The organism is Mesorhizobium sp. B2-3-14 (assembly GCF_006442175.1).
GTDB lineage: Bacteria > Pseudomonadota > Alphaproteobacteria > Rhizobiales > Rhizobiaceae > Mesorhizobium > Mesorhizobium australicum.
In genome coordinates this window covers 282,368-392,753 of record NZ_VFVP01000005.1, presented here as the reverse complement: position 1 = coordinate 392,753, position 110,386 = coordinate 282,368, and the positions used below count along the sequence as shown (strand labels likewise).

Sequence of the window (110,386 nt, the reverse complement as noted above, 5' to 3'; positions counted from 1 at the left end):
GAACCACCATCTTGCGCGCGATTCCAGGGGCCTGTTTCACATGGTCCGCATCAATCCCTATCGGGACAAGGGCAACAGGATACAGGGCGTCGTGGTGACACTGGTCGACGTCACCACCCTGGCGCGGGCGGAAGAGCATCAGCAGGTGCTCATCTCGGAGCTCAACCATCGCGTCAAGAACATGCTGGCGGTGATCGCCAGCATCGCCAACCGGACGCGGGACAGTTCGGATACGAAAGAAGAGTTCGCGGAGGCCTTGATCGGCCGGTTGCATGCCATGTCCCGGGCCTACGGACTGCTGACCCGCGAGAGGTGGAAAGAAGCTTCGGTCAAGGAACTGCTCCACCAGGAACTCGAGCCGTTCGGCATCGAACGGATCGAACTCGATGGCGACGACGTTAGACTCGGCCCGCAACAGGGGCTTTCCCTCAGTATGGCCATCCATGAACTGGCAACCAACGCGGCCAAGTATGGCGCCCTGTCCAAGCCTCGAGGCAGGATTGGTGTCAGATGGGCGATGGACGGCGATAATTTCACGCTTGGCTGGCGCGAAAAGGACGGCCCTCCGGTCAAGGAGCCGTTGAACAACGGCTTTGGCCTGAACCTGTTGAAGGGGGAAATCGGCTACAGGCTCGGGGGCCAGGTCGACACCTCCTTCCACAAGGAAGGTCTTGAGGTCCAGATCGCTTTTTCGGCAAACCACAAGGACGCGCCGTGAGCGACAGACCGCGCGTTCTGGTGGTTGAGGACGAGTGGCTGATCGCGGAGGACGTCGCGTCTGATCTGCGTGCGGCGGGCTATCCCGTGGTCGGGCCTGTTTCGTCCGTTGCCGCAGCACTTCGGCTGGTCGAGGCCGATAAGGTCGACATGGCGTTGCTGGACGTTCAACTGAACGCCGAAACGAGCCTGCCGATCGCGGAGATATTGCTGACTCGCGGCACTCCTTTCGCGTTCGTAACGGGATATGGGCGGGGCGATCTTCCCGCCCGGTTCCGAAACTGCAAATTCGTGGCAAAACCCGCAAGCGAAGCGGCCATCCTCACTGCCGTGGCCGACCTGGCATCGCTTCGCGCCAAGAAACCGTGATCCAAAGAGCTAGCCTGTCGCGATCAATCCAGCGGCTTGTCGGTGGGCCGGGGCGTGGTGCTCGCCTGGCGTGGCCGACCGGCATTTCGGTTGGCGACCGGATTGTCCAATGGAACGCTTGACGGGCGCGACGCGCCCGCGGTCTTTGGCGTCAGCGGTTTTGCACCGGCATCCGTGTCGCTGGCATCCCTCCTTGGGTGCGGCAGGCCCTCGGCGTTGGGTGACCGGACGGCGGGTTTCGAGGCAGAATCTTCCTTGGCCATGATGGTTCCTTTCCTTGCACGAAACGATTTCAATCATCGGCACGATTGAAAGTTCCGCGACCGCGACGGCGCCATGAAGGGGAAGGCACGAGCGAAGACGAAACGGTTCTCGTGCCGATGAACGGCTCACCCATGCGGCCGCATGACCACCTTGATGCAGCCGTCCTGCTTGTCGCGAAACGTCTTGTAGAGATCGGGCCCGGCTTCAAGGCCGGCCCTGTGCGTGATCACGAAGGACGGGTCGATCTCGCCGGTCTGGACCTTGGCCAAAAGCGGTTCGAGATACCGCTGCGTGTGGGTCTGCCCCATACGGAACGTCAGGCCCTTGTTCATCGCGGCGCCAAAGGGGATATGATCGACGAGGCCGATATACACGCCGGGGATCGAAATGGTGCCGCCCTTGCGGCAACAGTAGATTGCTTCGCGCAGCACATGTGGCCTGTCGGTGCCGAGGAAGGCAGCCGCCTTGACCTTGTCGAGCATGGAGTCTGCACTGGCGCCGGCATCGGCTTCGGTACCCACGCAATCGATGCAGCGATCCGGCCCTCGGCCATCGGTCATCGCCATCAGGGCGTCGTAGATATTTGAATTGCTGAAATCGAGTGTCTCGGCCTTGCCATGTTCGCGAGCCATGGCCAGTCGTTCCGGAACCTTGTCGATCGCGATGACGCGACCGGCGCCGAGCATCCATGCGCTCTGGATGGCGAACTGGCCGACCGGACCGCAGCCCCAGATCGCGACCGTGTCGCCGGGCTCGATGCCGGCGTTTTCCGCTGCCATGTAGCCGGTCGGAAAGATGTCGGAAAGAAACAGCACCTGCTCGTCATCCATGCCTTCCGGCACCTTGATCGGGCCGACATCGGCGAATGGTACGCGCAGATATTCGGCCTGGCCGCCCCAATAGCCGCCAACCAGATGCGAATAGCCGAACAGGCCGGCCGGCGATTGTCCCATCACCTCGGCCGCTTGCTTGGCATTGGGATTGGACCGGTCGCAAAGCGAGAACAGCCCCTTCTGGCAAAACCAGCATTCGCCGCATGAAATGTTGAACGGCACCACGATGCGGTCGCCCTTCTTGAACTTGGAATGACCGCGGCCGACCTCCACGACCTCTCCCATGGTCTCGTGTCCAAGCACGTCGCCCGATTCCATGGTCGGCATGTAGCCGTCCATCAGATGCAGGTCCGAGCCGCAAATGGCGCAGCAGGTGACCTTGATGATGACGTCACGGTCATCCTCGATGGCCGGATCCTGCACCTGATCGCAGCGTATATCGCCTTTGCCGTGCCATGTGAGGGCTTTCATCCTGTTGCTCCTGCGTTGATTATTTTGAGGTATCGGCAAATGCAGCTTTCATTCAGCCGAAGTGGGCGCCACCGACGATTACCTTGCGATACGCAAAGGATCTGCGTTCGCAGACGGGAAGAGATCAGTCCCTGGACGCTGAACCCGGCTCGGCCATTTTGCGGTGCTGTTCGGCCAGCGTACCTGCCGGAGTGATATGCGCGGCGGCGACCTGCAGCTTGTTCTTCCAGCCGCTGATCACTTGTTCCTCTCCCGCCATCATCGCCTCATAACCGGTTCTGGCGACATCTGCCGGATTGTCCTTCTCGTCGGTGCCGACCTTGGTATCCATCATTTCGGCGCGTTCGAAGAACCGCGTTTGCGTCGCCCCGGGCATCAGCACCGTGACTGTGACGCCGGTGTCCCGCATCTCATGGCGCAGCGCGATCGAGAAGGAATCGATGAACGCCTTGGTGCCGTTGTAGACGGCCTGGAAAGTGCCGGGCATGAAGCCGGCAATCGATCCGGTGAACAGAATTCGGCCACGGCCGCGGCGTGCCATCCTGGCGCCGAGCTCATGCGCAAGGTAGACCGTGCCGGTGATGTTGGTGTCGATGACCCGGCGAACCTTCTGCCAGTCCTGGTCGAGAAAGCCGTCGCCGAGGCCGCGTCCGGCGTTCAGGAACAGAAGGTCGATGTCGCGATCGCCGACCCGCGCAATGAGTTGATCGACGCCTTCGACGGATGCCAGATCTGCCTCGACGGCTTCAACGGTCACATCATGCGAAGCCAGAGCCTCGGCCGCCTGTTGGACCGCGGGCTCGTCGGCGGCTATGACCAGGTTATAGCCGTCCTTGGCGCATAGTTTGGCAAGTTCCCTCCCGATGCCGCTCGATGCGCCCGTCACCACGGCCAGCTTTGCATTGGTCATCATGTCCTCCGAAGTTCGTTCCGACCGAACCAGCGGGGTCCCTGATTGTTCCGCGTGGACCGGATCGAATGCCGGGCTGCCGGAGGGCCATGCCAGTCGAATCCCTGGGCGCGTTCAGACGCGAACATCCGAGACGCGAAGTGGAACAACTGAGGCCGATCCAGGTTCGGTGTCGTGCGGCGTCGTCGCTCCCCTTGTTTGGCGCCGCGCGATCGGGTTCCCCTCAGCCTGATCAGCCCGCGCGTTCCCCGGCCGGGAGGCGCGGGCTTTCTCATGAGCTTGGCGGTCGTGTTTCGAGTTCAGCTGGGAACAACCCACACACTCGGCAGTTCGGCGCGCAGGAGAAACGAAAATGCAATATGCCGATGAAATCGCGCTCAGGCGCGTGAAGATGCTGGTCGAACAATATGTATCCGCCAGAAGCAGGAGATATGATTTCGTCTCGACCGAATTGGCGTGCAAGGCCATTCGTCAGCTGGTTCGCAGCCCTATCGACGATAGTGAGCTGGATCATTTGCTGGCTAAAAGTGCCGTCAAACAAGGGCTTTCCATCCGGTTCGATCGAATAGGTCCCTTGCAGGCTGCTTCACCCGAACTCATCCAGGAAAAGTCAGTATGAAAGCGATATGGTTGATTTGGTCGGCATCGGCGTTGCTCGCCTTGGCGGCGTGCAACAACAATGCCGACCCCGTTAAATCCAAGACGGATACGATGAACAGCCAGCCGGTCGACAAGAATCCAACAACGGATACCAATCCGACACCGCAGTCCAGTACCGGCGGGGACCAGCAAGGCACGCAGCCGGCGCAGCCGGCGTTACCGAAGCCATCTGGAAGTTAGGGTTGGTGCCGTTGCTTGTCCGGGTAGTGACACCGGCGAGAGTCGTGAGTCGCGTATGAGATCCAAAGCGACGCCGCGTCTGGTTTCGACATGATCGGCAACGGCAGTTTCATCACGCCCTTCGAATACGAACACCAAACTTCGCCCTTTCTTGAAGTTCCGGAGCATGCGAAGCGCACGTCGCTGGCGCGACCCGGCCGAGCTCGATCCCGTTGCGTTGCTTCGCTGCTGCGGTGACGGCCGGCGCCCGGCCTCGGTGCCACCTGGCTGTGGAACTATTTTCGTCAGTGGCTGTTCGGCAGGCGAAGGGAGCCGCAGGATGGAACGACGCAACGCACTACTCTCGCTGGTGATAGCCGCTGTCATCATCGTCAGTTTCCTGATCGGCTTTCTCTACGTCGATGTGGGGTGGCGCACCTCGCCCCTGAAACGAGCGCCTGAGCAGAACCAGGGCGGCAACGCTCCGGCGGACACCTCACCGGCTGCAGGGGTCAAGAAAGATCCCAAGGAGAATACCGAGATGCCGGGGCAGCAGTGATTCACGGCTAGCCAACAGCCGCAACTTGGGCACCGACGGCGCCGTCTTTCATATCATTTCAGCTCAACGCGTTGTCTGTCATCCCACCGTACTGTTTCTGATGTTCCTTCTGCTCCTGGTCTGGTTGGTTGCTGGTTTTCCCGGTCTGGCTCTGCCATCGCGCTTCGCATAGCTTGCGTGCTTCTCGGAACATCTCCGCGGGACTGACCATTATCGGCATGGAGAGCAAAGCTATGGAGCTTGGTGATGGGTATCCTTTCCGATCTGGACAAGAAGCTGACGGACAACATGTATGAACATGGCAGTGAGCTCACCGACGCGGTAGCGGACCTGCCGCGGCCGGTCGTTGAAACCGTCGACCGGCTGATGCTTTTCATTCAGCCCGAAGCGCGCGAGACAGTGAGAAATCAGGTTCTCGGCCTGGTCCACGAATACAGGATCGAGAACCCTGCAGATCCAACAGAGCAGGAGTGAATTAGCCGTTCTGGTCGATCGCGTGGGGCGCGGGCTGGCTGCCGCTATCGTTGCTCGTTCTATGGCTGCCGAGCCACAACCAAGCCGCGATGATGACGACCGCCACGATGGCTATCCAGACTATGAGACGAGGCATTGCGGAATCCTCTGTGCCAGCAGTCCATCACGTCGATGATCAGGACGGGTCGCCACCTTCCCGTGTTCCAATCCCACAATCGATGCTTTGTTCCGCTTGAATTGGGTCTCGTGGCCGGCGGGCCTCTGTCGTTGGTCCTTATGTCTCGCGGTCGGCGCCTGTCCGAGCGGTGGCGTTTGATTGACGGGCACACCGGGCGCTCTAGATCAATTCACGCCGACCGTGACTTCCATCGGCTCGGGAGACCATTCTCGTGGCGCACCAAACGCCGGCTTTGACCTTTAGTGGCCCTTATCCGAGGCTGAGTTGTATGCGCGTGCTGTTGCTCACGGGCGTCTTGGCGGGATGCTCGTCCTCCGACCAGATCGAGCAGCAATCAAAAACGGCGGCCTCCGCGGCACAGACCGTATCGGTAATGCTCGATGCCTGGATGGATGGGGCGGCGCCGTTCGCATACACAGCCGGCACGCTGCGGTCGACCGGCAAGACTCTGGCCGACGCCGAGGCACAAATCCGATCGGCCGGAACGGCTGAACCCGCCGAGCAATCTGCTTTGGCGGCAGCGATCAAGGATCTGTCAGCCGCGGTGGCTCGCGCCGAAGCGGGATTGCAGGCGGACAATCGAGCGGAGGTCCAAAACGCAAAGCAGGATCTTCGACGGGGCTCGCGCACGCTGGCCACCGCCTATGCCAGATATTTCGCGCCGAAGCCATGAAGAAGCTCGTGGAGATATCGCTTGGCGTGGTTACCAGCGTTGGCGGCTTCCTTGAAGTCGGATCGATGGCAACGGCGGCCCAAGCGGGCGCAACCTTCGGCTTCCAGTTGATCTGGGCCGTGGTCCTCGGCACCATCTGCATCATCTTTCTGGTGGAAATGGCCGGCCGGTTCGCCGCGGTGAGCCATCACACGATCTGCGACGGCATCCGCGAGAGATTTGGTTTCAACGTCTTTGTGTGGCCGTTGCTTGCCACCTTGCTGCTCAGTCTCATGGTGCTCTCCGCCGAGATCGGCGGCGTTGCCATCGCACTCGAACTTGCCACGGGCATAGGCTTCCAGTGGTGGGCTCTGCCGGTGGCTTTTCTGGCATGGCTGCTGCTCTGGAAAGGCACGTTCGGTTTCATCGAGAAAGGCGTGTCGATGCTGGGCCTGGTGACGTTGTGTTTCGTCGTCGCGGCCGTGATGCTGAAACCCGATTGGACGGCGGTCGCGGCTGGCGCAGTGCCTTCGCTGCCAACCCACGACACCGCCAATTACTGGTTCATGGCGGTCAGCATTCTCGGCGCCTCGATATCGCCCTACCTGTTCATGTTCTATTCCTCGGGAGCTATCGAGGACCAGTGGGACAAGAGCTACCTCGGCGCCAACCGGGCCATAGCGGGACTGGGGATGACCTTCGGCGGCACTATTTCGATCGGCGTGTTGATTGTGGCCGCTCTCGTGCTGGCCACGCACGGCATCAACCAGGTCGACGACTATCACCAAATGCCATTGATGCTGATCCCGGTATTCGGCTTCTGGGGTTTCATCCTGTTCGTAGCCTCTCTCGCCATTGCCTGCTTCGGCGCTGCACTCGAAGTCGCGCTGCAACAGGCTTACCTCGTGGCGCAAGGTTTCGGCTGGACCTGGGGCGAGGACCGCAAGCCGCGCGACAATCCAGGCTTCAGCGCCGTGTATACGATATCGTTGTTGCTTGCGGCCATCCCGATCATGCTTGGTGTCGATCCGTTGAGGCTCACCATATTTTCCATGGCGCTGACGGCGGCCAGCCTGCCGTTGACGGTGGTTCCATTCCTGTTTCTGCTGAACGACGAACGCTATGTCGGCGAGCATCGCAACGGCATTCTCTCGAATGCCGCGGTCATCTTCATCATCGCGCTCGGCTTTGTGCTGGCCGTGGTGACGATCCCGCTGCAGATATTCGGAGGCACATGATGGAGTTGCTGCGTGATCTCCTGGACAAGCAGGTGGTCGACCGCCGCCAGGTCAAAATCGGCAAGGTCGATGGGCTGGTGGCCGAATTGCGGCAGGGCAAGCCCCCAAGGATCGTCGCGATCGAACTCGGCTCCATCACTTTGGCGCGTCGCCTTGGCACGTGGCCGGGGCGATGGATGGCGCAACTCGCGGCAAAGCTGGGTGGCAAGCGCCACGGCGAGCCGCATCGGATCGCCTGGCACAAGGTGAAGGATATCGGCGTCGACATCGAGTTCGATATCGATGTGCGTCGCACGACGATCTTCGCCTGGCAGGACTGGTTGCGCGATCATGTCATCGGACGCATTCCGGGAGCTTGATGATGACCATCGTCAATCTTGAACATCTGGCTGGGCGACGCGTGCTTTCGCAGCGGGGCAAGAGCATCGGCTACATCGAGGAAATCCGCGCCGAACCGGATGGCGACGATTTTGTCGTTACCGAATTCCATGTCGGCGTCTACGCCGCTTTCGAGCGTCTTTCGACCTCGGCCATAGGCGTGGCCGTGCTCGATCTCTTTCGGCTGCGCCGCCGCGATGGCCTATACCGCATCCCTTGGGACAAGCTCGACATTTCTAACCCGGCGCGGCCGCGGCTGCTGTGTCCGATAACCGAACTTTCCGGCATGAAGAGCGCACCCGATCTTCGCGAATAGGCCGTCGCCGCGCTTTCTCGCAGACGTTTCACCGAAGCATGCTCGCCGCCAGAAAAACCGCGGCCGCTACCAAAACGACGGCTGCAACGACCAACAGCGGCCAGTTGCTGCGAGGTCGTAGTTCCGGCTCGCCTTCGACCGGCCGCATCGCATTGGCGAAGCTGGCGTCATTTTCGAATTTCGGCCGGCGGGAACGTGGCGGCTCCGTAGGGATCGGATTTTGTGTGTCCGCCGCCTCGGCATCGGTCTCCATCGGAGCAACGGCAGGATCGAAGCCCGGCGTTTTGTCCTGCGTCTCTCCCCCCTGGATCTCGCCTCTGGCAGAGGCCGGTGTAGGAATTGACATCTTGGCACTGACCTCTCTCGTTCGAACCAGGCTCTGCCAAATCCGCAGCGGTGGTGCGCATAGCGCCAACGACTAGATTTGATCGCCGAGCAGAATCCTGGCGTCCTTGGCCGCAACAATGAACGCCTGTCGTGCAACCCTTGGAGGCTTTTCGCCACGCATCACCGCAAGGCAGGCCCTGATCGCGGCAAGACGCCTTTCCGACGTCGGCTTTGGCCAGTCCCGCAGCAGCACTTCGGCGGCATCGGACACAGAGACCACAACCCTGTCGCGGTCTATGCGGCCAGGTTGAATAACGATCGGTTTTCTGAAATGGCCTGTACGCACCCGCCCCTCCAAGACCTTCGCCTGTTGCTCCACGGAGCCTTCCGCGGACGGCCTCTAACGCCGCGACAGTCGATTTGTTCCAGTGCACCTGGCGTTTGGAATTTGGAATAACGACGCCTGAGCCGCTCGTCTCCACCCATGGTTTTCTGGCGCTGCCGGGTCTAGCGGCATGGGGCCTGGAGAGCGGAACAAAGCGCATCTTGGCTTGTTAGGACGCAGCGCAAATTCGCTCACCGACAAGGACAAAGCCGATGAAAACACGACACCTTCTCGCATCCCTCGCGGTTGCTTCCACGGTTCTCGCAATGCCTGCCTTCGCGGCCGACAGCGCCCAGGATTTTGTCGACAAGGCTGCCGTCGGCGGCAAGTTCGAAGTGGACTCGAGTCAGATTGCCTTGGGCAAGGCCCAGGACCAGCGCATCAAGGATTTTGCCCAGATGATGATCCGGGACCACGGCGCCGCCAACACCAAGCTGCAAGCGGTCGCCGGCGAACAAAAACTGAAGGTGCCCTCAGCGCTCGACGCTCAGCATCAGGGCGATCTGGATAAGCTCAAGAACGCGCAGGGGCCGATTGATCCGGCCTATGTCGACGCGCAGCGCAAGGCGCATGACGAAGCCGTCAAGCTGTTCGAGGATTATGCCAGCGGGGGTGACAACGCCGCGCTCAAGACTTTTGCCCAGCAAACGGTCGGCACGCTGAAGATGCACCAGCAGGCGATCGAAAAGATCGCCGCCGGGCAAGATTCCGTTACGGGAGCGACAACGCCGGCGGTGAAGACCGACAATACTCCCAACGCCGCCGCCCTCGTTCCTGGTGCAAACAGCTTCACCGAAGCCCAGGCCAAGAGCCGTATCGAGAACGCCGGATATTCGAACGTGTCGAAGCTGACCAAGGACGATCAGGGCATCTGGCGCGGTCAGGCGGCCAAGGGAGGCGAAAACCTCAACGTTGGCGTCGACTACCAGGGCAACGTGGTTGCCGCAAGCAAGTGAGCGTGGATCAGGAGAAATCACATGAAAACCGTAACTGGACTGTTCGACAATTATGACGACGCGGCCGATGCGGTCGGCGAGCTTGAGGCGACGGGAGTCCCGCATTCCAACATCAGCATCGTCGCCAACAACTCGGATGACTGGTACGACGCAAATCGTTCCGAGGCCGCTGAAGACGCTGGCAGCGGTGCCGGAATCGGAGCCGTGATCGGCGGCGCCGGGGGGTTGCTCACGGGACTTGGCGTCATGGCCATCCCGGGTGTTGGCCCGGTGGTCGCGGCCGGATGGCTCGCCGCCACCGCCGCCGGTGCGGTTGCCGGTGCCGTGGCCGGTGGAGCGGCCGGCGGCATCATTGGCGCTCTGACGGAATCGGGCGTGCCCGAGCGCGATGCGCACGTCTATGCGGAAGGTGTACGCCGCGGCGGTACCTTGGTGACGGCCAAGGTGGAGGACGAACTCGTGCCGAATGCCGAGCAGATTTTGGGGCAATCCCGATCGGTGGACCTGGCCGAACGCCGCAGATCGTACGAGGCCGACGGCTGGACCGGCTTCGATGCCAATGCAGGCGAATACGTGCCGGGCGAGATCGATCGCGACGGCGGACGTGCAATCAATCGACCCTGAAAGCGGCTCACGTTCCTCTGACTGGCACGCAGCGACGAGGTCGCGGAAATCGATCTTGCCGCGCTATGCTGGGGCGCTTTGCGGCGTTTAAGCACCATCGAACCCATCTCGAGGATATCGGGCTGGGTTCGATCTCGTTTGAAGCCATGTTGCCTGCGGAATCTCCGCCGCTCGGAACGGATCGCTCCATGACGAAACCGACCCCGCCCGCAAGGCGGAACCATGGAGGGGTCGACGTTGTTGTCCCAGCGGCCGACTTGTCGGTTGGCGGCTAGGAGCCATCATTGATGACCACCGATCGATCACGCGAAGACGTCCTGGTTTCGCTCCCGTTGATCAATGCAAAGGCGGCGCCGACGCTTAAGCACGCCGGGGCGGAGGTGTTCTACATGGAAGCCGTCCGCGAGCTCACCGCCACGGACATTCCCTTTCTGGTCGCTGGAACCTATGCGGTAAGCGCCTATACCGGCGTCACTCGCCAGACCAAGGATCTCGATATCTTTTGCAAGGCCGGTGATTACGCGCGGATCCTCGCCCATTTCAAGGAGCTTGGCTACGCCGTCGAAATCGTGGACGACCGGTGGCTTGGCAAGGTGTTCAAGGGCAGGCATTTCTTCGACGTCATCTTCGGATCGGCCAACGGCATGATGCCTGTTGGCGATCGATGGCTGGAGCACGCCAGACAGACCGAGTTGCTGGGCAGCCGTGTGCGGATCATCGGGCCGACCGAACTCATCTGGTCCAAATGCTTCATTCAAGACAGGGGCCGGCACGACGGCGCCGATATCGCCCACACGATCCTCAAGGCACACGACCAGATAGATTGGCACCGGCTGCTTTCCTATCTGGAGGTTCATTGGGAGGTCCTGCTGATGCAGCTCATCAACTTCAGATGGATTTACCCAAGCGAGCGCGATCACATCCCGGCATGGCTCCTCGATGAACTGCTCGACCGCCTCGCCAAGCAACGGCAATTGCCGTCCCCCAGGATGAAGATCTGCCGCGGGCGGCTGCTGTCGCAAACCGACTACGAGATCGATGTCAAGGAATGGGGCTTCGCCGGCGTCGGCGGCGTGGGAGATTTTCGTGATGCCTGACCGCCTGGAGAACGTCGCGCCGAAGGATAACGCAGGGACGCTCAGAGTTGCTGCCATGGGGGATTTGCATGTCAGGGAAGATCCCCGAACCTCGTATCGCGATCTCTTCGGCGAGATATCGAGGGAAGCCGAGATTCTCGTCCTGACGGGAGATCTCACCAATCTCGGCAAGCCTCGTGAGGCGGAGATGCTCGCCGAGGACCTGCGCAACTGCTCGATCCCCGTGGTGGCGGTGCTCGGCAACCACGACTACGAATCCGGCGCGGTGGACGACGTCGCAAACATCCTGCGCCAGGCGCATGTTCACCTTCTCGATGGCCATGCGGTCGAAATCGAGGAGGTCGGCTTCGTCGGCGTGAAAGGGTTCGTCGGTGGCTTCGGATCGCGCATGCTCGGCTCCTTCGGCGAACCCGCGATCAAGGCGATGGTCTCGGAAAGTGTCAACGAGGCAATGCGCCTCGAAAACGCGATGCGCCAGGTACGGGCGAAGCGGACGCTCGTGGTCCTCCACTACGCGCCGATCGCTGAGACCGTCGAGGGAGAACCGCTGGAGATATTTCCGTTTCTTGGCTCTTCACGCCTTGCCGAGACGATCGATCGGTTCAAGGTCAGCGCCGTTGTGCACGGTCACGCGCATCGCGGCTCCTATGAAGGCCAAACGCCGGGCGGCGCCAAGGTTTACAACGTCGCCATGCACGTGGCCAAACCGAACGGCCGCCCCTATGCCCTGCTGGAACTCTGACGCCACGGCATCGTGCGAGCATTCAGTTGGAAGGCTCTGCCAGGAAGTGGCGGCGCGATAGTGCGAGCTGATCACGGTTGTTTGCCCGCGACATTATTTTGGAGTTCGTCGCCAGCGGCGAATTCGTCAAACCTCCGTCTTGTCGAAGCCCTGCCGGGCGATAATTTCTTCAGAAGGCGTGGGTGCTTCTCCCTCTCAGACAGGAGCCGACCATGAAACATCAGACACTCGACCAGCTCCAAACCGTCGCCAGGATTGAGCCGCTGGCGCCGTTTTCGGTAATGACACGTAATGAACGCATCGCGCGTTGGGCTGAACTTCTCGAGCAAAATCCCGAACGATGCCTCGGTGCGCTAACCGGCACGGAACATTTGCGTCCTGAAGCACGGGCCATCGCACGTGGGGAAGGATCGGCACTCGCGGTTGCCTTCGAAGACCCGATCTTGCGTGCATCGGGGCTGGGGGACGACACATACGGCGAGGCAAAGCGCTTCTTCGAATTGAGCGACTGGCAACTCCACGACATTGTCTGTGATTGCCACGTCGGTGCCACCATGAAAGCCCGATGGGCCGCGGCTCGGGTCCGTGCAACGATCAGCGGGAACAGGCTCTTTGCGTTCCTGAGGCGGTGCTTGATGCGGTGAGACCAAGGGGAGGTCGTTGCATGTCCGCGACGACCTCCTACACCGCCAATGCGCAAGCTATCGCCGATCGTCCTCGCGATAGAGCTGGTCGGTAGCGCGGTCGCTTTCCCTGCGTTCAACCGGACCACGGTTACGGCGGGTTACCAAGACATAGGCAATCAGTATGACCAGCAACGCTGGCCCGCCGGCGACGACGATTAGCCACATGATACCGTCTGACATGGGAAATCTCCTTTCCTTCACAACCGGCAAGAAGACGATCCGTTCCGCTTGGAGCGGTTCGCGGTGCGGACCGGCCGGCGATCGGTTCCTGTCATCCAGGAGGTCCAGACGCCTCCCCGCTATTGCCGATCGGGTTTCCTTGCGAAGACCGCAGCAGAAGGGCGAGAGGAACCAGCAGCGCCGTTGCCACCGCGCAGTAACGAAAGACGTCGATATAGGCGAGCAGTGAAGCCTGGCGGGCGATCAACTGCCCGATCCAGCCAATGGCCTGCTGCTTGGCCTGGAGCATCGAGGAACCCTCGGCGACGAAGTGCTCGGTCGCCTGCCGTACCACCTGCTGGTAGGCGGGCGACGATTGCGCGGTGTGGCCGACAAGGTTCGCCTGATGGAGTTGTGCGTTCTGGGCGATCACAGTGTTGGAGAGCGACACGCCGATGCTGCCGCCGATATTGCGGGCAACATTGATCAAGGCCGAGGCCTGGTTGGTCTTTTGCGGCGCCAGACCGACATATGCCGCGGTCGAAATCGGGATAAACAGGAACGGCAATCCGATCATCAGGAAGATGCGGGCAAAGGCAAAGAAGCTGAAGCTGGCGTCGGGCGTAAGCGAAGTCATATGCCACAGGCCGATCGCCACCACCGCCATGCCCGCCATGATCAGGTATTTTGGCTGGACGATGCCGGCGGCAAATCCCGAAATCGGCATGAGCATCAGCATGGCGATGCCGCCCGGCATCATCGACAGGCCCGATAGCGTCGCCGTGTAGTCGAAGGCGGTCTGCTGCAGCTGGGGCATCAGCTGCGTGGTGCTGAACAGCACCGCACCGACCGCCATCATCACTAGGAAGGATGTACCGAACTGGCGGGTGAACAGCAGGCGCATGTCGACGATCGGATCGCGGTGGCGGAATTCCCATGGGATCAGCAGGGCGAAGGAGATCGCCGAGATAATGGCGAAAGTCGTGATGAAGCTCGACGCGAACCAGTCGTTGCGCTGGCCCTCGTCGAGAAAGATTTCGAGGCAGCCGAGCGCGGTCGCCACCAGGATGAATCCGACCCAGTCGATCCTGAGACCTCCTTTCAGCCGCTGCTGGCGTTCGCGTTCGAGTACCTCCGGTTCGACCAGCAGCCACTGCACCAACGCCAGTGACATGATGCCGAACGGCACGTTGATGAAGAAGATCCAGTGCCACGAAAAATTGTCGGTCAGCCAGCCGCCGATGGTCGGCCCGACCGTCGGCGCGACGATGACGGCGATGCCGTAGAGGGCAAATGCCTGCGAGCGCTTTTCAGGCGGAAAGGTGTCGGCCAGGATGGATTGCTCGCTTGGCGCCATGCCGCCGCCGCCGAGGCCCTGCAGGATCCTGAAGACGATGAGCATCTCGAGATTGGGCGCCAGCCCGCACAGCAGCGATGCCAGGGTAAACGTCGCGACGCAAAGCATGTAGTAGCGCTTGCGGCCGATCACGCTGGCCAGCCACCCACTGATTGGAATGATCACGGAGTTGGCGACCAGATAGGTGGTGATGACCCAGGTACTTTCATCCATGCCGGCAGCCAGGCTGCCGGCGATGTTGCGCAGCGCCACATTGGCGATCGAGGTGTCGAGCACCAGCATGAAGGTGGCAATGGAGACAATGATGGCGATGAGCCAGGGATTGCGCTCACCGGCCGCGGATCGGCTTTCGCCCTGGTCGCTGGCGTTGTCGCGGCTCATCGCACCTTGACCGTCGGCACCACCGACAGGCCTGGGCCGAGCAGCACATCGGGCGGGTTGTCGAAGACGATCTTGACCGGCACACGCTGCACCACCTTGACGAAATTGCCGGTGGCATTTTCGGCGGGCAGCAGGCTGAAGGCGGTGCCGCTGCCGGCCTGCAGGCTGTCGACATGGCCATGAAAGGTCTTGTCCGGATAGGCGTCGATATCGATGTCCACCGGCTGTCCGGTTCGCATCCTGTCGAGTTGGGTTTCCTTGAAGTTCGCCTTTACCCAGACTTCGTTGGGAACGAACATCATGAGCACCTGACCCGGCTGGGTGTAGGTGCCGATGGCGGCCGAAATGCTTGTCGCGCGGCCGGCGACAGGGGCTGTAATAGTGGTACGGGTCAGTGCCGTGCGGGCTTGATCCCGGCTGGCCTGTGCCTGGTGAAGCTTGGCTTCGCCGCTTTTGGTCTGTGCCTGCAGCACTGTCACCTGGCTCTTCGCCGCGGCCACGTCCGCCTCGGCGCTGTCCAGGGTTGCCTGGTCCTGTCGAAGGGTCGATGCAGCCTGCTGCGCCTGCTGCTGCGTCACCGTGCCCTTCGTCAGCAATTCGCGATTGCGCTGGTCTTCGGCCTTGGCGAAGTCGAGCGCTGCCTGGGCCAGCGCCACCTGCTTCTGGGCGGCGTCGATCTTGGCATTTTGCGCCTCGATCTGGGCCGCCACATTGGTGATGTCGGCCTGAGCGGCGGCTACGCCGGCATCCGCTTGGCTGAGCGATGCCCGGTAGTCGCTGTCGTCGATGCGCAAGAGAACGTCACCCTTGCGCACCGGCTGGTTGTCGGTGACGGCCACATCGGTGATACGCCCGGCAATCTCGGCGCTCACCGTTACCGTGCGGGCATCGATGAAGGCATCATCGGTGGATTCATACTGACGCGTATTCAGCCACCAGATCGCTACACCCATCGCAACAAGCAGAAGCAGGAGGACAATTGCCGCTGTCCAATAGGGATGGCGCCTGGGAAAGCCCAGCAGGTTCGATTTCTGCGGCCTGTCGTCCATTTGCCGATCGTCCGATTTGTCGTGCCGCGAACTCGGCTGGCTGGCGAGACGCTTGCTTTGTCCAGCCCTGTCGTCGGACGGGTCCGGCTCGCTTTTCTGAGGCTTCGTATCCACGGAACTAGCTTTCAGCAGACTGAAGGGTGATGTCCGCGATGGCGAACGCGGTTTCAACGGCAAAGCCTTGGCAAAGGTTCCTGTTTTGACTTCCCGCCAGCGCCATGGGCAGCGACGCCCTTCAGCAAGTCGGTGTGTGGCTGCTCATCCTCTTTGGCCTGCCCGATTGGGCAATAGGACCCCCCTCCCATCAACCTGGGGCGCTGAGTACCAGCATTCCCGTTTTATAGACGATAGCCGCACTTGGTGAGAGTGGCTCGAACCTTGTCGCTCGTGCAGGTGACGATGGCACATCTACCTGAAAGTTTCATCAGTCCGCAGTCTTGCCCAATGTGTCGGCGACGACCGCGCCGCGCTCACCCATGGGAACCGCCGGGCCTGTGGTCGAGTCACAGGCTGTCTGATGTTCCATTTCCGCGTTGATGGCGGCGCCGGCGATCAGGATGATGACTGAAATCCATGTCCACATCATCAGGCCGACCACGGCACCGAGCGAGCCGTATGTCGCGTTATAGTTGGCAAAATGCTGGAGGTAGAACGAGAACAGCCACGACGCGATAATCCATGCCGCGGTTGCCGCAAGCGCTCCCCAGCTCAACCATCGCCATTTCGCATGTTCCCGGCTCGGCCCGAAGCGGTAGAGCAAGGAAATGCCGGTTAGGATCGACACTACCAGGATGGGCCATCGAGATACCGCAACCACGGTTTCTGTCCAGGCATCAAGGTAGAAAAAGCGCAACAGCGCCGGGACAACACCCACCGTAAGCAGCAGCACGATGCCGATGAGCAGGGCTCCGACCGTGAACAGGATCGACATCAGATTGAGGGTAATGAACGAGCGTTTCTCACGCTCTTCGTAGGCGATGTTCATCGCGTCGAAGAGCGCCTTCATGCCGCTGTTGGCGCTCCAGAGGGCGATTGTCAGGCCTATGAAAAAGCCTGTGCCGAGAGCGCCTGCTTTCTGCCGGGCCAAGGCCTGCAACTGATCGCGGATAAGATCGAGCCCGCCCTGCGGTAGCAATCCCTGGAGGTAAGCGACATGGTCGGCGACCGTGACCGGGTCCGCGACGAAGCCATAGATCGAGATGAAGGCTGCCAGGGCGGGAAACAAGGCGAGCAGGAGATAGAAGGTCGCGCCGGCAGCCACCAGCAGAACCCGGTCCTTGTTGAACTCTTCCCAAAGTCGCCAGAAGATGTCCTTCCACCCCAGCCCAGTGATTTGAGATGGCCACGTGGCGTCGCGCCCACGGCTTCCTGGCTCCCGCCCTGCCGCGGCGTTGCTGTCCTTCGTTGTCGAGGCCGCGCGGCCGGCTGCTTCCTCATCGATCAGCGAGGGCTGCTTGTCGTTCGGCGGAGAGCCTCGTTGTGGTTTCAAAGCCATTACCGGGTTCGCGGATGTCCAAAGCGTGGCTGACAACGCGGGATAGAGACACCCGTTCCCGATGCGCGGCCGATCACGTTTTTCCTCCTTCCCTGCATCTTTTGCGGCCGATCGGCGTTTGAAATTGGTCAGGTGAACGGGTGTGTCCGATGAGAACGACAACCAGGGATAAGCTCAGGGGCGAAGCGGAGTTGTCCGAGGACGCCGACCTGATCGTCAATCGAACAGCCCACTTCATTTCGGATTGGATCGAAGAACACGTCGTTGACGAGCCTATCCCTACGTCCGGCATCGATGCCGCGGAGGAACTCGCAAATCAGTGCGTGGCGGATGCGCAAGATGAGGGGATCGCGGCGCAGGACATCCAGGATGAGGTGGGCGATCTTACTGAATACATCGCGGAAACGATCGATGAAGGGAACGGCTCCCCCTTGGAAGAGGTGGCCACGGCGGCAACCAAAATCGCGGAACCTCGTTTGTCGAGTGTCAACCCGAGGAGATGGCGATGACGAGGTTCCTATCCTTTCTGATCCTGGCAACGGGTCTTGCGCTCACCGCATGTGACAACAACACCGAGCCGACGAAGGCCAACACCGACACCGTCACCAAGAACCCACCAGTCGACCAGGACGCCAGACCGAAGTCGACGACCGGTGGCGATCAGCCAACTGCCCCGGCGACCAAATGAACGTGATTTCCTATTGCTATACGCCGCTGCCGCTTGCGTGGCTGGCCTGACGGATGAGGCTCCGGTCATTTCCCTGGCGCGGCTAGGCTGATGACTGCGGACGCCAGGATTTCCGGAGGGACCGGAACCTCAATCCACTGCCGCGCATTTCGACCTCACGCGTGGAAGACAAATGTCATCCAACCATCAAGACGCTGGCCAAGGAGAATTCAGATGCAAGGTTCAGAAGCGATTTCCAGGCGCCCTATCGGCGGCATGAGCATAGAACCATTCCTCGGCACGGTGACGGTCCGGTTCTCCGACGCGATAGTCGCCGCAAGCGACCGTGCGAAAATTCTTCGGGAAGAGGGCCATGAGCCGGTCTTCTATATCCCCTTCGAGGATATCTATTTCGACCTGTTCGAGAAGACCAACACCACCAGCGAATGCCCGTTGAAGGGAACAGCGAGCTATTGGCGTGTTCATGCTGTCGGCGGCTCGGCCGATGATTTCATGTGGGCGTATGAGACGCCGGATACCGCGGCCCTGGCCATCGCGCGTCATGGCGCCTTCGATCCGAAAAAGGCACGTATTGACGTCGATCCGAAGGAGGACAAGCGGCATACTCCACATGTCATTGAGTAGGATGCCGCCTCGACCGTCGTTCTTCTTGCTTGTCGCCATGCCGGCAAGGCCACTTCGCAGGGTTTTGTCGCACTGCATTCGGAACAATGCCCGGAGTGAAAGGTTAGCGGCGAAAGCCAGCCCAGGAGCGAGCCATGTCCGAAACCCTCGTCCCAAAGCCAATTAGCCTCAGCCGGAGACGTTTCATGACGGGCACGGTTTCGGCCGCTGCGGTCGCACCGCTCCTGTCTCCTGAGGCCAAGGCGGAGGAAGTGGCCGCGTCCCGTTCCAAGCTCCGGGAGCCGGTCGTCACCTCGCTTCGTATCAACAGGCAAGCTTACGAGCTTTCGCTCGACACCAGGACCAGCCTGCTCGACGCCTTGCGTGACCACGTTGGGCTGACCGGGACGAAAAAAGGCTGCGACCATGGGCAATGCGGTGCATGCACCGTGCTCGTCGACGGAAAACGGGTCCTCTCCTGCCTGAGCTTCGCGGTGATGATGCAGGGCAAGGATGTGACGACCGTGGAGGGGCTCGCCTCGCGCGACGGCGCCCTGCATCCGATGCAGCAGGCCTTTATCGACCATGACGCCTTCCAGTGCGGCTATTGCACGCCGGGCCAGATTCTGTCGGCCATCGGCTGCGTCAACGAAGGCCACGCCGGTTCCGAGGCCGATATCCGGGAATATATGAGCGGCAACATATGCCGGTGCGCCGCATACCCCAACATCGTGGCCGCGATCGTGCAGGCTCGCGACGAAACCGGGAGAGCCTGACATGCGTCCTTTCGTTCTCGATCAACCGGCCAACATCCCGGCGGCTGTCGCCCTCGCTTCGAACTTTGCCGCGCCGGATCGGCCGCCGACCCAGTCAGACATGCAATTCATCGCTGGCGGCACCAATCTGGCCGACTACATGAAGCTCGACGTTGCCCGGCCGAACCGCCTGCTCGATCTCAATCGTCTCTCCGAGCCGGCGCTTCGGCAAATCCGCGTCACCACCGAAGGGGTTCGTTTCGGCGCGCTGGTGCGGATGGGCGAGGCGGCTGACGATAAAGACGTCAAGCTCCACTATCCGGTCATTGCCGACAGCCTCAGGCTGGCAGCCAGCGGCCAACTCCGCAACATGGCCAGCCTTGCCGGCAACGTGCTGCAACGGACGCGGTGCGAGTATTTCAGGGAGATCTCATGGGCCTGCAACAAGCGCCAGCCGGGTTCGGGCTGCGCGGCAATGGACGGTTTCAATAGGCAACACGCGGTGCTGGGCGTCAGTGACGCCTGCATCGCCACCTATCATGGTGATTTCGCCCAGGCACTGATTGCCCTTGACGCCATCCTCCATGTCGAGGGTTCTGGCGGCGCGCGCGAAATCCGGTTCGCCAACCTGCATCGCCTGCCCGGCGATACGCCGCATGTCGAGACCGGCCTCGCCGCTGACGAGATCATGACCGCCATCGACGTGCCCGCGGGTCCTTGGACCCGCCGTTCCCGCTACCTTAAGATCCGTGACCGCGAATCCTATGCCTTCGCCCTGGCTTCCGCGGCGGTCGCTCTCGACCTCGACGGCAACAGCGTCCGCGAGGCACGCATAGCCCTTGGCGGCGTCGCCACGGTGCCGTGGCGGGCGAGGGAAGCGGAAGCGGTCCTGCACGGCAAGATGCTGGACGAGGCAATGGCGCGGGCGGCCGCGGAGACGGCTTTCGCCGATGCCAGGCCGCGCGGCCACAATGCGTTCAAGATCGAGCTTGGCAAACGGACGCTGGTGCGGGCGCTCCTCGAAACCCGTGACATGAAGGTGTGATCATGAACGCAGCCGCTCCGCAGCCCAAGGAGAACATGGGTGTCCCGCTGCCGCGCATCGACGGGCGGCTGAAGGTGACCGGCCAGGCGAGTTATCCGGCGGACCTCGCGGCGGCCAATGTCGCCTATGGCGCGCTGGCCACCAGCAGTATCGCCAGGGGCACGGTGACGGGACTTCACCTGGACAGTGCCCGAGCGGTGCCGGGCGTGCTCGACATCGTGACCTATGGCGACATGGACGCGGTGGACAAGCCGAAATTCGGCAATACCGCCGCCGCCTCGATCGCGCCGCTGCATGACCGGAAGGTCTTTCACGATGGGCAGATCATTGCCTTGGTGGTCGCCGAGACCTTCGAGGCGGCGGAGGAGGCTGCGCTGCTGATCCGCGCCGACTACGCCGAGGAGAAACCGAGTGCGGGCTTCGACAGCCCTGGAGCAACGACCATTGCCGCCGCGGGCAAAAGCCCGATGTTCAAGGAAGACGTCAAGGTCGGCGATTTCGATGCTGCCTATGCCGCTGCTCCGGTCAGGATCGATGCACGCTATTCGACACCAACGCAGCACCACAATCCGATCGAACTGTTTTCGACGACGGCAATGTGGCAGGGCGATCAACTCACCATTCATGAGCCGTCCCAGAACGTCACCGGCTGGAAGGCCGAACTTGCCAGGCAGTTGAAGATCGATCCGGCGAAGGTGCGCATTGTCAGCCCATACATCGGCGGCGCATTCGGCTCGAAGGGACCGATGACGGCCCGCACGGCGATCGTCGCGGTTGCGGCAAGGCGTCTCGGCCGGCCGGTGCGTTGCGTGGTCAGCCGCATGCAGGCGTTTGGTACCCAGACCTATCGCGCCGAGACCAGACACCGGATCCGCATGGGCGCCGACAAGGACGGCCGCATAACCGCTTTCGCGCATGAGGGCTGGGAGGTGACATCGCGCCCCGATCCCTACGTGGTCGGGGGAACGTCGGCGACCGGCCGCATGTATGATTACGGCGCGGTGCTTACGCACGTGTCGCTGGTCCAGGCGGACCGCAACACGCCCGGCTACATGCGTTCGCCTCCCGAGACGCCTTACGTCTACGCGCTGGAGAACGCCATGGACGAGATGGCGGTGGCCCTGGCCATGGACCCGGTGGAGTTCCGAAGGGTGAACGAGCCAAAAGCCGAGCCGATCGGGAGAAAGCCGTTCTCGAGCCGCTCGCTGATGCAATGCTACGATCAGGCGGCGGACGCATTCGGCTGGACGAAGCGGGACGCCAAGGTCGGGTCGATGCACGACGGCGACTGGTTGATCGGCATGGGTTGCGCGACGGCGATCTATCCGACCTCGTCGGCTCCCTGCGCTGCGCGCGTATGGCTGACCGTCGACGGCGATGTGCGCGTCCAGAGCGGCTCGCATGAAATCGGCACCGGCGTGCGCACGGTCGCCGGCCAGACGGCAGCAGAGCGCCTCGGTGTCGCCATGGACAGGGTGAGCGTCGAGATGGGCGACAGCACCTTGCCCCCGGCGCCCGTGTCGGGAGGGTCTATCTCCACGGCAAGCGTCTGTTCGGCGGTGCTCAAGGCCTGCGACGCGATCAGGACGAAGCTGTTTGCCGCGGCGACCGGCGAAGGTGGTGCGCTTGCCGGCGCCCACAATGAGGAGCTGGATATCCTCGATGGCAAAATCATTGCCAAGGGCGGCGCTTCGGCAAAGGTCGAGGACGTCTTGAAAACCATGCGGGTGGGGGCGATCGAGGAGTATGCCGAGTATGCGCCCAAGGGGGCGAGCCCCGAAGCGCTCAAGAAGCTCTATGCCGGCCAGCCGGAGTTTCACGGCGGCGAGCAGGACGAGGATTCGGTGAAATATGCATTCGGCGCGGAATTCGTCGAAGTTCGCATCAATCGCCTTACCAGGGAAATCCGCGTGCCGCGCATTGTCGGGGCCTTTGCCGCCGGCCGCATCATGAACACGCGCACGGCGCGCAGCCAACTGATGGGCGGAATGATCTGGGGCATCGGCCAGGCGCTGCATGAGGGGACCGAGGTCGACAGCCGCTATGCCCGCTACGTCAATCGAGATCTGCAGGACTACCTCGTGCCGGTCAATGCCGACATCAAGGATCTCCAGGTGATTCTGGTTCCGGAGATTGACCACGAGGTCAATCCGGCAGGCGTCAAAGGCCTCGGAGAACTGGGCAATGTCGGCACGGCGGCCGCCGTTGCCAGCGCGGTCTACCATGCGACTGGCAAACGCATCCGCGATCTTCCGATCAGGATCGAGCAGCTTATCGTCTGATCTGGCCTACCCCATGGGCGGTCCGATTCACGAAATATTACGTGAGGGAACGTCCGGGCCGCCAGCGTCTTTGACCCTTGAGGCGGTTGATCGCCTCGCATAACTCAAAGGAGAAGAAGATGCCCAATCAAGGTGGTAGCCATGAGCAACATGTGAAAGCAGGCCAGCAGAGCCACAAGAACATGGACGATAAGAACCGCCGTCAGCAGCAGCAGGCGGCCGGTGGCAACCATCGCCAACAAGGCGGCGACAGCGCCGGCACGACGCGTGGCGGAACCCATGAACAGCATGTGAGAGCTGGCGAGCAAAGCCACAAGAATCGCTAGCAAACCTGTGTGGCTCCGTGCCCGTCCCGAGCGCTCGGGACGGGCTCTGCATGCGACCGTGCTGGGCAGAGCCGACCCGCACAGTTCGCCGAAAGAGAGACAGATTTGATGCCCGATCCGAGAGAACCCGACCCCAACCGCGACGTACCCATGCCGGCACCCAATTGGAAGCCCAAGCCGATCGGCGAACCGGAGCCGGAAGGATTGCCCGATGAGGCGCCGTTACCCAATCCTGACGAGAACGAAGAGCCCCCAATGCACGCGGTCGGTTGAGCGGAATCCGCCCGTAGTTTGGTCACTCCTCGTCGAAGCGGCCGCCTTCCCTTGAAGGATCGCGTGACAGCACCGCTTCCTCGACATCGTCGGGCAATGCCTCGTCGCTTTCCTGGTAGGCGTTGTCGTCATCTTCCTCGGGCAATTCGCCGTCGGCCTCGTCTTCCACCTCGACGTCATCCGGAAGGATTTTCGCGCCTGCTAGCGCGTCCCAGTCCTGCTGCTCTACCGTGGGACCTTCAGTCTCCGTCGGGTCTTCCGTCTGAACTGCGGGTTGCTCTCTTTTGCGGGGGTCCATTGTCGTTCTCCGAAATCCGGGGAGTTTGCCCCGGATCGCCTGAAGCGCCCGGGGCAACAGCTCGCCAGCTAGGCGGCCTGTTCCAGGGCACGCTCGTTGACGCCACCCTCGCCAAGGCTGGAAAGTGCCTCGTCGGTCGCCGTCTCCTCCTCGAGAGTCTCGTTCAGGAGTTTGACCACGTCGCTCTTGCCGAGCTGTTCGGCCCAGGCGATCAGCGTCCCGTAGCGCGCGATCTCGTAGTGTTCGACGGCCTGCGCCGCCCCGACCAGCCCAGCATCCAGCGCGGGGTCGCCCTTGTATTCCTGGAGGATTTCCGAACCCTCCTCGATGATGCCGTCGATGGCCGGACAGGTCTTGCCCCGGGCCGGCTTGTCAAGGAGTTCGAAGATCTGTTCGAGGCGGTCGACCTGGCCCTCGGTTTCCTGCAGGTGTTTCTCGAATGCTGCCGAAACATCTTCGGATTCGGCGCCTTTTGCCATTTTCGGCAGCGCCTTCAGGATTTTCTTCTCGGCGTAGTAGATGTCCTTCAGCCCGTCGAGGAACAGGGCTTCAAGCCCTTTCGTTGCCGCTTTCTTCGCAGTCGCCATGATTGTCATCTCCAATTGTCGTGAAGCCCACCAGCGGTGTAGCTGGAGCACAACTTGCCGTGAGGACGGTTGTTCCAGCCATCTCGCAAAGAGGCGACCGCTGCGTAGGCTCTCATCGCGACCGGGCTTCGCAAGCGCGTCCGCGGCACGAACTCCATCACTGGATCTGTTGCATGGTGCATTGACGCGGCGCCTTGTCCGGCCGCCAGCGCAACAGTTTGGTGCCATGCCGGAACCTGTCGCCGGTGACATGGTCGAAGCGGACCTCGACCACCAGTTCCGGCCGCAGGGGCTCCCATTCGCCGCTGCGCTTCGTGCTCCAGCGGCTAGGCCCGCCCGGCGCCTTGCCGGTGAAGCCGGGTCCGCCACGCAGCTTTTCCAGCTTTCGGGTGACGCCAGCCCGGTCATCCCTGCCGATGGTCGAGGTAAAGCCGACATGGTCGAGCTTGCCCCTATCATCGTAAAGGCCGAGCAGGAGCGAGCCGACCTCCTTGCTGCCGGTCAGATAGCGGAATCCTCCAACCACGCAGTCGGCCGTACGCAACCGTTTGACCTTGACCATCGCGCGTTCCCCTGGACGGTAGGGGTCGGCCAGCAATTTGGCGACCACGCCGTCGGTGGAACCATGGCCGGCTTCCTCGAGCCAGCGTCTGGCGGCCGCCGGATCGGTCGTGCTGGGCGAGAGCCGCAAGCCAGGCTCGGCGTAGTCCTGAACGAAGCCCTCGATCGCCCGGCGTCGTTGCGACAACGGCTCGCCGAGCAGGATCGTGCCGCCCGGCGCGACCGGCATGTCGAACAGGATCAGCAGGGCAGGCGTTTGCGCGCTCAGCTTGCGGATGCGGCTTTCGGCTGGGTGAAGCCGCATCTGCAGCGCGTCGAAAGAAAGCTGGCCCTCGAGCTCGATGACGATCTCGCCATCGACCACGAAATTGCGGGCCTCGACTTGCCGCAGCATGGCGACGAGCTCCGGGAAGTAACGACCGAGCGGTTTGCCGGATTTGGCGCGCAAGTCGACATCCGTGTCGCCTTTGAAGGCGAGGCAGCGAAACCCGTCCCATTTGGGCTCGTATTGCCAAAAGCCCTCCCCATCCGGCAGGGCGTCGGCTGCCTTGGCCTCCATGGGGGGCGTGTTCAGGGGTAGGGCAAAGCTGTCCGTCATTGCCTTACGTCGCTTTCTGGGGCACGCGCCAGCGGCGAAGCCCGCCAACCTGCAGGACACCCGGCGGCAGCTTCAGGCACCGAGATCTATCAAAGCCACGCCGAATTCGGCTCGCTTGCGGCGGCGCAGGTGACCCGGCGCTTCCACCACGGTAATTTCCAATGTCGGCCGAACGGTGCCTTCGAGCAGATGGCCGCCTTTGGTCGTGCCGTCGCTCAAGCCAAGCACCGCGTGGACATGAAGGCTTGGCTTGCCATCATCACCTGTCGCGACATCACCGATCGCGCTCAGGACCTCGCATTGTTCGTCGATCGGGATTTTTCGATAGCTCTTCGCCTCCAGGTCGAACCAACCGACGGTGGCCCGTTGGAACGCGCCGATCGCCGTCAGGGAGGCGCTGCCGATCTTCTGCTCGACCGCGAAGCTGGTCAGTGCCGCGAACGCTTCCTCGCCCGGGTCGAGCACCACGACAAATGTCCGTTGGCCATTGGCCTCGTTGACGAGTCGCGATTTCATGCCGGCGTTCCAATTCTCGCGGTCGGTCAGTGGGCGTGGTGTTCGGCGTTCCTCTTGCGGGTCGCCGCCGCCTTCTTTGCCGATTCGGACCGGCTGGCGGCCGATCGGGAAGCGGACGCCTTTCCGCCGCTTTTGCCGCCCTTGTGCGCCGCTGGGTGACCCGTGTGCTTGCCACGCCCGGAGCCGCCTTCCTTCTTGCCGCCACCATCGTCCTTGTTGACCGTCGCCCATGCGCGCCGCTCGGCTTCCTTGTCGGAGACGCCACGCTTCTCGTAGCCTTCGGCAATATGGTCGGCCTTGCGTTCCTGCTTGTCGGTGTATTTGGATTTATCGCCTCGGGGCATGATCGTTTCTCCTTCTCGATGGAGGTTGAACGCCAAGTCGGCGCCCGGGTTCCAATCGCGGTCAGCCTTGCCCGACACACCCTGTCGCGGCGGCTGTTGCAACCAGGCAGGTTTAACCGATCGCGAACCTGACCACCGCCGCCAGGATCAGGATGCCGACCAGTCCTGCCACGAAGATGATCCGGCGCGTGCGGGTTCGCAGGATGATCTCGCCTTGCGAAGCCTGGCGCGCGGAGAAGACAGGTCCATTTTCGCCGCGTCCGTCTTTGTCGTCTTTGCCATGCCGGTCGTCGCTCATGACCGCCTCCTGTCGGGCTGTTACGCCTCTGGCGCCGTCGCGGGTGCCGTGTAGCGCCGCCGAACGGCATCGAGCACCCGTTTGCGGCTCTCGTCAGCCGAAAGCTTGCTGTCCTTTTCCGCCTCGACGGTTTCGCGGGCGAGGTCCTTGTCCCTGATCTGGTGGCGGAACCATTTCGAATAGTCGCCCGCGCGCAAATGGAACTCCCAGGTCTTGTCGTCTATGCCTTCGGCCATCTGAGCAAAGATCATCAGATTATGGGCCCTGAGGTTCATCGCGTCGTCGGGACCGCGGAAATAGAAGCTGCCGGTCTCATCGAGTTGACCCTCGGCATATTTACGGCTGTGGCGCTTGAGCGACTGGCGAGGTTCTATGACCTTGACCGTCGTGAGTTTTTTGCGCGCCCCCGGCCGCCAGAACAGAACCCGATCGCCCTTGGGCGTGGGAATGTCCTTCGGCGGCTCGATGCCGGTCTCATGGCAGAAGGTCTTCACCACGTCCTTCGCCTTCGGGCCAAGGGCGATGACGGCCGTCATCAGGCGCAGGGCGTCGGTCGAAATCGCCTCGGGATGGACGGTGATCAGGATCGTGCCCGGCAGTTCCAGGGAGAGCACGGCGCGGGTGTCGTCGCGCCGCTTCGGAAGAAGATGGTGCGCTTCGTCGATGACCAGCCAATGCGGCCTTGCGGTGCGGCGGCGGAAACTGCCAAGGCCAGGCAGCAGGTCGGCAAAGAAGTCTGGCCGTTCGTTGACACGCAGCGCCAGCCCATTGACGACAACATTGCTGTCGGCCTTGGCGATCAGGTCGAGCACCTGCGCCTTTGTCGGCGCGCTCGATGCATCCCCCAGCCGAACGGCGCCCTCGAGGCCGTCATAGTCACCCTCCGGGTCGAAGACGCAAAACTGAAATTGGCTGTCGACGAAGCGTTCCGTCAGTGCGGTGGCCAAAGTGGATTTGCCGATGCCCGAACTGCCGGCGATGAGCACGCTTTCGGTCGGTGACAGATAGATGTCATCGCCACCGGACGATCCCAGAACAATCCCGCCATGACGCTTCGGCACGATCCCGTGGTCGCTTTTTATCAGCTTGGCGATCAGTTCCTCGACGCCTTTGCCGCGTGCGCCGCGCGTGACCAGGTCCGCGGTGCTTTTGACTGCGGGAATGGCATTGTCGACCGCAACGCTGCAGCCGCAGGCCTTCAGGAAGGCGTGATCGTTCTCGGCGTCGCCGATACCCACAACATTGTGCGGCGACAGGTGAAGGTCCTCGAGCGCGGCCGCCAGACCGGTGGCCTTGTTGACGCCGCTCGGCAGGATCATCACCGCGCCCTTGTTGAAGATGATTTCGAGTTCGAGCCCCATCTTCTTGATGACCTCGAGCACGGTCGCCTGATGCGGTTCCCAGGTGGCGACGATCGACCGCCCCACGGAAAGTGGCTTCACCCCCTGCTTTTTTAGCCTGGCGACGAATTCGGGCTCCGGCGATGGTGAGATCGCCCGCTCTTCCTCGCTAGCCGGTGTGTAGATCAAGGCGCCGTTTTCGGCGACGACCTTGTCGAACAGGCCGACATCGGGAAACACGCGCTTGAGGTCGGGCAACTCGCGGCCAGTGACCAGAAGCAGTTTACGGCCACTTTTCTTGAACCGCTCCAGTGCCGCGAGCGTCTTGTTGGAGACCGTCCCGTCATGTGCGAGCGTCCCGTCATAGTCGGTCGCCAAGGCAATGAAATACATTGCGCTGACCTCAGTAGCCGCCGACGATCGGCAGGATCTCGCCGGTGATGTAACTCGAGCAGTGCGGGGAGGCGAGGAAGACATAGGCGGGAGCCAGTTCCTCCGGTTGGGCCGGCCGTTTCATCGGCGTGTCGGCACCAAATTTCGAGACGTCGTCGGCTTCCTTGTCGGACGGATTGAGCGGCGTCCAAACCGGGCCAGGCGCGACCGCGTTCACCCTGATGCCCTTGGCGATGAGGTTGCCCGAAAGCGCGCGCGTGAAAGCATGGATGCCGCCCTTGGTCATCGAATAGTCGACCAGCTGCTTCGAGCCTTCTATGCCGGTAACCGAACCCGTGTTGACGATCGCCGAGCCCGGCTTCATGTGGGGCACGGCTTCCTGCGCCATATGGAAATAGCCATAGAGATTGGTCTTCAGCGTCGTGTCGAAATGTTCTTCGGTCAGGTCGCCGAAGTCGCTGGAATGGATCTGGAAGGCGGCGTTGTTGACCAGCACGTCGATGCGGCCGAATGTTTCGACCGTGGTCGCCACGGCATCGTGGCAGTCCTGGCGTTCACTGACGTCGGCCTTCAACAGGATGCAGCGTCGGCCTTCTTTTTCGACAGCGGATTTTGTCTCCTCGGCATCCCTGTCCTCGGCCAGGTAGACGACTGCGATGTCGGCGCCTTCGCGAGCGAACAAAACCGCGACCGCGCGGCCGATACCCGAATCGCCACCAGTGATGAGAGCCACCTTCCCTTCGAGTTTATTTGATCCGACATAGTAGGGTGCATCGTAGAGCGGAGCAGGCTCGATCGTCGCTTCATGCCCGGGTTTCGCCTGATGTTGCTTGGGGAAGGGCGGCTCGGGATAGGGGCGCGCGCCTGCCTGCATGGCGTGCTCCGCCTTTCCGTTGCGCTTCGATTTGTCCTTGGCATCGATCCCGCGCTGGATATGGCGCTGCTTGGCGACTTCACCGGCCGTTTGTGACTTCGTCTGCATGGTCGTCTCCTCGGCTGAAGAAAGTTCAACGCGCGGCAGACCGGCGGTCTGCGCGGCGCATGGCTTGTCAGAAGGTATCGCCCCCGTCCGCGTCAGTCCTTGACATAGGCGCCGGGTTGGCGGCCCGACCTAGGAGCCTTCGCGTCCTTCGAGTGCTCGGAGATCGCCGGGCCCGCGCCGGATGTCTTCTCCGTTGCGGGGCTGGGCGTCGCCTTGCGAGGCGGGTTCTGTCCTTCTGACTGGTGTGTCTCTTCATTTGTCTGATCCGCCGGTCGCGTAAGCCCCATTCCGCCTGCCGGCGGCTTGTTGCCCGCTGCGTCAACCGAGAAATCATCGTTCGGATCCGGGCCGGTCCTGGCGGGATACTTCCGTGCGCCCGTTTCATATTCGGTTCTGTCGCGTGCCATGGCTTCCTCCGTATTTGGCTGAACGGAAAACAGCCGCCGGGCGATCAGGTTCCGAACAAACGGTGATGGTCCCCCTTTTCGCCACCGGTCGCATCGCCCTTCGCGTGCGATGGCTGCCAAGTGCATCTGGATCGGGTGACGTCATCATCCGGCATGCAGGCGGGCGATCTGGCTCCCCGGGAGAAAAATCTTTTCCGATTTCCTCCCACGGCGACCGTGAATTCCTTTTGTTCGGCAGCAATGTCTATAAAAACTATGGACATTGGCAAACTGGTTCGAAAAGATCACAGGGCATCCATCATGACCAATCCGGCCATTGTCGGCTTCTCCGGCAATTTCACGCGGCCCTCCAAGACCCGTGGCTTCGTGGACCATATCGTGACGGAGATCGCCGGACGATACGGCCTCGCCGCCAGCACCCATGACATCGTCGATCTCGGTCCCAGCCTTGGCAATGCCAAAGCCACTCGGGACCTGGACGAGCAGGCCCGCGCCGTCCTCGAGCGGATCCTGACCGCCGATGTCCTGGTGGTCGGCTCGCCCACCTACAAAGGCAGCTATACCGGGCTGTTCAAGCATTTCTTCGATCTCGTCGATCCGGCGGCCCTCAGGGGCAAGCCGGTGCTGCTGGCGGCGACCGGCGGCGGCGATCGCCATGCATTGATCGTCGAGCATCAGCTGCGGCCGCTGTTCGGCTTTTTCGAAGCCTTTGCGCTGCCGACGGCCATATACGCCTCGGAGAAAGATTTCGCTGATGGCGTGCTGGCATCCGAAGCGATCCAGGCCCGCATTGGCCTCGCCGTGGACGATGTCGGTCTGGCGCTCTTCGGCCGGCAGCACGCCAGGATAGCCGCCGAGTAGCGTGCTCGGAACATATCCCGCTCCGACCGCTGGCGCGCTGAGGCGCTTGGCTGAAGCCCGCCGTTGAACGCGCCTGCGCGCCGCAGGGCGACTTGCAGTGCACGGTCGCAAATCAGCGGGCGCTGATGCTCCGCATGCATGGACGACCACGCCCGAAGATTGTCCGCTGCCAAGACCGGAGCATAGCGGCGTGCTTTTCCGTTACCGGCCGAACCGGTCCTTCACCCGGCCCGAAAGGATCGCCGCTCTGACGCCAAGCGGCCAGAAGCGGTGGAGCCGGATCGGCTTCAGCCCCGATATCGGCATCGGGAAGGGAATGGTCTCGTCGCCGCGAAGGCGGTTTGCCAGCGCATTGCCCATCGCCGAGGCCATGGCAACACCGCGGCCATTGTAGCCAAGGCAGATCAGCACGCCGTCTTCCGGCTCGTGAACGTGTAGAAGATAGTCCTTGGTGACCGCGACCCGGCCGTTCCAGCCATGTGTCCACCCAGCTCCAGCAAGCGCCGGCCAGAGCCGTAGCGCATAGTCGGTGAGATAGCGGATGGCGGAAGCATCGCCGATGGGCCTCATCGGTCCCCGTCCGCCCATGAGGAGCCGGTTCTGGACGTCGATGCGGTAATAGACGGTGATGTTGCCGGCTTCGTAGACGACCGGCCTTTCGGGAAGAATTGCGGCCGCGACCGTGGGCGACAGCGGTTCGGTCGCCGCGATGGCGCTGAACACCGGAACCAGCGACTGCTCCAGGCCAGGCCACAAGTTTCCCGTGTAGCCGTTTGTCGCCACAAGGACCTTCTCGGCGCTGACGGATCCGTTTGCGGTCTCGAGGAGCCAGCGCCCGGCCTGCCTGCTGAGCGAGAGAACCTCGCTGCCGCCAAATATCCGCGCGCCGGCCTTCCGCGCGGCGGCCGCCAGGCCACGCGCGTATTTCAAGGGATGGAGGTCGCCGCCGCGAGCATCGAACATGCCGAACATGTATCTGTCCGTGCCGGTTCGCGCCGCCATCGCTTTTGCGTCAAGCAAGCCGACCGGCATCCCCCGCCGCTCGCATTGGTTGGCCGTGGCCCGCACCGCGGCTGCCGGCTGCGGCCGGATGGCCGCGCGTATGGTGCCGTTCTGCCGGACCTCGCAATCGATCGACAGGCGCTTGATGAGGCTGAAGGTGAAATCCGGAGCACCGTAGGAGAAGTCGATCATCCGCGACCCCAGCTCGGGGCCGAACATGGCTTCGATCGTGTCGGGATCGTATTTGAGGCCGGGATTGACCTGGCCGCCATTCCTGCCCGAGGCTCCCCATCCCGGCTGATAGGCCTCGAGCACGCAGACGTCGTCGCCGGCTTCCGCCAGATGCAAGGCAGTCGACAGGCCGGTCAAGCCAGCGCCGACAATGGCGACCCTTGCCCGCTGCGCGCCGGCAAGGGAGGGGTAGTTGCCGGTGCCGCCAGCCGTATCGCGATAGAGGCTCCGGGGCGGGCTGCTTTCGTTCATGGACGAGGCTCTCACGACAAGGCGGCCGGCTCGAGGGGCACGATAGCTTTCAACGGCCGATATCCCGCACGCGCGGCAGACCCAGACTTTCGTGTCGGGTACGCCAGGCAATTCTGCTTGCTTTCGGGAGGTTACGACATTTGCGACAGGGCTGCCGCCCGTGGCATCTCGTATGAAGAGCCAACTACGCGATCCTGGTGCGGCGGCTGACGTCACGTTATCGCAATCAGCTTTGTTTGTATATGCTTGTATATGTAAGTCGATCTGGTAGTCTCTGGGCTATGGAGCGGCCAAGGAGGATCACATGCGCGACGCTTCTCTTTTCGACCTCTCCGGCAGGAAGGCGCTTGTCACCGGCGCCAGCCGTGGCATTGGCCGCAGCATCGCCGGGGCGCTGAGCGCGGCCGGCGCCGACGTCGCGGTCACGGCGCGTAGCCTGGACTCGCTTGACGAGACGACGGCGGCCATCCGCGCGGCCGGCGGGGTTGCGCACGCCATTGCGCTTGACGTGACCGATGTCGACCAGTGCCGCACGGTTATCGCCGAGGCAGCCCGCCTGCTTGGCGGCTTCGACATTCTCGTCAACAATGCCGGAGTGGAAGAGGTCCGGCCCTCGCTCGACGTTGACGAGCCACTGTGGGACCGGATCGTCGATACCAATCTCAAAGGGGCGTTCTTCTGCGCCCAGGCGGCGGCACGGCAGATGCGGGACGCCGGGCGGCCCGGCGCCATCATCAACCTCTGCTCGTTGACTTCAGAAGTCGGCATTCCGACGGCGGTGCCATACGGCTCGTCCAAGTCGGGCCTGCTCGGCATGACCCGGGCGCTGGCAGCGGAATGGGCGCAGCTTGGCATCAGGGTCAACGCCATCGCCCCGGGCTATTTCAGGACGGCGATGACGGAGGTGTTCTACGCCGACGAAGCGTGGCGGCAATCCATGCTCGCCAAAATCCCGCAGCATCGTTTCGGCGATCTGCGCGACTTGCACGGCGTCGCCGTGTTCCTTGCTTCGGATGCCTCAGCCTACATTACCGGCCAGTCCATTCCGGTGGATGGCGGTTTCCTCGCATCGATCTGAGGCGGCTCGCCCAGGTTAGAGAACAAAGTCTTCCGCAATGTGACCGGCCGGCGCATTGCTCTGAACAGAAGGAGCACCCATGTCCGACATCAGCTTCCACGATCTGTCATCCCTCGATGCCACGCAACGGGCCGGTCTGCTGAAACGCGCCGAAGGCGATCTGTCGGCCTTCGTCGAAAAGGTCCGCCCGATCATCCAGGCCGTCAGGGAAGAGGGTGACGCCGCCCTGATCCGTTTCGCCAGGGAGTTCGACAAGGCCAATGTGAGGGAGGGCGGACTGAAAGTGTCGGAAGCGGAGTTCGATGCGGCCTTCGACAAGGTCGAGAAGGAAGTCGTGGAGAGCATCAGGTTCGGCATCGAGAATATCAGGCATTTTCATGAAGAGCAGAAGCCGGAGACCATGTGGCTCAAGGAGATCCGGCCGGGCGCCTATGCCGGCGACCGGTATACGCCGATCGCATCGGTCGCGCTCTACGTGCCGCGCGGCAAGGGCGCCTTTCCGTCGGTGACGATGATGACGTCGGTTCCGGCTGTCATTGCCGGCGTGCCGCGGATCGCAATCGTGACGCCGCCAACCTCGGATGGTTCGGTGGACGCGGCGACGCTGGTCGCCGCTCGCCTTGCTGGCGTCGGGACCGTCTACAAATGCGGCGGTGCTCAAGCCGTTGCCGCCATCGCCTACGGCACCGAGACGGTGAAGCCGGCGCTCAAGATCGTCGGCCCGGGCAGTCCCTGGGTGGTGGCGGCCAAGAGCGTGCTGTCCTCGATCATCAATACGGGCCTCCCGGCCGGACCGTCGGAAGCCATCATCTTTGCCGACGACAGCGTCGACGGAGGCCTTGCCGCGCTCGATCTGCTGATCGAAGCCGAGCACGGGCCGGATTCTTCAGCCTATCTGGTGACGCACAGCCGAAAGGTCGCCGAGGCAGCCCTTGCTGCACTTCCCGACCACTGGTCGCGGATGACCGAACAGCGTGTGGAATTCTCGCGCGCGGTGCTGACCGGAAAGCGCGGCGGCATCGTGCTGACGGCGTCGCTGGAGGAAAGCTATCGCTTCATCAACGACTACGCGCCCGAACATCTGGAAATCCTGTCGAAGGAGCCGTTCGCGCATCTCGGCCACATCACCGAGGCGGCCGAAATCCTCATGGGCCCGCATACGCCGGTGACCCTTGCCAACTTCGTCCTCGGGCCGAATGCGGTGCTGCCGACCAGCCGCTGGGCGCGAACCTACGGGCCGCTTTCGGTGACGGATTTCGTCAAGCGCTCTTCGGTCGGCTATGTCACCTCGGCCGCGTATCCGGAACTGGCGCAGCATGCCCGCAGGCTCGCCCGCTACGAGGGCTTCAGCTCGCATGAAAACGCGGTCTCGGAAATCCGCGACCGCTATCTCGCCGGCTGAGCGGAGACGATCGCGATGAGGGCGGCACGACTTTATGGACCGGGCGACCTGCGCGTCGAGGACATCGCCGCGCCAGGCATTCCCGATGCCGGCTGGGTAAAGCTCAGGGTCGATGCCGCCGGCATCTGCGGTTCGGACCTGCACAATTTCCGCACCGGCCAATGGATAAGCCGGGCGCCCTCGACGGCGGGCCACGAGTTGACCGGCACGGTGATCGCGCTGGGCGAGGGCGTCTATACCATTGCCGTCGGCGACAGGGTCGTCGCCGATTCCCGTTTCTGGTGCGGAGACTGCGCGCAATGCCGTGCCGGCAAGCGGCATCTCTGCGCTGCGCTGGGCTTCGTCGGCGAAATCTGCGACGGCGGCTTTGCAGAACAGGCGGTGTTGCCCGCACGTCTGCTGCATGTCATCGATGCGAGCCTTGACGAGCGCGTCGCGGCGATGGCCGAGCCGCTTGCCGTCGCGCTGCACGCGGTGCGGCGTCTGCCGAAGACGGTAGGTTCGGTTCTGGTCGTCGGCTGCGGGCCGATCGGTGGTCTTGCCGCGCTGTTGCTTTCGCGAACCTTCGCGGGCACGGTGCTTGTCGCCGACCGCAACCAGGCGCGCTGCGCCCGCGTGGCGCGAGTGACGGGCGCCACGATCGTCGATCTCGACCGCGAGGCCATTGCAGCCGCGACCGCCAATGTCCCGTTGCTGGCGGCCATCGAGGCGACCGGCAGCATCGCGGCGTTCAGCCAGTTGCTCGGCGTTCTCGATCCTGGTGGTGCGATAGCGATGGTCGGCATCTTCCAAGGCCGCCTCGACATCGACCCCAATGTTCTTGTCGAACGCGAGATCGCGTTGCTCGGCTGCCATGCTTTCGCGGACGAATTGCCCGACGCTGTCCGGATGCTGGGTGAGCTGAGTGAACCGCTGCTGGCCCTGGTCGATTGCGAGATCGGTCTGGACGACATCCCAGCCGCCTATGAGCGGCTGTTGGCGGGAAGCAGCGATGGCTTGAAAACAATCATCCGCATGCGGCAACCTGCCGGAAAGGATTTTTGAAATGATCGATTTGCCCGACACGGCAAGCCCCCTCTACGAGAAGGTGAAGGACTATATCCTGACCAATATTGGGACGGGCCGGTGGGGCAAGGACCGCAAGCTGCCGTCCGAGAATGAGCTAGTGGCGTCACTGGGCGTGTCGCGGATGACGGTCCACCGGGCTCTGCGGGAGCTGACCTCGGCGGGATTCCTGATCCGGCTGCAGGGTGTGGGAACATTCATCGCGCCGCCCCGGCCGCAGTCGACGCTGATCGAGATCAACAATATCGCTGCGGAGATCGTCGAGCGCGGCAACAGCCACCGCTCCGAAGTCCTCGTTCTCGAAACGATGATGCCGAGCAAGGAATTGGCACTGTCGTTCGAGTTTGCGAAGCGGGTTTCGATCTATCACTCCGTCGTCGTCAATTTCGAGAACGACTTGCCGGTGCAACTGGAGGAGCGTTTCGTCAATCCGGGCCTGATCCCCGACTACGACAAGCAGGACTTCACCAAGACAGCGACCTATGACTACCTGATGCAGAAGACGCCGGTGACCGAGGTCGAGCATATCATCTCCGCCATCCCGGCCGACAAGGAGGCCGCACAGCATCTCGGCATCGATGTCGGCAGTTGCTGCCTTCTCCTGCATCGCCGGACATGGACGGGGGCCATCGTGGCCACGATCAGCAAGCTGACGTATGCCGGCAGCCGCTACTCGCTCGGCAGCCGCTACTCGCCTTCCAAAGCGAGCTGAAGGCGACGGGAGCGAGCTGAAGGCGACGGGCCAATGCAAGCCGCCGAGCTGGATCAACCTGAAATTTGAGTCTCTCCAACTTGTATATGCATGTATGTATTTCAGCCTTGACATCCGCTGCCGCTGCCGCTGAAATATGTCAGCGCTTCAACCATGAAGTGGCGGGCAAGACGCCGAGGCACAGTGCCGCAAGAGCAGAACCCCGCAGTCTCACCAGACCGGATGCCTGGGTAAAAAGCGGTCTGATCATCAAGGGGAACGAAAGATGACGCTTAACCTAGCAGGACAATTTCGCGCGCTCGTGATGGCCGCCGCGATCGGGCTCGCCACCGCCCCGGTGGCCCACGCAGCCGATGCTGCCATCCCGACGACACCTGAAGCTGGATCGTTCAAGATAGGCATCGAGCCCTGGCTTGGATATGGTCAATGGCACGTCGCCGAGGCCAAGGGACTGTTCAAGACAAACGGTCTGTCGGACGTCCAGATCGTCAACTTTGCCGAGGACAAGGACATCAACGCGGCGCTCGCAAGCGGCCAGCTCGACGCCGCCAACATCGCCACCCACACGGCGATGGGCATGGTTGCGGCCGGTCTGCCGGTGAAGATCGTGCTGCTGCTCGATGTCTCCATGACCGCCGACGCCATCGTCGCCGGCAAGGATGTCACCTCCATCGCCGATCTCAAGGGCAAGCAGGTCGCTTTCGAGGAAGGCACGACGAGCGACATCCTGCTCAAATACGCGCTCGCCAGGAACGGCATGTCGGTCGCCGATATCCAGCCGGTTCCGATGCCTGCCGCCGACGCCGGCGGCGCCCTGATCGCGGGCCAGGTGCCGGTCGCGGTCACCTACGAGCCGTACCTCACTGTCGCCATGGCGCAGAACAAGGACGTCAAGCTGCTGTTCACCGCCGGCGAGGATCCCGGCCTGATCAGCGACGTGCTGGTGGTGCGTGACGAGGTGATCAAATCGCGACCCGGCCAGGTGCTGGCCATGATCAAGAGCTGGGACGCCGCGCTCAAGGATTATAACGCCGACACCCCCGGCGGCCGCGCCATCATCGCCAAGGCGGTCGGTTCCGACGTCAAGGACCTCAACACCGCTTTCGACGGGGTGCGCTACTATTCGCTCGCCGAAAACAAGACGGCGCTCACCGGCGAGTTTACCACCAAGACATTCGCCGATGTCGAAGCGGCCGCCAAGAACGCCAAGCTTCTGCAGGCCGATGTGACGCCGGAGCAGATGATCGATCCGTCCTTCGTCAAGGCGGCGCAGTGACGAGATCCGGATCGCGGTGGTAACGCGGATGTCCGGGGAGCCTCCCGCGAAAACCGGCTTGGCCCGCCCGGCACGAGCGCCCGCCGCAACACAGGCAAGGCGACGCCGATCCTCCGGGATCGGCGTGCCCATCGCCCGGTCGCGTTTCCTTGCGATAGCGGTGGCCGTCTTTGTTGGCCTTGGCCTTGCCTGGTGGGCAGCGACCGGGCTGGGATGGGTGAAACCCATCTTCCTGCCGTCGCCGGGCAGCGTTGCGACCCAGATCGCCAAGCTCGCCGCCGACGGCACCTTGTGGCTCGACCTCAGGGCTTCGATGTACCGCATTTCCATCGGCTTCCTCCTCGCCTCGGCACTGTCCATGCCGATCGGCGTGCTGATCGGCAGTTTCCGTTCCTGGGAGGCGGCCATCGAGCCGCTGGTCGATTTCATCCGCTACATGCCGGTTGTCGCCTTCGTGCCGCTCTCCATCCTGTGGGCCGGCACCGGAGATACCCAGAAATTCCTGATCATCTTCATCGGCACTTTCTTCCAGCAGGTGCTGATGATCATGGACAATGTGAAACGGGTTCCCGCCGACTTCATCGGCCTTGGGCGCACGCTCGGCCTGCCGGACCGCAAGATCCTGACGCGCATCGTCGTTCCCAGCGCCTTGCCGGGCATCTGGGACACGCTGCGCATCAGCCTTGGCTGGGCATGGACCTGGCTGGTGCTGGCCGAACTCGTCGCTGCGACATCCGGCCTCGGCTATCGCATCACCGTGTCGCAGCGCTATTTCCAGACAAACACCATCATCGGCTACATCCTGCTCTTGGGCGTGCTTGGCCTCATCACCGATCAGGTCATGAAGGCCCTGGAGAAGGTGCTGTTTCGGCAGGAAGGCCACCAGCAATGAGGAACCGCCGGTGACTGTTCCCAAATTGCGCATCGCGGGTCTCGACAAGAGCTTCGGCACCGGCGAGCGGCGCACGCAAGTGCTGCGGGACATCAATCTCGACCTCGCCGACAACGAGTTCGTCTCCCTCGTCGGCACGTCGGGCTGCGGCAAGAGCACGCTGCTGTCGATCGTCGCGGGACTGCAGGATTTCGACGCCGGCGATCTCAGCATCGATGGCGCGCCGATCCTGCAGCCGGGCCTCGACCGTGGTGTTGTCTTCCAGTCCTATACGCTGCTCCCCTGGCTGACGGCGCGGCAGAACATCGAGTTTGCTCTCAAGGCCGCCGGCTATGATCGCGCCGCCTGCCGCGAGATCGCGCTCGAGCATCTCGACCTCGTCAAGCTCACGCAAAGCGCCGATCGCTTCCCGTCCGAACTGTCGGGCGGCATGAAGCAGCGCGTCGCCATCGCGCGCGCTCTCTCCTATCGCCCCAAAATGCTGCTGATGGACGAACCCTTCGGCGCGCTCGATGCCTTGACCCGACACCAGATGCAGGAACTGCTGACCCAGATCTGGGAGGAGCACCGGCTCACGGTGCTGTTCGTCACGCATGACGTGGAGGAGGCCGTTTATCTATCGGACCGCATCGTCGTCATGGGGATCGGCCCGGGACGCATCATGCAGACCTTCAACGTCGACATTGAGCGCCCGCGCCGGGAAGAGGTCATGGAGACTCCGGCCTTCATGGATTTGCAGCGCGGCGTGCATAGGGCGATCCGCGAGGCGTCGAGACGTCCCGAAATGGCGTGATGCCAGCAAACTTCGTCGGCTCCGGCGGTCAGGCGTTAGGGGCCGTGGGGACCGCACAGGCCGAGCGTCCACTGGATGGTTCCACAGAAGTCGTCGGCACGGCCCCGGTAGCTGCCGTAGCCATTGTAGTAGCTGTCCATCCAGTCGTTATTGTCGGCCGAATTCTCGCCGGTCCAGCCCCTGCCGACCCAACCGTGACGGTGGCCGCGTCCGCGGTTCGCGGCGTGCGCGTGGTCATTATGGGCGGCGTTGACGCGGACATAATGGTGCCTGGTGACGGCGGCATCGGCCACAGCGGCAAACGGGACGGCGCTCGCGGCCAACAGCACCACGAGGGAGCCGAGGAATACGCTTCGCTTTCTCATCAGCATGTCTCCTTGCCATTCGAGACATATGGGAAAGAACGCCCGGCTCGCTGCACACGTTCCTTCACGAAATCGGGACGGCGCTCGCTGAAATGGGCAGTGTTTGTCCGCGGCACTCGTGGTGCCGGTCAAGATTTGTTGACTTCCAGCGAAGCGGAAATGACTACCGCTCGCCGATTTGCCGGATCACAAGAGGGCCTGCGATCAGGCCCGGCTGGCCGGCAAGGCAATCTTGCCTTTGAACCGGGACAAGCCACTTTGGCCGGTAGAAGCCATCTGCATGACGGAATTGACCAGAGCATTGGAACAGCCTCAATTTGCCACCGAGCGCGACCCGAGGCTGCGGCTGATCATTCCGATCATCGTCGCCATCGCGTTTTTGATGGAGCAGCTCGATTCCACCATCATCACCACCGCGATCCCGGCAATAGCGCAAAGTCTCGACACGACGCCGGTCCGTCTGAACCTTGCGATCACCACCTACATCTTGACGCTCGCCGTGTTCATCCCGGTCAGCGGCTGGTTTGCCGACAGGTTCGGCGCGCGCAGGGTGTTCGCGCTGGCGCTTTTTACCTTCACCCTTGGCTCGGCGCTGTGCGGCATGGCCGACAGTTTCGGCATGCTGCTGGCGATGCGTGCCCTGCAGGGGCTGGGCGGCGCCATGATGACGCCGGTCGGCCGGCTGATCCTGCTGCGCAGCTTTCCGCGCAGCGGCCTGATCACCGCCATGACCTATATGACCCTGCCGGCCATCATGGGGCCGGTCATCGGGCCGCTGCTCGGCGGCCTGCTGACCACCTACGCGTCGTGGCGCTGGATATTCTATGTCAACGTGCCGTTCGGCTGCCTTGGTATCGTTGCCGCGCTGCGCTTCGTCGACGACTTCCATGGCGAGGCGGTGCAGCGTTTCGATGTCCCGGGCTTCCTGATGGTGGGGTTTGGCGTGGCACTACTGCAGTTCGGGCTGGAGAATATCGGCCGGCCGGTCATTCCCGGGTCCGCGACGGTGCTGGTGTTGGCCGCGGCCGCGTTGCTGCTGCTTGCCTTCGGGCGCTATGCGCGCCGCGTCGTGGCGCCGGCTATCGACCTGACGCTGTTTCGGTTCCGCTCGTTCTGGGTCGGCACGCTGGCGGGCGGCCTGTGCCGCGTCGGTCTCAACGGCGCGCCGTTCCTGGTGCCGCTGATGCTGCAGGTCGGCTTCGGCATGAGCCCGGTCACATCAGGCTCGCTGACATTCGTCGGCAGCTTTGGGGCGCTGCTCATGCGGCCGCTGCTGTCGCCGCTGCTGCGGCGCTTTGGCTTCGGTGTGGTGCTGGTCGGCAGCGCGCTCGTCGGCTCCGCCACCGTGGCGGGCTTCGCCCTGATGGGTCCCGATACGCCGCATTGGCTGATCGGTTTCTATGTCTTTCTGTTCGGCATCGTCCGCTCGGCGCAGTTCATGACATCCAACACCCTCTCCTACGCCGATCTGCCGGCCGACAAGCTCAGCCGCGCCACCAGTCTTGGCGGCGTGCTGCAACAGCTCAGCGTGTCGCTTGGTGTCTCGATCGCCGCCATGCTGCTGGGCCTGATTGCGGGCGAAAGCCATCTCCTCACGCCGGAACGCTTTCACCAGGTGTTCCTGCTGACCGCGATCATCCCGCTGCTCTCGATTCCGGGCTTCCTGTACCTGCGCGCCGAAGACGGCGTTCAAGTTAGCGGCCACGTCAGGGGATCTCGCAAATAGGTCTTGTCGGAGGCATCAGGCAATCCGTCGGCTCGCACCTTGCCAGCACCGGCTCACGTCGCTTTGCCGACCGAAGCGTCCATTCCCATGTCTTCCTCGGAAATGTCGTCGAAGGAAGCGTAGTTCATGTTGTAGAGGCGGGCGTAAAGACCTTTTCTCTTCATCAACTGTTCATGGTTGCCGCTTTCGACGATCTCGCCATTCTGCAGCACGATGATGCGGTCGGCGCCCCTTATGGTCGCCAGCCGGTGCGCGATGACCAACCCGGTGCGCCCTTCGAGCAGCTTGACCAATGCCTTCTGGATCAGCATCTCGGTGTAGGAATCGATGCTGGCGGTGGCTTCGTCGAGCACCAGGATCTTGGCGTCGGCCACCAGCGCCCGCGCGAAGCTGATAAGCTGGCGCTGGCCGAGCGAGAGATTGCCGCCGCGCTGCTCGAGTTCGGTGTCGTAGCCGTCAGGCAGTTGCTCGATGAAGTGGTGCGCGCCGACGGCTTGTGCTGCGCGGACCACCTCTTCGCGGCTGGCGCCGGTCTTGTGATAGCGGATGTTCTCCAGCACCGTGCCGGAGAACAGGAACGGCTCCTGCAGCACCATGGCTACCTGATCGCCGAGCGAATCCTGCGTCAGGTCGCGCACGTCATGGCCGCCGACCAGGACCTCACCCGACCAGACATCGTAGAAGCGGTGCACCAGCGCCATCGAACTCGACTTGCCTGATCCGGTCGGCCCGACAAGCGCGACCGTCTCGCCCGGATTGACGCGGAACGCGATGTTCTTCAGCACCGGCTGGTTCGGCCGGTAGCCGAAGGTGACATTCCGGAACTCGACCGAACCGTCCATGTCGCGCGACAGCGCCACCGCATTTTCCTTGTCGCTGACATCCACGGGCACGTCGAGCACTTCGGAAATGCGCTGGCCTGACGCCATGGCGCGCTGCATGACGCTGTATTGCATGGTGAGCGAGCGGATCGGGTCGAAGAAGCGCTGGATGTAGAACAGGAACGCCACCATCACGCCGATATCGAGACTGTGCGACAGCACCATCGACCCGCCGACGACGATCACGGTCGCCATGGCGATGCCCGTCAGTGTGTCGACGATCGGCACCATCACCTGCGCATATCTCGCCGACCGCAGATGGGCGTTGAGATTGGCCAGCACCTTCTCGTCATAGAGATCGAAATTGACGTGCTGGCGTTCCAGGCTCTGCACCGTACGCACGCCATGGATGCCTTCGGCCAGCGCCCCGTTGGCGATGGAGTTGGTCTCGTGCGCGGCCATGAAGGCGACCTTGGCGCGCGGCAGCCAGAACAGGCGCACGATGAACAGCGCCGGCATGGTCGACAGCGTCAGCAGCCCGAGCCGGAAGTCCAACCACAGCAGGACGGTGACGATGCCGAACAGAAGCACGATGTCGCCAACCGACATCACGGACGTCTCGAGGAATTCCTGCATCGAATTGACGTCGCCCTGCAGGCGCGACATCAGCCGGCCGACCTCGGTCTTGTCCATGAAGCCCAGAGAGACACGCTGCAGGTGGCTGAACATGGCGCGGCGCAGGTCGGACAGCACGTTCTCCGCCACCTTGCCGACGACGCTCTCCTGGACATGGCTGGCGGCGTAGTTGATGAAGATGATCACGGCAAAAGCGGCGATCGCGGTGATCATCACCGAACGGTCGAGCCTGCCTGGCGCCATGCCGTGATCGATGGCGTAGCGGATGACCAGCGGGATCGCCAACTGTGTCAGCGTGAACACCAGCACCGCCGCGACCGAGATGAAGATCCGGCCCCGATATGGTCTGACGAAGCTCCAGATGCGCCTGACGATTCGTGGATCGTAGGCCTTGCCGAAGACCTCTTCCTCATCGCGGTGCGAGCCGACGACGGCCTTGGTCGGGCGTCGGCTTGTATCTTCCTTCTCGTCGTCCTGCGTCGACATCAGGCGGCTCCCTCGAGCCGATCGTCGTCCGGGCGCAACTGCAGGTCGTAAAGCGCGCGGTAGCGTCCGCCGAGCGCCAGCAATTCCTCATGCGTGCCGCGCTCCACGATCCGGCCGCCCTCGACGAACAGGATCTGGTCGGCATGCATCAGCGAACTCAGCCGATGCGAAATGATGAGCGTCACGCGATCCCTGGCGAAGCGCTTCATCGCCGCCCGGATCCGCTGCTCGGTGCCGGCGTCGACCGCGGCCGTGGAATCGTCGAAGACCAGCACCGATGGTCTTAGCATCAGGCTGCGCGCGATGGTCAGGCGCTGCCGCTGGCCGCCGGAAAGCGAGGCGCCGCGTTCCCCCACGACCGTGGTGTAGCCGGCCGGAAGCCCGATGATGTAATTGTGCAGCTGGGCATATTCGGCGGCCTGGCCGATGCGGGTCTCGCGCGCCCAGGGATTGCCGTAGGCGATGTTGTTTTCGATCGAGGTGGTAAACAGGAACGCATCCTGCTGCACGACGCCGACCGCCTTGCGCAGCGATTGCAGCGTGACCTTGCTGATGTCCTGTCCGTCGATGGTGATCGCGCCCGAGGTCACGTCGTAGAAGCGCGGGATCAGGTGCGCGATGGTCGACTTGCCGCTGCCTGGCGGCCCGACGATGCCGACGGTCTCGCCGGGCCTTGCTTCGAAGGAAACGCCGGAAAGCGTCGGACGCTCGCCCGCGCCCTCATAGCGAAAACCGACATTGTTGAAGCGCAGCACGCCCTCGGCGATGACGAGCTCCCTGGCGTCGGGCGCGTCCTCGATGTCGAGCTCAGCGTCGAGCAGTTCGAACAGCCGCGTGCCGCAGGTCGAGGCGCGCGCGAAGGAGTTGACCATCAGGCCGAGCTGGCGCACCGGCATCTGCAATATGGTCATGAAGGTGAGGAACTGGGCCAGCGTGCCGACGCTGATCTGACCCGCGATCACCTTCTGGCCGCCGAACCACAGCACCAGGCCCATGGCGGCAAGGAAGGAAAAATTCATGGCGCTGGTGTTCGAGACGCGGATGTCGACACGCTCATTGGCGAGGTCCAGTGCGTCCCGTTTGGCACGGTCGAATTTTGCCAGCTCATGCCGTTGAGCCGCGAAGGCGCGCACGACACGGATGCCGCCGAGATTCTCGTCCATCACCCGGCTCAGCACCGACAGCCGCTCCTGCAGCGTCAGCCAGGTGCTGCGCAGTCGGAGCTGCGTCACTGACGAGCGCCAGGCAACAAACGGCACGAAGCTGAGGCTCAACAACCCGAGCACGAGATCGGTGCTGATCAACAGATAGGCGCCGACACCGATCAGCACGCCAAGCAGCACTACGCGCAGGATACCGGTCGAAAAGAACATGCGCACGCCGTCGAGGTCGAGCAGCCCGAGGGTGATGAGATCGCCGGTATGGACCTTGTCGTGGAAGGAAAAGCTCAGCCGCTGGATTTTCTCGTAGAAGGCGAGCCGCAGCTCATAGCCTGTCCGGTGGCCGACGGCCTCGCCATAGTAATTCTGCGCCATGGTGAAGAGGCCGCGCAGGATGCTGATGACCAACAGCGTCAGCGCCGTATTCCACAGCGCCCGCTCGGCCGCGGTGCCGGCACCCGCCGCCATCACCCCTTGCGCCTGGTCGATGGCGCGCCCCAGCAGACGCGGAATGAAAAGCTGCAGCGTCGCCGCGATAAAGGTCGAGATGAGGGTGATGGCAACCTGCCAGGGATGGCGCAGCGTCATGCGCACGATGCGCAGCAAGGTGCTGAGGCCCTTGCCCCAGGAGGCTTCCGCCACATGGGCAAATGATTTGCCGCGCTTGGCCGCGCTGGTCGCATCAGTGTGCAAGGAATACCAGACCAATCCGGACATTAGCCCGAACGAATGTAGCAGACTCAATCAGATAGCGCGATTTTACGCGCGTCCGACCTGCCCGTTCAAGGGACCAATGGCGGCATCGCACTGTACCTGAAACCGGCAAGATCGTGTCGCAACTCGCCGCTGGTCTGCCGCCGGTGATCGATCTCGCGCCGTTCCCGGCGGATAGGTTCTGATTATTCAAAGCCTGCCGGACCAGCAGGACTCCGCTCTTGCACGAAGGAAACCGACGTGATCGCAAATGCCGACACCCGCGCCGTTGAACCGGTCGATCCGCAACGCGCCTACACCGTGCTGGTCTGCGATCTGATCGGCCTGCGCTTCGACGCCGACGGAAAGCCCGACCCGTCGGAGGTGCGTGCGCATATCGAAGCCAAGGGCGGCCGCTTTCATGCGGCTGCGCTTGGCGACAAGGCCGCTCTCGAATCTGACCGCGTGCATTTCTTCTATCAGCCGGACCTCAGCACCCGCGAAGAGCTGATCGAAGTCGCCGGCGATGGACGTTATGATGCCGTCATTGCCGCCGCGACCTTCCTGCCCGCCGAAACCGTCTTTCCGCTCGCCGGCGTGCGCATCGGCGCCGGCACCGGCAATATGGGTTCGCATTCCTGGGGCGGCGGCAGCGGCGAAGGCGGTACGGCCGTGCTGATGAATACGCCCGGCATCAACAGCCGCGCCACGGCGCAGATGGTGATGAAGGCGATCCTGAAAGTGCTGCCGGATCTCCCGGTTGACTTGCTTCACAACCGGGTGGCGCGCGGCGCCTTCGACACCGGCAGGGAGCTGCGCGATTTCCCGACCGAAAAGCTCGAAGGCAAGACGATCGCGATCGTCGGCTACGGCAATATCGGCAGGGAGGTGGCCAAACTTGCCCGGGCCTTCGGCATGCGCGTGGTGATCCACGCACGGCCCCGGCATCGGGACTGGATAGAGGCCGAAGGCTTTGTCTATGCGACGGACCTCCTCGATGCGGCTGATGGTGCCGATGTGTTGAGTGTTCATGTCGGCCTGGGCAAGCAGGATGCGCAGACCGGCCGCTGCGCCAATGCCGGGCTCATCGGCGCGGATGTCCTGTCGCGCGTGAACAAAGGCGCGGTGCTGGTCAACTACGATCGCGGCGAGCTTGTCGACGTTGCGGCCCTCGGCGAAGCCTTGTCCTCGGGCAGGGTGCGTCATGCCGCGATCGATGCCGACTTGTTCAAGGATGCCGCGACCGGTCGCCTTTCCGGACCGATGCTGCCCTATCTGGGCCTCGTCGAGAAGCACAGCGGAAAACTCGAGCTTCTGCCGCATGCGGCAGCCGATACGGATCATCCCTCGCGCGTCGCCGGCGCCAAGCAGGCCGTCGACCAGATCTTCGATGTCATCTGCCGAAAGTCGGTGACGAACGCAAAAGGCAGCGTGCCGCCGGCCTATCTTTCCCTTGGAGCAACCACGCCTCCAGGCATTGGATTGGTGACCTCCGGCCAGCTCTTGAAACTGACCGCTAGCGAATGTTCCGAGCTGGCGGATCTCTGCGATCGGCAAGGCCGGTTGTGGAAGGCTCTCTCCGATACCTCGCCTGCCGAGCGAGGCGCCGTTGTCGCCGAGCAGGGCGAGGACTTGTCCGGTTGATCGACCGCTTCTGCCTTCTGGCCGAGAACCTCAATCTCAGGGGACCTTTCCAGCGATAAGCCGGAACTCAGTCTCGGGGACCAGCCACCATCCGGGCGACCCGCGTCATGTCCGCGCTCATCTCGCGGTCGTCGTCGAGCGGGCTGACGAGCGCACGCACGGCGGCGTAGGTGCGCCGTGGTCCTTCGCCCATACTGTCGACGACGCCGCGCAACTCCACGCCCGTCGCCGCGAAGATCAGCTCCATCGCCACGAGATAGCGCAGGCGTTCGACAATCTCGGCTGTCTTGGCCACCACCCGTGGTGCCATCGACGACTGGTCCTCGATCCCGTCCGATACGGCAAGCGGGCTGAGCGACATCGGGTTGGCCAGATGCCGGATCTCGGCCTCCAGCGCGGCAAGCGGTTTCTGCAATTCGGCGTAGCCTTGGCGGCTGCCGCCCCTGGCCGACAGGAAGCGCGGCAGTTCCGCCACCGTCGGCGACATCAGCTTCATGCAGCGATTGGCGGTGCCCACGGCGCAATGCGCAAGCGCCTGGCCGAGCTGCTCCCAGGCCAGCGTCATCGCGGTGAGGTCGAAATTGCCGTTCGAGACGACGCGTCCGTCCTCGGGTAGGATCACCGGGTTGTCGCCGGAATGGGCCAGTTCGATCTCCGTTGCCAGCTTCGCCTGTTCGAACGCATGCAACAGGCCGCCCCACACCTGCGGCACGCAACGATAGCTGAGCGGATCCTGGAGCCGCCGCGCGGCGTTCTCCCTCCAGAGTCCGCTTCCAGCGAACTCCGCCCGCAGCCGCGCCCCGATCTCCCGCTGGCCGAACGCCGGTCGCGCCGACAGCGCAGCTTCATCGATGGCGGTGAGTGACGAGCGGAACGCTTCGTGGTTGAGCGCCACCGCGGCCAGCGACCAGTCGATGAGGTGGGCGACATCCTCCAGGCAAAGGCACGCCGTGCCGGTCGACAGGCTGTTGGCGACGATGATGGCATGGCCATCCATCTCGCGCAGGTCGAGCGGTTCGAGCCGGGCGAGCGCGAGCGCCTCGGCCGACGGCATGATCCTGCCCTGGAACTCCGTCTCGCCGTCGCCGCGCAGCGCTCGCGCCATGTGGCCGAGATGGGCAAGGTCCGCCGCTCCGATCGATCCCCAGGTCGGGATCACCGGATGGACGCCGGCGTTGAGTGCCGCCACAAGGCCCATCACCACGCGTTCGGAAGTGCCGGTGCCGCCGGCGGCCATTCCCGAAATGCGCGCGGCCATCAGCGCGCGGACCGCCTCGGTGGGAAGGGCCGGGCCGATGCCCATGCTGTGGCTGAGCGGCACGCTGTGTTGGAAGGCGATCAGATCGGCCTGCGCGAGCGGCGTGTCGACGCAGGCGCCGAGGCCGGTGGTGACGCCGTACATCGGCTTGCCGAGTTGCGTCAGCTGCTCGATGAGCGCGCGGCTCGCCCGGATGCGGCGCATCGCCTCCTCGCCCAACATCAGCCGCGCATTGCGCCGCGCGATCTCGGCGACATCCTCGATGCCAAGCGGCTTGGCGTCGAGCAGTATCATTCGGGCTGTCATGTCTCGCCTGTATCCGTGACCGTATGCCCGGGCCGACGGCGCGGCGGGCGTCACCGTTTGTGGCGGCTTACCGGCTGGTCTGCAAGCCATTCCGATTGTGGCGGCAGCAGGCGAGGGGAGCTTCAGGCGAAATGCAGGTTTCGGCAGGTCACCTCGCGACGGCGTCGGGCACCACCACCAGCTTGCCAACGAAATCCTTGGCGACGAAATCGGCCTGCGCGTGGTGGAAATCGGAGAGTTTGTAGACGCCGCCGACAAGCGGCCGGATCTTGCCCTCTTCGATATAGCGAACGATGCGGCGGAAGTCGGCGCGCGAGCCCTGGCTCGAGCCGTGCAGCTGCAACTGTTTCAGATACATGGTCCTGAGATCGAGCTGGACGACCGGACCTGCGATCGCGCCGGCGGTCGTGTAGCGGCCCTCGGGCCTCAGGATGCGCAGCAGATCGTTGAAGATCGCGCCGCCAACGAGATCGGCGACCACATCGATCGGCTGGCCGCCGGTCGCCTCGCTCACGGCTTGCGGCAGGTCCGCGACGCCACGGGTGACGACCGCCTCGGCGCCGATGTCGAGCACCGCCTGTTCCTTGCCCTTGCCGACGACGGCATAGGGAATGGCGCCGCGCGCCCGCGCCAGTTGCACGATGCCGGAGCCGACGCCGCCCGACGCGCCGGTGACCAGCACCCGCTCGCCTGCCTTGAGCTTGGCCCGTTCCAGCATCTGTTCGCCGGTGAGATAGGCGCAGCAGAAGGTGGCGAGTTCGACGTCGCTCAAAATGGTGTCGACAACATGCGCGTTGTCGGCCGGCACGGTCTGATACTCGGCATAGCCGCCGTCGCGGCCATGGCCCATATAGTCGATGTCGGCAAGTGAATCGTCGTCGCGGTTGTAGATGGAGAAATCGACCATCACCCGTTCGCCGATTCGATCGGACGAAACGCCTTCGCCGACGGCAACGATGGTGCCGACAGTGTCGGTGCCCTGGATGCGCGGGAAGGTCAGCGTGTTGCCCTGGCGGCGCCAAGTCGAAACGGCGGCCGCGTCCTCTTCCGTGCCATAGGCGCCCTGGCGCACCCAGACATCGGTATTGTTCATGCCGCAAGCGGTGACTTTCACCAGCACTTCACCTGACGCGGGCGCGGGCACTTTCACATCGGTTCGGTAGACGAGCTTTTCCGGTCCGCCGTGCCCGGTGAGCAGCACGGCGGCCATGGTGGCGGGGAGGGTTTTGGTCATGGCATTCATCGGTCGTCTCAGAGATTGGCAAATACGCTGTTCACGGCATCGGCGGTCTTGGCCACCACGATGTCGGCTTCCTCTCGGGTCAGGCACAGCGGCGGCGCAAAACCGAGAATGTCGCCCTGCGGCATGGCGCGGCCGATGACGCCGCTTGCGGCAAGGGCCGTGGCGACCTGCGGCCCGATCTTCTGCGAAGCATCGAAGAAGACACGGTCGTCGCGGTCTTTGACGAATTCCACCGCCGCCAGCATGCCGTCGCCGCGCACCTCACCGACATGTTTGTGACCCCCGATGGCCTTGGCCAGTTCGGCACGGAAATAAGCGCCGGTCTCGCCGGCATTCCGCACCAGGTCCATCTCATCGATCAGTTCAAGATTGGCGACGCCGGCGGCAACGCAGATCGGATGCGCCGAATAGGTCCAGCCATGGCCGAGCGAACCGAGCTTGTCGGAGCCCTGCACCAGCACCTGCCACATCTTGTCGGCGACGATGACGCCCGACAGCGGCGCATAGGCAGAGGTCAGGCCCTTGGCGATGGTGATCAGGTCGGGCTTGATGCCATAATGGTCGGAGCCGAACATGGTGCCCAGTCGGCCGAAGCCGGTAACCACCTCGTCGGCGACCAGGAGCACGTCATACTTCTTCAGCACCGCCTGGATCTTTTCCCAATAGCCGGCGGGCGGCGGCACGATGCCGCCGGTGCCGAGGATCGGCTCGCCGATGAAGGCGGCGACGGTTTCGGGCCCTTCGGCGAGGATCATCTCCTCGAGCTTGTCGGCGCAATGCTGCGAGAACTGCTCCTCGCTCATCGAACGGTCGGCGCGGCGGAAATAGTACGGCGCCTCGGTATGCAGGATTGGTGCGCGCGGCAGGTCGAAGGCATTGTGGAAGAGGTCCAGCCCAGTCAGCGAGCCCGTCATGACACCCGAGCCGTGATAGCCGCGCCAGCGCGAGATGATCTTCTTCTTCTCCGGCCGCCCCAGCACATTGTTGTAGTACCAGATCAGCTTGATGTTGGTTTCGTTGGCATCCGAACCGGAGAGGCCGAAATAGACCCTCGACATGCCCTTCGGCGCGCGGTCGATGATCATCTTGGCGAGCGTGATCGACGCCTCGGTGCCGTGCCCGACATAGGCGTGGTAATAGGCGAGGTTCTTCGCCTGGGTCGCGATGGCATCTGATATCTTCTGGCGGCCATAGCCGACATTGACGCAATAGAGGCCGGCGAAGGCATCGATGCTCTTCCTGCCATTGTTGTCCCAGACGGTGACGCCTTCACCGCCGGCCATGATCCGCGTCGGCGATTCACCGCGTGCGTGGGTGCCCATATGCGTTGAGGGATGGAAGAAATGGTCGCGATCCCATGCGGCGAGTTCGTTGGATTGGTCGAGCATTTTTAACTCCTTGAAAGAGATCCGGGTGCGAGCCTACGCCACATCCAGGCAAAGGTATTTGAGGTCGGTGAAAGCTTCTAGCCCGTGGCGCGAACCTTCGCGGCCGATGCCGGACTGCTTGACGCCACCGAACGGGATCGGCGCGCCGGTGATCTTCACACGGTTGATGGCGACCATGCCGTAGTCGAGCGCGCGGCCCATGCGCTGCTGGAGCGCGCCGTTCTCGGTCACCACATAGGCGACCAGGCCATATTCGGTCGCATTGGCGCGTGCGATGACTTCGTCCTCGCTGTCGAAAGGCGTGACGGCGGCGACCGGACCAAAGGTCTCTTCGCGCATGATCAGCGCGTCGTCGGCGACATCGGCCAGCAGCGTCGGCTGGTAGAAGAGCGGTCCGGCCTGATGGCGCTTGCCGCCGGCGAGGCAACGCGCGCCGAGGACCACGGCGTCGGCGACCTGTTCCTCGACCTTCTTGACGGCGCGCTCATGCATCAGCGGCCCGATGTCGATGTCATCGGCCAAGCCATTGCCGGCCCGCAGCGCCTCGACGCGCTTGGCGAAAGCGGCGCAGAAGCGGTCATAGAGCGGACGCTGGACATAGATGCGGTTGGCCGCAAGGCAGTCCTGGCCTGATGTGGCGAATTTGGCGTCGATGGCAATGGTCACCGCTTTGTCGAGATCGGCATCGGCAAAGACGATCAGCGGCGCGTGACCACCAAGCTCCATCACCAGCCGCTTCATCGTCGGCGCGCTTTGGGCGGCGATCAGCCGGCCGATCTCGGTCGAGCCGGTAAAACTCATGGCGCGCACGCGCGAATCTTCGCACATGCGTCCAACGATCGTCGCGGCCTTGCCGGTGACGATGTTGAAAACGCCGGCCGGCAGTCCGGCGCGTTCGCCGAGTTCGGCCAGCGCCAGCGCCGAAAGTGGCGTCTCAGAAGACGGATGGGCAACGATGGTGCAGCCGGCGGCAAGAGCGGCGGCTGCCTTGCGGGTCAGCATCGCCGAAGGAAAATTCCACGGCGTGACCACGCCGACGACGCCGAGTGGTTCGCGCCGCACCATCATTTCCGCGTTCGGCAGATGGCTGGTGACGCTCTCGGCGTTGAGGCGTTTTGCTTCCTCGGCATACCACTCGATGAAAGAGGCGGCGTAGTCGATTTCGCCAAGCGACTCCTTGAGCGGTTTGCCCTGCTCAAGCGTCATCAGCAAAGCGAGGTCGTCTTTCGCTGCGATGATCAGCTCGAACCATTTTCGCAGGATTTTGGAGCGCTCCTGCGGCAGCAGCGCCCGCCAGGCCGGAAAGGCGCGCGCGGCGGCGTCGATGGCTTTTGTCGTCTGGCCGGCATCGAGCGCTGCGACGAAGGCCACGGTGGTGCCGGTCGCGGGATCGGTGACCTCGAAACTCTCGGCCGCCTCGCTTGCCGTCCAGTGGCCGTCGATATAGGCGAGTTCGCGCAGCAGCCGGCGGTCGGCGAGCCGGTCGAGCGCTTCGTGGCGATGCGAGCGGGCGAAATGCGCGGACATGGTCGAAGCCTCCCGGTTCGGTTTGATGCGGGGAGACTACCCATCACCGGCAGACAGAGAGGCTGTTTGGACGCCTGGCCGTAGAGAGAGTCTCTCTATTGCGGCGAGGGGGCAGTCGATCTCTCCGGTCTAGGTCGACGCCGGCAGCAGGTCCGCTATCGGCAGCGCGATGTCATCCTTCACCGTCTTGATGACGATGTAGGTGAAGTAGCGGTCGATGCCGATCTCGCGATCGAGCAAGCCGTCGACCAGCCGCTGATAGGCGTCGATGTCGCGCGCCATCACCTTCAGCACATAGTCGACGCCGCCGCCCACCGACCAGCAGGCGACGATCTCGGGAATGTCGCGGACGACGCGCTCGAAGCGGTCGAAATCGGCCTGGCGATGGCTGGCCAGCGTCACCTCCATCAGCACGGTGGCGACTGGCGCCACAACGCGCATGGCGATCCGGGCATGATAACCCGAGACGATGCCGGCCTTTTCCAGCTTGCGCAGCCGCATCCAGCACGGCGTCGGCGACAGCCCGACCTGCTCGGCCAACGCCAGCTTGGTGATGCGTCCATCACGCTGGATGGCGTCGAGGATTTTGAGGTCGATCGCGTCGAGTTTCGCAGCAGTCATCAGCGCTCACTTTTTCGTCGATCGTACCATGACGGCGCATTATTTCGATTGTCAATTGCACTGATTTCGATCTCTAATAAGTCATGACATTGTGGCACCCTGATCCCGCGCTCATCCGGCGGCCGGCCTATCAATCGTTGGCCGACCAGTTCGCGCGCGCCATCCACGACGGCCGCCTCGCCAACGGCACGCGGTTGCCGACCCATCGCCGCCTGGCCGACGACCTCAAGCTTTCAGTGCAGACGGTCAGCCGTGCTTATGAGGAACTGATCCGGCGCGGCCTGATTTCGGGCGAGATCGGCCGCGGCAGCTTTGTGCAGACGCAGCGCCGCGAACCGGAGCCGCCTTATCTGCCGGAGCGCCTGGGTGAAGTCATCGACCTGTCGATCCTGAAGCCGGTCTGCGAGCCGATGCACCTGGAGCGGATGAAGCAGGCGCTGGGCTGGCTCGCCGAAAACCTGCCTTCGAGTTCGGCACTGTCGTTCCGGCCAAACATGGTGTTCCCGCGCCACCGTGCCGTGGCGGTCGAATGGCTGAAGCTGTGCGGGCTGGACGCCTCCGCGCAGAACATCAGCCTCACCAATGGCGCCACGGCCGGCATGACGGTGGCGCTGATGAGCGTGGCGCCGCCCGGCTCCACCGTTGCCACCGAGGCGATCGGTCATCATACGCTGGTGCCGCTGGCGCGCTATCTCGGCTTCAATCTTCAAGGCCTGCCGATCGACAGCAATGGCCTGATTCCGGAAGCGCTGGACGAAGCCTGCCGGCTGTCCGACATCCGCGCCGTCTTCGTGCAGCCTTCGGTAATCAATCCCACGGCAACGCTCATGGATGCGGAGCGTCGCGAGCAGATCGCGGCGGTGGCGCGCAAGCACGACATCGCCATCATCGAGAACGACGTGCTGGGTCCCTTGGTCGAGGATCGACCGCCGCCGGTCGCCGCTTTCGCGCCGGAACGGACGCTCTACGTCACCTCCTTCACCAAGATCACCGTGCCCGGCCTGCGCATCGGCTATCTCGCCGCGCCCGATCGCTACGTTGCCGCTGTCGCCAACCGGCATCTCGTCTCGAACTGGATGGCGACACCGCTGGTGGCCGAGATCGCCACCAAATGGGTGACCGACGGCACCGCGATGGAGCTGGTGCGCTGGCAGCGCGCGGCGTTGCGGCGGCGACAGGACATCGCGGGCGAGGTGCTGGCCGGCGTCGACTACCGTGCCCGTCGCGACGGGCTGCATATCTGGCTGCAACTGTCGGCCGACCGTTCCGAGGAAAGCTTTGTCGCCCAGGCTCGGCTGCAAGGCGTGGCCATTGCGCCGGGCACCTCCTTCCGTATTTCGGATACCCCCTGGCATCCGGCGGTGCGCATTTCGCTGGGTTCGACCACCGAGGGGGAACTGCGCGCGGGTCTCGGCGTTGTCACCAAGCTCTTGCTTGGCGATCCGGAGCATCTGCTGCTTGCAATCTGAGCATGCCACCCAATGCACTAGGGCGTTCTGACATAGGCATGCCCAAAAAGCCGGCTGGGATCGACCGGAGAATGTGCGCAATCAGAATAATTGTCATGATATTATTTTCCCAATTGACATGATTTGGCGCGTTCCGCATCGTTAGGGCACCAGGCTTCTCCAGCACGGGGAAATTCATTTGTCCGCAACCGCGCCCATCATCAAGATCGACAGCATCTCGAAGAGCTTTGGCAGCTTCAAGGTTCTGGACGGCCTGTCGATGCAGGTCATGCCGCGTGAGAAGCTGGCGCTGATCGGCCCCTCCGGCTCGGGCAAGACGACGATCTTGCGCATCCTGATGACGCTGGAGCGCATCGACGGCGGTCACATCCAGATCGACGGCGAGCAACTCTACCACATGGAGCGCAACGGTCAGCTGCTGCCGGCCGACGAGCGCCACCTGGCGCGGATGCGCCAGAAGACCGGCATGGTCTTCCAGCTGTTCAACCTGTTTCCGCACAAGAGCGTCATCGACAATGTGACCCTGGCGCCGATGCTGACCAAGGGCACGCCGCGCGCCGCCGCGCAGAAGCGGGCGATGGAACTGCTCGAGATGGTCGGCATGGCCGACAAGGCGAAGGCGATGCCGGCGCAGCTGTCAGGCGGTCAGAAGCAGCGCGTGGCGATCGCCCGTGCGCTCGCTTTGCAGCCGAAGATCATGCTGTTCGACGAGGTGACGTCGGCGCTCGACCCGGAACTGGTCGAGGAGGTGCTCAACGTCTTGTGGCGGCTCTGCGCCGAGACCGACATGACCATGCTGCTGGTCACCCATGAGATGGGTTTCGCCCACGACTTCGCCGACCGGGTGCTGTTCTTCGATCGCGGCAGGATAGTCGAGGAAGGCAAGCCCGACGAGATTTTCCGCAATCCCAAGCAGGAGCGCACGCAAGGGTTCCTGAAGAAGATCATCGCGGCCGGACATCGTGTCTGACCGCATGCCAAAGGCGGCGATGCCGTCCCTATGGGCGGTTGAGCCGTCCTAAGATCACGCAAACCAAGACAAGAACAAGGAGTTGGGAACAATGAAGAAACTTGGAACTCTGGCCGGCGTCGCCGGTCTCGCGCTTTCGGCGGTTCTGGCCGCCTCGATCACGGGTTCGGCCGACGACAGCAAGCTTGAACAGCTGAAGTCGCAAGGCTTCGCTCGCTTGGCCATCGCCAATGAGCCGCCCTATACGGCTGTCGCCGCCGACGGCAAGGTTTCGGGTGCCGCGCCCGACGTCGCGCGCGAGATATTCAAGCGGCTGGGCGTTGCCGATGTCGCCGCCTCGATCTCGGAATATGGCGCCATGATTCCCGGCCTGCAGGCCGGCCGCTTCGACGTCGTCACCGCCGGCCTGTTCATGAAGCCGGAGCGTTGCGCCGCGGTTGCCTATTCCGAGCCGGTTCTGTGCGACGCCGAGGCGATGCTGGTGAAGAAGGGCAATCCGAAAGGCTTCAAGAGCTACGAGGATGTCGCCAAGGACACGTCCGCCACCATCGGCGCGCCGGGCGGCGGCACCGAGGAGAAGCTTGCGCTCAACGCCGGCGTGCCACGCGAACGCGTCATCGTCGTGCCGGACGGCCAGAGCGGCCTGAAGATGGTGCAGGACGGCCGCATCGACGCCTATTCGCTGCCTGTCCTTTCGATCAACGACCTGATGAAGAAGGCCGCCGATCCGAACCTCGAAGTCATCGCCCCGGTGCAGGGCGCGCCGGTCTATTGCGACGGCGCGGCCTTCAAGAAGGGCGACGAGGCGTTGCGCGATGCCTTCGACGTCGAACTCGCCAAGATGAAGAAGTCGGGTGAGTTCGCAAAGATCATCGAGCCCTACGGCTTCTCGGCGGCGGCGGCTATGTCGACCACGCGCGACAAGCTCTGCGCGGCGAAATAAGGGCGTCTTTCTTGCCTTCTCCCCGTTCACGGGGAGAAGGTGTCACGAAGTGACGGATGAGGGGCGGCGCCATATTTCGACAAGCTAGCGCTGCCCCTCATCTGCCTGCCGGCATCTTCTCCCCATAAACGGGGAGAAGGAAGCTGAAACCAACGTTGGAAACTTCAACTCAATGACCCAGTGGTCCGGCTATTTTGGCCTGATATTGCAGGGAGCGCTTGTCACCATCGAGCTGACGCTGATGGGGTCGGTGCTCGCCCTGATCATGGCCTTTCTCGCCGGCATGGGGCGCCTGTCGCGCTTCTTCGTGCTGCGGGCCCTGGCCACGGCCTATATCGAGTTCTTCCGCGGCACCTCGATCTTCGTGCAGCTGTTTTTCGCCTATTTCGTGTTGCCGCTGGTGGGCTTCGAACTGACCCCGCTGCAGGCCGGTGTGTTGGCGCTGGGCTTGAATGTGGGCGCCTATGCAGCCGAGGTGGTGCGCGGCGCCGTGCAGTCGATCGGCCGCGAACAGCATGAGGCCTGCGTCGCGCTCAATCTCGGCCGTTGGCAAGGCATGCGACACGTCATCCTGCCGCAGGCGTTTCTGGTGATGCTGCCGACGTTCGGCAACAACGCCATCGAGCTGCTCAAGGCGACATCGGTGGTCTCGCTGATCTCGCTCGCCGACCTGACGTTCCAGGCACAGGTGGTGCGCGCCCAGACCGGCAACACCATGGTGCCGTTCACCACCATCCTCATCATCTATTTCATCCTGGCGCTGCTCATCTCGTGGGGTGTGCGCTCGCTGGAACGCCGCATGGCGCGCGGCCTCGACGGAGTGCGCGTCTGATGGCCAGAGCATTCCTGATGAATTGGGTCCGCTGATGGATTGGGACTGGGACTTCGTCCGGCAGATCCTGCCGACCCTGATCCAGGGGGTGAAGATCACCATCCTGGCGACGCTGCTCGGCTCGGTGCTGGCCGCGATCGTCGGTCTGGGCATCGCGCTGGCGCGCCGCTCGCCCAACAAGGCGCTGTCGCGCACCGTCGGTTGGGTGGCCGAATTCATCCGCGGCACACCGCTCTTGGTGCAGCTCTATTTCATCTTCTACGTCTTGCCCGACATCGGCATTCTCTTGCCGCCGCTGGTCGCCGGCGTCATCGGACTTGGCCTGCACTACGGCACCTACACGGCGGAGGTCTACCGCGCCGGCATCGACAATGTGCCGCGTGGTCAGTGGGAAGCCGCCAAGGCGTGCAATCTCAGCGCGCGGCAGACCTGGTCCCACATCATCATCCCGCAGGCTATTCCGCCGATGATCCCGGCGCTGGCCAACTATTTCATCGCCATGTTCAAGGAGACGCCGCTGCTCTCGGCGATCACCGTGCTGGAGCTGATGAACCAGGCGAAAAGCGTCGCCAACACCTATTATCGCTACCTTGAGCCGATCACGCTGGTCGGCGCCTTCTTCCTTGCCATCAGCCTGATTTCGGTCGTGCTGCTGCGCTGGCTGGAACGCCGCTACGGCAAGATCGAAAGATAAAAGATGAAGCCCTTGTCCGAGATCAAGCTTGTGCCCGACCGGCCAGCGCTCGATGAGCGTCCGCTGGAGCGGCGTGTCGGGCTGATCATCCTGGCCACCGACCACACGACCGAGCCGGATTTTCGCCGCATGGTGGCGAGCGAACGGATCGGCGTCTATGTCGCGCGCATTCCCTACGCCAACCCGACGACGCCTGAGAACCTGCGCAAGATGCAGCCGGCGCTGACGGCGGGCGCTGCCTTGATCCTGCCTGACGAGCCGCTCGACGCCATCTGCTACTCCTGCACGTCGGCCTCGGTGGTGATTGGCGATGCCGAGATCGAGACGGCGATCCAGGCCGCCAAGTCAGGTATACCCGTTGTCACTCCTCCGATGGCTGGCGTGCGCGGGCTGAACGCCTTCGGGGTGCGCCGGATCAGCATCCTCACGCCCTATACCGTGGAAACCTCCAGACCGATGGCGACCTATTTCGCCGAACGTGGCTTCGAAATCCTAAGCTTCACCTGTCTCGGCTTCGAGGACGACCGCGAGATGGCGCGCATTGCCCCGGCAGCCCTCATCAATCTCGCGCGCCGGGCGATGCATCCGCAGGCAGACGCGCTGTTCGTGTCGTGCACGGCGCTGCGCGGCGCGCTGGCGGTCACTGGCATGGAACAGGCGATCGGCCGCCCGGTGGTGACCAGCAATCAGGCGACCGCCTGGAATTGCCTGCGCCTTTGCGGTGATGAGACAGCCCATCCCGAATTCGGCCGTCTGATGACGCTGCCCTTGCCGCGCGGTTGACGACCATGGCGACCGTGACCCTTGGCGATATCCGTACCGCGCGCGCGCGAATTGCCGGCAAGATCGAGCGCACGTCGATCGTGCTTTCGGCAAGTCTCTCCGAAAGGCTGGGCGTTCCGGTTCAACTCAAGCTCGAGCACCGCCAGACCACCGGCAGCTTCAAATTGCGGGGCGCTTCGAACGCCGTCGCTTCGCTCAGCGCAGGGGAGAAGGCGCGCGGCGTCGTCGCGGCATCGACCGGCAATCATGGCCGTGCGCTTGCGCATGCGGCAAAGCTCGAGGGCATGCGTGCTGTGATCTGCATGTCTCGACTGGTACCCAGGAATAAGCTGGACGAAATCCGCCGCCTCGGCGCGGAAATCCGTATCGTTGGCAACAGCCAGGACGATGCCCAGCAGGAGGTCGAGCGGCTGGTGACGGAGGAGGGGCTTGTCATGCTGCCGCCCTTCGACCATCCGGCCATCATTGCCGGTCAAGGCACGCTCGGGCTGGAGGTGATGGAGCAGGTCCCGGATGCCGCTCTGGTACTGGTGCAACTCTCCGGAGGTGGGTTGGCCTCGGGTGTAGCGGCGGCCGTCAAGGGTGTCCGTCCCGGAACAAGAGTCGTCGGCGTTTCGATGGCGCGGGGCGCCGCGATGAAGGCCAGCCTCGATGCGGGCCGCCCCGTGCTGGTCGAGGAACTGCCGACGCTGGCGGATTCGCTCGGCGGCGGCATCGGCCTCGACAACCGGCTGACCTTCGCCATGTGCCGCGACCTGCTCGACGATGTCGTCCTGCTCAGCGAGGACGAAATCGCTGCCGGCATTCGCCACGCCTATGAACAGGAACGCGAGATCGTCGAGGGAGCCGGTGCGGTAGGCATCGCGGCGCTGCTCGCCGGCAAGGTCAAGGCGGAGGGGCCGGTTGTGGTTCTGCTTTCCGGCCGCAACATCGACATGCAACTGCACAGGAAGATTGTCTGCGGGGAAATGCCATCGATTTCGGAGCGCGCCGCATGAGCAGGATGACCATCCTCACCGAAGCTGAACTGCGCGCAATCGTGACGCTCGATCTCGACGCCGTCGCCTGTGTCGAGAACGCTTTTCGTGCGCTTGCCACGCTGCCGGTGGCGATGCCGCCGATCCTGCGGCTCGATATCCCCCAGCATCGCGGCGAGGTTGACGTCAAGACCGCCTATGTGCCTGGTATCGATGGCTTCGCCATCAAGATCAGCCCCGGCTTCTTCGACAATCCCAAACTTGGCCTGCCCAGCGTTAACGGCATGATGGTGCTGCTGTCGTCGAAGACAGGGTTGGTCGAGGCTTTGCTGCTCGACAATGGCTATCTCACCGATGTTCGCACCGCTGCTGCGGGAGCCGTTGCGGCCAAGCATCTGTCGCGGCCGGACTCATCGGTCGCCTCGATCTTCGGCGCCGGCGTCCAGGCCGGGCTGCAACTGCAAGCGCTGACGCTGGTGCGGCCGATCACGCAGGCCCGCATCTGGGCGCGCGATGCCGCCAAGGCCGAAGTGACCGCGGCCACCTTACGCGAAAGGCTCGGCGTCGACGTACGCGCCGAGACCGACGCAGCCAACGCTGTTGCCGGTGCCGACATCGTCGTCACGACCACCCCATCGACCGAACCACTGATCAAGGCAGGGTTTGTTTCGGCCGGCCAGCACATCACCGCCATGGGTTCGGACGCCGAGCACAAGAACGAGATAGCGCCGACGATCCTACGCATGGCCGATCTCTATGTCGCCGACAGCGCGAAACAGACGCGGCGCCTGGGCGAATTGCACCATGCCATCGCGGCGGGCGTGATGGCTGGAGACGCGGAGGTGACCGAGCTCGGCCAGATCATCGCCGGCGCGAGGCATGGCCGGCGCTCGGCCGGCGACATCACCATCGCCGATCTGACCGGCACGGGCGTGCAGGATACGGCGATCGCCACGCTCGCCCGCGACCGTGCGCTGGCCGCGAAAGCCGGAACGATCTTTGAAAGCTGACGCCGGCCGCAGGAGCATGATCCGGAAAATGGCAACCGGTTTCCCCAGCATCATGCTCAATCAAAAAATTCCCTGGAGCCAGATTCAACGAGTTGAAACGGGCTCCAGCCCCAACAAACGAGGACCAACAAAATGCAGCCGAACCTGAAATTCTCGCGAAGCGAATATGCGGAACGCCTCGCCAAGACGCGGAAAGCCATGGAGGCGAAAGGCGTCGACCTTTTGATCGTCAGCGATCCCTCCAACATGGCCTGGCTCACCGGCTATGACGGCTGGTCCTTCTACGTCCACCAGGCGGTCATCGTGCCGCCATCGGGCGAGCCGGTCTGGTACGGTCGTGGCCAGGACGCGAACGGCGCCAAGCGCACCGCCTACCTCGCACATGACAACATCGTCGGCTATGCCGACCACTATGTGCAGTCGACCGAACGCCACCCGATGGATTTCCTGTCGGGTGTGCTGACCGATCGCGGCTGGGGCAAGCTCACCGTCGGCGTCGAGATGGACAATTACTGGTTCTCCGCCGCCGCCTTCGCCTCGCTGCAGAAGCATATGCCCAACGCCCGCTTCGTCGATGCCACCGCGCTGGTCAACTGGCAGCGCGCGGTGAAGAGCCCAACCGAGATCGATTATATGCGCAAGGCCGCCCGTATCGTCGAGGCGATGCACCAGCGCATCGTCGACAAGATCGAAGTCGGCATGCGCAAGAACGATCTCGTCGCCGAGATCTACGATGCCGGCACGCGCGGCGTCGACGGCATTGGCGGTGACTACCCCGCGATCGTGCCGCTGCTGCCCTCGGGCGCCGACGCCTCGGCGCCGCACCTGACCTGGGACGATAAGCCGATGAAGGCGGGCGAGGGCACTTTCTTCGAGATCGCCGGCTGCTACAACAGGTACCATTGCCCGCTGTCGCGCACCGTCTTCCTCGGCAAGCCGACGCAGGAATTCCTCGATGCCGAGAAGGCAACGCTGGAAGGCATGGAAGCTGGCCTTGCCGCCGCAAAGCCGGGTAATGCCTGCGAGGACATCGCCAATGCCTTCTTCGCCGTGTTGAAGAAATACGGCATCGTCAAGGACAACCGCACCGGCTATTCGATCGGGCTTTCCTATCCACCGGACTGGGGCGAGCGCACGATGAGCCTGCGCCCCGGCGATCGCACCGAACTCAAGCCCGGCATGACCTTCCATTTCATGACCGGCCTGTGGCTGGAGACGATGGGGCTGGAGATCACTGAATCCATCCTGATCACCGATACCGGTGTGGAGTGCCTGGCCAACGTGCCGCGCAAGCTGGTGGTGAAGGATTGAGCCCGATGTCCAGTCTTCGCCCGTCGCCGGTCACGCCGACCGTCGATTTCGATCGTGACGGCGTCCAGCATGGTTTCCTGCGCCTGCCCTATAGCCGCGACGACTCGGCCTGGGGCTCGGTGATGATCCCGATCTGCGTCATCCGCAACGGCAAGGGGCCGGCGGCGCTGCTGACCGGCGGCAATCATGGCGACGAGTATGAAGGGCCGCTGGCGCTCTACGAACTCGCCCGCACGCTCGATCCCAGCCAGGTCAGCGGCACCGTCATAATCGTGCCGGCGATGAACTATCCTGCTTTTCGGGCCGGCACGCGCACCTCGCCAATCGACAAGGGCAACATGAACCGCAGTTTCCCCGGCCGGCCCGACGGCACGGTGACGCAGAAGATCGCCGATTATTTCCAACGCGAGCTGCTTCCCCGCGCCGACATCGTCTTCGACTTCCATTCCGGCGGCAGGACGCTGGATTTCGTACCGTTCTGTGCCGCCCACACTTTGCCCGACAAGGCGCTGGAGCAGAAAGCCTTTGCCGCGGTGGCGGCATTCTCGGCACCATTCTCGATGCGCATGACCGAGATCGATGCGATCGGCATGTATGACACGGCGGCCGAAGAGATGGGCAAGGTCTTCGTCACCACCGAGCTCGGCGGTGGCGGTACGTCGCGAGCCGAGACGGTGCGGATCGCGCGGCGCGGCATCCTCAACGTGCTGCGTCATGAGGGTATCGTCGCCGGGGCGGCCGAGACGGGCGGAACGCAGTGGCTGGACATGCCCTCGGGCGATTGCTTCTGCTTCGCCGAGGATGACGGCATGATCGAAACCATGGTCGATCTCGGCGAACCTGTCGAGGAGGGCACGGTGGTGGCCCGCATCCATTCCACCGGCCGCACCGGCGTCGCGCCGCGGGAAATCCGGGCCAAAATGTCGGGCATGCTGGCGGCGCGGCATTTCCCTGGCCTGGTCAAGGCCGGCGACTGCGCCGCGGTGGTCGCCGTAAAGGTCGATTGACTGATTTCTCCGCCCGAACCATGCCGGGCGGACCCACTCTTCTGCTCGAGATGTCGAATCCGGATTATCGCACCCGCTCGCGGAGCGAACACCGCGATCTGCTGGCCGCCTGCCGCGGCGCGACGGCAAGAAGGCGGTGAGCGTTCTGAGACAGCATCTTCGCGAGGGAAGCGACACGCTGGTCAACGCGACGGATGGCGGCGGTTGTCGCGAAAATTCTAAGCCTGAAGGGCAGGGGGCAGCCCGCAATCGTGGCGCGTGGTTGCCACCGCGCCGGTTCGCTGCCACATATTGCAACATCAATGCTTGACACGAGGATGCCATGTCTCCCGTCAGCCGCCTGCCGGCACGTGCCCTTGCCCCGCGCCGCCATGACGAGATCCTGCGGCGGCTGGGCGCCCAGGGTTCCGTTAGCGTCGCCGAACTGGCTGGGTTCTTCGACGTCTCGCGCGAAACCATCCGCCGCGATTTGAAGCTGCTTTCCGACCAGGGCAGGCTCGGCATCGTGCATGGCGGGGCCGCCCGCTTCGAACCGAGCGAACCCGCGATGAGCCAGCGCAGCCAGGAAAATGCCCAAGGCAAGGCCGCGATCGGCAGGGCGGCCGCCAGGCTGGTCAGGGATGGCATGGTGGTCTTTCTCGATTCCGGCACCACCACGTTGGCCATCGCGCATGCAATGACGGAACTGCGCGATCTGACGATCTGCACGGCCAGCCTGAAGATAGCGCTGCACCTATGCCATGTCCCCGGCGTGCGCGTGCACATGCTGGGCGGCGAAGTCGACCCGGGCGAGGAGGCGGCTTCCGGCATCGACACGCTCGATGCGATGGCGCGCTTTCGCGTCGATATGGCCTTTCTGGGTGGCGGAGCGCTGTCTCCGGACGGCGAGGTGACCGATTTCACCCGCGCCGGGGCCGAACAGCGGGGCCGGATGATTAGCCTCGCCGGCAAGGCCTATTTCGTGCTCGACAGCAGCAAATTCGGCAAGCTGACGCCGCTCAGGATCCCGAATTTCGAACGTGCCGCTGGGGTAATCGTCGACACCGACCCCGAATTCGCGCTTGCCGAGGCGCTTTCGCAAAGGGGGCCTGAACTCATCGTTGCAGCTTGATGTGATATTTTGTGATATTATGAGTTGATATTTGGTTTTCCCATGGTAATGTCTCGGCCATCCCTCAAATGGCGGAACGCTCATGGCACATGAATTTCCCACCCAGGCTCGAACTGTCATTGTCGGCGGCGGCATCATCGGCTGCTCGGTCGCCTATCATCTGACCAAGCTGGGCTGGAGCGATGTGGTGCTGCTTGAGCAGGGACAACTCAGCGGCGGCACCACCTGGCACGCGGCCGGTCTTGTCGGTCAGCTGCGCAGCCATTCCAACATGACCAGCCTGATCCGGTACTCCACGCAGCTCTACAGCGAACTGGAGGCCGAGACCGGCCTCGCCACCGGCTGGAAGAACTGCGGTTCGCTGTCCGTCGCGCGCACCACCGACCGCATGGCGGTGTTGAAGCGCACGGCCGCGTCGGCGCGTGCCCAAGGGGTCGAGATCGACGTCATCTCGCCTCGCGAGGCAGCCGAGCTCTGGCCGGTGATGGCGACAGACGATCTGGTCGGCGCCGTCTGGCTGCCCGGAGACGGCAAGGCCAATCCCACCGATCTCACGCAATCGCTGGCCAAGGGCGCGCGCAATGGTGGCGTCAAAATCTTCGAGCGGGTGCAGGTCACCGGCATCACGGTGAAAAACGGCGTCGCCTGCGGCGTCGAGACGGACCGCGGCGACATCGCCGCCGAGATCGTCGTCAACTGCGCAGGCCAATGGGCGCGCAAGGTCGGGCTGATGTGCGGCGTCTCGGTGCCGCTGCATTCGGCCGAGCACATGTACATCGTCACCGGCCGGATCGAGGGTGTGCATCCGGACCTGCCTGTCATGCGCGACCCCGATGGCTTCATCTACTTCAAGGAGGAGGTCGGCGGTCTGGTGATGGGTGGCTTCGAGCCGCACGCCAAGCCGTGGGGCATGAACGGCATTCCCGAAAATTTCGAATTCGCGCTGCTGCCCGACGACTGGGACCAGTTCGAGATCCTGATGGAAAACGCGCTGGTGCGCGTGCCGCAGCTGGCGCAGGCCGAAGTCAAGAAATTCTACAACGGACCCGAAAGCTTCACGCCGGACAACAATTTCCTCCTCGGCGAGGCGCCGGAGTTGAAGAATTTCTATGTCGGCGCCGGCTTCAATTCGATGGGCATTGCCAGTGCCGGCGGCGCCGGCAAGGCACTGGCCGAATGGATCGTCAACGGCGCGCCGACCATGGATTTGTGGCCGGTCGACATCAGGCGCTTCGCCGCTTTCAACAACAATCCGCGCTGGCTGCATGACCGCGTCAAGGAGACGCTCGGCCTGCATTACGCCATGCCGTGGCCGAACCGCGAATTGGATACCGCGCGGCCGTTCCGCCGCTCGCCGCTCTATGATCGGCTCGCCGCCAAGGGCGCCTGCTTCGGTTCCAAGATGGGCTGGGAGCGTGCCAACTGGTTCGCGGCGCCGGGAGAGAAAGCCGGGAACGACTATGCCTTCGGTCGCCAGAACTGGCACGAGGCCGTGCGGCGCGAGATGAAGGCGACGCGCGAAGCCGTCGCCATCTTCGACCAGACCTCCTTCGCCAAGCTTCTTGTCCAGGGCCGCGATGCCTGTGCCGTGTTGAACCGCATCTGCGCCGGCGACATCGATGTGCCGGTCGGCACGTCGGTCTACACCGGCGTGCTCAATGCGCGCGGCGGCTACGAAAGCGATCTCACTGTGATGCGGCTTGGCGCGGAAAAATTCCTCATCGTTACCGGTTCCGCCCAGGCGGTCCACGATGCCGACTGGATCGTCAAGAACATTCCGGCCCATGCCCACGCCGTCCTGACCGACGTTACCTCTGCTTACGCGGTGCTGGCGTTGATGGGGCCGCGTTCGCGCGATCTCCTCTGCAAACTGTCGTCGGCCGATCTTTCCAACGCCGGCTTCCCCTTCGCCAGCATTCGCGAAATCGATATCGGCTACGCCACTGCCTATGCCAACCGCATGACCTATGTCGGCGAACTCGGCTGGGAACTGATCGTGCCGGCCGAATTCGCCGTCGGCGTCTACGAGGCGTTGCACGAGGCCGGCCGTGAATTCGGCTTGGCCGACGCCGGCTACTACGCGCTCGACGCCTTGCGCATCGAAAAAGGTTTTCGAGCCTGGGGTCGGGAACTGACGCCTGATATCAATCCCTGGCAGGCGGGGCTTGGCTTCGCCGTGGCGATGGACAAGCCAGGTGGCTTCATCGGCCGCGATGCGCTTGCCGCCGCGAAACCCTCGTCGTCGGCACCGGCAAAGCGTATCGTGCTCCTTACGCTCGACGACACCGAGCCGATGCTGTGGGGCGGCGAGTTGGTCCTGCGCGACGGCAAGCCGGTCGGCGAGGTCCGCTCGGCTGCCTATGGCCACACGCTTGGCCAGTCAGTGGCGCTCAGCTTGATCGAAAACGAAACCGGCGTGGATGCTGTGTTCCTGAGCGGCGGCCATTTCGAGATCGATCTAGCCGGCGTACGCTATGCGGCCACCGCGCATCTGCGCAGCCCCTACGATCCGAAATCGGAGCGGGTGAAAGCCGATGCAATGGAGATCAGGGCCGCGGCTTAATCCGTCGACATAGAGCGCGCCATGTCGAGAAAGGCGCGCACCAGTTTGCCGCCGCTGCGCTCGCGCAGGCAGATCAGCGCCTCGTCCATCAAGGTCTCGGGCGCGTCGATGGTGATCGGGACGAGCCGCGAATCCTGGCCGAATTCGGCCGCCGAGACAAAGCCGATGCCGGCGCCAGAGGCGACGATCTCGCGCACGGCTTCCCGGCCCTCGGCTTCGATCACAGGCCTCAACTCCACCTTAGAAGCCGCTGCCAGGTCTTCGAGCTTCTGGCGCGTCTTCGAACCGCGCTCGCGCATGACCAGGGATTCCTGTGCGAGCTGCTTGAGCGTCAGCGATTTCTTCCCCGACAGCGGATGGTCGATCGAGGTGAAGGCTATGATCGGCGTCGAGTTCAGTTTCAGCACTTCGAAGTCGCGTCCGGCGGGCACCTCGCCCAGCACGCCGATATCGGCATCGTAGCTGTAGAGGCTGCTGATCACCGTCTCGGTGTTTCCGGCACGCACCGAGACCTGCACTCCGGGATAGCGGGCGCGGAAGCTGCCGAGAATGTGAAGCAGATGATGCGCGGCGTCGGCGACGATGCGCAGCGTGCCGGAACGCAAGGCGCGCGACTCGGTCAGAAGCTCAAGCGCCTGCTGCTCGGTGTCGAACATGCGGTGGGTTATTTCGAGCAGTTTCTGGCCGGAATGGGTCAGGGTGACCTGCTTCTTGTTACGATTGAACAGCAGGACATCATACTCTTCCTCGAGCTTGCGGACCTGGTCCGATATCGCCGGCTGGGTCAGGAACAGCGCTTCGGCCGCCCGCGAAAAGCCGCCGGAGATCGCCACCTGATGAAAGGCCCGCAACTGAACATAGCGCATCTTCTTCGCTCCCGAGCCTCTCTGGTTACCAGCAGCCTATCATAAGCCCTGCTATGCAAAAGCCGGAAACAAACGATTCGGTTTATGTCTTGGAATGGGCCTGCCGGGTTTCACGAAGCTGTCACGAGCGCCATGCAGCTTCTGCTGTCTGTATCGGATCATCACTGAAATCGATACGTCGATACAAAATAACGATTTTACAAATATATGCCCTCAGCCAACAATGGCGCCAGATCAAAAAAGCAGCGACCTGTCGGAGGACATCATGCTCGCCGAAACGAAATTTGCCGCGGAGCCGTTGGCCGGTCCGGCGCTGGGCGAGCCGTATCTGCTGACACCGGGGCCGCTCACCACCTCCTATCCGGTCAAGCAGGCGATGCTGCGCGACTGGGGATCGTGGGACGGCGATTTCCGCGCCATGACATCAGACATGCGCCGCCGCCTGCTGGCGCTGACCGGCGATGCGAAAGCCGAATTCGATTGCGTGCCGATGCAAGGCAGCGGCTCCTTCTGCGTCGAGGCGATGCTGGGTTCGTTCGTGCCGAAAGACGGCAAGGTTCTGGTCCTGGCCAATGGCGCCTACGGCCTGCGCGCGGCCCAGACCATGCAGTATCTCGGCCGCGCCTATACGCTGATCGACAAGGGCGACTACCTGCCGCCGCGCGGCGACGAGGTGGCGGCAGCGCTCGAAGCCGACCACGCCATCACCCACGTCATAGCCATTCATTGCGAGACCAGCTCCGGCATTTTGAACCCGGTCGCCGAGATCGCCGAGGCGGTGCACACCAAGGGCCGCAAGCTGCTGGTCGATTCCATGAGCGCGTTCGGCGCCGTCGCGCTCGACGTCAACGAGATCCGCTATGAGGCGATGGTCTCGTCGGCCAACAAATGCATCGAGGGCGTGCCCGGCTTCGGCTTCATCATCGCCCGCAAGAGCGAACTCGAGGCAGCCAAGGGGCGCAGCCATTCCCTGTCGCTCGACGTCCACGCCCAGTGGGCGCATATGAACAAGACCGGCCAGTGGCGCTACACGCCGCCGACGCATGTCGTCGCCGCTTTCCTGGAGGCGCTGCGCCAGCATGAGGCGGAAGGCGGCGTCGCCGGCCGTGGTGCCCGCTACACCAGGAACCGCGACGTCATGGTGTCGGGCATGCGCGAACTCGGCTTCGAGACATTGCTCAAGGACCGCTGGCTGTCGCCGATCATCGTCACCTTCTTCAACCCGGCCCACGCCAACTTCGCCTTCGATCGCTTCTACGAACTGATGAAGGACAAGGGCTTCATCATCTACCCCGGCAAGCTGACGGTCGTGGACTCCTTCCGTGTCGGCTGCATCGGCCAAATGGACGAACATGTCATGCGTCGCGTCGTCGAGGCGGCGGCGCAATCGCTTGATGAAATGGGCGTCGACACCGCCGCTCCACCCGCCGCGGCAATCGCCGAGCGCGCTAAACTCGCCGCCTGAAGCGGCCGATTTCGAGGATTTTTGATGAACCAGATGTCTCCCATCAACGTCGCGGTCAACGGCCGCACCTACGCCTGGCCGCGCGTGCCGGCGATCGCCATCTGCCTCGACGGCTGCGAGCCGGCCTATCTCGATGAAGCGATCAAGGCCGGGCTGATGCCGGCCCTGGTCAGGATCAAGGAGAAGGGCACGGTGCGTTTTGCGCACTCGGTCATTCCGAGCTTCACCAATCCCAACAATTTGTCGATCGCCACCGGTCGCCCGCCCTCGGTGCACGGCATTTGCGGCAACTATCTCTACGAGCGCGAGACCGGCAAGGAAGTGATGATGAACGACCCGCGCTTCCTGCGCGCGCCGACCATTTTTCAGGCCTTCTATGATGCGGGCGCCAAGGTTGCCGTGGTGACCGCCAAAGACAAGCTGCGTGCGCTGCTCGGCAAGGGTCTGTCTTTCGACGAAGGGCGCGCGCTGTGCTTTTCGGCGGAGAAGTCCGATACGACCACGGTTGGCGAGCACGGCATCGACAATGCCTCGAAGCATTTCGGCCTGCCTGTGCCGGAAGTCTATTCGGCCGAATTGTCGGAATTCGTCTTCGCCGCCGGCGTCCAGTTGCTGAGGGAATTCCGCCCCGACATCATGTACCTGACGACGACGGACTATGTGCAGCACAAATACGCACCGGGCGTGCCGCAGGCCAACGCCTTCTACGAGATGTTCGACAAGTACCTGACCGAACTTGATGCGCTGGGCGCCGCGATCGTTGTCACCGCCGACCATGGCATGAAGCCCAAGCACAAGGCCGGCGGTGCGCCCGACGTCGTCTACGTCCAGGACCTGCTTGACGAATGGCTGGGCAAGGATGCCGCCCGCGTCATCCTGCCGATCACCGACCCCTATGTCGTGCATCATGGCGCGCTGGGCTCTTTCGCCACCGCCTATTTGCCTGATGGCGCGGACCAGGCGGGCATCATGGCGCGGCTGGCCAAGGTTGACGGCATCATGCTGGTCGTCGATAGCCGGACGGCCTGCGAGCGCTTCGAACTGCCGGCTGACCGCATCGGCGACATCGTGCTGGTCTCGACCGAGAACAAGACGATCGGCACATCGGAACATCGCCATGATCTGGCGGCGCTAAACGAGCCGCTGCGCTCGCATGGCGGACTGACCGAGCAGGAAGTGCCGTTCATCGTCAACCGCGTGCTGCCGGATCTGCCCAACGAGCCGACCTTGCGCAATTTCGACGCGTTCTATTACGCCACTATGGCGGCTGCATTGGCATAGGCCTGATGATGTCGACCCCCACTCCGTCGAGCTTCGCTCGACACCTCTCCCCCGATCGACGGGGGAGAGGAAGGGCGCGAGTTTGCCAGCCTTGGCTCCCTTCCTCTCCCTCCGGAGGGGGGAGAGGTGGCGAGCGAAGCTCGGCGGAGTGGGGGAAGCCATTGCTGAGACGCGATGCCGTTGCCTAGAAAAAATCAACCTGGCTGTCTGAGCACCGAGGAATACCGACATGACCAAGCTTGACCCTGCCATCAAAGTTCGCCACGAGCCGATGCGCATTGCCGGCAGGAAGGTCGATGCCGGTGGTGTTGTCGAGGTGCGTTACCCCTGGAACGACACCGTCATCGGCACCGTCCCCGCCGGCCGCGCCGAACACGCCCGCCAGGCGTTCGAGATCGCTGCAGGCTACAAGTCGAAGCTGACGCGCTACGAGCGCCAGCAGATCCTGTTCCGCACGGCGGAAGCACTGGCGTCGCGCCGGGAAGAAATATCCGATCTGATCACGCTCGAGCTCGGTATCTCCAAGGCCGACTCGCTCTACGAAGTCGGCCGCGCCTATGATGTGTTCACGCTGTCGGCGCAGATGTGCATCCAGGACGATGGCCAGATCTTCTCCTGCGACCTCACCCCGCACGGCAAGGCGCGCAAGATCTTCACCACGCGCGAGCCGCTGAAGGCTATCTCGGCGATCACGCCATTCAACCATCCGCTCAACATGGTCTCGCACAAGGTGGCGCCGGCCATCGCCACCAACAATTGCGTGGTGGTGAAGCCGACCGAACTGACGCCGATGACGGCGTTGGTGCTGGCCGACATTCTTTATGAAGCCGGCCTGCCGCCGGAAATGCTTTCGGTGGTGACCGGCTGGCCGGTCGACATCGGCAACGAGATGATCACCAACGAGAATATCGACTTGATCACCTTCACCGGCGGCGTGCCGGTCGGCAAGATGATCGCCCGCAGCGCCGGTTACAGGCGCCAGGTGCTGGAACTCGGCGGCAACGATCCGCTGATCATCCTCAACGATCTCTCCGATGACGATCTGGCCAAGGCCGCCGATCTCGCGGTCGCCGGTGCGACCAAAAACTCCGGCCAGCGCTGCACGGCGGTCAAGCGCATCCTCGTCCAGGAAAGCGTCGCCGACCGCTTCGTGCCGCTGGTGCTGGAGCGGGCCAAGAAGATCCGCTTCGGCGATCCGATGGACCGCTCGACCGATCTCGGCACCGTCGTGCATGAGAAGGCGGCGGCGTTGTTCGAAGCGCGCGTCCACATGGCGGCCGAGCAGGGGGCAGAGATCCTCTACAACCCGGGTCGTCAGGGTGCGCTGCTGCCGCCAATCGTCGTCGACCGCGTGCCGCACACATCCGAACTGGTGATGGAAGAAACGTTCGGGCCGATCATCCCGATCGTGCGCGCGCCGGATGACGATGAAGCACTGATCGCGTTGTCCAACTCGACCGCCTTCGGCCTGTCGTCGGGCGTCTGCACCAATTCGTTTCCCCGCATGCAAAAATACATCGCCGGCCTGCAGGTCGGCACGGTGAACATCTGGGAAGTGCCGGGCTACCGCATCGAGATGTCGCCCTTCGGCGGCATCAAGGACAGCGGCAATGGCTACAAGGAAGGCGTCATCGAGGCGATGAAGAGCTACACCAATGTGAAGACATTTTCGCTGCCTTGGTCCTGACCGGATCACATAAGCTGGCGGAACAAACCGAGGGAGCGTCCCACGCTCCCTCATTCGCATTTCGGAGACAATGATGGCCGCGATATCAGAGCTTGTGCATACCGAAGGCGATTCCAACACGACGGCGGCGCGCGGCCGCTGGGATACCGGCCAGGACGATCCCCGCATTCGCGGCCTGCTCGATCGCGACGCCGCCGCCTTCATGCACCAGAGCCTGTCCAGCCCCTGTCTTTCGACGATAGCTAGGGCGGAAGGCATCTGGATCGAGGACACCGCCGGCCGTCGTTTCATGGATTTCCACGGCAACAGCGTGCATCACCTCGGCTACGGTCACCCGAGATTGGTGGCGGCGATCAAGAAGCAACTCGACGACCTCTGCTTCGCGCCGCGCCGTTTCACCTGCGAGCCCGCCGTCGAACTGGCCGAAAAACTGGCCGCGCTGGCTCCCGGCGATCTCGGCAAGGTGTTGTTCACCACCGGCGGCTCCGATGCCATCGAGGTCGCGCTGAAGATCGCGCGGGCGGCCACCGGCCGTTTCAAGACGGTGTCGTTCTGGGATGCTTTCCATGGCGCCGGCTTCGGCGCGGCCAGCGTCGGCGGCGAGGCGACCTTCCGTTCGCATATCGCAGGCCCGATGATGACCGGCACCGAGCACGTCGCGCCCTGGGATGGCTATCGTTGCCCCTATGGCCACGACTCCCTGGAGGCATCGGGGCTCGCTTGCGCCAACATGATCGCCTATGTGCTCGGCCGCGAGCAGGACGTGGCGGCTGTCGTTGCCGAGCCGATGCGCGCGACGCCCAATCCACCTCCGCCCGGTTTCTGGAAGCGCGTGCGCGAGGCCTGCGACAGGCACGGCACGCTGCTGATCTTCGACGAGATCCCGACCGGCCTCGGCAAGACCGGAAAAGTTTTCGCCCATGAGCATGACGGCGTAACGCCCGACATCGTTGTCCTCGGCAAATCACTCGGCGGCGGCATCCTGCCGATCGCCGCCGTCATCGCCCGCCGCGATCTCGACGTCACCGGCGGCTTCGCCATCGGTCACTACACCCACGAAAAGAACCCCGTGACAACGCGTGCGGCGCTGACGACCATCGACATCATCCTGGAGGAGGGGCTGGTCGAGCGTTCGGCTGAGCTTGGCGGCCATATGCTTGCACGTATGCAGGACCTGATGGCGCGCTCGCCCCATGTCGGTGACGTCAGGGGCAGGGGGCTGATGGTCGGCGTCGAACTCGTTGAGGACCGTGCTTCGCGACAGCCGGCGCGGGACCTCGCCGAACGTGTCTTCTACGCTTGCCTGGAACAAGGCCTGAGCTTCAAGGTGAGCCACGGCAATGTGCTGACGCTCTCGCCGCCGTTGGTTATCTCCAAAACTGATCTCGACCGCGCGCTCGACATTGTCGAGGACGCCGTGCTGGCCGCCTGACCATGAAGGCCGTCCGCACAGACCGCGAACTCGAATGTCCTGAAATCGATGCCGGCCTACGGGCGAGAGGCGTCAACCTGGTGACGCTACCGGATGGCATTCCCGAAGCCGATCTCGCCAACGCGGTCGCCGACGCCGATCTCCTGCTCATGTGCTACACGCCGATCACGGCGCGGGTGATCGATGCCGCTCCCAGGCTGAAGGGCATCGTCAAATACGGCGTCGGCATCGATGCCATCGATATTCCCGCAGCGATGCGGCGTGACATTCCCGTGGTCAACGTGCCCGACTATGCCGAGGAAACCGTTGCCGAAGGCGCCTTCGCGCTGATGATTGCGCTCGCCAAGCGGCTGCCGGGGATCACCCAGGCAATGACGCGAGACGGCTGGATTTGGCCCGAACAGCGCTGGCTGGGACGCGATATATCAGGCGCCACGCTTGGGCTGGTCGGCTGCGGCAAGATTGGCCGCAGCATGGCGCGCATGGCCGGCCAGGGGTTTCGCGCACGCGTCGTTGGTTTTGATCCCGGTGTCGATGCCGCGACGATGCGCGCCGCCGGCATCGAGAAAGCCGACGACCTACACGCCATGTTGCGTGCCTGTGATTTCGTTTCGTTGCATTGCGTGCTGAACGACCAGACACGCGGCCTGATCGGCAAGCATGAGCTCGCCTGCCTGAAACCGTCGGCCATCATCGTCAATGTCTCGCGCGGTGCGCTGATCGATGAGGCGGCGCTCGTCGAGGCGATCGTTGCCGGTCGCATCGGTGGTGCCGGGCTCGATGTCTATTCGGTCGAGCCGCTGGCGAGGTCAGGCCATCCGATGAGCGCATTGTTTGGTCGCGACAATGTGATCCTATTTCCGCATCTTACCTTCTTCACCTACGAGGCGATGCGCCGGCTGGAAGACGACACGCTCGCGCGCTGTTTCGAAATTCTCGAAGGCCGGCCAGTGACCATCCGCTCGCATGATCCGCGATTGCGGGCGCAGACCGCAGGCATTGTGTTCGGCCGATAATCTACATTTTCAAACCGATAGCCGCCATCGGCGCAGCACATTTGTGTCCACGACACCGATGCGACAGTTCCATGACAAATATCAGAGAAAGTTTGGCTCTCATAAAATAAATAGATTTTACTTATCGATGCCCAATCCCCAGAGTTGTCACAACGAAGACATCCAACCGGCTCAACGTCCGCCAGAGACCCAAACGCCGGTTGGTCCTAGTGCATCGCAGAATGTGCCTTCAATCAAAGGGGAACTGGTTATGAAATCAAGAAACGCAACCATGGTCGCGGCTTTCGCCGCATTGCTCGCGTCGGCGGCTCTCATTGGGCCAGCACTCGCCGACGGCGTCGTCACCGTCTACTCCGCCGATGGGCTGCATGATGGCAATGGCAGCTGGTACGAGACCGAATTCGCAGCCTTCACCAAGGCCACCGGCATCACCGTTCAGTATATCGAGGCGGGCTCGGGCGGCGTCGTCGAGCGCGTCGCCAAGGAAAAGTCGAACCCGCAGGCCGACGTGCTGGTGACCTTGCCGCCCTTCATCCAGCGCGCCGCCGCGGACGGTCTGCTGCAGGATTACAAACCCGAAGCCGCATCCCAGATCGACGGCGGCACCGACAAGTATCGGCCGCTGGTCAATAACTACATGAATTTCATCTACAACAGCGCCGTGCTGTCCGAAGCGCCGAAGAGCTATAACGATCTGCTCGATCCGAAGTTCAAGGGCAAGATCCAGTACTCGACCCCCGGCCAGGCTGGCGACGGGACGGCCGTCATGCTGCAGATCATCCATGCCTTTGGCGGCGAGGATGCCGGCTTCGAATTCATGAAGAAGCTGCAGGACAACAATGTCGGCCCGTCCGCCTCGACCGGCAAGCTGACCGCGCTGGTCAACAAGGGCGAGCTGCATGTGGCCAATGGCGACCTGCAGATGAACATGTCGCAGATGGCAGACAATCCCAACATCAAGGTGTTCTGGCCCGCTGGCCCCGATGGCACCCGCTCCACCTTTGCGCTGCCCTATGAAATCGGCCTGGTCACCGGTGCGCCAAATAGCGACAACGGCAAGAAGCTGATCGACTTCCTGCTGTCCAAGGAGGCACAGTCGACTGTAAGTTCCGTTGCCCTCGGCATGCCGGCCCGCAAGGACGTGACGCCGTCCGACGCCAATTTCGCCAAGCTGCAGGAGGCGATGAAAGGCCTGACCATCTGGTCGCCGAACTGGGACGAGGCGCTGAGCAAGCTTCCCGACTACGTCAAGAAGTGGAACGAAGCGACCGGAAGTTGATCCGCACGGGAAGCAATCCGGAGAACAATGCCATGTCGGCCGCCGCCTTCACGGGCCCTAGTGTCACGGACATCGACGCCGCGAAGGTTCGCGGCGCCGGCTCGAACGTCCACTTCGACAAGGTCGTTGTCGCCTATGGCGCCCATGTCGTCCTGCATCCGCTGACCCTCGACATCGCGCCTGGCGAAATCCTGGCGATGATAGGCCCGTCCGGCTCCGGCAAGACGACCGCTCTGCGTGCCGTTGCCGGCTTCGTGCGGCCGGCAAGCGGCCGCATCCGCATCGGCGCCACCGACGTCACCGATCTGCCGCCCTATGAGCGTGGGCTCGGCATGGTGGTGCAGAACTACGCGCTGTTCCCGCATATGCGGGTCGAGGACAACGTCGCCTTTGGCCTCAGGGCACAAGGCGCCGACAAGGCGCTGATCGGCGAACGGGTGAAGGATGCGCTCGCCACCGTCGGCATGGCGACGTTTGCCCGGCGTTATCCGCGCGAGCTTTCGGGCGGCCAGCAGCAGCGCGTCGCGATTGCGCGGGCGCTTGCCGTGCGGCCGCGCGTGCTCCTGCTTGACGAACCGCTTTCGGCGCTCGACGCGCAGATCCGCCGCAACATGGTCGAGGAGATCGCCCGTCTGCACCGCAGCCTGCCGGGCCTGACCATCCTCTACGTCACCCACGACCAGACCGAGGCGCTGACGCTTGCCGACAAGATCGCCATCATGCGCGACGGCAGGGTCTGTTCGCATGGACCGACGACCGAACTCTATCGCCGTCCGCCAAACCGCTTCACCGCCGAGTTTCTCGGTCGTGCCAACCTTCTGCCGGTGACGGTTGCCGATGCTGCCGGCCCGAAAGGCTTTGCCATGGCCAGGCATGGCGATGCCGTGCTCGCCGGTGCCGGTCGCGGCGAGAAGGTTGGCGACAAGAGCCTGCTTTGCATCAGGCCGCAGCACCTGAGCCTGACGGCCGACAGCGAGCACACCAACCGCATTGTCGGCACGCTCAGGGAAGTGCACTGGCAGGGTGAACTCACGCATCTGGTGCTCGATGTCGACGGCACGCCGGTGCGCGTCTCGGCAACGAAACTGCCAATGGCCTTGCCGGAACCCGGCACAGAGGTGCCGCTGTTCTTTGCGCCGGCCGATACGTCGCTTCTTCCGGAAGACGCCGGTGTCTGAAGCGCTCGCCATTGGTATGCCGACGGCCAGAAAGCGAGAGCCGGGCCGGCTGTGGATCGTGCCGCCGGCGGCCCTGCTGGCACTGCTGTTCTTCTACCCGCTGGCGTTGATTGTACGCCAGGCCTTCCTCGACGACAGCGGCGTCGCCAATGTCGCCGAGATCGTCCGCGTCCTGCATTCGCGCTTCTTCCTCAACGCGCTGGTCAACACGGTGACGATCTCGGTCACGGCGACGGCCGGATGCCTGGTCGTCGGCCTGGTGCTGGCGCTGATCCTTGCCTTCGTGCCGTTTCCAGGCAGCGGCTTCATCGCCAGGCTGATCGACACTTTCATCGCCCTGCCGACTTTCCTGGTGACGCTGGCCTTCACCTTCCTTTATGGCTCCGCCGGCATGCTCAACTCCGGGCTGATGGAAGCCTTCTCGCTGCCGCTGCCGCCGGTCGACTTCCTTTATTCGACATGGGGCGTCGTTCTGGCCGAGGTCACGGTCTACACGCCCTTCATCCTGCGGCCGCTGCTTGCCGCCTTTTCGCTGGTCGATCGCGGCCAGATCGAAGCGGCAAGCGTGCTTGGCGCGCGACCGTTCCGCATTGTCCGCCAGGTCATTCTGCCGGCGGCGGTACCCGCGCTCATCGCCGGCGGCAGCCTCTGCCTGCTCCTCACCGTCAACGAATTCGGCATCGTCCTGTTCATCGGCGCCAAGGGCGTCATCACGCTGCCGCTGCTGATCTATGGCAAGGCGATCCAGGAATCGGCCTACCAGGTCGCCTGCATCATCGCCGTGGTCAACATAGCCCTGTCGCTCGGCCTGTTCGGCCTCTACCGCTTCGCCGCCGGCCGGTTGGGAGTCTAGCGATGCTGGTCTGGTCGCGTTCCGGTCGCTTCGTCATCTGGGTGATCTTCGCGCTGATCTTCGGCGTGCTGTTCCTGGCGCCGCTGGCGGTGATCCTGCTGTCCAGCCTCGCCGACCAGTGGAACGGCGTGCTGCCCAATGGCTTGACCACGGAGCACTACGCGGATGTCGCCAAGGGCGCGGCCTGGAACGCGGTCAAGGCCAGCCTTGTCACCGGCTTCGCGGCAAGCGCGCTGGCGCTGGTCAGCGGCACCTGGGCAGCACTTGCGCTGCGCATCCAGGGCGCCACGCTGGCGAAGGCACTCGGCCTCCTGTTCTTCATCCCGAGCGCGGTGCCTTCTGTGTCCGTCGGTCTTGGCCTGCTGGTTGCCTTCAGCCATCCGCCACTGCTGCTCAACGGCACGATCGCAATCGTCATGATCGCGCATTTCGTGCTGATCTCGGCTTTCACCTTCGGCAATGTCTCGGCCGGGCTTGCGCGGCTGTCGCCCGACTTCGAGCAGGTCGCGTCGAGCCTCGGCGCACGCCCTGCCTATCGGCTCCGGCATGTCACGCTGCCCTTGCTCGCACCCTATCTGGTCGCGGCCTTCGGGCTGAGCTTCGCGCTGTCCATGGGCGAGCTTGGCGCGACCGTGATGGTCTATCCGCCGGGTTGGGTGACGCTGCCGGTGTCGATTTTCTCACTGACCGATCGCGGCGACATCTTTGCCGGGGCGGCGCTCACCATGATCCTGGTGGCGGCAACGCTGGTCCTGCTGCTCGGTCTGGAGCGCATCACCAAGCGCGCTACCGGCGCATAGCGGACATTGCCTCAGGCCGGCTGGCGTTCGACGATGTAGATGTGGTCGGCCGCCAGCACCACCTCGCCGCGCTGGTTGATCACTTCGCAGCGCTCGATCACGCGTCCGGAACCCGGTCGCTTGGGGTCGTCCTCCTTGGCCGCGATGGTGGTGCGTGTGCGGATCGTGTCGCCGATGAACACGGGCTTGATGAAGCGCAGCCGGTCGTAGCCATAGGAAAAGGCGACGGGATTGATGACCGTTGCCGTCAGCCCGATGCCGACCGAGAACACCAGCGTGCCATGCGCGATGCGCTGGCCGAACGGTGTTGTCTTCATGAACTCGGCGTCCATGTGGTGCGGGAAGAAATCGCCGGTGTGACCGGCATGGACAATGAAGTCGGTCTCGGTAATCGTGCGGCCGTTGGTCAGCCGCGTCGAGCCGATCTCGTACTCCTCGAAATACTGGATCTGTTCCATCAGGGCCTTTCCGCGATCGGCGTCGCCGGCGCCGCGCTCGAACGATAGGCGGCTTCCACCAGCGCCATTGTGTTCCATGCGTCCTCGACCGAACTGATCAGTTCGGCGTCTTCGCCGGATGCAAAGCGCTGGACATTTGCCATGCGCCCGACAAAGGCGTCGGGAAACCACTCGCCGGCCAAGGGCACCGCGATCCAGTCCGATCCGCCCTTCGGATAGATTTCCAGAATGTCCGGCTCGCCCCGGGGATAATCGAGATTGAGACCGAGCTTGAGATAGGCGGCACCCTCGGTGCCGCAGACGCGAAATTCGCAGGCTTGATGCCGGCGCCCGAACTTGTGGTCGTGGTTGATCGACAGCGCGCAGCGCACGGTGTCGCCATAGTCGAGAATGGCGCTGGTGCGCGTCTGCGCCACGGAATGATCGGGATGGCCGAGCGTCTTGGCATGCACGCCCTTGGGGTCGCCGAGCAACTGCCGGATCAGGTCGAGATAGTGGATCGAGTGCATGGCGATCTCGACGCGCGGCGCCTTGAGCAGGAATTCCCACAACTGCCAAGGCGTCGCCAGCGCCAGCCAAGCATCGAAGTCGACGACTTCGCCGAGCCAGCCCTTGGCGATGGCCTCCTTCAGCGCCAGCATCATCGGCGCGAAACGGAGCTGGAAATTCACCGCCGCCTTGAGCTTCTTGGCGCGGCAGATTTCGAGGATTTCGCTTGCCTCCCCGAGATAGTTGCCCATCGGCTTTTGGATCAGGGCGACCGCGTCGTCGGGCAGGGCCTTCAGGATATCGGCGTGCCGCCCCGGTGGCGTTGCCAGATCGAAGATCGCGTCCTTAACTCCAGCGGCTTCTTGCATCGATCCGAACGCCTTCACGTCCCATTTATCGGCCAGGGCCTGCGCCTTGGCCTGGTCCGGATCGTAAAGACCGGCGATCGGAAACCCCGCTTTTCGGTAGGCCGGGAAATGCGCGTCGCCGACAATCGACCCTGCACCGAAAGTGACGATCGGTCGGGGTTGTGAGGGTTTGGCCCAGGCCTGGACGAGTGAGGCAGGGTCGAAACCGGCCTCAGTCATGGTGGAAGACCTCGTCCATCGAAGCCCACCATTCACCCTCCTTGCGGGTCGCAAGCGGCTCCTGGCAAGGTATGCAGACGGCCCACCATTCCTGCGTCCTCGGATCGGCCGCCATCTTGGCCATGTCGGCCTCGTAGTCGATGCCGTGGTATTCGAAGGTGCTGAACAGCAGGTTCTCCGGCCGCTTCAGGTAAATGGAATAGTTCTTGATGTTGCATGCCGAAATCATGGTCAGCACGTCCGGCCAGACGGCGGCATGGAGGCGAACATAGTCCTCGATCTTCTCCGGCTTCAGCCCAAGCACAAATCCCATCCGCTGCATATCAGCTCCTTATCTCGTGATCGCCGTGGTGAATTCGGCGATGCTCATGGCCTTGACCGCGTCCCAGTCCCAATCGATGCCGATACCGGGCTCGTCGGGCGCCAGCGCATGCCCATCCTCGATGCGCATGTGCTTGCCGGTCAACTGGTCGAGTTGCGGAATGTACTCGACATACCTGCCGTTCTGAACAGCGCAGGTCAGGCTGACATGCAATTCCATCAGGAAATGCGGGCAGACCGGAATGTCGAAGGCCTCCGCCGCATGGGCGATCTTGAGCCAGGGCGTGATGCCGCCAATGCGGCCGACATCGACCTGCACGATCGAGCAGGCGCCTTTCTGCATGTATTCGCGGAAGTGCCTGACGGAATAGAGCGACTCGCCGATGGCGATCGGCGTCGGCGTCGAATTCGACAGCCTGATATGCCCGTCTATGTCGTCGGCCGGCAGCGGCTCCTCGATCCAGGCGAGATCGAGTTCTCGAAGCCTCGCCGCACGCCGGATCGCCTCGTCGACGGAGAAACCCTGATTGGCGTCGGTCATGATCTCGTAGCCGTCGCCCACCGCCTTGCGCACCGCCGACAGCCGCGCGAGATCCTCGGAGCCATGCGGCCTGCCGATCTTCACTTTCGAGCCGCGAAACCCCTTGGCCTTGGCGGCCACCGCATCGTCGACCAGCGCCTGCGTCTCGATGTGCAGCCAGCCGCCTTCTGTCGTGTAAAGCGGGCAGCGGTCCTTGGCGCCGCCAGCGAGCTTCCATAGCGGCAGGCCCTGTTTCTTCGCCCTGAGGTCCCAGAGCGCTGTGTCGATCGCCGCGATGGCGATTGCCGTGATGGCGCCGATCGTGGTGGCGTGGGTGGCGAATTCGAGATCGTGCCAGATCGCTTCGATCATATCAGGATCGCGGCCGATCAGGCGCGGCGCCAGGTGGTCGGACAGAAGCCGCATCACCGACGAGCCGCCGGTGCCGATCGTGTAGCTGTAACCGGTTCCGACCGCGCCGTCGGAATCGGTGATGGTGACGATTGGCGTCTCTTGGCTGACGAAGCTCTGGATCGCGTCGGTGCGTTTGACCTTGGGCACAAGGTCGACCATGCGCAATTCTATCTTTTCGATCTTGGCCATGTCGGTCAGCTCCGCAATGTCTTTCCGGTCTCAGCGGCAAACAGATGCGCCTGCGACAGGTCGAGGCTCATGGCGACGCGCTCGCCTGGCTTCAGCAGCCTAGGGTTCAGCATGCGAGACACCCAGTCACCGCCGTTGAACTCGACGAACACCAACGTCTCGTTGCCGAGCGGTTCGGTGACGGTGATCGGCAGTTCGATCTGATGCACGTCGGCCGCGCCGCCGGAGCTGATACCATGGCCGGTCGGATAGATGTCGTCTGGCCGCAACCCGAACACGACCTTGTCGCCGCCAGCGACATTGGCCTTGAACTGACCGGGCAGGGGCAGCTTGGCGCCGCTGGCGAAAACCAGCTGGCCGTCGTCGACCCTCGCTTCGTGCAAATTCATCGGCGGCGAGCCGATGAAGCCGGCAACGAAGCGCGTGGCTGGCCGGCGGAACACTTCATCTGGGGTGCCAACCTGTTCGATATGTCCGTCGCGCATGATGACGATACGGTCGGCAAGCGTCATCGCCTCGACCTGGTCGTGGGTGACGTAGATCACCGTTGATTGCACCTTGGCGTGCAGCTTCTTGATCTCGGTGCGCATCTGCGTTCTGAGCTTGGCATCGAGATTGGAAAGCGGCTCGTCGAACAGGGAGACGTCGGGGTCGCGCACGATGGCGCGACCCATGGCGACGCGCTGGCGCTGGCCGCCGGACAGTTGCGACGGCCGACGGTCGAGCAAAGCATCGAGCCCCAGGATAGCCGAGGCCTCGGCGACGCGGCGATCCATGTCGTCCTTGGCGGCGCCGGCGATCTTCAAGGAGAAGCCGAGGTTTTCGCGCACCGTCATGTGAGGGTAGAGCGCATAGGACTGGAACACCATCGAGATGTTGCGCGAACGCGGCGGCAAATCGTTGACGACGCGCCCGCCAATCTCGATCGAACCGGCGCTGATCTCTTCCAGCCCGGCTATCATGCGCAGCGTCGTCGACTTGCCGCAGCCGGAAGGACCGACCAGCGCGATGAATTCGCGGTCGGTGATGTCGAGGTCGATGCCATGCACGATCTCGATATTGCCGTAGCGCTTGGTCAGCTTTTTGAGGGAAACCGTTGCCATGAGATCAGCCTTTCACCGCGCCGGAGGTCAGGCCGCCGACAAGGTGCTTCTGGACGATGAAAGTGAGGGTGAGCGCCGGAATGATCATCACCACGGCGAGCGCGCACATGCCGCGCCAGTCGATGGTGAACTCGGCCGTGTAGTCGAGCAGGCCTACCGGCAGCGTCTTGGCGCTGACCGAGCGGGTCAGTTGGGAGGCCAGCGCGAACTCGTTCCAGCAGGTCAGGAAGGCGAAGATCGCGGCCGATGCGATGCCTGGTCCGGCGAGCGGGAACTCGACCTGCCAAAAGGCCTGCCAGCGCGTGCAGCCGTCGATTTGTGCTGCCTCGGCGAGATCCTTCGGCACCTGGCGAAAGAAGCCGTCGATCAGCCAGATGGTGAAAGGCACGTTGAGCGCGACATAGGCAAGGATCAGCCCGAAATGCGTGTCGATGATACCGAGCCGCACATAGAGGAAGAACAGCGGCAGCGACAGCGCGATACCGGGCACCGTGCGTGTCAGCATCAGGCCGAGGAAGACGCTCGATTTACCGCGAAAGCGATAGCGCGCGAAGGCATAGCCGCCCGCCATGCCGATGGCGACCGCGATCACCGTCGAAGTCACCGATATGATCAGCGAGTTGCGGAAATATTCGATGACAGGGATGCCGCCCTTGCCGATGCCTGAGAACATCGCGACATAGGCGTCGAACGAAATATCCTGCGGGATCCACACCGGCGGCTTGGCCATGATCTCGACCGTCGGCCGCAGCGACGACAGGACGATCCACAAGCCCGGCAGGCAGATGGTCAGCATCGCCAGGAACAGGCCGATGCGATAGACGATATCAAGCAGCCTGCGCTTAAGGCGGGCGGAAGAATTCTCGTCCATCTTCACCACTCCGCGCCGATTTGCGTGCGCGCCGCGGCGAGCTTGTTGAAGAAATAGACGGTGAAGGCGATCGACAGCAGGATCGAGAAATAGGCCATGGCGTTGGCCATGCCCATGCGCCCATCGCTGTAGGCGGTGCGCGCCACGAGTGTCCAGAGCAGCTCGGTACGGCCGGCCGGACCGCCATCGGTCATGATCTTGACGATGTCATAGGCACGCGCCACGTCGAGCGAGCGGATGGTCATGGCGATGTAGGCGAAGGGCATGACGAACGGCCAGGTCACATAGCGGAAGGTCTGCCACGGCGTGCAGCCATCGACGCGCGCCGCCTCGATCGGCTCCTTGGGCATGGCGAGCAGCCCGGCGAGGATCAGGATGGCGAAGATCGCCGTCGACGACCAGATCTCGGCAACCGAGATGGCGATGAAGGCGAGGTGACCCTCGATCAGCCACGGGATGGCGTCGCTGGTGATGCCAAGCGACTGCAGCGCATTGTTCACCAGGCCGATATTATCGTTGAACATGAACTTGAACTGGAAGCCGACGAGGATCGGCGAGAACATCATCGGAAACATCATTAGCGTGCGCAGGATGCGCTGGCCGCGCGTCGCCTTCTCAACCAGCATGGCGAGACCAAGGCCAAGCAGCATTTCAAGATTGAGCGCGATCGTCAGCAACAGGACGGTACGGCCGAATGCCCACCAGAAATCGGTGTTGGCCAGGATCGACAGGTAATTCCTGAGGCCGATGAAGACGAAGAACGTCTCGGGCTTGGTCAGGCGGAACGGCGTGAAGCTTGAATAGAGCGACAGAAGCAGCGGCACCACGACGACCGCCGCCAGAACGACGATGGCCGGAAGCAGCAGCAGGAACGGCGCGGATGGCTTGAGGCCCTTCATCGGGCTCCTCTGGTGTCTGGCATTCAAATTTGGGCAGAGGCCCGACATGATGAAACGGGCAACGCCGGCAAAAGGCGATCGCCTCCCCCATTCACGATGGGGGAGGCAATCTTGTGAGCAATGCTTACAGTTTGCCGGCGTCCTGCAGGATCTGCGTCGCCTTGGCGGCGGCTTCGTCCAGTGCCTGCTTGGAGGTCTTGTCGCCAAGGATCGCGGCCTGCAACTCGGGATAGACGGCGTTCGAGATCTCGATCCACTCAGGCGTCTGCGGCACGGCGAAGGCGTGCTTGGCTTCTTCCTGGAAAGCCGACAGAACCTCCTTCTTGTAAGGGTCGTTGGCGGCTTGCTGCAGGTCCCAATCCCAGACCGCGGTGCGCGTTGGCAGCGGGCCGGCGGTGGCCTCGAGCTTCTGGCTGTCCTCGTTGGTCAGCCACCATACGAGCGATGCCGCTGCCTCCTTGTTCGGGCAGTTCTCGGTCACCGAGAAGCCATGGAAGCCCGACCAGCCGGTGCGCACCTCGGCGGAGCCTTTCGGCGCGACCTTGACGCCGACATTGCCCGCGACTTTCGACGATTTCGGATCGTTGAAGAAGCCGGCCCAGCCCGGCCAGTCCAGATTGATGGCGACGGTGCCCGAGGCAAAGCCCTGGCCGAGATCGTCCCAGAGGTAGTTGGTGGTTCCGGCCGGCACGGCCTTGGCCTTGTAGAGGTTGACGAACCAGTCGAGCGCCCGGACGCCGGCTTCGGAATTGAAGACCGGCTTGCCGTCCTTGTCGAGATATTCGCCGCCCTCGGCGACGACCATTTCGTAGAAGCGGCCATTGATCGCCTCTTCCTTGCCGGCAAACTGCGTGCCGTAGAAATTGGGCGGGTTGGCGAAGAACTCAGCCTGGTCGGTGACTTCCTTCCAGGTGTCCGGCGGCACCAGGTCATAGCCGTATTTGGCCTTGAACTTGGTCTTGTTGTCGGCGTTCTCGTACAGGCTCTTCTGGTAGTAGAGCGCCGAGACGTCGAACTGCGCGCGCGGCAGCATTTCCAGCTTGCCGTCGATGGTTGCCGCCTTGATCGTCGACGGCACGAAGGCGTCGATCTCCGACTTCGGCAGGAGCTTGCTGAGGTCGGTGTAGAGGCCGGTGTATTGCGGCGCGAAGGAGGAATGATTCCAGCCGACGCACCAGTTGGTGCTGCCCGAGGCGATGTCGGACTTCAATTCCTTGTCGATGTCGAAGCCGTTCTTCTTGGTCAGGATGTTGACCTTGGCGCCGGTCGCCTTCTCCCATTCGGGAATGCGCTCGTAGAGCTTCTCATATTGCTGGCCGCCGATCAGCTTCACGTCGACGGTCACGCCGTCGAACTTGCCGGGCAGGTCGCCGGCAAGGGCGGTGCCTGCGCCTGACGCAAGCATCAATGCGCCGGCGCATACGCCGGAAAGCAGTCTGTTCATTGGTATCCTCCCTGGGTGCGCCTCGGTGGCGCCCGCAACTCGTCACGTGACAAGAAATGCTACATTCATATACAAACAAAACATTCATCCGTACGTCAAGGCGAAATTTGTTTCCGCCGGCCGCGTTCCTGCGTATATGAAGAGTTGAATTCACTGGAGGGATGAACCATGGACGACAGCGAAGACGAGCGTTATCGCGCGCCGGCGCTCGACAAGGGGCTCGACATCCTTGAGCTTCTAGCGGGCGTGGACGGTGGCCTGACCCAGGCGGAAATCGCCAAGAAGCTCGACCGCAGCCCCAATGAATTCTACCGCATGCTGGACCGGCTGGTGCGGCGCGGCTACGTCACGCGGCTCGATGGCGACCGTTATTCGCTGACGCTCAAGCTGTTTGGCCTGGCACAATTGCACGCGCCGGTGCGACGGCTGGTTTCCTATGCGACGCCGCTGATGCGCGAACTGGCCGAGACCTCGCAGCAGGCCAATCAACTCGTTGTTTTTGATCGCGGTTCCGCCGTGGTGATAGGCCAGCAGGAGGCGCCGAACTACTGGGGGATTTCGATCCGAGTCGGCTCCCACATCAGCCTGTTCGACACCGGTTCAGGCCATGTCCTGCTCGCCTTCCGTTCACCGGAAGAGCGGCAGATGATGATCTCGGAGCACGTCCGCAGCACCGACAAGACCGCGCAGCCGGCCGAGTTCTTCGCCCGTCTCGACCAGATCCGCGACCGCGGCTACGAGATGATGGCTTCCATGCAGACCGCGGGCGTCTTCAACCTTTCCGCTCCGGTGCGTGGTTCCGACGGCAAGGCCATAGCGGCGCTGTCGATCCCCTACATTACGGTCGTCAACGCGCCCTCGGCACCCGACATCACCCGCACCATCGAGTTGCTGCTCGCAACCTGCGAGAAGCTGTCGCACCTGGCTGGGTCGGCCGTCGGTTCATCGGCCTGAATTCTTATTTGAATGAAGAATTCCTCCGTGAGAGGATCGAAAAAGCTACAGGGAGGAGCCCGCCATGATCATCGACACCCATTTGCATCTCATCGATCGCTCGGCGCTTCGCTACCCCTGGCTTGCCGGCGTACCGGCACTGAACCGCGATTTCTCTTACGAGGAGTACGCGGCGGAGGCGCGGCGGGTCGGTGTCGGGCGCGTGCTGCACATGGAGGTCGATGTCGACCCGGCCGACATCGAGGCGGAAACCGCCCGTGTCGAGGGCCTCTCGCGGCAAGCGGGCAGCATGCTCTCTGGGGCGATAGCATCCTGCCGTCCCGAAGACGCTGACTTTGCCGCTTATCTCGAGCGCCAGCGGACAAACCCCTTCGTCAAGGGTTTCCGCCGCGTCCTTCACGTCGTCCCGGACGATCTTTCGGAGGGCGCACTGTTCCGTGACAACATCAAGCGGCTTGGCGGCACCGGCCTGACCTTCGACCTCGTCGTGCTGCCGCATCAGATTCCCAAGGCGATCGCGCTCGCCGAACTGGCGCCCGACGTCCAGTTCGTCCTCGACCATTGCGGCGTTCCCGACATCAAGGGCGGAGCCGAGCATCCCTGGCGCGAACACATGAGCGAGATCGCACGGCGCCCGAACGTGATGGCCAAGATTTCCGGCGTGGTCGCCTATACCGACGCCGCCAATTGGACCGTCGATACGCTGCGGCCCTACGTCGAACACACCATCAATTCATTCGGCTGGGACCGCGTCGTCTGGGGCAGCGACTGGCCGGTCTGCACGCTCGGTGGCGGTCTCTCGACCTGGGTGGCGGCGACCCACGCGCTGCTTTCGGGTTGCAGCGTTTCGGAGCGTGACAGGCTGTTGTCGGGCAATGCCCGCAGGCTTTGGTGGTTGAAATAACGACCTCGCTCAGTTCTCGCCAGGCGAGGGGGAACTGGCCCGGAACAGGCTGATGAGATCGGCGACGACCCGGCCGGCAGGATGGCCGGAGGTCAGGCCGGAATTGATGCGGTCTGACGCCGCCTGCTGGAACGCCATGTAGCCGTCATGGCGCGGCCGCACCCAGGCGCCCTCCAGCGTCGCGCGCGTGCCTCGATAGAAGTTGCCGGCCACTTCATTGATAGTCTGGTCTTCCCAGGCAGCCGCATGGCCCGGCTGGCCGCCGGCGGCGGCATAGATGCCACGCTGGACATCGCCGCTGGCGACCCAATAGGCAAAATCGATCGCTGCCTCTTTAGCCTTGGAGAAGGCTGATACGGCTATGCCTGTGCCGCCGAGCGCCGAGCCGATCGGACCATTGGAACCGACCACCGGGATGTCGGCAAAAGCCAACCTGTTGGCGCGAAAACCCGACGCCGCATAAGAGACGTAGCCATAGATCAGCGGCGCGCAGACAATGCGGGAACCAGCCTCGGCCATGCGTTCCGAAACGGCGATCGGGTCCATGTCGAAGCACGTCGGGTCGACCAGCGCGGCGATCTCACGCATCGTCTCGAAGACTTCGCAGCCCGTCTCGACAGCGATGAGATCGCCCGACGGATCGGTCGCGCAGGGATGCCCGAGATTACCGGCCAGCGTGTAGAAGGTCATCAGGCAATGCGGCGGTCGCAGCGGCAGCAGCACGCGGCCTTGCCGGGCGAGATCGAGCACTTCGCTCCACGTCGCTGCCGGCGCATCGAGCGCGTCCGGCCGCCAGGCCTGCACTTGGCTGGCCGCATCGATCGGAAACGCCCATTGCCGGTCTTGCCATGTGTAACTCGGATAGGACTGGCCAACGCTCCCCGACGCAAGCGCGGCGCGTTCCGCCTCGCGGCCGGCGACGTCGAGAGGCTCGAGGCAGCGCTCCGCAGTGATCTGGCCGACATGCGGATGGTCGATGACGATGAGGTCGTAGGCGCGCGCCAACTCCTCGACCGGGAAGGACTCGAAATCCTGCAGCGAACGCTTGTCCCATTCGATGGCAACTCCCGTCCGCTCGCGCCATAGCGCCGAGCAGGCAACCATGGGATCATAGCCACGCGGATGGCTCCAGGTCATACCCCTAAGCTTGAGGCTCACAGGTCGAACTCGTCGCGGATTTTTGCGCTGTGTTCGCCGATACGGGGTGCCGCGCGGTCGACCTTGGCCCTGATACCGTCGACCCTCAGCGGCGAACTGGTGGTGAGGATCGAGACGTCGTCCTCGCGCGTCACCGTCTGCAGCATGTCGAGGGCCTGAAAACCCTCGCTTGCCAGCATCTCCGGCCAGGTCAGCACCTTGGCGCACCAGATGTCGGCGGGTTCGAGAATGGCCAGCCAGTCGTCGATGGTCTTGGTCGCGATCCTCTGGGCGATGATTGCCTTGATATCGTCGCGCGCGGTGAACCAGGATGCCGGCTTGTCGCGATAGGGAGCCAATTCATCGAGCGACAAAAGGTCGGCCAACTTGGGGATCGGCGTCATGGCGATGGCGAGATAGCCGTCTTTGGCCGGGTAGACGCCGTAAGGCGCCGAGAGATAGGCATGCGCGCTGCGGAAGCTCGAGCGCCTAGGCAGGCGGCGCCCGTCATTGAGATGTGTGGTCAGCACCTCGAACTGGAAGTCGACCAGCGCTTCCAGAAGGCTGGTCTCGATATGGCTGCCCTGGCCTGTGATGCCGCGCCGCACCAGTGCTGCCAGGATGCCTTGCGCGCAGGCCGCACCCGCCAGCATGTCGCCGATGGCGAGGCCGAACGGCACCGGTCCCTGGTCTTCGTCGCCGTTCAGCCACATCACGCCGGAGCGCGACTGCGCCAGCAGATCCTGGCCCGGGCGCTTCACCCACGGGCCATCCTCGCCATAGCCGCTGATCGAGGCATAGACCAGGCGCGGATTGATCTGGCGGACGGTCTCGTAGTCGAGGCCAAGGCGCTCGATGACGCCCGGTCGGAAATTCTGGATCAGCACATCGGCCTTGGCCAGCAGCCCGCGCAATGTATTGAGGTCCGCCTCGTTCTTCAGATCGATGGCGAGGCTTTCCTTGGCCCGGTTGATGGCATGGAAGATGGTGGAATCGCCGCCGATCTCGGTGTCGCTGAGATAGAGCCGGCGCGACAGGTCGCCGCCGTCAGGACGCTCTATCTTGATGACGCGGGCGCCGAGATCGAGCAGCCTGAGCGAGCAGTAGGGTCCGGACAGGAACTGGCTCATGTCGACGACGACGAGACCGGCAAGCGGCAATTCGGCTGCTGCCGGCATTTCTACTTCTCCGTCTTGCCGACGAAATCGGCAGGGTTGCGGTACTTTACCGTCTGCAGATGCTCGCAATAAAGAACGAGCTCGCCTTCGCCCTTGAACACCTCGTAGCTGGCGCGGATCAGCCCCATCTCCTTGTAGCGGGGGTGTTTGTCGAGGTTGGAACGGATCGAATAGATCGTGTCGCCGATGAAGACAGGCTTTATGAATCGTAGCTTGTCATAGCCATAGGAAAAAGCGTTGACGCAGTTGGTGGCGACCAGCCCGAGGCCCGCCGAGAAGACGAACGCGCCGGCAATCAGCCGCTTGCCGAAAATGCCCTCGCTCTCGGCAAACATCTGGTCCTGCACGTAAGGATGGATGTCGAGCACCAGCGTGTTGAAAAGGTGACTGTCGCCCTCGGCCATGGTGCGACGCAGCGAGCGGATTTTCTGGCCGACCGGCCAGTCCTCATAGAACCAGTTCTCGGCGTTCCACACCGGGAGGGCGGCATGATCGGCGGGCATATTCCTGGGATGCGTCGAGACAACGCCAACGGTTGGCGCGAAATCCCTCATGGCGTAGTCCACCGGGCTCGCGAGAGCGCCCATCCAGCCATTCGAGCACGCTTCAAAGCGCCTGGGTGCACGACGTCTCCTCCCACCAATCTTCTTTTGTAAATACTATTTTCACATATGGGGTTGCGTTGCAAGCGAGGACAGGCGAAATTTTGGCGGTCCCACGGCACTGAGCACCGGCGGGCAGGAGGGAAAACATGCGCAAAGCCTGTCTGGTCTTCGTCGGCAGCCTGAACCGCGAAGCGCCTTATTTTCAGGGTGCGCGAGGCGTCGGCCTTGGTGTCTACGGCTTCGACGAGGAAACGCTGGAAACAAGAAAGCTGGCCGAGACGAATGATGTCGACAACCCGACCTTCCTGTCGTTGACGCCGGATGGCTCGCGCATCTACGCCAATTCGGAAGTCTTCTCCTGGCGCGAGGGCACGGTCTCGGCCTACAGCTTCGATCGCGGCTCGGGCACGCTCGCCTATTTGAACAAACAGCCATCGCTGGGCAGCATCACGGCGCACAATACCATCACGCGCGACGGCACCAAACTCCTCGTCGCCAATTACGGCATGGGCGAGGGTGGTCCGGACCGAGCGGTGGCTGTGTATGGTTTCGACGGGGAGGGCGCACTGTCCGCGCCATTGGCCAGCGTTTCGCACAAAGGCACCGGCCCCAACGCGACGCGGCAGGAACGCTCGCATGCCCACAGCGTCACCGAAACCATTGCCGGTGGAACGGCAATCGTCGCCGATCTCGGCATCGACCGGCTGGTGTCCTATCGGATCGGACAGAACGGAAGTCTGGCGAAGCTCGCAGAGTCCGCGCTCCCTCCGGGTGCCGGCCCGCGTCACATTGCCTTGCACCCGAACGGCCGCTTTGTCTTTGTCATGAACGAGCTGGATTCGACCATCGTGTCGTTGGCGCTCGACAATGCGACCGGCAGGCTATCGATCATCGACACCAAGCCGGCGGTGCCGGCCGAGGCCCGCGACAGCAATCACTGCGCCGATATCCAGATCTCGCCGGACGGCCGTTTCGTCTATGGCGGCAACCGTGGTCACGACAGCGTCGTCATCATGGCGGTCGACCAGCAGACCGGCAGCTTAAGTCTTGTCGGCTATGTCCCTTGCGGAGGCGCCACGCCACGCAACCTGGCGCTGACGCCTTCGGGCGGCCATCTGTTCTCCGCCAACCAGAATGCCGACCGCATTTCGATCTTCGTCCGCGACGCCGGCAACGGCATGCTGACCAATACCGGGCGCAGCATCGAGATCGGCACGCCGATGTGTGTCAAGATCGTCGCGTGACCGCCGGCCAGCAGACTAGCCGGGCTCAAGCCTCTTGGATGGCCGAGAGCTTCCAGGTCGAGCCATTCTGGCGCGTGAACGTCCACAACTCGGTCGTCTCCGTCGGATGCTCTTCGTCGCCCTCGACGACCTTGCCGCTCGCCCGTTCGCGCATCACGTCGCGAGACTCGTAGCGCAACGCCGCCGTGGCGTAGTCGCGGTCATCCTCGCGCCAGCTTTCCGCGATGTCGGCCTGCAGCAGGGTGACGTCGGACACTTCGTTCCTGAGACCTTTCTGGGCATTGTCGGCCAGCTCTTCCGAGAGATAGGATACCATCTCGGGCGTGACCGACCGGCGCAATGCCGCATGGTCTTCGCGCCCGAACGCTTCCTGGACATCGGTCAACAGCTGCTGGAACGCGTCAAGGTCGGCCTGGGCCAGCGTGATCTCTTCGGATCGGGTGGTCTCGTAGCCTCCGCCCGATCCGCCGCCAAACCCGGGAATTGTGAAGGAGCCAGCGCTGCTCGTGTTCTGCTGTGCCGTTGCGCGGTTCTCGAACCGTGAAGCTTGGGCATCGCCCATGCCGGCGAGCGCGGGCGCGGGGCCACGCGCGGATTGCGACCGGAAGAACCTGATGGCCAGCATGATCGCGCCACCGATGAGCAGGGCCTGGAGCAGGAATCCGAACATGCCGGCGAGGCCGCCGAAACCTTGGCCAAGGAGCAGTCCGATCAGGCCGCCGATCAGCAGGCCGCGCATCATCGTTCCACCGAAGCCGCTCATGAAGCCGGGCCTCTGCAGGCCGGTCTGTGGTTGCCGGGCAGCATTGTTGACGCCGGCGTTGGGTGTCATCGAACGCTCGACCGGAGCGGTCGGCGCCGGCGCGGTCCGGGTCGGCGGTGCCGATTGGAACGTGCGTGTGCCGCGGCTGCCGAAACTGCCGCCGCGCCGCGCCTCGGCATGATCGATCGCGACCATGGAGAATGCAAGGAACAGGCCGGCAAAGAGGGTGACAAATCGGCTTGTGCGGGAAATCATCGGGGTGACCTTTATCGCTGTGGTTTCGGGCGTTTTCGGCAAAGGGCCGGCCTTGGAAAGACCGGCCTCATGGTCAATCGAACAGCTCTTCGAAAAATGATTTCTTCCGCTTCGGATAGCGGTGGCCATGCGAGCGGGAGTAGTCGCCATCGCGGTCCCGGCTGTGTTGCGGCTGGGCAAATGGCGCCGGCTGTGGCTGCGGCGCGGGAGACGCGTCCCTGGTGGACCGTTCGATGATCTTGTCGAGTTCGCCACGATCGAGCCAGACGCCGCGGCACTGCGGACAGTAGTCGATCTCGATCCCCTGGCGTTCGCTCATCACGAGGGCGACGCGGCAGGAGGGGCAAACCATGCCGAGGAGGGAAGATGTCATGTGGGGCTCCTAACCAGAAAGTAATGAGCCCACTTAACCGAAAGGAATGGAAACGGGCCCGTTGAAGCGGTCCGACATCACGGTCGCCAAAGCGACAGTCAGAGGGGCCCGGCCCGCACACGGGAGTTAGGAATGCGGGACGAAGCCTTCAAGGGGCAATGTTGCCGGTGAGAGCGATTTGCTGCTCAAACAGTCACCACGATCTTGCCGAACTGCCCGTTCGATTCGAGATAGCGATGCGCCTCGACGATCCGGTCGAAGGGAAAGATCCTGTCGATGATCGGCCTGAGCGCGCCGTCCGCGAGGCCTTCGAGGATGAATGCCTTGGCCGCCTCCAACTTCTCCGGGTTGCCGGTGATCTCATGCACGAGATAGCCGCGCAACGTCAGTGTCTTGCCCAGTACCGCAGGCAACGGGAACGGCGTCGGCTGGCTGCTGAGGCCGCCATATTCGATCAGAATGCCGCCTCGCGACATCGCCGCAGTCAGCGGCTCGAAGATCGGCCCGCCGATCGCATCCAGCACCACGCGCACGCCTTGCGGCCCGGCGATCTGGCTCAGTCTGTCGGCAAGTTCCTCTTCCTCAAGGACCACGACATGCGCCGCGCCGGCGTCGAGCAGAGCCTGCCTCTTCACCGATGTCCGCGTCACCGCGATCGTTATCGCGCCAACGCTGTTGGCGATCTGGATCGCCGCAAGCCCGACGCTGCTCGAAGCCGCCGTGATGACGACGACCTCTTCGCGGCGCAGCCTGGCGATGTCGATCAGGGCGCCGTAGGCGGTGAGGTACGGCATCCAGACCGCCGCCGCGGTTTGCCAGTCGAGGGACGCCGGATGCTTGACGATGAGCCCCGCGGGAAAGGTGACAAGCTCACCGTAAGCCGGCCAGCGAACCATCGATTGCGGCGGGATGACGCTCACGGCGTCACCATGTGCCAGCCCCATCACGCCTTCGCCAATTGCCTCGATGACGCCCGCCGCTTCCAGCCCAAGCCCGGAGGGCAGGACGGGTGTCTCAATGTAGCTGCCCGCGCGCAGCAGCGCCTCGGCGCGGTTGAGGCCGAGCGCCTTGACGCGGATCTGAACCTCGCCCGGACCCGGTGGCGGAAGGTCGACCTCCTCGATGCGCAGGACCTCGGGACCGCCATGCTGGTGGAAGCGAATGATACGGGCCATTTGGCTCACTCCAAAATATTTGACACTGAATGAGCTATGACGCGAAAGCTTTGTGCGATAAACGGCTGTTTGGATTGTTCAGTAGAAACCAGGAGTTTCGAATATGGATAGGCTCGAGAGCATGGCCGTGTTCGTCAGGGCGGTCGATCTTGGCTCGTTCGCGGCGGCGGCCACCGCGCTCGATCTATCCGGACCGATGGTCGGCAAGCATGTCCGGTTTCTCGAGGAGCGGCTTGGCATGCGTCTGATTAACCGGACCACGCGCCGCCAGAGCCTGACCGATTTTGGCCGCGCCTATTATGAGCGGTGCCGCCTGGTGCTGGCCGAGGCCGAAGCGGCCGATGCGCTCGCCGCCGACCAGCTCTCGGAACCGCGCGGAAAACTGCGTGTCACCATGCCGGCGCATTTCGGGCGCCACTGCGTCACCCCCGTGCTGCTGAAGCTGGCAGGGCAATATCCAATGCTGGAACTCGACCTGTCGCTCAGCGACCGTTTCGCCGATCTCGCCGAGGACGGTTTTGACCTCGCCATCCGGACCGGCGGTCTGAACGACAAGGCTGGCGTGATCGCGCGTCGCCTTGCACGCCAGGACATGGTCGTCTGTGCCGCGCCTTCCTATCTTGAAATTCATGGCGAGCCACGGCGGATCGAGGACCTCGCCGATCACCAGGCGATTGTCTACCGCCGGCTCGGCATGATCGTTCAGCCGTGGCTATTTCCGCGCGAGGGGCAGACTGCGCTCGAGGTAACCCCAAACGGCCGGCTGCGGCTCGACGATCTGGATGCCATCGCCGATGCCGCCGTCGACGGCATGGGGCTGGCGTGGTTGCCTTACTGGCTGGCTCGCGAGCGCATCCAGGCCGGCACGCTGGTCGAGCTGTTGCTGGACCAGCCGCGCTATCCCTACGATTGCCATGCGCTCTGGCTTCGGACGCCGCATCTGTCGCTCAAGGTCCGGCTGGCCGTCGACGCATTGGCGGCCGCCTTGCCGAAAATGATGGCGTGATCGCCAACAGACGGCTTGCGCTCTTTGAGGCGTGACGTTCCGGTGCCATATGAAGGTGGCTGATGGAATGCGCGCATCGCAGGAGAAACGGTTCATGACCAAAGGTTCGGATCTGTTCGTGGCGGCCCTCAAAAATGAAGGGGTCGAACGAATTTTCGGCATTCCGGGCGAAGAAAATCTCGACATCGTCGAATCCATCCGCCGCTCGTCGATCCAGCTGATCCTGACGCGCCACGAGCAGGCGGCGGCCTTCATGGCCGCCACCTATGGCAGGCTCACCGGCAAGCCGGGTGTGTGCATCACCACGCTTGGCCCCGGCGCGCTCAATCTGACCACCGGCTCTGCCTATGCGCTGCTCGGCGCGATGCCGATGATCATGATCACCGGCCAGAAGGGCATCCTGTCGTCCCGGCAGGCGCGCTTCCAGATCGTCGATATCGTCGCGGCGATGAAGCCGCTGACCAAGCTGTCGCGCCAGATCGTCTCGCCTAGGATGATCCCGTCGCTGGTGCGCGAAGCCTTCCGCGTCGCCCAGGAAGAGCGCCCCGGCCCCGTGCACCTCGAACTGCCGGAAGACATCGCGGCGGCGGAATGCGAGCCGATCGCGCTGGTGCCGACACATCCGGTCGAATTGCCCCTGGCCAGCGCTGGCGCGCTCGATCGCGCCGCCCGCATGATCATCGAGGCCAAGCGTCCGCTGCTGATGTTCGGCGCCGCGGCGTCGCGCCCGCGGGTGACTCCCGATGTCGCCCAGTTCGTGCTGCGAACGCAGATTCCCTATTTTACCACGCAGATGGGCAAGGGCACGGTGCCCGGCGGCACCGAGCTCTACATGGGAACGGCGGCTCTTTCGGAACGCGACTACGTGCACGAGGCCATCGAGCAGCCCTTAAGGACGAGATCGAGATTCTGCTCGACCAGGACGATGGCGATGCCGCGCTCGCGCGCGATGCGCGGCACCAGCTCGGCGATCGACTGCACGATGTTCGGCTGGATGCCTTCCGAAGGCTCGTCGAGCAGCAGCACCGACGGCAGGCCGCACAGTGCGCGGCCTATCGCCAGCATCTGCTGCTGGCCCCCCGAGAGCGTACCGGCGGTCTGCGCCTCGCGCTCGCGAAGGATGGGAAAATAGCCAAAGATGTCGGCTGGAATGTCGCCGTCGCCACGATCCCTGGCGGCGCGCGTGCCGACTTCCAGGTTCTGCCGCACCGTCAGCTGGTTGAAGATACCGCGGCCCTGCGGCACATGGGCGATGCCCGCCCGCGCGCGGCGGAAGGCCGGGGCGTTGGTGAGATCCTGGTCGCCGAGAACCACCGCACCGCCGCTCGCCTTCAGGCCCCCGGCGATGACGCGCAGCAGCGTTGTCTTCCCGGCGCCGTTGCGGCCGAGCAGGCCGACCACTTCGCCCGCCGCGACGCCGAGGTCGATGCCGTTCAGCACCGGGAGCAGGCCGTAGCCGGCCGACACGGCAAGTGTCCGCAGCATGGTCAGCGCCTCCCCAGATAGACGTCGCGGACCATCTCGTCGGCCTCGATGTCGTGGAAGGGACCGCTGCGAAGCCGGCGACCCTGGTGCAGCACCAGCGTTTCGCAATTCAGCGCCCGCACGAAGCGTATGTCGTGCTCGACGGCGACGATCGAGAACTCGCCCTTCAGCCGCAGCAGCATTTCGGCCGTCGCCAGCGTCTCCTGCGGCGTCATGCCGGCGGTTGGCTCGTCGAGCAAAAGCAGCCGTGGCTCGATGGCCAGCGCCATGCCGATCTCCAGCCATTGCTTCTGGCCGTGCGCCAGTTCGCCGGCCAATGTGGCAGCACGATTGGTCAGCGCGACCAGTTCCATCAATTCACCGATTGGCCGCGCCGGGGAGGGGGCACCCCATCGTGCGACCTTGAGGTTGTCCTCAACCGAGAGGCTCGGGAAGACCGACGGGATCTGGAACTTGCGGGCAATGCCGAGCCGGGCGATGCGATGCAGCGGCAGGCCGGCAATGTCGCGGCCGAGGAAATGGACGCTGCCGCTGGTCGGGCGCAACGTGCCGGTCAGCACGTTGAGGAAGGTACTCTTGCCGGCGCCGTTCGGGCCGATGATGCAGCAGAGCGCCTTGTCGCGGACCGTCAGGTTCAATCCTTCGAGGGCCTGCAACCCTCCGAAGCGGATGCCGACATTTTCGGCTTGGAGCAGGACGTCGCTCATCAGGCCTGGCTCCTGCCTTTGAACAGGCTCTTCAGCCGCGCATAGATCGACAGAATGCCGTCCGGCAGGACAAAGACGATGATGACGAAGACGCAGCCCAGCAGCAGCGGCCACAGGCTCGGATTGAAGCTGCTGATCGTCTGCTGTGCGCGCTGGATGAAGATTGCGCCCAGCACTGGGCCAAGCAGCGTGCCGCGCCCGCCGACCGCCACCCAGACAATGACCTCCGTCGACAGAAGCAGTCCGGACAGATCGGGGGCAACCAGCCCGGCCATGCAGACATAGAGCGCGCCGGCAAGCCCTGCGATGGCTGCCGAAAGGATGAAGGTGACGAGCAGCCGTAACGGCGCATTGTGGCCGAGTGCCGCCGCCCGGACCTCATTATCCTGAATGGCGGTCAGCACCGTGCCCCAGCGGCCACGGCTGATCGACCACAGCGACAGAACGGCCACCGCCACGATGACCGCGACGAAGATATAGCTCGACAGGTCCTGGCTGAGATCGACATGCCGGCCGCCAAGATCGAATTCGATCGGCGGGATCCCGATCAGGCCGCTGTCGCCGCCGGTGACCGAACTCCAGGAGATGGCCGCCTGCTGGCAGATGACGCCCATGGCCAGCGTGACGATGGTGAAGTAGCTGCCGCGGATGCCGCCGAAGAACAGGAAGTAGCCGATGATGGCGGCGACGAAGGCCGCCCCCGCGACCGCGCCTGTGATGCCGACAAGGCTGGCGAAGGGGATCGCGTCATTGAGCGTGACCAATGCCATGATGTAGCCGCCGATGCCAAAGAAGGCGGCGTGGCCGAAACACAGGATTCCGGTGCGGCCCCAGAAGAAGTCGAGGCTCGCCGCGAACAGGCCGAAGATCAGCGCGTCGCGGATCACCGTCAGTTGGTAGCCGTCGGCGAGGAAGGGATAGAGGATCGCGAGCGCCACGCAGACGGCGAAGATCAGCAGCCAGTTGCGGTCGCGGGCGATCATCGCGACGCCCCGTTGAACAGGCCGTTGGGCCGCACCCGCACGGCGACGATGGCCGCCAGCAGCACGACCGCCTGCGCCAGCGATGGCGAGATCTGGTAGTTGAGGATGCTGGTCAGCCCGCCGACGAAGACGCTGCCGGCGACGAGGCCGCCAATCGAGCCGACCCCGCCGACGATGACGACGAAGAAGGCGTTGGCGAGATAGTTCACCCCCATCTGCGGCAGCACGATCGCCAGGGGCGCGACCAGTCCCCCAGCCAGCCCCGCGATTGCCGCGCCGAAGGTGAAGGCGATGGCGTAAGTGCGGCGCGTGTTGATACCGACGCCCTCCGCCATTTCGCGGTTCTGGATGACGGTGCGGATGTCGAGCCCGAACGACGTCCGGCTGATCAGCAGGATGACGCCGAGCAGGGTCAGCATGGCGATGGCAATCAGGATCAGCCGGTAGGCCGGATAGACGGTGAAGAAGAGGTCGAGCGTGCCCTCGACCGGCGGCGTCACCGGCTTGGCGCCGAGGCCAAAGGTCAATTCCAGCCCTTGCTGCAGGATGAGGCTGACGCCCCAGGTGGCAAGCACCGTCGACACCGGCCGCGAATAGAGGTGGCGAATGACGGCGAATTCCAGGATGCAGCCGACCACGGCGCCGGCGATCGGCGCCGCAGCCAGGCCCAGCCAGAACGAGCCGCCCATACTCTGGATGAAGTATACCGCGAAGGCGCCGACGGTCACAAACTCGCCATGCGCCAGATTGGTCACGTTCATCAGGCCGAAGCTGATGGCGAGCCCGAGCCCGACCAGCATCAGGATGCTGATCAGCGTCAGCGCATTGAGCAATGTCGTGATGGCGAAATCCATCGCTTCAGGCCGCGCTGGCGAGGCGTTGGCGCAAGCCCGCGAGCAGGCCTTCAGCGGCATCGATCACCGCCGCCTGATGCGGCTGCAGGTCCTGCCCCGCCCACTCGTCGATATGGTCCGACAGCGGGTCGACCACCTCGGTGCGGTGATTGGCCAGCGTCTCGATGACGGCGTGGCCGCAGAATGGCACATAGCCCTCGGAATAGCCGCCTTCATGGCTCATCATCAGCCGTCCGTTCGAGACTTCGGCCGCAAACGCCACCATGCGCGCGGCAAGGCGGCGAAAACATTCGCTGTTGAGCATCATGCGGCCGAGCGGATCGAAGCCGGACGCGTCGAAACCGGAAGCGACGATGACGAGGTTGGGCTTGAACGCGCGCAAGGCAGGACCGATGACGCGGTCGAACGTGGCTTCATAGGCGCCTGTGCCGCTGCCGGCCGGCAGCGGGACGTTGATGTTATAGCCTTCGCCGGGTCCCTTGCCGTTGTCGACGAGCGCGCCGCGTCCGGTCGGGTATAGATTGTCCTGATGGAGCGAAATCGTCAGCACCGACGGATCGGAATAAAACACCGTCTCGGTGCCATTGCCGTGATGCACGTCCCAGTCCACCACGGCGGCACGGCCGAGCAGGCCCTCGTGCTGCAGCCGCCGCACGGCGACGCCGATGTTGGAGAACAGGCAATTGCCCATGGCCTGGTCGGGTTCGGCGTGGTGCCCGGGCGGCCGCGCCAGCGCATAGGCGTTGTCGACGCGGCCGGTCAGCACCGCACGCATCGCGGCATAGGTGGTGCCGGCGGACAACAGCGCGATGTCGAAACTGTTGAGGCCGATCGGTGCCTGAGGCCCGGCGAAACCGGATCCGCCTTCGCTCAGCATCCTGATATCATCGACGTGGCGTTGCGTGTGGACGCGCAGCAGGTCTTCCACCGTTACCGGTTCGGCAATGATCGGAACCAAATGGCGTGCCAGGCCACTGACCTGGATGAGATTGTTGAGCCGTCGTTTGGATCCAGGCGATTCCAGGTGGCGTCCGGGTTCCACGAAACGGCCGGGAGGCATCATGTCGGCGCTGGAGCCGGTATCATGCCACATCAGCTGTTCGTGAAAAACGTAGCCTGTCGCCATCCGCGGCATCCTCTAAAAACCAGACGCTAGCAGGCTAACAATCGCCCGGCCCGACCCTAAAGAGGGGCCATGTCAGTCATCTATGCCCCTCCTTTCGGAGGGGTGCGGAGGTTTGCGGCGACCTGCGCGGCGCGCACTGCCTGGACGCGGTTCGATACCGAGAGCTTGCCGAAGATGTTTTTCAAATGCCACTTCACCGTCGTTTCGCTTACCGACAGTGCAACGGCGATATCGCGATTTGACATGCCTTCCGACAGAAAGTGCAGCAGCTCGGACTCGCGCTGGGTGAGCTGTTCTTTCTCGACCGTCGGGGCGGCTGTTTTGCGCGTCGTCACGGGCATCGTCTGCGCGGCATCGATGATGCGCGTCGCATAGGCCGACAGTGACGGGTCGGCCTTTGCCTGGGCCGCCCGGAGCCGCATCAAACCCTCGACGACAGACTTGCCTTCGTCGACGAAGGAGCGGATGAAGCCCGAGGGTTGCGCAAGGCGCAATGCTTCGTGCAGATGGCGGTCTGCTTCCCGCTGGTCATGGCCGGCGCTCTTGGCGCGCAGGATCAGCGCCAGTATGTGCCGGCGCATGCGCCCGCTGCTTTTCGTTCGCTCCAGCAGCGCGTCGAAAATCGCCGCCGCCGCTGCGTAGGATTTTTCCGCCGTAAGCAGCCGGCCTTCGGCGAAGAACTCGAATTCATTGGCGACGGTAGAGGCGGTTTCAGCGCTTTCGCGGCGATGCTCGTCGAGCAGCGCGCGGGCTTCCGGGGTGCGGTTCTGGTCAAGAAGCAGCCGGATGCGATCGTGCACCAGCACCGAAGCGAGGCGGCGGTAGACGGAGCCGCGCACGCGCTGGTAGACGCGCTCCAGCATGTCGAGGGCGGCTTGGCCGCGACCGGTCAGCTGCAGCACCCGGGCATAGGTCGGCACGCTGGCCAGGGGATAGACAATGACCGCTGCGCCCTCGATCAGCGGCCCGAGATTCTCGACCAGCGCCAGTGCTTCGCCGGATGCGTTGGTCTCATAGGCGAGTTCGGCAAGCAGCGTTCCGGCGAGGGCCTCGGCATAGGAGTTGGCGCCGATCCGCGTCCTGGCCTCGATGATCGCGTTGCGCAGCAGCCGTTCGGCCGCGGGCAGGCGGCCGGCCGACCGCTCGATGACGGCCATGTAGCAGTTGGCGATGGTGACGCCGAGCAGGCTGCCGCTTCGCTCATGGGCCTTGCGCGCCGCATCCACAGCAGCGCGTGCCCCCTCAAGGTCGCCCAGCGCGTAGAGATTGTAGCCGATGACGTTTGCCGTCGCGCCTTCCATGAACCACGCATCGGGGGCTATGATGCGCAGGGCCGCCAGTGCGGTGTCGCGCGCGTCCTCGAACTGTTCCAGCGTGCTGTGCACGGCCGCTGCAAGGACCTCGAGTTCCGCCTCGATGGTCGTGCCGGTCAGCGTGCCCGGATCCTTGCTATCGGTCGGCCCGGTTTCGACGAGCTGGCGCGCATTGGCGAGGGTCTGCTGGGCAATCTCGGGCTGGCTGCTGTGCACCGCAAGCCACAGCACGACGAGTTGCAGCCGGATGCGCTGATCGATCAGTTTCCTTGGTAGCAGCGCCAGCAGCTGGCGCACATAGAGAAGCTGGCATTGGGCGATGAGTTCGAGCGCGTTGTTCTCGATGAACACCGCGGCGCGGGCTTCGTCGCCGGCGGCGAGCGCATGGCCGATGGCCTCGGTCAGCATCTTGCGTTCGCCGAACCATTCCGAAGCCGCCAGGTGCAGCGGTGCGATCATCTCCGGCTCGCGCCGTTCCATTTCACGGCTGAGGAAGTCGTGGAAAAGGTGATGATAGCGGAACCAGCGCCGTTCCTCGTCGAGCGGCACCAGGAACAGGTTGCGGGTCTCGATCTCGGTGATGGCAACCTCGGCGTCCGCCGCCCGCATCACCGCCCGGCAGGCCTCGGCGCTGAAGCGCTCGAAAATCGAGGAATAGAGCAGGAACTTCGCCAGCGCCGGCGGCAGTTCCAGGAACACTTCTCCCATCAGGAAGTCGGCGACGTTGCGGTTGGCGCCGGTGAAATTGCCGATGACTGTTTCGGGCGCATGGGCCGCACCGAGCGACAGCGAGGCGAGCTGCAGGCCGGCGGCCCAGCCTTCGGTGCGCGAGCACAGTGTTTCCACCGTGCCGCTGCTGACAGAGAGGCCAAGCTTGTCGTTGAAGAAGGCTTCGGCTTCCGACGAGGCGAAACGCAGATCGTCCGGGCCGATTTCAAAGATATCGCCGAGCACCCTGAGCTTGCCGAGCTGCAGCTCGGGCAGGTTGCGCGAACCGATGACGAAGACGAGGTTGGTTGGTGCCTGCCGGGTCAGCCGTTCCATGAACCGCTTCACCGCCGGTGCATCGATGGCGTGATAGTCGTCGAAGAACAGGGTGATGTCGGCGTGGCGTGCCGCCAAACCCGACACGAGTGCCGCAAGCACCACGTCGAGCTGCGGGATGGGGCTCGACTGGAAGGCGAGGTCGAGCTCGGCCGGGTTCTGGACGAGATGGCGCAACGCCCCCACCAGATGCGACAGGAAGGCGCCTTCGTCATTGTCCGTCGCCTCGCAGGACAGCCAGGCCGTCAGCCGGCCGTGGCGCGCGACTTCGGCCGCCCATTGCGCCATCGTCGTCGATTTGCCGAAGCCGGCGGGCGCGGCGAACAGCACGATGCGCGTGTCGACATGCCGCTCCAGCCTCGACAAGATGCTCTCGCGCCGTACCCACCGGCGATGGTGAGGCGATGCCGGGCTGGCGGGTTGCGACGACGGTCTCATCTGGCGCCGGGCACCCATTCCGTTTCGATCAGCGGAATTTGCGGCGCGCAATCGCGCGGCAGGGTGCCCTTGATCCTGGGATCATCGGTGATTTCGAAACCGGTTGCATAGGGTTCAAATCCGCAAGCCCGGTAGAAACCGATAACGCTGTGATGATCGAAGCTGCTGGTGTGCAGCCAGATGCGGATGGGGCCTAGGCGCCATGCCTGGTCGAGCGCGCCTGCCATCAGCCGTTTGCCGAAGCCTTGGCCAGTCAAGGAGGGAAACAGGCCGAAATAGGTAATCTCGATCTCGTTGCTGCCGGCGATCGAGAATTCGACCATGCCGACATGCCGCCCACTCTCATCATGGCCGTAGTAGAGATGCTGACGTCGGTCGGCGAAATGCGCCGCGATGTCGGCGTCCGACATTTCGGCGGCGCGGTCCCAGAGCCAGGGAGCGCCGATCTCGAGGAAGACTGCGCGGTAGACGGCGGGATCGGGCTTGGTGACGCGGGTCATCGCCAGCGGATGCGCGAGACCGGGCACCGGGGCACGCGCCTCCATCCACGTCACCGCATTGATGATTTTGCCTGCCGGCACGCGCCGGTAGCCCGGGACGAGATCGGTGGTTTCATCCGGCAATGAGCCTTCAGTGACTTGCATCTGTCCTCGGTCTTCCGCCGCGCAGCCTGGCCGGCATGTCAAGAAGCTGATGCCAACTCTGCGGCCGCCTGCCAAGTGGCTCCAGAGGTGGGCCATGATTTTGACCCGCCTGTCGCCTTGCCTTTTCGAAGAATGGCATATGAGATATGATACACCATCCATGGAGAAGCGGAATATCATGCCTGAACGAATTGCGGACGAGGCCATCTTGCGGGCGGTCGACGATGGCTTCGACCGCCAGCTCGCCTTCTTGGCGGACCTCGTACGCTTTCCCTCGCAGCGTGGCGAGGAACACGCCGCGCAATCCTTCATGGCGGCCGCCTATGAAGCCAATGGCTATGCGGTCGATATGTGGCGTGTCGATGTCGATGCGATCCGCGACCTGCCTGGATTCTCGCCCGTAGCGGTTTCCTACGATGACGCGTTCAACGTCGTCGCCACCCACACGCCGAAAAACGTCACCGGTCGCTCGCTGATCCTCAACGGCCATATCGATGTGGTACCGACCGGACCGCTCGACCGCTGGGTGCGAGATCCCTACGATCCGGCGATCGAGGATGGCTGGATGCATGGCCGTGGCGCCGGCGACATGAAGGCCGGCCTGTCGGCCTGTCTCTATGCGTTGGCCGCCTTGCGCGGCCTCGGCTATCAGCCGGCGGCGAAAGTGTTCCTGCAGTCGGTGGTCGAGGAGGAGTGCACCGGCAATGGTGCGCTCGCTTGCCTGCAGCGCGGTTATCGCGCCGACGCCGCCTTCATTCCCGAACCGCTGGAACCAAGACTGATGCGGGCGCAGGTTGGGCCGATCTGGTTCAGGGTCGAGGTCGACGGCGATCCGCAGCACGCGTCGGGCGCCTTTTCCGCCGGCGCCAATGCCATCGAGAAGGCGTTTCTCATCATCCAGGCGCTGAAGCAACTCGAAATCGTCTGGAATGCCAGAAAGGTTGACGACAGGCATTTCTGTAATCACCCGCACCCGATCCGATTCAACCTCGGCAAGATCGAAGGCGGCGAATGGACATCGAGCGTTCCGGCGCGCTGCGTCTTCGAGATGCGGGTCGCGACCTATCCCGGCCAGAAGCTCGAGGACGCCAGGGCCGAACTCGAGGCCTGCATCGCCGATGCCGCCCGCGCCGATCCGTTCCTCGCCAATCGCCCGCCCAGGATGACCTACAACGGCTTCATGGCCGAGGGCTATGTGCTGGAAGGCGCCGACGAGATGGAAGCCGTGCTGCGCCGCAGCCATACCGCCGTGTGGGGTGAGCCGTTGACGGAACATGTCACCTCGGCCACCACCGATGCGCGCTTCTTCGGCCTTTATGCCGACACGCCGGCAATCGTCTACGGCCCGATCTGCCGCATGCCGCACGGCTATGACGAGGCTGTCGATCTCGATTCCGTGCGCAAGGTCACCCAGACCATTGCGCTCTTCATCGCCGACTGGTGCGGCCTCGAACCCATCGATGCCGAGGTCAGGCCATGAACGCGGCCATATCGGATGCTTTCGGCGAGACGCTCGCGGACGATGCGCCCGATGTCTCGATCGCCGAGGCGCTTGCCCTGTTGCGTGGCCACTATGGGCTCACTGGCAGCGCGCGCACTCTGCCAGGCGAACGCGACCACAATTTTCACATCCAGACAGAAGGCGAGGGTGAATTTGTCCTGAAGGTCTCGCATCCGGCGGAAGAGGCCGATTTCACCGATTTCCAGAACAAGGCGCTCGACCATATACTGACGGTCGACCCGGCTTTGCCGGTTCCCTCGGTGCGCAAGAGCCTCGAAGGCGAAGCGCAGTTCATGGTCGGCATCGGCGGATCGGCGCCGCGCATCGTGCGGCTCGTCACCTATCTGCCGGGACAGCTGCTTTCGCGCTCGCCCACCTCATCGGCACAGGATCGCAATCTCGGCATCTTCCTCGCCCGGCTTGGCCGGGCGCTTCGCGGCTTCTTCCATCCGGCCGCCGGCAGTGACCTTTTGTGGGACATCCGCAAGGTCGCCAAGACGCGGCCCATGCTGGCGCATATCGTCGATGCCGGCCATCGCGCCATGGTCGAGCGCGTCATCGACGCCTACGAGGAGCACGCGGCACCGGTTATTCCCGGGCTGCGCGCCCAGATCGTCCACAACGACATGAACTCCTACAATGTGGTGATGGACGCTTCGCGACCGGAAATGGTCAACGGCATCCTCGATTTCGGCGACATGATCCATTCGCCGCTGATCTGCGATCTCGCCATCGGGGCCGTCTATCGCTGGCCGGCCGAAGGTCATCCGCTGGCGCCCGCCGCGCGCTTCGTCGCCGGCTATCAGTCCGTGCAGCCGCTCGAGATCGAAGAACTTGGCATCCTCTTTCACCTCATTCGTGCCCGCCTCGCACTCATCGCCAACATCGCCAGCTGGCAGGCCGAGCGTTTTCCGGCCAAGCGCGACTATGTCCTGCGCCTCATCACCGAGGTCTGGGCATCGCTTGAGCGGCTGGACGGACTGTCGTCCGCGGACGCCCGCCGCTATTTTCTCGACCATTCCAAGCCGGAGTAGATGCCGTGTCCCTGTCCTCGCCACATCCTGCAAATGTCGACTCGGCGGCATCCGAGCAAGCGCTGCTCGAACGCCGCGCCAGATTGCTCGGGCCAACCTATCGCGCCTTCTACCGCAGCCCCATCCATCTGGTGCGTGGCAGCGGTGTCTGGCTCTACGATGCCCAAGGCCGAAAATACCTCGACGCCTATAACAACGTCGCCTCCGTCGGACACTGCCATCCGCGCGTCGTGGAGGCGCTATCTGGGCAGGCCGCCACGCTCAACACGCACACGCGCTATCTCAGCGAGATCATTCTCGACTACGCGGAAAGGCTGCTCGGCACGCTTCCCCCCCGTCTCGGCCATGCCATGTTCACTTGCACCGGCAGCGAGGCCAACGATCTCGCCATCCGCATCGCCCAGCACTCGACCGGCAACACCGGCGTGATCATCACCGACTTCGCCTACCACGGCGCGACCATCGCGACAGCACAGCTGTCGCCGGCTGCGGTCGGGGCAGCGGGCGTGCCCGCCCGGCATCGGGCCGTGGCAGCGCCGGACACGTTCCGCGACGGCGGCCGCGCCGCGCATGATTTCGCCAGAAATGTCGCCGCCGCTATCGAGGATATGCGGGCGCAAAATATCCGCCCGGCGGCGCTGCTGCTCGATTCCGCCTTTTCAAGCGACGGCATCTTCTTCCCCGACGCTTCCGTCATGCGCGATGCGGCCGATCATGTCAGGAAGGCCGGCGGCATCGTCATTGCCGACGAGGTCCAGTCCGGTTTCGGCCGGCTTGGCCAGGGCATGTGGGGCTTCGCCAACTATGGCCTCGCGCCTGACATCGTCACCATGGGCAAGCCGATCGGCGACGGGCATCCGATGGGCGCGGTGATCGTGCGGCCGCAGCTGGTGAGCTCGTTCGGTTCGAACACCGGCTACTTCAACACTTTCGGCGGCAATCCGGTCGCCGCCGCGGTCGGCATCGCCGTGCTCGATGTGATCGAGGGCGAGGGGCTGATCGAAAACGCGCGGACGGTTGGCGCCTATACAGGAGAATTGCTGGCCGCCTTGCAGAGCCGGCACGGCATGGTCGCCGATGTCAGGCACAACGGCCTCTATTTCGGCGTCGAGCTGATGGCGGAGGATGAGGCCACTGCTGCTGCCAAGACTTCATCCGTCGTTGAAGCCATGCGCGAGGACGGCGTGCTGATCTCGTCGTGCGGTCCACGCGGCAATGTGCTGAAGATCAGGCCGCCACTGCCCTTTGCCAGGGACAATGCCGAGCAGCTGGCCGAGGCGCTCGATCGCGCACTGTCGAACTGGTGAGCTGAGCGGGCACGCATGCTGAAGCTCGAGCATCAAACCCTCAATGACCGGGCCTACGGCGCGCTCAAGCAGGAGTTGATCTCGGGCGGCTTCAGCCCGGGCCAGATACTGGTCATCCGCAAGCTTGCCGAGAGCTTTGGCATTTCGACGACGCCGATCCGCGAGGCGCTGCAAAGACTGGTCGCCGAGCGACTTCTGGAAATGCAGAACAACCGCTCGATCATCGTGCCCTTGCTCTCCGCGCCCGCCTTCTCGGAACTGACGCGCATCCGCATCGCCGTCGAGGGACTGGCAGGCGAGATGGCCACGTCACGGATGACTGAAAGCGGGCTGGCCGACATCCAAGCCGCGCTCGGCGACATGCAGCGGGCCATCGAGGCGCAGGACGCCACGGCCTATCTGGCCCTGAACGAAGCCTTCCATTTTGCTATTTATGAGCACGCCGGCGCGCCGATCCTCTTGAACATGATCCGCGATCTCTGGGGGCGCGTCGGACCCTATCTCAAGCTCCTGATGCGGGCCGATCGCTACATTCCGCAATCCAATGACGCACACCGCGGGATCGTCGCCGCGCTGGAACAGCGCAACGGCCCGGCCGTTCGGGCTTCCCTTGAAGAGGATATCTCCGTGGCGGCCGCGGTCCTCTGCGACAATCTCCACATGGCGCACTGATCGCGGGCAGGCTCGGTCGGCCTATGCCGTCTCGTCCATCCGGTCGCGCAGGATGCTCCAGCCGAGCAGCATGTTGGGCGCGTGCCGCAGCAGGGCATGGAACGGAATTGGCGCCGGCGGTGCGAAGGGCACCGGCACATCACGCGCTTCGGCTCCAGCGGCCCAGTCGGCCAGCACCTTGCCCATCGCCGTGGTCATGGCGATGCCGCGTCCATTGCAGGCGCGACCGGCAATCAGCCCCGGTCCGAGGTCCAGGAGATGCGGCAGGAAATCCGGTTCGACCGCCGCCATCCCCGACCAGCTGTAGGCAAGGGGGGGCAAATCAGGCAGGTCGAGGTGCCGGCCGAGCCGTCGCCAGATTGTTTGCGGCACGCGCGTATCGGCGCCGGCGCCAAGAATATGCATGCCGCCGCTGATCAGCCGGTTGTCGGCGTCGAAGCGAAAGGTGAAGAGGTTGCGCCTGGTGTCGCCGACGCCTTGTCCGCCAGGCAGCAGACGCGTTCGGATTTCATGCGGCAGGGGCGCGGTCGCGATCTGGAAGACCTTCAGCGGAATATAGGTTCGCCGCAGCAACGGATCGAGCGACCCGCCATAGGCGTTGGTAGCGATCAGCACCTTGGCCGCGCGTACCAGGCCCAACCGTGTTTGAAGTGCCCAACCATCGGCGACGCGATCGATCGAGGTGACCGGCGTGTGCTCGAAAATCTTCGCGCCGGCCTTCTCCGCCGCATCGGCGAGCCCCCGCGCATAGGCGACCGGATTGAGCACGCCGCTGGATCGATCCATCCAGCCACCGACATAGCCGCGTGCGCCGGTCAGCGCTTCGACCTCTTGCCGATCCAGGGTTACGACAGGCCGGCCGCGCCGCGCCCATTGGTCCGCGCGGGATTTGACCTTCTCCAGGGCCGCCGGCGAGTGCGCCGGCTGGATCCATCCGTTCTGCACCGCGTCGCAGTCGATGCCGTGCCGCCGGATCAATCCGAAGACGAGGTCGGCACTGCCGGCGGCAAAATCGATGAGCCGTTCGCCGCGCTCGGGGCCAAGATGCGCGAGGATGCCATCGGGATCCATCCTGGCGAAGTTCGGCACGACGAAACCGGCATTCCTGCCGGTCGCGCCCCAGGCGATGATCTCGGCTTCGAGAACGGTGATGGAAAGTCCTTTTCCGGCGGCGTGCAATGCGGTTGAAAGGCCAGAAAATCCGCCGCCGACAATGGCAAGGTCGACATCGAGGTTGCCACTCAGCGCAGGCCGCTTGCGGCGATCGCGGCTGATGGCATGCCAAAGCGAAGTGCCGTTCGCACTCTGCCGGACCAGGGCATTCATGAACCGGAACCGCTTTTGTCCGTGGCGATCCGCTTGCGCTTGCCGAAGCGCGTCCGCAGCGGCCTGTCGCCGAACAATCCGTTCGGCCGCATCAGCAGGATCACGCAGAGCATCACGCCGATGGCGACGATCTGCAGCGAGGCGGCGCGCGCCTGCTGCTCGGGCGGGAAGAACACGCTGGTCAGCGTGCCCGATCCGGCCCAAATCCCCCAGACCAGGACACTGCCGATGACCGCGCCGAGATTGCTGCCCGAGCCCCCGACGATCAGCATCACCCAGACCTGAAAGGTGAGGATCGGCAGGTAATTGTCCGGCGCGATGAAGCCGGTGAAATGCGCCTGCAGCGCGCCGGCCAGCGCCATGATG

General features: G+C 63.5%; 112 protein-coding genes and 2 pseudogenes (2 of these 114 cut by a window edge). 62 read left to right on the top strand and 52 right to left on the bottom strand.

The window, feature by feature from the left end:
* A protein-coding gene (locus FJ950_RS16390) for a CheR family methyltransferase (RefSeq protein WP_140617533.1) crosses the window boundary here: on the top strand, positions 1-718 show its end. It extends 2,393 nt beyond the left edge of the window; 718 of the gene's 3,111 nt are visible here — the last part of the coding sequence; its start codon lies beyond the left edge, outside the window; the stop codon is at positions 716-718.
* A complete protein-coding gene (locus FJ950_RS16385) occupies positions 715-1,086 on the top strand; it encodes a response regulator (RefSeq protein ID WP_015319140.1) in 372 nt (123 codons plus the stop codon). The genes FJ950_RS16390 and FJ950_RS16385 overlap by 4 nt, the downstream gene beginning before the upstream one ends.
* Positions 1,087-1,109: 23 nt before the next feature.
* Here the strand turns inward: FJ950_RS16385 and FJ950_RS16380 are convergent, their stop codons facing one another.
* From FJ950_RS16380 to FJ950_RS16370, 3 genes are all read right to left on the bottom strand, one after another.
* Positions 1,110-1,349 carry a hypothetical protein gene (locus FJ950_RS16380; RefSeq protein WP_015319139.1) on the bottom strand — a complete coding sequence of 80 codons (240 nt, stop codon included), beginning with the start codon at positions 1,347-1,349 and terminating at the stop codon, positions 1,110-1,112.
* Positions 1,350-1,475: 126 nt separating this feature from the next.
* Complete coding sequence (locus FJ950_RS16375; RefSeq protein ID WP_140617532.1) at positions 1,476-2,654, bottom strand: zinc-dependent alcohol dehydrogenase; 1,179 nt, start codon at positions 2,652-2,654, stop codon at positions 1,476-1,478.
* Positions 2,655-2,778: 124 nt separating this feature from the next.
* A complete protein-coding gene (locus FJ950_RS16370) occupies positions 2,779-3,564 on the bottom strand; it encodes an SDR family NAD(P)-dependent oxidoreductase (protein WP_015319137.1) in 786 nt (261 codons plus the stop codon).
* 352 nt (positions 3,565-3,916) lie between these two features.
* On the opposite strand from FJ950_RS16370, the gene FJ950_RS16365 reads away from it, so the two are divergent.
* The 4 genes from FJ950_RS16365 (at position 3,917) to FJ950_RS16350 (ending at position 5,416) form a co-directional block, all read left to right on the top strand.
* Complete coding sequence (locus tag FJ950_RS16365; RefSeq protein WP_140617531.1) at positions 3,917-4,183, top strand: hypothetical protein; 267 nt, start codon at positions 3,917-3,919, stop codon at positions 4,181-4,183.
* Positions 4,180-4,404, top strand: coding sequence for a hypothetical protein (locus FJ950_RS16360; RefSeq protein WP_140617530.1), 225 nt, complete (start codon positions 4,180-4,182; stop codon positions 4,402-4,404). Before FJ950_RS16365 ends, FJ950_RS16360 begins: the two co-directional genes overlap by 4 nt.
* Positions 4,405-4,723: 319 nt before the next feature.
* Positions 4,724-4,942, top strand: coding sequence for a hypothetical protein (locus FJ950_RS16355; protein WP_140617529.1), 219 nt, complete (start codon positions 4,724-4,726; stop codon positions 4,940-4,942).
* A 246-nt stretch (positions 4,943-5,188) separates the two neighbouring features.
* Positions 5,189-5,416, top strand: a complete 228-nt coding sequence (locus FJ950_RS16350; protein WP_015319133.1) for a hypothetical protein — start codon at positions 5,189-5,191, stop codon at positions 5,414-5,416.
* 1 nt (position 5,417) lies between these two features.
* On the opposite strand, the gene FJ950_RS30090 is transcribed toward FJ950_RS16350, so the two are convergent.
* Positions 5,418-5,552 (bottom strand): hypothetical protein, encoded by a 135-nt coding sequence (locus tag FJ950_RS30090; RefSeq protein ID WP_263484678.1) that lies wholly within the window; start codon positions 5,550-5,552, stop codon positions 5,418-5,420.
* Positions 5,553-5,862: 310 nt separating this feature from the next.
* On the opposite strand from FJ950_RS30090, the gene FJ950_RS16345 reads away from it, so the two are divergent.
* From FJ950_RS16345 to FJ950_RS16330, 4 genes are read left to right on the top strand one after another with little or no spacing between them, the layout of a single operon-like run.
* Positions 5,863-6,267: a hypothetical protein gene (locus FJ950_RS16345; protein ID WP_140617528.1), complete on the top strand. Its 405-nt coding sequence runs from the start codon at positions 5,863-5,865 to the stop codon at positions 6,265-6,267.
* Positions 6,264-7,484, top strand: a complete 1,221-nt coding sequence (locus tag FJ950_RS16340; RefSeq protein ID WP_140617527.1) for a divalent metal cation transporter — start codon at positions 6,264-6,266, stop codon at positions 7,482-7,484. The genes FJ950_RS16345 and FJ950_RS16340 overlap by 4 nt, the downstream gene beginning before the upstream one ends.
* Positions 7,484-7,843, top strand: coding sequence for a hypothetical protein (locus FJ950_RS16335; protein WP_015319130.1), 360 nt, complete (start codon positions 7,484-7,486; stop codon positions 7,841-7,843). The genes FJ950_RS16340 and FJ950_RS16335 overlap by 1 nt, the downstream gene beginning before the upstream one ends.
* A 2-nt stretch (positions 7,844-7,845) precedes the next feature.
* Positions 7,846-8,178 (top strand): hypothetical protein, encoded by a 333-nt coding sequence (locus FJ950_RS16330; protein ID WP_140617526.1) that lies wholly within the window; start codon positions 7,846-7,848, stop codon positions 8,176-8,178.
* A 28-nt stretch (positions 8,179-8,206) separates the two neighbouring features.
* Here the strand turns inward: FJ950_RS16330 and FJ950_RS16325 are convergent, their stop codons facing one another.
* Together FJ950_RS16325 and FJ950_RS16320 are read right to left on the bottom strand one after the other, a co-directional pair.
* On the bottom strand, positions 8,207-8,524 hold the full coding sequence (locus tag FJ950_RS16325; protein WP_015319128.1) for a hypothetical protein: 318 nt from the start codon (positions 8,522-8,524) through the stop codon (positions 8,207-8,209).
* A gap of 72 nt (positions 8,525-8,596) precedes the next feature.
* Positions 8,597-8,884, bottom strand: coding sequence for a DUF982 domain-containing protein (locus FJ950_RS16320; RefSeq protein ID WP_224595357.1), 288 nt, complete (start codon positions 8,882-8,884; stop codon positions 8,597-8,599).
* Positions 8,885-9,102: 218 nt separating this feature from the next.
* On the opposite strand from FJ950_RS16320, the gene FJ950_RS16315 reads away from it, so the two are divergent.
* From FJ950_RS16315 to FJ950_RS16295, 5 genes are all read left to right on the top strand, one after another.
* A complete protein-coding gene (locus FJ950_RS16315) occupies positions 9,103-9,846 on the top strand; it encodes a DUF4142 domain-containing protein (RefSeq protein WP_015319126.1) in 744 nt (247 codons plus the stop codon).
* A gap of 21 nt (positions 9,847-9,867) precedes the next feature.
* Positions 9,868-10,470, top strand: a complete 603-nt coding sequence (locus FJ950_RS16310; protein WP_015319125.1) for a general stress protein — start codon at positions 9,868-9,870, stop codon at positions 10,468-10,470.
* A 287-nt stretch (positions 10,471-10,757) separates the two neighbouring features.
* Positions 10,758-11,567, top strand: a complete 810-nt coding sequence (locus FJ950_RS16305) for a hypothetical protein (protein ID WP_015319124.1) — start codon at positions 10,758-10,760, stop codon at positions 11,565-11,567.
* Positions 11,560-12,309, top strand: coding sequence for a metallophosphoesterase (locus tag FJ950_RS16300; RefSeq protein ID WP_140617525.1), 750 nt, complete (start codon positions 11,560-11,562; stop codon positions 12,307-12,309). Before FJ950_RS16305 ends, FJ950_RS16300 begins: the two co-directional genes overlap by 8 nt.
* Before the next feature lie 212 nt (positions 12,310-12,521).
* A complete protein-coding gene (locus tag FJ950_RS16295; protein WP_023771244.1) occupies positions 12,522-12,953 on the top strand; it encodes a hypothetical protein in 432 nt (143 codons plus the stop codon).
* Positions 12,954-13,010: 57 nt separating this feature from the next.
* Here the strand turns inward: FJ950_RS16295 and FJ950_RS29530 are convergent, their stop codons facing one another.
* The 4 genes from FJ950_RS29530 to FJ950_RS16280 form a co-directional block, all read right to left on the bottom strand.
* Positions 13,011-13,175, bottom strand: coding sequence for a hypothetical protein (locus tag FJ950_RS29530; RefSeq protein WP_015319121.1), 165 nt, complete (start codon positions 13,173-13,175; stop codon positions 13,011-13,013).
* A gap of 91 nt (positions 13,176-13,266) precedes the next feature.
* Complete coding sequence (locus FJ950_RS16290) at positions 13,267-14,892, bottom strand: DHA2 family efflux MFS transporter permease subunit (RefSeq protein ID WP_140617524.1); 1,626 nt, start codon at positions 14,890-14,892, stop codon at positions 13,267-13,269.
* Positions 14,889-15,941 (bottom strand): HlyD family secretion protein, encoded by a 1,053-nt coding sequence (locus tag FJ950_RS16285; protein WP_140617523.1) that lies wholly within the window; start codon positions 15,939-15,941, stop codon positions 14,889-14,891. Before FJ950_RS16285 ends, FJ950_RS16290 begins: the two co-directional genes overlap by 4 nt.
* Positions 15,942-16,365: 424 nt before the next feature.
* Positions 16,366-17,436, bottom strand: a complete 1,071-nt coding sequence (locus tag FJ950_RS16280) for a YihY/virulence factor BrkB family protein (protein ID WP_140617522.1) — start codon at positions 17,434-17,436, stop codon at positions 16,366-16,368.
* Positions 17,437-17,585: 149 nt separating this feature from the next.
* On the opposite strand from FJ950_RS16280, the gene FJ950_RS16275 reads away from it, so the two are divergent.
* From FJ950_RS16275 to FJ950_RS16245, 7 genes are all read left to right on the top strand, one after another.
* A complete protein-coding gene (locus FJ950_RS16275; protein ID WP_140617521.1) occupies positions 17,586-17,945 on the top strand; it encodes a DUF768 domain-containing protein in 360 nt (119 codons plus the stop codon).
* Positions 17,942-18,124: a hypothetical protein gene (locus tag FJ950_RS16270; RefSeq protein ID WP_015319116.1), complete on the top strand. Its 183-nt coding sequence runs from the start codon at positions 17,942-17,944 to the stop codon at positions 18,122-18,124. Before FJ950_RS16275 ends, FJ950_RS16270 begins: the two co-directional genes overlap by 4 nt.
* A 213-nt stretch (positions 18,125-18,337) precedes the next feature.
* Positions 18,338-18,748, top strand: coding sequence for a DUF427 domain-containing protein (locus FJ950_RS16265; RefSeq protein ID WP_140617520.1), 411 nt, complete (start codon positions 18,338-18,340; stop codon positions 18,746-18,748).
* A 185-nt stretch (positions 18,749-18,933) separates the two neighbouring features.
* Positions 18,934-19,503 (top strand): (2Fe-2S)-binding protein, encoded by a 570-nt coding sequence (locus FJ950_RS16260; protein ID WP_167331131.1) that lies wholly within the window; start codon positions 18,934-18,936, stop codon positions 19,501-19,503.
* Between the two features lies 1 nt (position 19,504).
* Entirely contained in the window at positions 19,505-20,527 is a 1,023-nt protein-coding gene (locus FJ950_RS16255; protein ID WP_140617519.1) for an FAD binding domain-containing protein, read from the top strand.
* A 2-nt stretch (positions 20,528-20,529) separates the two neighbouring features.
* Complete coding sequence (locus FJ950_RS16250) at positions 20,530-22,809, top strand: xanthine dehydrogenase family protein molybdopterin-binding subunit (protein ID WP_140617518.1); 2,280 nt, start codon at positions 20,530-20,532, stop codon at positions 22,807-22,809.
* 119 nt (positions 22,810-22,928) lie between these two features.
* Positions 22,929-23,135 carry a hypothetical protein gene (locus FJ950_RS16245; protein ID WP_140617517.1) on the top strand — a complete coding sequence of 69 codons (207 nt, stop codon included), beginning with the start codon at positions 22,929-22,931 and terminating at the stop codon, positions 23,133-23,135.
* Positions 23,136-23,430: 295 nt separating this feature from the next.
* On the opposite strand, the gene FJ950_RS16235 is transcribed toward FJ950_RS16245, so the two are convergent.
* The 9 genes from FJ950_RS16235 to FJ950_RS16195 all read right to left on the bottom strand — a co-directional run bounded on the left by FJ950_RS16235 (position 23,431) and on the right by FJ950_RS16195 (position 29,732).
* Complete coding sequence (locus FJ950_RS16235; protein ID WP_015319109.1) at positions 23,431-23,706, bottom strand: hypothetical protein; 276 nt, start codon at positions 23,704-23,706, stop codon at positions 23,431-23,433.
* A gap of 68 nt (positions 23,707-23,774) precedes the next feature.
* On the bottom strand, positions 23,775-24,293 hold the full coding sequence (locus tag FJ950_RS16230) for a ferritin-like domain-containing protein (RefSeq protein ID WP_015319108.1): 519 nt from the start codon (positions 24,291-24,293) through the stop codon (positions 23,775-23,777).
* 157 nt (positions 24,294-24,450) lie between these two features.
* Positions 24,451-25,452, bottom strand: a complete 1,002-nt coding sequence (locus FJ950_RS16225) for an ATP-dependent DNA ligase (protein WP_140617516.1) — start codon at positions 25,450-25,452, stop codon at positions 24,451-24,453.
* Positions 25,453-25,524: 72 nt separating this feature from the next.
* Entirely contained in the window at positions 25,525-25,968 is a 444-nt protein-coding gene (locus FJ950_RS16220; RefSeq protein WP_015319106.1) for a PPC domain-containing DNA-binding protein, read from the bottom strand.
* A 26-nt stretch (positions 25,969-25,994) separates the two neighbouring features.
* On the bottom strand, positions 25,995-26,312 hold the full coding sequence (locus tag FJ950_RS16215; protein ID WP_015319105.1) for a hypothetical protein: 318 nt from the start codon (positions 26,310-26,312) through the stop codon (positions 25,995-25,997).
* 112 nt (positions 26,313-26,424) lie between these two features.
* The gene (locus tag FJ950_RS16210) at positions 26,425-26,610 is read right to left on the bottom strand and encodes a hypothetical protein (RefSeq protein WP_140617515.1); all 186 of its coding nucleotides are present in this window, start codon (positions 26,608-26,610) and stop codon (positions 26,425-26,427) included.
* Positions 26,611-26,630: 20 nt separating this feature from the next.
* Positions 26,631-28,343, bottom strand: coding sequence for an HAD-IIB family hydrolase (locus FJ950_RS16205; protein ID WP_140617514.1), 1,713 nt, complete (start codon positions 28,341-28,343; stop codon positions 26,631-26,633).
* Between the two features lie 10 nt (positions 28,344-28,353).
* Complete coding sequence (locus tag FJ950_RS16200) at positions 28,354-29,325, bottom strand: SDR family oxidoreductase (RefSeq protein WP_140617513.1); 972 nt, start codon at positions 29,323-29,325, stop codon at positions 28,354-28,356.
* 92 nt (positions 29,326-29,417) lie between these two features.
* Positions 29,418-29,732 carry a hypothetical protein gene (locus FJ950_RS16195; protein WP_140617512.1) on the bottom strand — a complete coding sequence of 105 codons (315 nt, stop codon included), beginning with the start codon at positions 29,730-29,732 and terminating at the stop codon, positions 29,418-29,420.
* 300 nt (positions 29,733-30,032) lie between these two features.
* Here FJ950_RS16195 and msuE point away from each other — a divergent pair, with 300 nt between their 5' ends.
* On the top strand, positions 30,033-30,593 hold the full coding sequence (gene msuE / locus FJ950_RS16190; protein WP_140617612.1) for an FMN reductase: 561 nt from the start codon (positions 30,033-30,035) through the stop codon (positions 30,591-30,593).
* A gap of 201 nt (positions 30,594-30,794) precedes the next feature.
* On the opposite strand, the gene FJ950_RS16185 is transcribed toward msuE, so the two are convergent.
* The gene (locus tag FJ950_RS16185) at positions 30,795-32,078 is read right to left on the bottom strand and encodes an FAD-binding oxidoreductase (RefSeq protein ID WP_140617511.1); all 1,284 of its coding nucleotides are present in this window, start codon (positions 32,076-32,078) and stop codon (positions 30,795-30,797) included.
* Between the two features lie 304 nt (positions 32,079-32,382).
* Between FJ950_RS16185 and FJ950_RS16180 the strand changes: the two genes are divergently transcribed.
* From FJ950_RS16180 to FJ950_RS16150, 7 genes are all read left to right on the top strand, one after another.
* Positions 32,383-33,156, top strand: a complete 774-nt coding sequence (locus FJ950_RS16180; protein ID WP_015319098.1) for a glucose 1-dehydrogenase — start codon at positions 32,383-32,385, stop codon at positions 33,154-33,156.
* A 79-nt stretch (positions 33,157-33,235) separates the two neighbouring features.
* A complete protein-coding gene (gene hisD, locus FJ950_RS16175) occupies positions 33,236-34,558 on the top strand; it encodes a histidinol dehydrogenase (protein ID WP_140617510.1) in 1,323 nt (440 codons plus the stop codon).
* Between the two features lie 15 nt (positions 34,559-34,573).
* Positions 34,574-35,602 (top strand): alcohol dehydrogenase catalytic domain-containing protein, encoded by a 1,029-nt coding sequence (locus FJ950_RS16170; RefSeq protein ID WP_140617509.1) that lies wholly within the window; start codon positions 34,574-34,576, stop codon positions 35,600-35,602.
* Between the two features lies 1 nt (position 35,603).
* The gene (hutC, locus tag FJ950_RS16165; protein WP_140617508.1) at positions 35,604-36,335 is read left to right on the top strand and encodes a histidine utilization repressor; all 732 of its coding nucleotides are present in this window, start codon (positions 35,604-35,606) and stop codon (positions 36,333-36,335) included.
* Between the two features lie 265 nt (positions 36,336-36,600).
* Complete coding sequence (locus tag FJ950_RS16160; RefSeq protein WP_140617507.1) at positions 36,601-37,611, top strand: ABC transporter substrate-binding protein; 1,011 nt, start codon at positions 36,601-36,603, stop codon at positions 37,609-37,611.
* A 28-nt stretch (positions 37,612-37,639) separates the two neighbouring features.
* The gene (locus tag FJ950_RS16155) at positions 37,640-38,503 is read left to right on the top strand and encodes an ABC transporter permease (protein ID WP_140617506.1); all 864 of its coding nucleotides are present in this window, start codon (positions 37,640-37,642) and stop codon (positions 38,501-38,503) included.
* Between the two features lie 10 nt (positions 38,504-38,513).
* Positions 38,514-39,296, top strand: a complete 783-nt coding sequence (locus FJ950_RS16150; RefSeq protein WP_140617505.1) for an ABC transporter ATP-binding protein — start codon at positions 38,514-38,516, stop codon at positions 39,294-39,296.
* Positions 39,297-39,331: 35 nt separating this feature from the next.
* On the opposite strand, the gene FJ950_RS16145 is transcribed toward FJ950_RS16150, so the two are convergent.
* The gene (locus FJ950_RS16145) at positions 39,332-39,661 is read right to left on the bottom strand and encodes a hypothetical protein (RefSeq protein WP_140617504.1); all 330 of its coding nucleotides are present in this window, start codon (positions 39,659-39,661) and stop codon (positions 39,332-39,334) included.
* Positions 39,662-39,941: 280 nt separating this feature from the next.
* Between FJ950_RS16145 and FJ950_RS16140 the strand changes: the two genes are divergently transcribed.
* A complete protein-coding gene (locus tag FJ950_RS16140) occupies positions 39,942-41,387 on the top strand; it encodes a DHA2 family efflux MFS transporter permease subunit (RefSeq protein ID WP_140617503.1) in 1,446 nt (481 codons plus the stop codon).
* A gap of 53 nt (positions 41,388-41,440) precedes the next feature.
* Here the strand turns inward: FJ950_RS16140 and FJ950_RS16135 are convergent, their stop codons facing one another.
* Both FJ950_RS16135 and FJ950_RS16130 read right to left on the bottom strand, forming a co-directional pair.
* Positions 41,441-43,330 (bottom strand): ABC transporter ATP-binding protein, encoded by a 1,890-nt coding sequence (locus tag FJ950_RS16135; protein WP_181171264.1) that lies wholly within the window; start codon positions 43,328-43,330, stop codon positions 41,441-41,443.
* A complete protein-coding gene (locus tag FJ950_RS16130) occupies positions 43,330-45,183 on the bottom strand; it encodes an ABC transporter ATP-binding protein (protein ID WP_140617501.1) in 1,854 nt (617 codons plus the stop codon). The genes FJ950_RS16135 and FJ950_RS16130 overlap by 1 nt, the downstream gene beginning before the upstream one ends.
* A 300-nt stretch (positions 45,184-45,483) precedes the next feature.
* On the opposite strand from FJ950_RS16130, the pseudogene FJ950_RS16125 reads away from it, so the two are divergent.
* A pseudogene (locus tag FJ950_RS16125) lies at positions 45,484-46,674 on the top strand (NAD(P)-dependent oxidoreductase); the annotation flags it as partial.
* A gap of 220 nt (positions 46,675-46,894) precedes the next feature.
* Here FJ950_RS16125 and hutH read toward each other — a convergent pair.
* The 5 genes from hutH to FJ950_RS16100 all read right to left on the bottom strand — a co-directional run bounded on the left by hutH (position 46,895) and on the right by FJ950_RS16100 (position 53,170).
* Positions 46,895-48,391, bottom strand: coding sequence for a histidine ammonia-lyase (gene hutH, locus FJ950_RS16120; RefSeq protein WP_140617499.1), 1,497 nt, complete (start codon positions 48,389-48,391; stop codon positions 46,895-46,897).
* 148 nt (positions 48,392-48,539) lie between these two features.
* The gene (locus tag FJ950_RS16115) at positions 48,540-49,634 is read right to left on the bottom strand and encodes an alcohol dehydrogenase family protein (RefSeq protein WP_140617498.1); all 1,095 of its coding nucleotides are present in this window, start codon (positions 49,632-49,634) and stop codon (positions 48,540-48,542) included.
* A gap of 8 nt (positions 49,635-49,642) precedes the next feature.
* Positions 49,643-51,022 (bottom strand): aspartate aminotransferase family protein, encoded by a 1,380-nt coding sequence (locus tag FJ950_RS16110; RefSeq protein WP_140617497.1) that lies wholly within the window; start codon positions 51,020-51,022, stop codon positions 49,643-49,645.
* A 33-nt stretch (positions 51,023-51,055) separates the two neighbouring features.
* Positions 51,056-52,549: an NAD-dependent succinate-semialdehyde dehydrogenase gene (locus FJ950_RS16105; RefSeq protein WP_140617496.1), complete on the bottom strand. Its 1,494-nt coding sequence runs from the start codon at positions 52,547-52,549 to the stop codon at positions 51,056-51,058.
* A gap of 129 nt (positions 52,550-52,678) precedes the next feature.
* On the bottom strand, positions 52,679-53,170 hold the full coding sequence (locus tag FJ950_RS16100; RefSeq protein ID WP_140617495.1) for an Lrp/AsnC family transcriptional regulator: 492 nt from the start codon (positions 53,168-53,170) through the stop codon (positions 52,679-52,681).
* 83 nt (positions 53,171-53,253) lie between these two features.
* Here FJ950_RS16100 and FJ950_RS16095 point away from each other — a divergent pair, with 83 nt between their 5' ends.
* The 12 genes from FJ950_RS16095 to FJ950_RS16035 all read left to right on the top strand — a co-directional run bounded on the left by FJ950_RS16095 (position 53,254) and on the right by FJ950_RS16035 (position 66,840).
* Positions 53,254-54,639 carry a PLP-dependent aminotransferase family protein gene (locus FJ950_RS16095; protein ID WP_140617494.1) on the top strand — a complete coding sequence of 462 codons (1,386 nt, stop codon included), beginning with the start codon at positions 53,254-53,256 and terminating at the stop codon, positions 54,637-54,639.
* Between the two features lie 178 nt (positions 54,640-54,817).
* Positions 54,818-55,609: an ectoine/hydroxyectoine ABC transporter ATP-binding protein EhuA gene (gene ehuA / locus FJ950_RS16090; protein WP_140617493.1), complete on the top strand. Its 792-nt coding sequence runs from the start codon at positions 54,818-54,820 to the stop codon at positions 55,607-55,609.
* A gap of 91 nt (positions 55,610-55,700) precedes the next feature.
* On the top strand, positions 55,701-56,552 hold the full coding sequence (ehuB, locus tag FJ950_RS16085; protein WP_015319079.1) for an ectoine/hydroxyectoine ABC transporter substrate-binding protein EhuB: 852 nt from the start codon (positions 55,701-55,703) through the stop codon (positions 56,550-56,552).
* Between the two features lie 172 nt (positions 56,553-56,724).
* On the top strand, positions 56,725-57,384 hold the full coding sequence (ehuC, locus tag FJ950_RS16080; protein ID WP_015319078.1) for an ectoine/hydroxyectoine ABC transporter permease subunit EhuC: 660 nt from the start codon (positions 56,725-56,727) through the stop codon (positions 57,382-57,384).
* Positions 57,385-57,418: 34 nt separating this feature from the next.
* Positions 57,419-58,078 carry an ectoine/hydroxyectoine ABC transporter permease subunit EhuD gene (gene ehuD / locus FJ950_RS16075; protein ID WP_015319077.1) on the top strand — a complete coding sequence of 220 codons (660 nt, stop codon included), beginning with the start codon at positions 57,419-57,421 and terminating at the stop codon, positions 58,076-58,078.
* Positions 58,079-58,081: 3 nt separating this feature from the next.
* Entirely contained in the window at positions 58,082-58,861 is a 780-nt protein-coding gene (gene eutA / locus FJ950_RS16070; RefSeq protein ID WP_140617492.1) for an ectoine utilization protein EutA, read from the top strand.
* A 5-nt stretch (positions 58,862-58,866) separates the two neighbouring features.
* Positions 58,867-59,859, top strand: a complete 993-nt coding sequence (eutB, locus tag FJ950_RS16065) for a hydroxyectoine utilization dehydratase EutB (protein ID WP_140617491.1) — start codon at positions 58,867-58,869, stop codon at positions 59,857-59,859.
* Positions 59,856-60,848: an ectoine utilization protein EutC gene (eutC, locus tag FJ950_RS16060; protein ID WP_140617490.1), complete on the top strand. Its 993-nt coding sequence runs from the start codon at positions 59,856-59,858 to the stop codon at positions 60,846-60,848. Before eutB ends, eutC begins: the two co-directional genes overlap by 4 nt.
* Positions 60,849-60,980: 132 nt before the next feature.
* The gene (doeA, locus tag FJ950_RS16055) at positions 60,981-62,159 is read left to right on the top strand and encodes an ectoine hydrolase DoeA (protein WP_140617489.1); all 1,179 of its coding nucleotides are present in this window, start codon (positions 60,981-60,983) and stop codon (positions 62,157-62,159) included.
* Positions 62,160-62,164: 5 nt separating this feature from the next.
* Positions 62,165-63,166 (top strand): N(2)-acetyl-L-2,4-diaminobutanoate deacetylase DoeB, encoded by a 1,002-nt coding sequence (doeB, locus tag FJ950_RS16050; RefSeq protein ID WP_140617488.1) that lies wholly within the window; start codon positions 62,165-62,167, stop codon positions 63,164-63,166.
* 322 nt (positions 63,167-63,488) lie between these two features.
* The gene (locus FJ950_RS16040) at positions 63,489-64,277 is read left to right on the top strand and encodes a DeoR/GlpR family DNA-binding transcription regulator (RefSeq protein ID WP_140617487.1); all 789 of its coding nucleotides are present in this window, start codon (positions 63,489-63,491) and stop codon (positions 64,275-64,277) included.
* An 82-nt stretch (positions 64,278-64,359) separates the two neighbouring features.
* Complete coding sequence (locus FJ950_RS16035; RefSeq protein ID WP_140617486.1) at positions 64,360-66,840, top strand: FAD-dependent oxidoreductase; 2,481 nt, start codon at positions 64,360-64,362, stop codon at positions 66,838-66,840.
* Here the strand turns inward: FJ950_RS16035 and FJ950_RS16030 are convergent.
* On the bottom strand, positions 66,837-67,706 hold the full coding sequence (locus FJ950_RS16030) for a LysR substrate-binding domain-containing protein (RefSeq protein ID WP_140617485.1): 870 nt from the start codon (positions 67,704-67,706) through the stop codon (positions 66,837-66,839). The genes FJ950_RS16035 and FJ950_RS16030 overlap by 4 nt on opposite strands.
* Before the next feature lie 265 nt (positions 67,707-67,971).
* Here FJ950_RS16030 and FJ950_RS16025 point away from each other — a divergent pair, with 265 nt between their 5' ends.
* From FJ950_RS16025 to FJ950_RS15985, 9 genes are all read left to right on the top strand, one after another.
* Positions 67,972-69,171 (top strand): 2-aminoethylphosphonate--pyruvate transaminase, encoded by a 1,200-nt coding sequence (locus FJ950_RS16025; RefSeq protein ID WP_140617484.1) that lies wholly within the window; start codon positions 67,972-67,974, stop codon positions 69,169-69,171.
* Positions 69,172-69,195: 24 nt separating this feature from the next.
* Positions 69,196-70,452 (top strand): phosphonoacetate hydrolase, encoded by a 1,257-nt coding sequence (gene phnA, locus FJ950_RS16020; protein ID WP_140617483.1) that lies wholly within the window; start codon positions 69,196-69,198, stop codon positions 70,450-70,452.
* 229 nt (positions 70,453-70,681) lie between these two features.
* Positions 70,682-72,139 carry a phosphonoacetaldehyde dehydrogenase gene (phnY, locus tag FJ950_RS16015; protein WP_140617482.1) on the top strand — a complete coding sequence of 486 codons (1,458 nt, stop codon included), beginning with the start codon at positions 70,682-70,684 and terminating at the stop codon, positions 72,137-72,139.
* A 73-nt stretch (positions 72,140-72,212) separates the two neighbouring features.
* The gene (locus tag FJ950_RS16010) at positions 72,213-73,571 is read left to right on the top strand and encodes an aspartate aminotransferase family protein (protein WP_140617481.1); all 1,359 of its coding nucleotides are present in this window, start codon (positions 72,213-72,215) and stop codon (positions 73,569-73,571) included.
* A gap of 2 nt (positions 73,572-73,573) precedes the next feature.
* Complete coding sequence (locus FJ950_RS16005) at positions 73,574-74,587, top strand: NAD(P)-dependent oxidoreductase (RefSeq protein ID WP_140617480.1); 1,014 nt, start codon at positions 73,574-73,576, stop codon at positions 74,585-74,587.
* Between the two features lie 250 nt (positions 74,588-74,837).
* Positions 74,838-75,866 (top strand): 2-aminoethylphosphonate ABC transporter substrate-binding protein, encoded by a 1,029-nt coding sequence (locus FJ950_RS16000; RefSeq protein ID WP_083883114.1) that lies wholly within the window; start codon positions 74,838-74,840, stop codon positions 75,864-75,866.
* A 32-nt stretch (positions 75,867-75,898) separates the two neighbouring features.
* On the top strand, positions 75,899-77,044 hold the full coding sequence (locus FJ950_RS15995; RefSeq protein ID WP_140617479.1) for an ATP-binding cassette domain-containing protein: 1,146 nt from the start codon (positions 75,899-75,901) through the stop codon (positions 77,042-77,044).
* Positions 77,037-77,897, top strand: coding sequence for a 2-aminoethylphosphonate ABC transporter permease subunit (locus FJ950_RS15990; protein ID WP_015319061.1), 861 nt, complete (start codon positions 77,037-77,039; stop codon positions 77,895-77,897). The genes FJ950_RS15995 and FJ950_RS15990 overlap by 8 nt, the downstream gene beginning before the upstream one ends.
* 2 nt (positions 77,898-77,899) lie before the next feature.
* Positions 77,900-78,697: an ABC transporter permease subunit gene (locus tag FJ950_RS15985; protein WP_140617478.1), complete on the top strand. Its 798-nt coding sequence runs from the start codon at positions 77,900-77,902 to the stop codon at positions 78,695-78,697.
* Positions 78,698-78,708: 11 nt separating this feature from the next.
* Here FJ950_RS15985 and FJ950_RS15980 read toward each other — a convergent pair whose 3' ends face one another.
* The 8 genes from FJ950_RS15980 to FJ950_RS15945 form a co-directional block, all read right to left on the bottom strand.
* Positions 78,709-79,158, bottom strand: a complete 450-nt coding sequence (locus FJ950_RS15980; protein ID WP_181171274.1) for a MaoC/PaaZ C-terminal domain-containing protein — start codon at positions 79,156-79,158, stop codon at positions 78,709-78,711.
* Positions 79,155-80,231 (bottom strand): Gfo/Idh/MocA family oxidoreductase, encoded by a 1,077-nt coding sequence (locus FJ950_RS15975; RefSeq protein ID WP_140617476.1) that lies wholly within the window; start codon positions 80,229-80,231, stop codon positions 79,155-79,157. Before FJ950_RS15975 ends, FJ950_RS15980 begins: the two co-directional genes overlap by 4 nt.
* A complete protein-coding gene (locus tag FJ950_RS15970) occupies positions 80,224-80,553 on the bottom strand; it encodes an L-rhamnose mutarotase (RefSeq protein ID WP_140617475.1) in 330 nt (109 codons plus the stop codon). The genes FJ950_RS15975 and FJ950_RS15970 overlap by 8 nt, the downstream gene beginning before the upstream one ends.
* Before the next feature lie 9 nt (positions 80,554-80,562).
* A complete protein-coding gene (locus FJ950_RS15965; protein WP_140617474.1) occupies positions 80,563-81,675 on the bottom strand; it encodes a mandelate racemase/muconate lactonizing enzyme family protein in 1,113 nt (370 codons plus the stop codon).
* 5 nt (positions 81,676-81,680) lie between these two features.
* Positions 81,681-82,778, bottom strand: a complete 1,098-nt coding sequence (ugpC, locus tag FJ950_RS15960) for a sn-glycerol-3-phosphate ABC transporter ATP-binding protein UgpC (RefSeq protein ID WP_140617473.1) — start codon at positions 82,776-82,778, stop codon at positions 81,681-81,683.
* Between the two features lie 4 nt (positions 82,779-82,782).
* Complete coding sequence (locus FJ950_RS15955; RefSeq protein WP_140617472.1) at positions 82,783-83,649, bottom strand: carbohydrate ABC transporter permease; 867 nt, start codon at positions 83,647-83,649, stop codon at positions 82,783-82,785.
* 2 nt (positions 83,650-83,651) lie between these two features.
* Positions 83,652-84,548 carry a sugar ABC transporter permease gene (locus tag FJ950_RS15950; protein WP_140617471.1) on the bottom strand — a complete coding sequence of 299 codons (897 nt, stop codon included), beginning with the start codon at positions 84,546-84,548 and terminating at the stop codon, positions 83,652-83,654.
* A 124-nt stretch (positions 84,549-84,672) separates the two neighbouring features.
* Positions 84,673-85,992: a sugar ABC transporter substrate-binding protein gene (locus FJ950_RS15945; RefSeq protein WP_140617470.1), complete on the bottom strand. Its 1,320-nt coding sequence runs from the start codon at positions 85,990-85,992 to the stop codon at positions 84,673-84,675.
* Between the two features lie 168 nt (positions 85,993-86,160).
* On the opposite strand from FJ950_RS15945, the gene FJ950_RS15940 reads away from it, so the two are divergent.
* Entirely contained in the window at positions 86,161-86,946 is a 786-nt protein-coding gene (locus FJ950_RS15940; RefSeq protein WP_023771193.1) for an IclR family transcriptional regulator, read from the top strand.
* Positions 86,947-87,010: 64 nt separating this feature from the next.
* Entirely contained in the window at positions 87,011-87,850 is an 840-nt protein-coding gene (locus FJ950_RS15935) for an amidohydrolase (RefSeq protein ID WP_140617469.1), read from the top strand.
* A gap of 9 nt (positions 87,851-87,859) precedes the next feature.
* Here the strand turns inward: FJ950_RS15935 and FJ950_RS15930 are convergent, their stop codons facing one another.
* From FJ950_RS15930 to FJ950_RS15920, 3 genes are read right to left on the bottom strand one after another with little or no spacing between them, the layout of a single operon-like run.
* Positions 87,860-89,008, bottom strand: a complete 1,149-nt coding sequence (locus FJ950_RS15930; protein WP_181171262.1) for an extracellular solute-binding protein — start codon at positions 89,006-89,008, stop codon at positions 87,860-87,862.
* On the bottom strand, positions 89,005-90,165 hold the full coding sequence (locus FJ950_RS15925; RefSeq protein WP_140617468.1) for a CaiB/BaiF CoA-transferase family protein: 1,161 nt from the start codon (positions 90,163-90,165) through the stop codon (positions 89,005-89,007). Before FJ950_RS15925 ends, FJ950_RS15930 begins: the two co-directional genes overlap by 4 nt.
* A gap of 2 nt (positions 90,166-90,167) precedes the next feature.
* On the bottom strand, positions 90,168-90,719 hold the full coding sequence (locus FJ950_RS15920) for a MaoC family dehydratase (protein WP_140617610.1): 552 nt from the start codon (positions 90,717-90,719) through the stop codon (positions 90,168-90,170).
* A gap of 197 nt (positions 90,720-90,916) precedes the next feature.
* On the opposite strand from FJ950_RS15920, the gene FJ950_RS15915 reads away from it, so the two are divergent.
* Positions 90,917-92,014, top strand: a complete 1,098-nt coding sequence (locus tag FJ950_RS15915; protein WP_140617467.1) for a lactonase family protein — start codon at positions 90,917-90,919, stop codon at positions 92,012-92,014.
* 25 nt (positions 92,015-92,039) lie between these two features.
* On the opposite strand, the gene FJ950_RS15910 is transcribed toward FJ950_RS15915, so the two are convergent.
* The 3 genes from FJ950_RS15910 to FJ950_RS15900 all read right to left on the bottom strand — a co-directional run bounded on the left by FJ950_RS15910 (position 92,040) and on the right by FJ950_RS15900 (position 94,580).
* A complete protein-coding gene (locus FJ950_RS15910) occupies positions 92,040-93,032 on the bottom strand; it encodes a Tim44 domain-containing protein (protein ID WP_140617466.1) in 993 nt (330 codons plus the stop codon).
* Between the two features lie 73 nt (positions 93,033-93,105).
* Positions 93,106-93,405 (bottom strand): zf-TFIIB domain-containing protein, encoded by a 300-nt coding sequence (locus tag FJ950_RS15905; protein ID WP_140617465.1) that lies wholly within the window; start codon positions 93,403-93,405, stop codon positions 93,106-93,108.
* 185 nt (positions 93,406-93,590) lie between these two features.
* On the bottom strand, positions 93,591-94,580 hold the full coding sequence (locus FJ950_RS15900; RefSeq protein WP_140617464.1) for a zinc-dependent alcohol dehydrogenase family protein: 990 nt from the start codon (positions 94,578-94,580) through the stop codon (positions 93,591-93,593).
* A gap of 103 nt (positions 94,581-94,683) precedes the next feature.
* Between FJ950_RS15900 and FJ950_RS15895 the strand changes: the two genes are divergently transcribed.
* Positions 94,684-95,586, top strand: a complete 903-nt coding sequence (locus FJ950_RS15895) for a LysR family transcriptional regulator (protein WP_140617463.1) — start codon at positions 94,684-94,686, stop codon at positions 95,584-95,586.
* A gap of 94 nt (positions 95,587-95,680) precedes the next feature.
* Positions 95,681-96,472: pseudogene (locus FJ950_RS15890) on the top strand (thiamine pyrophosphate-binding protein); the annotation flags it as partial.
* Here the strand turns inward: FJ950_RS15890 and FJ950_RS15885 are convergent.
* The 7 genes from FJ950_RS15885 to FJ950_RS15855 all read right to left on the bottom strand — a co-directional run bounded on the left by FJ950_RS15885 (position 96,448) and on the right by FJ950_RS15855 (position 104,180).
* Positions 96,448-97,071 (bottom strand): ABC transporter ATP-binding protein, encoded by a 624-nt coding sequence (locus tag FJ950_RS15885; protein WP_246681323.1) that lies wholly within the window; start codon positions 97,069-97,071, stop codon positions 96,448-96,450. The pseudogene FJ950_RS15890 and the gene FJ950_RS15885 overlap by 25 nt on opposite strands.
* A gap of 2 nt (positions 97,072-97,073) precedes the next feature.
* Complete coding sequence (locus FJ950_RS15880) at positions 97,074-97,778, bottom strand: ATP-binding cassette domain-containing protein (RefSeq protein ID WP_140617462.1); 705 nt, start codon at positions 97,776-97,778, stop codon at positions 97,074-97,076.
* Positions 97,778-98,761 carry a branched-chain amino acid ABC transporter permease gene (locus FJ950_RS15875; protein WP_140617461.1) on the bottom strand — a complete coding sequence of 328 codons (984 nt, stop codon included), beginning with the start codon at positions 98,759-98,761 and terminating at the stop codon, positions 97,778-97,780. Before FJ950_RS15875 ends, FJ950_RS15880 begins: the two co-directional genes overlap by 1 nt.
* Positions 98,758-99,615, bottom strand: coding sequence for an urea ABC transporter permease subunit UrtB (gene urtB, locus FJ950_RS15870; protein ID WP_140617460.1), 858 nt, complete (start codon positions 99,613-99,615; stop codon positions 98,758-98,760). Before urtB ends, FJ950_RS15875 begins: the two co-directional genes overlap by 4 nt.
* A gap of 4 nt (positions 99,616-99,619) precedes the next feature.
* Entirely contained in the window at positions 99,620-100,741 is a 1,122-nt protein-coding gene (locus FJ950_RS15865) for a class II histone deacetylase (protein WP_015319035.1), read from the bottom strand.
* Between the two features lie 80 nt (positions 100,742-100,821).
* Positions 100,822-103,464 carry a LuxR C-terminal-related transcriptional regulator gene (locus FJ950_RS15860; RefSeq protein ID WP_246681322.1) on the bottom strand — a complete coding sequence of 881 codons (2,643 nt, stop codon included), beginning with the start codon at positions 103,462-103,464 and terminating at the stop codon, positions 100,822-100,824.
* A gap of 68 nt (positions 103,465-103,532) precedes the next feature.
* On the bottom strand, positions 103,533-104,180 hold the full coding sequence (locus FJ950_RS15855) for a GNAT family N-acetyltransferase (protein WP_140617458.1): 648 nt from the start codon (positions 104,178-104,180) through the stop codon (positions 103,533-103,535).
* Between the two features lie 178 nt (positions 104,181-104,358).
* On the opposite strand from FJ950_RS15855, the gene FJ950_RS15850 reads away from it, so the two are divergent.
* Genes FJ950_RS15850 through FJ950_RS15835 form a run of 4 tightly spaced genes read left to right on the top strand, consistent with a single transcriptional unit; the run spans position 104,359 to position 108,694 of the window.
* On the top strand, positions 104,359-105,660 hold the full coding sequence (locus FJ950_RS15850) for an ArgE/DapE family deacylase (RefSeq protein ID WP_181166360.1): 1,302 nt from the start codon (positions 104,359-104,361) through the stop codon (positions 105,658-105,660).
* Positions 105,657-106,715, top strand: coding sequence for a phosphotransferase (locus FJ950_RS15845; RefSeq protein WP_140617457.1), 1,059 nt, complete (start codon positions 105,657-105,659; stop codon positions 106,713-106,715). Before FJ950_RS15850 ends, FJ950_RS15845 begins: the two co-directional genes overlap by 4 nt.
* Positions 106,716-106,720: 5 nt before the next feature.
* Positions 106,721-108,022, top strand: a complete 1,302-nt coding sequence (locus FJ950_RS15840) for an aspartate aminotransferase family protein (protein ID WP_015319030.1) — start codon at positions 106,721-106,723, stop codon at positions 108,020-108,022.
* A 15-nt stretch (positions 108,023-108,037) separates the two neighbouring features.
* Positions 108,038-108,694 carry a GntR family transcriptional regulator gene (locus tag FJ950_RS15835; RefSeq protein WP_015319029.1) on the top strand — a complete coding sequence of 219 codons (657 nt, stop codon included), beginning with the start codon at positions 108,038-108,040 and terminating at the stop codon, positions 108,692-108,694.
* Between the two features lie 21 nt (positions 108,695-108,715).
* Here FJ950_RS15835 and FJ950_RS15830 read toward each other — a convergent pair whose 3' ends face one another.
* Positions 108,716-110,020: an FAD-dependent oxidoreductase gene (locus FJ950_RS15830; RefSeq protein ID WP_140617456.1), complete on the bottom strand. Its 1,305-nt coding sequence runs from the start codon at positions 110,018-110,020 to the stop codon at positions 108,716-108,718.
* Positions 110,017-110,386: the 3' portion of a branched-chain amino acid ABC transporter permease gene (locus tag FJ950_RS15825; RefSeq protein WP_181171260.1), read on the bottom strand. Its footprint extends 614 nt past the window's final position; 370 of the gene's 984 nt are visible here — the last part of the coding sequence; its start codon lies off the right edge, out of view; it ends in the stop codon at positions 110,017-110,019. The genes FJ950_RS15830 and FJ950_RS15825 overlap by 4 nt, the downstream gene beginning before the upstream one ends.

What these genes read in the sequence shown, in the direction of transcription:
- FJ950_RS30090 (WP_263484678.1), bottom strand. Translation starts at nt 5,552, where the DNA reads ATGCCTCGTCTCATAGTCTGGATAGCCATCGTGGCGGTCGTCATCATC.
- FJ950_RS16210 (WP_140617515.1), bottom strand. Translation starts at nt 26,610, where the DNA reads ATGAGCGACGACCGGCATGGCAAAGACGACAAAGACGGACGCGGCGAA.
- FJ950_RS16025 (WP_140617484.1), top strand. Translation starts at nt 67,972, where the DNA reads ATGCTCGCCGAAACGAAATTTGCCGCGGAGCCGTTGGCCGGTCCGGCG.
- hutH (WP_140617499.1), bottom strand. Translation starts at nt 48,391, where the DNA reads ATGACAGCCCGAATGATACTGCTCGACGCCAAGCCGCTTGGCATCGAG.
- FJ950_RS16265 (WP_140617520.1), top strand. Translation starts at nt 18,338, where the DNA reads ATGCAAGGTTCAGAAGCGATTTCCAGGCGCCCTATCGGCGGCATGAGC.
- FJ950_RS16180 (WP_015319098.1), top strand. Translation starts at nt 32,383, where the DNA reads ATGCGCGACGCTTCTCTTTTCGACCTCTCCGGCAGGAAGGCGCTTGTC.
- FJ950_RS15835 (WP_015319029.1), top strand. Translation starts at nt 108,038, where the DNA reads ATGCTGAAGCTCGAGCATCAAACCCTCAATGACCGGGCCTACGGCGCG.
- phnY (WP_140617482.1), top strand. Translation starts at nt 70,682, where the DNA reads ATGACCAAGCTTGACCCTGCCATCAAAGTTCGCCACGAGCCGATGCGC.
- FJ950_RS16340 (WP_140617527.1), top strand. Translation starts at nt 6,264, where the DNA reads ATGAAGAAGCTCGTGGAGATATCGCTTGGCGTGGTTACCAGCGTTGGC.
- FJ950_RS16235 (WP_015319109.1), bottom strand. Translation starts at nt 23,706, where the DNA reads ATGGACCCCCGCAAAAGAGAGCAACCCGCAGTTCAGACGGAAGACCCG.
- FJ950_RS15910 (WP_140617466.1), bottom strand. Translation starts at nt 93,032, where the DNA reads ATGATTTCCCGCACAAGCCGATTTGTCACCCTCTTTGCCGGCCTGTTC.
- FJ950_RS16375 (WP_140617532.1), bottom strand. Translation starts at nt 2,654, where the DNA reads ATGAAAGCCCTCACATGGCACGGCAAAGGCGATATACGCTGCGATCAG.
- eutB (WP_140617491.1), top strand. Translation starts at nt 58,867, where the DNA reads ATGGCGACCGTGACCCTTGGCGATATCCGTACCGCGCGCGCGCGAATT.
- FJ950_RS16380 (WP_015319139.1), bottom strand. Translation starts at nt 1,349, where the DNA reads ATGGCCAAGGAAGATTCTGCCTCGAAACCCGCCGTCCGGTCACCCAAC.
- FJ950_RS16155 (WP_140617506.1), top strand. Translation starts at nt 37,640, where the DNA reads ATGTCCGGGGAGCCTCCCGCGAAAACCGGCTTGGCCCGCCCGGCACGA.
- FJ950_RS16095 (WP_140617494.1), top strand. Translation starts at nt 53,254, where the DNA reads ATGACATTGTGGCACCCTGATCCCGCGCTCATCCGGCGGCCGGCCTAT.
- FJ950_RS16145 (WP_140617504.1), bottom strand. Translation starts at nt 39,661, where the DNA reads ATGAGAAAGCGAAGCGTATTCCTCGGCTCCCTCGTGGTGCTGTTGGCC.
- eutA (WP_140617492.1), top strand. Translation starts at nt 58,082, where the DNA reads ATGAAGCCCTTGTCCGAGATCAAGCTTGTGCCCGACCGGCCAGCGCTC.
- FJ950_RS15895 (WP_140617463.1), top strand. Translation starts at nt 94,684, where the DNA reads ATGGATAGGCTCGAGAGCATGGCCGTGTTCGTCAGGGCGGTCGATCTT.
- ehuD (WP_015319077.1), top strand. Translation starts at nt 57,419, where the DNA reads ATGGATTGGGACTGGGACTTCGTCCGGCAGATCCTGCCGACCCTGATC.
- FJ950_RS15850 (WP_181166360.1), top strand. Translation starts at nt 104,359, where the DNA reads ATGCCTGAACGAATTGCGGACGAGGCCATCTTGCGGGCGGTCGACGAT.
- FJ950_RS16115 (WP_140617498.1), bottom strand. Translation starts at nt 49,634, where the DNA reads ATGAATGCCATGACCAAAACCCTCCCCGCCACCATGGCCGCCGTGCTG.
- FJ950_RS16205 (WP_140617514.1), bottom strand. Translation starts at nt 28,343, where the DNA reads ATGTATTTCATTGCCTTGGCGACCGACTATGACGGGACGCTCGCACAT.
- FJ950_RS16250 (WP_140617518.1), top strand. Translation starts at nt 20,530, where the DNA reads ATGAACGCAGCCGCTCCGCAGCCCAAGGAGAACATGGGTGTCCCGCTG.
- FJ950_RS16300 (WP_140617525.1), top strand. Translation starts at nt 11,560, where the DNA reads ATGCCTGACCGCCTGGAGAACGTCGCGCCGAAGGATAACGCAGGGACG.
- hutC (WP_140617508.1), top strand. Translation starts at nt 35,604, where the DNA reads ATGATCGATTTGCCCGACACGGCAAGCCCCCTCTACGAGAAGGTGAAG.
- FJ950_RS16305 (WP_015319124.1), top strand. Translation starts at nt 10,758, where the DNA reads ATGACCACCGATCGATCACGCGAAGACGTCCTGGTTTCGCTCCCGTTG.
- FJ950_RS16005 (WP_140617480.1), top strand. Translation starts at nt 73,574, where the DNA reads ATGAAGGCCGTCCGCACAGACCGCGAACTCGAATGTCCTGAAATCGAT.
- FJ950_RS15830 (WP_140617456.1), bottom strand. Translation starts at nt 110,020, where the DNA reads ATGAATGCCCTGGTCCGGCAGAGTGCGAACGGCACTTCGCTTTGGCAT.
- FJ950_RS16030 (WP_140617485.1), bottom strand. Translation starts at nt 67,706, where the DNA reads ATGCGCTATGTTCAGTTGCGGGCCTTTCATCAGGTGGCGATCTCCGGC.
- FJ950_RS16355 (WP_140617529.1), top strand. Translation starts at nt 4,724, where the DNA reads ATGGAACGACGCAACGCACTACTCTCGCTGGTGATAGCCGCTGTCATC.
- FJ950_RS16170 (WP_140617509.1), top strand. Translation starts at nt 34,574, where the DNA reads ATGAGGGCGGCACGACTTTATGGACCGGGCGACCTGCGCGTCGAGGAC.
- FJ950_RS15985 (WP_140617478.1), top strand. Translation starts at nt 77,900, where the DNA reads ATGCTGGTCTGGTCGCGTTCCGGTCGCTTCGTCATCTGGGTGATCTTC.
- FJ950_RS16260 (WP_167331131.1), top strand. Translation starts at nt 18,934, where the DNA reads ATGACGGGCACGGTTTCGGCCGCTGCGGTCGCACCGCTCCTGTCTCCT.
- FJ950_RS15865 (WP_015319035.1), bottom strand. Translation starts at nt 100,741, where the DNA reads ATGGCGACAGGCTACGTTTTTCACGAACAGCTGATGTGGCATGATACC.
- hisD (WP_140617510.1), top strand. Translation starts at nt 33,236, where the DNA reads ATGTCCGACATCAGCTTCCACGATCTGTCATCCCTCGATGCCACGCAA.
- doeA (WP_140617489.1), top strand. Translation starts at nt 60,981, where the DNA reads ATGCAGCCGAACCTGAAATTCTCGCGAAGCGAATATGCGGAACGCCTC.
- FJ950_RS16275 (WP_140617521.1), top strand. Translation starts at nt 17,586, where the DNA reads ATGAGAACGACAACCAGGGATAAGCTCAGGGGCGAAGCGGAGTTGTCC.
- FJ950_RS15885 (WP_246681323.1), bottom strand. Translation starts at nt 97,071, where the DNA reads ATGCTGCGGACACTTGCCGTGTCGGCCGGCTACGGCCTGCTCCCGGTG.
- FJ950_RS15965 (WP_140617474.1), bottom strand. Translation starts at nt 81,675, where the DNA reads ATGGCCAAGATCGAAAAGATAGAATTGCGCATGGTCGACCTTGTGCCC.
- FJ950_RS16365 (WP_140617531.1), top strand. Translation starts at nt 3,917, where the DNA reads ATGCAATATGCCGATGAAATCGCGCTCAGGCGCGTGAAGATGCTGGTC.
- FJ950_RS29530 (WP_015319121.1), bottom strand. Translation starts at nt 13,175, where the DNA reads ATGTCAGACGGTATCATGTGGCTAATCGTCGTCGCCGGCGGGCCAGCG.
- FJ950_RS16000 (WP_083883114.1), top strand. Translation starts at nt 74,838, where the DNA reads ATGAAATCAAGAAACGCAACCATGGTCGCGGCTTTCGCCGCATTGCTC.
- FJ950_RS16245 (WP_140617517.1), top strand. Translation starts at nt 22,929, where the DNA reads ATGCCCAATCAAGGTGGTAGCCATGAGCAACATGTGAAAGCAGGCCAG.
- ugpC (WP_140617473.1), bottom strand. Translation starts at nt 82,778, where the DNA reads ATGGCAACGGTTTCCCTCAAAAAGCTGACCAAGCGCTACGGCAATATC.
- ehuC (WP_015319078.1), top strand. Translation starts at nt 56,725, where the DNA reads ATGACCCAGTGGTCCGGCTATTTTGGCCTGATATTGCAGGGAGCGCTT.
- FJ950_RS16335 (WP_015319130.1), top strand. Translation starts at nt 7,484, where the DNA reads ATGGAGTTGCTGCGTGATCTCCTGGACAAGCAGGTGGTCGACCGCCGC.
- FJ950_RS16195 (WP_140617512.1), bottom strand. Translation starts at nt 29,732, where the DNA reads ATGGCACGCGACAGAACCGAATATGAAACGGGCGCACGGAAGTATCCC.
- FJ950_RS16040 (WP_140617487.1), top strand. Translation starts at nt 63,489, where the DNA reads ATGTCTCCCGTCAGCCGCCTGCCGGCACGTGCCCTTGCCCCGCGCCGC.
- FJ950_RS16285 (WP_140617523.1), bottom strand. Translation starts at nt 15,941, where the DNA reads ATGGACGACAGGCCGCAGAAATCGAACCTGCTGGGCTTTCCCAGGCGC.
- FJ950_RS15950 (WP_140617471.1), bottom strand. Translation starts at nt 84,548, where the DNA reads ATGAAGGGCCTCAAGCCATCCGCGCCGTTCCTGCTGCTGCTTCCGGCC.
- FJ950_RS15900 (WP_140617464.1), bottom strand. Translation starts at nt 94,580, where the DNA reads ATGGCCCGTATCATTCGCTTCCACCAGCATGGCGGTCCCGAGGTCCTG.
- FJ950_RS16220 (WP_015319106.1), bottom strand. Translation starts at nt 25,968, where the DNA reads ATGAAATCGCGACTCGTCAACGAGGCCAATGGCCAACGGACATTTGTC.
- FJ950_RS16100 (WP_140617495.1), bottom strand. Translation starts at nt 53,170, where the DNA reads ATGACTGCTGCGAAACTCGACGCGATCGACCTCAAAATCCTCGACGCC.
- FJ950_RS16010 (WP_140617481.1), top strand. Translation starts at nt 72,213, where the DNA reads ATGGCCGCGATATCAGAGCTTGTGCATACCGAAGGCGATTCCAACACG.
- FJ950_RS15920 (WP_140617610.1), bottom strand. Translation starts at nt 90,719, where the DNA reads ATGAGGGATTTCGCGCCAACCGTTGGCGTTGTCTCGACGCATCCCAGG.
- msuE (WP_140617612.1), top strand. Translation starts at nt 30,033, where the DNA reads ATGACCAATCCGGCCATTGTCGGCTTCTCCGGCAATTTCACGCGGCCC.
- FJ950_RS15995 (WP_140617479.1), top strand. Translation starts at nt 75,899, where the DNA reads ATGTCGGCCGCCGCCTTCACGGGCCCTAGTGTCACGGACATCGACGCC.
- FJ950_RS16160 (WP_140617507.1), top strand. Translation starts at nt 36,601, where the DNA reads ATGACGCTTAACCTAGCAGGACAATTTCGCGCGCTCGTGATGGCCGCC.
- FJ950_RS16035 (WP_140617486.1), top strand. Translation starts at nt 64,360, where the DNA reads ATGGCACATGAATTTCCCACCCAGGCTCGAACTGTCATTGTCGGCGGC.
- FJ950_RS16230 (WP_015319108.1), bottom strand. Translation starts at nt 24,293, where the DNA reads ATGGCGACTGCGAAGAAAGCGGCAACGAAAGGGCTTGAAGCCCTGTTC.
- FJ950_RS16280 (WP_140617522.1), bottom strand. Translation starts at nt 17,436, where the DNA reads ATGGCTTTGAAACCACAACGAGGCTCTCCGCCGAACGACAAGCAGCCC.
- FJ950_RS16360 (WP_140617530.1), top strand. Translation starts at nt 4,180, where the DNA reads ATGAAAGCGATATGGTTGATTTGGTCGGCATCGGCGTTGCTCGCCTTG.
- FJ950_RS16350 (WP_015319133.1), top strand. Translation starts at nt 5,189, where the DNA reads ATGGGTATCCTTTCCGATCTGGACAAGAAGCTGACGGACAACATGTAT.
- eutC (WP_140617490.1), top strand. Translation starts at nt 59,856, where the DNA reads ATGAGCAGGATGACCATCCTCACCGAAGCTGAACTGCGCGCAATCGTG.
- FJ950_RS16370 (WP_015319137.1), bottom strand. Translation starts at nt 3,564, where the DNA reads ATGACCAATGCAAAGCTGGCCGTGGTGACGGGCGCATCGAGCGGCATC.
- FJ950_RS15970 (WP_140617475.1), bottom strand. Translation starts at nt 80,553, where the DNA reads ATGCAGCGGATGGGATTTGTGCTTGGGCTGAAGCCGGAGAAGATCGAG.
- FJ950_RS16290 (WP_140617524.1), bottom strand. Translation starts at nt 14,892, where the DNA reads ATGAGCCGCGACAACGCCAGCGACCAGGGCGAAAGCCGATCCGCGGCC.
- FJ950_RS16310 (WP_015319125.1), top strand. Translation starts at nt 9,868, where the DNA reads ATGAAAACCGTAACTGGACTGTTCGACAATTATGACGACGCGGCCGAT.
- ehuB (WP_015319079.1), top strand. Translation starts at nt 55,701, where the DNA reads ATGAAGAAACTTGGAACTCTGGCCGGCGTCGCCGGTCTCGCGCTTTCG.
- FJ950_RS15945 (WP_140617470.1), bottom strand. Translation starts at nt 85,992, where the DNA reads ATGAACAGACTGCTTTCCGGCGTATGCGCCGGCGCATTGATGCTTGCG.
- FJ950_RS16255 (WP_140617519.1), top strand. Translation starts at nt 19,505, where the DNA reads ATGCGTCCTTTCGTTCTCGATCAACCGGCCAACATCCCGGCGGCTGTC.
- FJ950_RS16105 (WP_140617496.1), bottom strand. Translation starts at nt 52,549, where the DNA reads ATGTCCGCGCATTTCGCCCGCTCGCATCGCCACGAAGCGCTCGACCGG.
- FJ950_RS16315 (WP_015319126.1), top strand. Translation starts at nt 9,103, where the DNA reads ATGAAAACACGACACCTTCTCGCATCCCTCGCGGTTGCTTCCACGGTT.
- FJ950_RS15915 (WP_140617467.1), top strand. Translation starts at nt 90,917, where the DNA reads ATGCGCAAAGCCTGTCTGGTCTTCGTCGGCAGCCTGAACCGCGAAGCG.
- FJ950_RS16330 (WP_140617526.1), top strand. Translation starts at nt 7,846, where the DNA reads ATGACCATCGTCAATCTTGAACATCTGGCTGGGCGACGCGTGCTTTCG.
- phnA (WP_140617483.1), top strand. Translation starts at nt 69,196, where the DNA reads ATGAACCAGATGTCTCCCATCAACGTCGCGGTCAACGGCCGCACCTAC.
- FJ950_RS15845 (WP_140617457.1), top strand. Translation starts at nt 105,657, where the DNA reads ATGAACGCGGCCATATCGGATGCTTTCGGCGAGACGCTCGCGGACGAT.
- FJ950_RS15905 (WP_140617465.1), bottom strand. Translation starts at nt 93,405, where the DNA reads ATGACATCTTCCCTCCTCGGCATGGTTTGCCCCTCCTGCCGCGTCGCC.
- FJ950_RS15935 (WP_140617469.1), top strand. Translation starts at nt 87,011, where the DNA reads ATGATCATCGACACCCATTTGCATCTCATCGATCGCTCGGCGCTTCGC.
- FJ950_RS16140 (WP_140617503.1), top strand. Translation starts at nt 39,942, where the DNA reads ATGACGGAATTGACCAGAGCATTGGAACAGCCTCAATTTGCCACCGAG.
- FJ950_RS15975 (WP_140617476.1), bottom strand. Translation starts at nt 80,231, where the DNA reads ATGACTGAGGCCGGTTTCGACCCTGCCTCACTCGTCCAGGCCTGGGCC.
- FJ950_RS16345 (WP_140617528.1), top strand. Translation starts at nt 5,863, where the DNA reads ATGCGCGTGCTGTTGCTCACGGGCGTCTTGGCGGGATGCTCGTCCTCC.
- FJ950_RS16200 (WP_140617513.1), bottom strand. Translation starts at nt 29,325, where the DNA reads ATGCAGACGAAGTCACAAACGGCCGGTGAAGTCGCCAAGCAGCGCCAT.
- FJ950_RS15880 (WP_140617462.1), bottom strand. Translation starts at nt 97,778, where the DNA reads ATGAGCGACGTCCTGCTCCAAGCCGAAAATGTCGGCATCCGCTTCGGA.
- FJ950_RS15940 (WP_023771193.1), top strand. Translation starts at nt 86,161, where the DNA reads ATGGACGACAGCGAAGACGAGCGTTATCGCGCGCCGGCGCTCGACAAG.
- FJ950_RS16215 (WP_015319105.1), bottom strand. Translation starts at nt 26,312, where the DNA reads ATGCCCCGAGGCGATAAATCCAAATACACCGACAAGCAGGAACGCAAG.
- FJ950_RS16270 (WP_015319116.1), top strand. Translation starts at nt 17,942, where the DNA reads ATGACGAGGTTCCTATCCTTTCTGATCCTGGCAACGGGTCTTGCGCTC.
- FJ950_RS15875 (WP_140617461.1), bottom strand. Translation starts at nt 98,761, where the DNA reads ATGATCGCCCGCGACCGCAACTGGCTGCTGATCTTCGCCGTCTGCGTG.
- FJ950_RS16135 (WP_181171264.1), bottom strand. Translation starts at nt 43,330, where the DNA reads ATGTCGACGCAGGACGACGAGAAGGAAGATACAAGCCGACGCCCGACC.
- FJ950_RS15925 (WP_140617468.1), bottom strand. Translation starts at nt 90,165, where the DNA reads ATGCCGGCAGCAGCCGAATTGCCGCTTGCCGGTCTCGTCGTCGTCGAC.
- urtB (WP_140617460.1), bottom strand. Translation starts at nt 99,615, where the DNA reads ATGGATTTCGCCATCACGACATTGCTCAATGCGCTGACGCTGATCAGC.
- FJ950_RS15955 (WP_140617472.1), bottom strand. Translation starts at nt 83,649, where the DNA reads ATGGACGAGAATTCTTCCGCCCGCCTTAAGCGCAGGCTGCTTGATATC.
- doeB (WP_140617488.1), top strand. Translation starts at nt 62,165, where the DNA reads ATGTCCAGTCTTCGCCCGTCGCCGGTCACGCCGACCGTCGATTTCGAT.
- FJ950_RS16110 (WP_140617497.1), bottom strand. Translation starts at nt 51,022, where the DNA reads ATGCTCGACCAATCCAACGAACTCGCCGCATGGGATCGCGACCATTTC.
- FJ950_RS16185 (WP_140617511.1), bottom strand. Translation starts at nt 32,078, where the DNA reads ATGAACGAAAGCAGCCCGCCCCGGAGCCTCTATCGCGATACGGCTGGC.
- FJ950_RS16325 (WP_015319128.1), bottom strand. Translation starts at nt 8,524, where the DNA reads ATGTCAATTCCTACACCGGCCTCTGCCAGAGGCGAGATCCAGGGGGGA.
- FJ950_RS16295 (WP_023771244.1), top strand. Translation starts at nt 12,522, where the DNA reads ATGAAACATCAGACACTCGACCAGCTCCAAACCGTCGCCAGGATTGAG.
- FJ950_RS15855 (WP_140617458.1), bottom strand. Translation starts at nt 104,180, where the DNA reads ATGCAAGTCACTGAAGGCTCATTGCCGGATGAAACCACCGATCTCGTC.
- FJ950_RS16225 (WP_140617516.1), bottom strand. Translation starts at nt 25,452, where the DNA reads ATGACGGACAGCTTTGCCCTACCCCTGAACACGCCCCCCATGGAGGCC.